Source organism: Leptospira ainazelensis (assembly GCF_016918785.1).
GTDB classification, from domain to species: Bacteria; Spirochaetota; Leptospiria; order Leptospirales; family Leptospiraceae; genus Leptospira; species Leptospira ainazelensis.
Genome location: NZ_JAFFPT010000072.1, coordinates 1 through 115343 on the forward strand (window position 1 = coordinate 1; position 115343 = coordinate 115343).

General features: G+C 41.4%; 108 protein-coding genes and 1 pseudogene (1 of these 109 running past the window's edge). 92 read left to right on the forward strand and 17 right to left on the reverse strand.

All coding sequences use genetic code 11. From position 1 onward, the window contains the following. On the forward strand, positions 1–256 hold a 256-nt coding region (locus JWG44_RS16710; protein WP_205276145.1), incomplete at its 5' end, for a hypothetical protein. 109 nt (positions 257–365) lie between these two features. Here JWG44_RS16710 and JWG44_RS16715 read toward each other — a convergent pair. From JWG44_RS16715 to JWG44_RS16730, 4 genes are read right to left on the reverse strand one after another with little or no spacing between them, the layout of a single operon-like run. After that, positions 366–1655, reverse strand: coding sequence for an LIC11270 family surface protein (locus tag JWG44_RS16715; protein WP_205276146.1), 1290 nt, complete (start codon positions 1653–1655; stop codon positions 366–368). After that, positions 1652–2479: a hypothetical protein gene (locus JWG44_RS16720; RefSeq protein WP_205276147.1), complete on the reverse strand. Its 828-nt coding sequence runs from the start codon at positions 2477–2479 to the stop codon at positions 1652–1654. Before JWG44_RS16720 ends, JWG44_RS16715 begins: the two co-directional genes overlap by 4 nt. Before the next feature lie 2 nt (positions 2480–2481). Beyond that, complete coding sequence (gene truA / locus JWG44_RS16725; protein WP_205276414.1) at positions 2482–3279, reverse strand: tRNA pseudouridine(38-40) synthase TruA; 798 nt, start codon at positions 3277–3279, stop codon at positions 2482–2484. Next, positions 3276–4157: a DUF2225 domain-containing protein gene (locus tag JWG44_RS16730; RefSeq protein WP_205276148.1), complete on the reverse strand. Its 882-nt coding sequence runs from the start codon at positions 4155–4157 to the stop codon at positions 3276–3278. Before JWG44_RS16730 ends, truA begins: the two co-directional genes overlap by 4 nt. A gap of 144 nt (positions 4158–4301) precedes the next feature. On the opposite strand from JWG44_RS16730, the gene JWG44_RS16735 reads away from it, so the two are divergent. From JWG44_RS16735 to omp85 (JWG44_RS16780), 10 genes and pseudogenes are all read left to right on the forward strand, one after another. Further along, complete coding sequence (locus JWG44_RS16735; RefSeq protein ID WP_205276149.1) at positions 4302–5402, forward strand: LIC11274 family protein; 1101 nt, start codon at positions 4302–4304, stop codon at positions 5400–5402. A gap of 968 nt (positions 5403–6370) precedes the next feature. Continuing rightward, the gene (locus JWG44_RS16740; RefSeq protein ID WP_205276150.1) at positions 6371–7168 is read left to right on the forward strand and encodes a lysophospholipid acyltransferase family protein; all 798 of its coding nucleotides are present in this window, start codon (positions 6371–6373) and stop codon (positions 7166–7168) included. Next, complete coding sequence (locus JWG44_RS16745) at positions 7165–8628, forward strand: acetyl-CoA carboxylase biotin carboxylase subunit (RefSeq protein ID WP_205276151.1); 1464 nt, start codon at positions 7165–7167, stop codon at positions 8626–8628. Before JWG44_RS16740 ends, JWG44_RS16745 begins: the two co-directional genes overlap by 4 nt. After that, positions 8625–9137, forward strand: coding sequence for a biotin/lipoyl-containing protein (locus JWG44_RS16750; protein ID WP_205276152.1), 513 nt, complete (start codon positions 8625–8627; stop codon positions 9135–9137). The genes JWG44_RS16745 and JWG44_RS16750 overlap by 4 nt, the downstream gene beginning before the upstream one ends. 605 nt (positions 9138–9742) lie before the next feature. Then, positions 9743–10519: an XRE family transcriptional regulator gene (locus tag JWG44_RS16755; protein WP_205276153.1), complete on the forward strand. Its 777-nt coding sequence runs from the start codon at positions 9743–9745 to the stop codon at positions 10517–10519. A gap of 212 nt (positions 10520–10731) precedes the next feature. Then, a complete protein-coding gene (locus JWG44_RS16760; protein WP_232371700.1) occupies positions 10732–11415 on the forward strand; it encodes a cupin domain-containing protein in 684 nt (227 codons plus the stop codon). Between the two features lie 169 nt (positions 11416–11584). Further along, a pseudogene (locus JWG44_RS16765) lies at positions 11585–12196 on the forward strand (M23 family metallopeptidase); the annotation flags it as partial. A 246-nt stretch (positions 12197–12442) separates the two neighbouring features. Then, entirely contained in the window at positions 12443–13999 is a 1557-nt protein-coding gene (gene omp85, locus JWG44_RS16770; protein ID WP_205276155.1) for an Omp85 family outer membrane protein, read from the forward strand. Positions 14000–14006: 7 nt separating this feature from the next. Then, complete coding sequence (gene lsa25, locus JWG44_RS16775; RefSeq protein WP_205276156.1) at positions 14007–14690, forward strand: surface adhesin Lsa25; 684 nt, start codon at positions 14007–14009, stop codon at positions 14688–14690. 159 nt (positions 14691–14849) lie between these two features. Beyond that, positions 14850–16364, forward strand: a complete 1515-nt coding sequence (gene omp85 / locus JWG44_RS16780; protein WP_205276417.1) for an Omp85 family outer membrane protein — start codon at positions 14850–14852, stop codon at positions 16362–16364. A gap of 409 nt (positions 16365–16773) precedes the next feature. On the opposite strand, the gene nadB is transcribed toward omp85 (JWG44_RS16780), so the two are convergent. Next, positions 16774–18372: an L-aspartate oxidase gene (gene nadB / locus JWG44_RS16785; protein WP_205276157.1), complete on the reverse strand. Its 1599-nt coding sequence runs from the start codon at positions 18370–18372 to the stop codon at positions 16774–16776. 1 nt (position 18373) lies between these two features. Then, on the reverse strand, positions 18374–20191 hold the full coding sequence (locus JWG44_RS16790) for a S41 family peptidase (RefSeq protein ID WP_205276158.1): 1818 nt from the start codon (positions 20189–20191) through the stop codon (positions 18374–18376). Between JWG44_RS16790 and JWG44_RS16795 the strand changes: the two genes are divergently transcribed. After that, positions 20139–21176 carry a tetratricopeptide repeat protein gene (locus JWG44_RS16795; RefSeq protein WP_205276159.1) on the forward strand — a complete coding sequence of 346 codons (1038 nt, stop codon included), beginning with the start codon at positions 20139–20141 and terminating at the stop codon, positions 21174–21176. The two genes, JWG44_RS16790 and JWG44_RS16795, sit on opposite strands and share 53 nt — an antisense overlap. Here JWG44_RS16795 and JWG44_RS16800 read toward each other — a convergent pair. Beyond that, positions 21148–21900, reverse strand: coding sequence for a pyridoxine 5'-phosphate synthase (locus JWG44_RS16800; protein ID WP_205276160.1), 753 nt, complete (start codon positions 21898–21900; stop codon positions 21148–21150). The genes JWG44_RS16795 and JWG44_RS16800 overlap by 29 nt on opposite strands. Positions 21901–22353: 453 nt before the next feature. On the opposite strand from JWG44_RS16800, the gene JWG44_RS16805 reads away from it, so the two are divergent. The 8 genes from JWG44_RS16805 to JWG44_RS16840 all read left to right on the forward strand — a co-directional run bounded on the left by JWG44_RS16805 (position 22354) and on the right by JWG44_RS16840 (position 29296). Further along, a complete protein-coding gene (locus tag JWG44_RS16805; protein ID WP_205276161.1) occupies positions 22354–22821 on the forward strand; it encodes a TIGR02300 family protein in 468 nt (155 codons plus the stop codon). A gap of 9 nt (positions 22822–22830) precedes the next feature. Beyond that, the gene (miaA, locus tag JWG44_RS16810) at positions 22831–23724 is read left to right on the forward strand and encodes a tRNA (adenosine(37)-N6)-dimethylallyltransferase MiaA (RefSeq protein WP_205276162.1); all 894 of its coding nucleotides are present in this window, start codon (positions 22831–22833) and stop codon (positions 23722–23724) included. 15 nt (positions 23725–23739) lie between these two features. Further along, positions 23740–23988, forward strand: a complete 249-nt coding sequence (gene hfq / locus JWG44_RS16815) for an RNA chaperone Hfq (RefSeq protein WP_003009702.1) — start codon at positions 23740–23742, stop codon at positions 23986–23988. Then, positions 23988–24869, forward strand: a complete 882-nt coding sequence (locus tag JWG44_RS16820; RefSeq protein ID WP_205276163.1) for a hypothetical protein — start codon at positions 23988–23990, stop codon at positions 24867–24869. The genes hfq and JWG44_RS16820 overlap by 1 nt, the downstream gene beginning before the upstream one ends. Further along, positions 24866–25927: a mannose-1-phosphate guanylyltransferase gene (locus tag JWG44_RS16825; RefSeq protein ID WP_205276164.1), complete on the forward strand. Its 1062-nt coding sequence runs from the start codon at positions 24866–24868 to the stop codon at positions 25925–25927. The genes JWG44_RS16820 and JWG44_RS16825 overlap by 4 nt, the downstream gene beginning before the upstream one ends. A 222-nt stretch (positions 25928–26149) precedes the next feature. Further along, positions 26150–26887, forward strand: a complete 738-nt coding sequence (locus tag JWG44_RS16830; protein ID WP_205276165.1) for a hypothetical protein — start codon at positions 26150–26152, stop codon at positions 26885–26887. 8 nt (positions 26888–26895) lie between these two features. Then, entirely contained in the window at positions 26896–27360 is a 465-nt protein-coding gene (locus JWG44_RS16835) for a chemotaxis protein CheW (protein ID WP_205276166.1), read from the forward strand. Continuing rightward, positions 27350–29296, forward strand: a complete 1947-nt coding sequence (locus tag JWG44_RS16840; RefSeq protein WP_205276167.1) for a hypothetical protein — start codon at positions 27350–27352, stop codon at positions 29294–29296. The genes JWG44_RS16835 and JWG44_RS16840 overlap by 11 nt, the downstream gene beginning before the upstream one ends. On the opposite strand, the gene JWG44_RS16845 is transcribed toward JWG44_RS16840, so the two are convergent. From JWG44_RS16845 to JWG44_RS16855, 3 genes are all read right to left on the reverse strand, one after another. Next, positions 29297–29797 carry an LIC_12238 family plasminogen-binding lipoprotein gene (locus JWG44_RS16845; RefSeq protein WP_205276168.1) on the reverse strand — a complete coding sequence of 167 codons (501 nt, stop codon included), beginning with the start codon at positions 29795–29797 and terminating at the stop codon, positions 29297–29299. Next, positions 29794–29997, reverse strand: a complete 204-nt coding sequence (locus JWG44_RS16850) for a hypothetical protein (RefSeq protein WP_205276169.1) — start codon at positions 29995–29997, stop codon at positions 29794–29796. The genes JWG44_RS16845 and JWG44_RS16850 overlap by 4 nt, the downstream gene beginning before the upstream one ends. 73 nt (positions 29998–30070) lie before the next feature. Continuing rightward, positions 30071–30511 carry a CBS domain-containing protein gene (locus JWG44_RS16855; RefSeq protein WP_205276170.1) on the reverse strand — a complete coding sequence of 147 codons (441 nt, stop codon included), beginning with the start codon at positions 30509–30511 and terminating at the stop codon, positions 30071–30073. 286 nt (positions 30512–30797) lie between these two features. Between JWG44_RS16855 and JWG44_RS16860 the strand changes: the two genes are divergently transcribed. The 3 genes from JWG44_RS16860 (at position 30798) to JWG44_RS16870 (ending at position 34557) form a co-directional block, all read left to right on the forward strand. Continuing rightward, positions 30798–32270 carry an ATP-binding response regulator gene (locus JWG44_RS16860; RefSeq protein ID WP_205276171.1) on the forward strand — a complete coding sequence of 491 codons (1473 nt, stop codon included), beginning with the start codon at positions 30798–30800 and terminating at the stop codon, positions 32268–32270. A gap of 112 nt (positions 32271–32382) precedes the next feature. Further along, positions 32383–33438, forward strand: a complete 1056-nt coding sequence (locus JWG44_RS16865) for a class I fructose-bisphosphate aldolase (RefSeq protein ID WP_205276172.1) — start codon at positions 32383–32385, stop codon at positions 33436–33438. A gap of 141 nt (positions 33439–33579) precedes the next feature. Continuing rightward, entirely contained in the window at positions 33580–34557 is a 978-nt protein-coding gene (locus JWG44_RS16870) for a cysteine synthase A (protein WP_205276173.1), read from the forward strand. Between the two features lie 685 nt (positions 34558–35242). On the opposite strand, the gene JWG44_RS16875 is transcribed toward JWG44_RS16870, so the two are convergent. Beyond that, complete coding sequence (locus JWG44_RS16875) at positions 35243–36250, reverse strand: LA_0442/LA_0875 N-terminal domain-containing protein (protein WP_205276174.1); 1008 nt, start codon at positions 36248–36250, stop codon at positions 35243–35245. A 274-nt stretch (positions 36251–36524) separates the two neighbouring features. Between JWG44_RS16875 and JWG44_RS16880 the strand changes: the two genes are divergently transcribed. Next, positions 36525–36779: an LIC_11321 family protein gene (locus tag JWG44_RS16880; RefSeq protein ID WP_205276175.1), complete on the forward strand. Its 255-nt coding sequence runs from the start codon at positions 36525–36527 to the stop codon at positions 36777–36779. A 51-nt stretch (positions 36780–36830) separates the two neighbouring features. Here JWG44_RS16880 and JWG44_RS16885 read toward each other — a convergent pair whose 3' ends face one another. Beyond that, a complete protein-coding gene (locus JWG44_RS16885) occupies positions 36831–38114 on the reverse strand; it encodes a sensor histidine kinase (protein ID WP_232371701.1) in 1284 nt (427 codons plus the stop codon). Positions 38115–38408: 294 nt separating this feature from the next. Here JWG44_RS16885 and JWG44_RS16890 point away from each other — a divergent pair, with 294 nt between their 5' ends. From JWG44_RS16890 to JWG44_RS16905, 4 genes are read left to right on the forward strand one after another with little or no spacing between them, the layout of a single operon-like run. Continuing rightward, positions 38409–40430: a right-handed parallel beta-helix repeat-containing protein gene (locus tag JWG44_RS16890; protein ID WP_205276176.1), complete on the forward strand. Its 2022-nt coding sequence runs from the start codon at positions 38409–38411 to the stop codon at positions 40428–40430. Positions 40431–40470: 40 nt separating this feature from the next. Then, the gene (locus tag JWG44_RS16895; RefSeq protein WP_205276177.1) at positions 40471–40785 is read left to right on the forward strand and encodes a PLDc N-terminal domain-containing protein; all 315 of its coding nucleotides are present in this window, start codon (positions 40471–40473) and stop codon (positions 40783–40785) included. 6 nt (positions 40786–40791) lie between these two features. Beyond that, a complete protein-coding gene (locus tag JWG44_RS16900; protein WP_205276178.1) occupies positions 40792–41811 on the forward strand; it encodes a multicopper oxidase domain-containing protein in 1020 nt (339 codons plus the stop codon). Positions 41812–41836: 25 nt separating this feature from the next. Continuing rightward, positions 41837–42427 (forward strand): SCO family protein, encoded by a 591-nt coding sequence (locus JWG44_RS16905; RefSeq protein ID WP_205276179.1) that lies wholly within the window; start codon positions 41837–41839, stop codon positions 42425–42427. Between the two features lie 645 nt (positions 42428–43072). Here the strand turns inward: JWG44_RS16905 and JWG44_RS16910 are convergent. The 5 genes from JWG44_RS16910 to JWG44_RS16930 all read right to left on the reverse strand — a co-directional run bounded on the left by JWG44_RS16910 (position 43073) and on the right by JWG44_RS16930 (position 45894). Continuing rightward, a complete protein-coding gene (locus JWG44_RS16910; protein ID WP_205276180.1) occupies positions 43073–43423 on the reverse strand; it encodes a DMT family protein in 351 nt (116 codons plus the stop codon). A 361-nt stretch (positions 43424–43784) separates the two neighbouring features. Continuing rightward, positions 43785–44189, reverse strand: coding sequence for an Hsp20/alpha crystallin family protein (locus JWG44_RS16915; protein ID WP_205276181.1), 405 nt, complete (start codon positions 44187–44189; stop codon positions 43785–43787). Positions 44190–44211: 22 nt separating this feature from the next. Beyond that, a complete protein-coding gene (locus tag JWG44_RS16920) occupies positions 44212–44628 on the reverse strand; it encodes an Hsp20/alpha crystallin family protein (RefSeq protein WP_205276419.1) in 417 nt (138 codons plus the stop codon). 262 nt (positions 44629–44890) lie between these two features. Beyond that, positions 44891–45523, reverse strand: a complete 633-nt coding sequence (locus JWG44_RS16925) for a hypothetical protein (RefSeq protein WP_205276182.1) — start codon at positions 45521–45523, stop codon at positions 44891–44893. Positions 45524–45633: 110 nt separating this feature from the next. After that, on the reverse strand, positions 45634–45894 hold the full coding sequence (locus tag JWG44_RS16930) for a hypothetical protein (RefSeq protein ID WP_205276183.1): 261 nt from the start codon (positions 45892–45894) through the stop codon (positions 45634–45636). Positions 45895–46218: 324 nt separating this feature from the next. On the opposite strand from JWG44_RS16930, the gene JWG44_RS16935 reads away from it, so the two are divergent. The 64 genes from JWG44_RS16935 to JWG44_RS17250 form a co-directional block, all read left to right on the forward strand. After that, on the forward strand, positions 46219–46539 hold the full coding sequence (locus tag JWG44_RS16935; RefSeq protein ID WP_069609185.1) for a MarR family EPS-associated transcriptional regulator: 321 nt from the start codon (positions 46219–46221) through the stop codon (positions 46537–46539). Beyond that, the gene (locus JWG44_RS16940; RefSeq protein WP_205276184.1) at positions 46539–47486 is read left to right on the forward strand and encodes a GDP-L-fucose synthase family protein; all 948 of its coding nucleotides are present in this window, start codon (positions 46539–46541) and stop codon (positions 47484–47486) included. The genes JWG44_RS16935 and JWG44_RS16940 overlap by 1 nt, the downstream gene beginning before the upstream one ends. Positions 47487–47990: 504 nt before the next feature. Continuing rightward, on the forward strand, positions 47991–48668 hold the full coding sequence (locus JWG44_RS16945; RefSeq protein ID WP_205276185.1) for a hypothetical protein: 678 nt from the start codon (positions 47991–47993) through the stop codon (positions 48666–48668). Between the two features lie 39 nt (positions 48669–48707). Then, positions 48708–49991 carry a hypothetical protein gene (locus JWG44_RS16950; protein ID WP_205276186.1) on the forward strand — a complete coding sequence of 428 codons (1284 nt, stop codon included), beginning with the start codon at positions 48708–48710 and terminating at the stop codon, positions 49989–49991. Positions 49992–50170: 179 nt separating this feature from the next. After that, complete coding sequence (locus JWG44_RS16955) at positions 50171–51946, forward strand: ABC transporter ATP-binding protein (protein WP_205276187.1); 1776 nt, start codon at positions 50171–50173, stop codon at positions 51944–51946. Positions 51947–51964: 18 nt separating this feature from the next. Continuing rightward, a complete protein-coding gene (locus tag JWG44_RS16960; RefSeq protein WP_205276188.1) occupies positions 51965–53017 on the forward strand; it encodes an NAD-dependent epimerase in 1053 nt (350 codons plus the stop codon). Between the two features lie 46 nt (positions 53018–53063). Further along, positions 53064–54113 (forward strand): N-acetylneuraminate synthase family protein, encoded by a 1050-nt coding sequence (locus JWG44_RS16965; RefSeq protein WP_205276189.1) that lies wholly within the window; start codon positions 53064–53066, stop codon positions 54111–54113. Between the two features lie 6 nt (positions 54114–54119). After that, positions 54120–55430: a glycosyltransferase family A protein gene (locus JWG44_RS16970; protein WP_205276190.1), complete on the forward strand. Its 1311-nt coding sequence runs from the start codon at positions 54120–54122 to the stop codon at positions 55428–55430. A gap of 14 nt (positions 55431–55444) precedes the next feature. After that, positions 55445–56596 (forward strand): mandelate racemase/muconate lactonizing enzyme family protein, encoded by a 1152-nt coding sequence (locus JWG44_RS16975; protein WP_205276191.1) that lies wholly within the window; start codon positions 55445–55447, stop codon positions 56594–56596. Positions 56597–56779: 183 nt separating this feature from the next. Then, on the forward strand, positions 56780–57589 hold the full coding sequence (locus JWG44_RS16980; RefSeq protein WP_205276192.1) for an NAD(P)-dependent oxidoreductase: 810 nt from the start codon (positions 56780–56782) through the stop codon (positions 57587–57589). Further along, positions 57567–58286 carry an acylneuraminate cytidylyltransferase family protein gene (locus JWG44_RS16985; RefSeq protein WP_205276193.1) on the forward strand — a complete coding sequence of 240 codons (720 nt, stop codon included), beginning with the start codon at positions 57567–57569 and terminating at the stop codon, positions 58284–58286. Before JWG44_RS16980 ends, JWG44_RS16985 begins: the two co-directional genes overlap by 23 nt. Positions 58287–58305: 19 nt before the next feature. Continuing rightward, a complete protein-coding gene (locus JWG44_RS16990) occupies positions 58306–59187 on the forward strand; it encodes a class I SAM-dependent methyltransferase (RefSeq protein WP_205276194.1) in 882 nt (293 codons plus the stop codon). Positions 59188–60203: 1016 nt separating this feature from the next. Beyond that, positions 60204–61175: a hypothetical protein gene (locus JWG44_RS22345; RefSeq protein ID WP_232371703.1), complete on the forward strand. Its 972-nt coding sequence runs from the start codon at positions 60204–60206 to the stop codon at positions 61173–61175. Positions 61176–61198: 23 nt separating this feature from the next. After that, complete coding sequence (locus tag JWG44_RS17000) at positions 61199–62107, forward strand: putative 2OG-Fe(II) oxygenase (protein ID WP_205276196.1); 909 nt, start codon at positions 61199–61201, stop codon at positions 62105–62107. A 10-nt stretch (positions 62108–62117) separates the two neighbouring features. Next, positions 62118–63116, forward strand: coding sequence for an NAD-dependent 4,6-dehydratase LegB (locus tag JWG44_RS17005; RefSeq protein ID WP_205276197.1), 999 nt, complete (start codon positions 62118–62120; stop codon positions 63114–63116). A 25-nt stretch (positions 63117–63141) separates the two neighbouring features. Further along, complete coding sequence (locus JWG44_RS17010) at positions 63142–64314, forward strand: LegC family aminotransferase (protein ID WP_205276198.1); 1173 nt, start codon at positions 63142–63144, stop codon at positions 64312–64314. A 104-nt stretch (positions 64315–64418) separates the two neighbouring features. Then, positions 64419–65588 (forward strand): UDP-N-acetylglucosamine 2-epimerase, encoded by a 1170-nt coding sequence (neuC, locus tag JWG44_RS17015; RefSeq protein WP_205276199.1) that lies wholly within the window; start codon positions 64419–64421, stop codon positions 65586–65588. Positions 65589–65611: 23 nt separating this feature from the next. Then, positions 65612–66697, forward strand: a complete 1086-nt coding sequence (neuB, locus tag JWG44_RS17020) for an N-acetylneuraminate synthase (RefSeq protein ID WP_205276200.1) — start codon at positions 65612–65614, stop codon at positions 66695–66697. Positions 66698–66709: 12 nt separating this feature from the next. After that, a complete protein-coding gene (locus tag JWG44_RS17025) occupies positions 66710–67339 on the forward strand; it encodes an acetyltransferase (RefSeq protein ID WP_205276201.1) in 630 nt (209 codons plus the stop codon). Positions 67340–67343: 4 nt separating this feature from the next. Further along, a complete protein-coding gene (locus tag JWG44_RS17030) occupies positions 67344–68393 on the forward strand; it encodes a nucleotidyltransferase family protein (RefSeq protein ID WP_205276202.1) in 1050 nt (349 codons plus the stop codon). Next, positions 68390–69076: an acylneuraminate cytidylyltransferase family protein gene (locus JWG44_RS17035; protein ID WP_205276203.1), complete on the forward strand. Its 687-nt coding sequence runs from the start codon at positions 68390–68392 to the stop codon at positions 69074–69076. Before JWG44_RS17030 ends, JWG44_RS17035 begins: the two co-directional genes overlap by 4 nt. Continuing rightward, the gene (locus JWG44_RS17040; RefSeq protein WP_205276204.1) at positions 69073–70383 is read left to right on the forward strand and encodes an N-acetyl sugar amidotransferase; all 1311 of its coding nucleotides are present in this window, start codon (positions 69073–69075) and stop codon (positions 70381–70383) included. Before JWG44_RS17035 ends, JWG44_RS17040 begins: the two co-directional genes overlap by 4 nt. Before the next feature lie 9 nt (positions 70384–70392). Beyond that, positions 70393–71157, forward strand: coding sequence for an imidazole glycerol phosphate synthase subunit HisF (hisF, locus tag JWG44_RS17045; protein WP_232371704.1), 765 nt, complete (start codon positions 70393–70395; stop codon positions 71155–71157). Beyond that, positions 71154–71798, forward strand: a complete 645-nt coding sequence (gene hisH / locus JWG44_RS17050; protein WP_205276205.1) for an imidazole glycerol phosphate synthase subunit HisH — start codon at positions 71154–71156, stop codon at positions 71796–71798. The genes hisF and hisH overlap by 4 nt, the downstream gene beginning before the upstream one ends. Before the next feature lie 91 nt (positions 71799–71889). Then, positions 71890–73056, forward strand: coding sequence for a hypothetical protein (locus JWG44_RS17055; RefSeq protein WP_205276206.1), 1167 nt, complete (start codon positions 71890–71892; stop codon positions 73054–73056). Continuing rightward, the gene (gene pseC / locus JWG44_RS17060) at positions 73053–74225 is read left to right on the forward strand and encodes a UDP-4-amino-4,6-dideoxy-N-acetyl-beta-L-altrosamine transaminase (protein ID WP_205276207.1); all 1173 of its coding nucleotides are present in this window, start codon (positions 73053–73055) and stop codon (positions 74223–74225) included. Before JWG44_RS17055 ends, pseC begins: the two co-directional genes overlap by 4 nt. Positions 74226–74246: 21 nt before the next feature. Then, a complete protein-coding gene (locus JWG44_RS17065) occupies positions 74247–75119 on the forward strand; it encodes an aldo/keto reductase (protein WP_205276208.1) in 873 nt (290 codons plus the stop codon). A 44-nt stretch (positions 75120–75163) separates the two neighbouring features. Next, on the forward strand, positions 75164–77254 hold the full coding sequence (locus JWG44_RS17070) for an aminotransferase class III-fold pyridoxal phosphate-dependent enzyme (RefSeq protein WP_205276209.1): 2091 nt from the start codon (positions 75164–75166) through the stop codon (positions 77252–77254). Positions 77255–77273: 19 nt separating this feature from the next. Continuing rightward, entirely contained in the window at positions 77274–78209 is a 936-nt protein-coding gene (locus tag JWG44_RS17075) for a class I SAM-dependent methyltransferase (RefSeq protein WP_205276210.1), read from the forward strand. A gap of 77 nt (positions 78210–78286) precedes the next feature. After that, entirely contained in the window at positions 78287–78739 is a 453-nt protein-coding gene (locus JWG44_RS17080; RefSeq protein WP_205276211.1) for a GNAT family N-acetyltransferase, read from the forward strand. A gap of 48 nt (positions 78740–78787) precedes the next feature. Then, positions 78788–79486 (forward strand): PIG-L deacetylase family protein, encoded by a 699-nt coding sequence (locus JWG44_RS17085; RefSeq protein WP_205276212.1) that lies wholly within the window; start codon positions 78788–78790, stop codon positions 79484–79486. Between the two features lie 16 nt (positions 79487–79502). Further along, positions 79503–80507, forward strand: coding sequence for an N-acetylneuraminate synthase family protein (locus JWG44_RS17090; protein ID WP_205276213.1), 1005 nt, complete (start codon positions 79503–79505; stop codon positions 80505–80507). 49 nt (positions 80508–80556) lie between these two features. Beyond that, positions 80557–81651, forward strand: a complete 1095-nt coding sequence (locus tag JWG44_RS17095) for a pyridoxal phosphate-dependent aminotransferase (RefSeq protein WP_205276214.1) — start codon at positions 80557–80559, stop codon at positions 81649–81651. Further along, positions 81648–82835: an ATP-grasp domain-containing protein gene (locus tag JWG44_RS17100; RefSeq protein WP_205276215.1), complete on the forward strand. Its 1188-nt coding sequence runs from the start codon at positions 81648–81650 to the stop codon at positions 82833–82835. The genes JWG44_RS17095 and JWG44_RS17100 overlap by 4 nt, the downstream gene beginning before the upstream one ends. An 11-nt stretch (positions 82836–82846) precedes the next feature. Then, positions 82847–83548 (forward strand): RraA family protein, encoded by a 702-nt coding sequence (locus JWG44_RS17105; protein ID WP_205276216.1) that lies wholly within the window; start codon positions 82847–82849, stop codon positions 83546–83548. A gap of 12 nt (positions 83549–83560) precedes the next feature. After that, positions 83561–84220 (forward strand): SAM-dependent methyltransferase, encoded by a 660-nt coding sequence (locus JWG44_RS17110; RefSeq protein ID WP_205276217.1) that lies wholly within the window; start codon positions 83561–83563, stop codon positions 84218–84220. Continuing rightward, the gene (locus tag JWG44_RS17115; protein WP_205276218.1) at positions 84221–85033 is read left to right on the forward strand and encodes an amidohydrolase family protein; all 813 of its coding nucleotides are present in this window, start codon (positions 84221–84223) and stop codon (positions 85031–85033) included. Next, positions 85033–86013 carry a glycosyl transferase family 1 gene (locus tag JWG44_RS17120; RefSeq protein ID WP_205276219.1) on the forward strand — a complete coding sequence of 327 codons (981 nt, stop codon included), beginning with the start codon at positions 85033–85035 and terminating at the stop codon, positions 86011–86013. The genes JWG44_RS17115 and JWG44_RS17120 overlap by 1 nt, the downstream gene beginning before the upstream one ends. A 12-nt stretch (positions 86014–86025) precedes the next feature. Continuing rightward, complete coding sequence (locus JWG44_RS17125) at positions 86026–87786, forward strand: LIC12162 family transferase (protein ID WP_205276220.1); 1761 nt, start codon at positions 86026–86028, stop codon at positions 87784–87786. Positions 87787–88106: 320 nt separating this feature from the next. Next, positions 88107–88646: a class I SAM-dependent methyltransferase gene (locus JWG44_RS17130; protein ID WP_205276221.1), complete on the forward strand. Its 540-nt coding sequence runs from the start codon at positions 88107–88109 to the stop codon at positions 88644–88646. Between the two features lie 14 nt (positions 88647–88660). Then, positions 88661–89668 (forward strand): glycosyltransferase family 2 protein, encoded by a 1008-nt coding sequence (locus tag JWG44_RS17135; protein WP_205276222.1) that lies wholly within the window; start codon positions 88661–88663, stop codon positions 89666–89668. A gap of 52 nt (positions 89669–89720) precedes the next feature. Then, on the forward strand, positions 89721–90971 hold the full coding sequence (locus JWG44_RS17140) for a class I SAM-dependent methyltransferase (RefSeq protein ID WP_205276223.1): 1251 nt from the start codon (positions 89721–89723) through the stop codon (positions 90969–90971). Positions 90972–90977: 6 nt separating this feature from the next. Next, entirely contained in the window at positions 90978–92210 is a 1233-nt protein-coding gene (locus JWG44_RS17145; protein WP_205276224.1) for a Gfo/Idh/MocA family oxidoreductase, read from the forward strand. A 119-nt stretch (positions 92211–92329) separates the two neighbouring features. After that, entirely contained in the window at positions 92330–93106 is a 777-nt protein-coding gene (gene rfbF / locus JWG44_RS17150) for a glucose-1-phosphate cytidylyltransferase (RefSeq protein ID WP_205276225.1), read from the forward strand. Next, positions 93094–94158, forward strand: coding sequence for a CDP-glucose 4,6-dehydratase (rfbG, locus tag JWG44_RS17155; RefSeq protein ID WP_205276226.1), 1065 nt, complete (start codon positions 93094–93096; stop codon positions 94156–94158). Before rfbF ends, rfbG begins: the two co-directional genes overlap by 13 nt. Next, the gene (locus JWG44_RS17160; protein WP_205276227.1) at positions 94151–94600 is read left to right on the forward strand and encodes a dTDP-4-dehydrorhamnose 3,5-epimerase family protein; all 450 of its coding nucleotides are present in this window, start codon (positions 94151–94153) and stop codon (positions 94598–94600) included. The genes rfbG and JWG44_RS17160 overlap by 8 nt, the downstream gene beginning before the upstream one ends. 12 nt (positions 94601–94612) lie before the next feature. Next, entirely contained in the window at positions 94613–95557 is a 945-nt protein-coding gene (locus JWG44_RS17165; protein ID WP_205276228.1) for an NAD-dependent epimerase/dehydratase family protein, read from the forward strand. Next, entirely contained in the window at positions 95554–96447 is an 894-nt protein-coding gene (locus JWG44_RS17170) for a glycosyltransferase (protein WP_205276229.1), read from the forward strand. The genes JWG44_RS17165 and JWG44_RS17170 overlap by 4 nt, the downstream gene beginning before the upstream one ends. 23 nt (positions 96448–96470) lie before the next feature. Continuing rightward, a complete protein-coding gene (locus JWG44_RS17175) occupies positions 96471–97595 on the forward strand; it encodes a glycosyltransferase family 4 protein (protein ID WP_408612017.1) in 1125 nt (374 codons plus the stop codon). A gap of 188 nt (positions 97596–97783) precedes the next feature. Then, a complete protein-coding gene (locus JWG44_RS17180; protein ID WP_205276231.1) occupies positions 97784–98680 on the forward strand; it encodes a dTDP-4-dehydrorhamnose reductase family protein in 897 nt (298 codons plus the stop codon). Further along, complete coding sequence (locus tag JWG44_RS17185) at positions 98673–99683, forward strand: polysaccharide biosynthesis protein (protein WP_205276232.1); 1011 nt, start codon at positions 98673–98675, stop codon at positions 99681–99683. The genes JWG44_RS17180 and JWG44_RS17185 overlap by 8 nt, the downstream gene beginning before the upstream one ends. After that, a complete protein-coding gene (wecB, locus tag JWG44_RS17190) occupies positions 99676–100803 on the forward strand; it encodes a non-hydrolyzing UDP-N-acetylglucosamine 2-epimerase (RefSeq protein ID WP_205276233.1) in 1128 nt (375 codons plus the stop codon). The genes JWG44_RS17185 and wecB overlap by 8 nt, the downstream gene beginning before the upstream one ends. Positions 100804–100812: 9 nt before the next feature. Beyond that, on the forward strand, positions 100813–102027 hold the full coding sequence (locus JWG44_RS17195; protein ID WP_205276234.1) for a glycosyltransferase family 4 protein: 1215 nt from the start codon (positions 100813–100815) through the stop codon (positions 102025–102027). A gap of 18 nt (positions 102028–102045) precedes the next feature. Then, positions 102046–103323, forward strand: coding sequence for a sugar transferase (locus tag JWG44_RS17200; protein ID WP_205276235.1), 1278 nt, complete (start codon positions 102046–102048; stop codon positions 103321–103323). 47 nt (positions 103324–103370) lie between these two features. Further along, positions 103371–104681 carry an O-antigen polymerase gene (locus JWG44_RS17205; protein ID WP_205276236.1) on the forward strand — a complete coding sequence of 437 codons (1311 nt, stop codon included), beginning with the start codon at positions 103371–103373 and terminating at the stop codon, positions 104679–104681. A 130-nt stretch (positions 104682–104811) separates the two neighbouring features. Further along, the gene (locus JWG44_RS17210) at positions 104812–106143 is read left to right on the forward strand and encodes a flippase (RefSeq protein WP_205276421.1); all 1332 of its coding nucleotides are present in this window, start codon (positions 104812–104814) and stop codon (positions 106141–106143) included. A gap of 5 nt (positions 106144–106148) precedes the next feature. Next, entirely contained in the window at positions 106149–107318 is a 1170-nt protein-coding gene (locus JWG44_RS17215) for a glycosyltransferase family 4 protein (protein WP_205276237.1), read from the forward strand. 12 nt (positions 107319–107330) lie between these two features. Then, the gene (locus tag JWG44_RS17220; RefSeq protein ID WP_205276238.1) at positions 107331–108263 is read left to right on the forward strand and encodes a glycosyl transferase; all 933 of its coding nucleotides are present in this window, start codon (positions 107331–107333) and stop codon (positions 108261–108263) included. After that, on the forward strand, positions 108250–109113 hold the full coding sequence (locus JWG44_RS17225) for a class I SAM-dependent methyltransferase (RefSeq protein ID WP_205276239.1): 864 nt from the start codon (positions 108250–108252) through the stop codon (positions 109111–109113). Before JWG44_RS17220 ends, JWG44_RS17225 begins: the two co-directional genes overlap by 14 nt. Before the next feature lie 35 nt (positions 109114–109148). After that, positions 109149–110108, forward strand: a complete 960-nt coding sequence (locus tag JWG44_RS17230) for a glycosyltransferase family 2 protein (RefSeq protein ID WP_232371706.1) — start codon at positions 109149–109151, stop codon at positions 110106–110108. A 61-nt stretch (positions 110109–110169) separates the two neighbouring features. Continuing rightward, entirely contained in the window at positions 110170–111825 is a 1656-nt protein-coding gene (locus JWG44_RS17235) for a hypothetical protein (RefSeq protein ID WP_205276240.1), read from the forward strand. A 107-nt stretch (positions 111826–111932) separates the two neighbouring features. Further along, positions 111933–112763, forward strand: a complete 831-nt coding sequence (locus tag JWG44_RS17240; protein ID WP_205276241.1) for a glycosyltransferase family 2 protein — start codon at positions 111933–111935, stop codon at positions 112761–112763. A gap of 9 nt (positions 112764–112772) precedes the next feature. Beyond that, positions 112773–113600: a hypothetical protein gene (locus JWG44_RS17245; protein WP_205276242.1), complete on the forward strand. Its 828-nt coding sequence runs from the start codon at positions 112773–112775 to the stop codon at positions 113598–113600. Between the two features lie 79 nt (positions 113601–113679). Beyond that, positions 113680–115343: the 5' portion of a glycosyltransferase family 2 protein gene (locus tag JWG44_RS17250; protein ID WP_205276423.1), read on the forward strand. It continues 94 nt past the right edge of the window; 1664 of the gene's 1758 nt are visible here — the first part of the coding sequence; the start codon lies at positions 113680–113682; the stop codon falls past the right edge of the window.

The window sequence follows — 115343 nt, forward strand, 5'->3', positions numbered from 1 at the left end:
AGAAAAAGGAACCCAATGCAATTTAGGGCGGAATCACGAGAGATTCTCTGATTTTCTTTTTCAACAGGCTCCCAAAATCAGGGCGGGGCGCGCGACTTTTTACGGAAGAATTGTCGTTGTTACGACGGATTCTTTTAAAGATTCAGTTCAGTTGTGGGTAAGGGGCCGCGCGACTTTTGCTCAAAAGTCGTCGGAACTCCAACAACACGAATCTCAGATTCAAAACCTGATTCTTTTTTGCATAATTCATTGCTGAAGACTTCTCTTATTTTCCAAAAAGGAATGTTTTGGCTTTAGGAGGAAAGATCAATGGATTCTTCAATCTCGGTCCCAAAGAAGTCCTTTGGATCGAGCGCGATTTTTCTTTAAGGACAAGTCAAAGAAACTTGCACTTCGGATCTAGGAGCGTTCTCCGGAACCGTAAAGGTAGTCTCTCTCACAACCGTTTCCGGAAATCCGTCTACGCGAGCGGTATCTCCTAAACAACGAATTCTATAATCGCCCGCGTGAATGTATTTCATCCGAGTTTGAGCGCCTTGTACGGGAGAAGCGATCAGAGGCAACTTTGTATCAATGTTAATTTCGCTCAAACGATAGATTCCGTAGTAGTGATTTGTGGAAGCGGTTCCGCCTAACACAACTAAATTCGAAGCGATCTCCGGTCGGATGATCCTGGAACGAAGGAGAAGTCCTCCTCCCATATTGGACTGGCCGTTGTGATCCGCGTCTCCCTTCCAATCGCTTACGGCGATGATCGTTCTCACCCCGCCCAAGCCGGAAACGTAGGAATGTACCATCAAATTTTCTTTTAGGTTCATTCTTACTTCCAGAATATAAGGATCAAATCCTGGATAAACGAGCATATCCCGATCGCCGTCTTCCACAGTATAAAGAAGAGGAAAGACAAGAGGGGGAAAAAGAGTTTGAGTTGTCGCATCCGCAGTGGGTTGATAACTCATCCTAGGAACAATATTGACTCCGGGAACTCTATAGTTGTCGAATAAGGTAAGATTGGAAAACGTTAGACCGGGTTCGTTCGCCCATGCGGTAACTAGAGAACGAAGATACATCCCCGTATAATAGTATTGAACCGGACCGTTTCCAAAAGCTCCCCAATCGGTAGCGGAGGTTGGATCGTTGGAAGGATAGGCGACTCCCTCTCCGTTGAAAAACTGAATCGCTTTGAGTTCTCCGTCGTTCAAACGACAGGAGTTGGAATTTGTGGTATATGGAATCGTACAAAATACCTGACGGTTCGGAGCGATCTCATCCCAGAATTTTTTCGTGTCCTTTACGTTCTTGATCAAACTCAGATTAAAAAGACCTTCTTGGAATTTAGTAGACATTCGGATTTCCCCGATATCGATAAAGATCGGGAGACCGGACGCGGTCGGAATTCCGGTCGTATCAAAAACGGGATCGAGTCCGGCGCCAGTTGCGTCCTGATAGATTTGTCCCGTCCCATTGGAATACGATTCAAAACCGATCGGGTTATCGGTCGCATAGGTTCCCTTTGCGAGAAGAAGCATTCTCTGATTGAAGAGTGTGCTGATTACGGGGTCGCTCGAACCCTTTCCGTTCCAATTTCCTATTCGGCAATAAAAGAGGAAAAAGCTCGAAAGAAGCAGAACAAATAAAAAAGAAGATCGGTTCATAAGAATATACTCACCATCAATCCGAATTGAAAAAATTCAGCGTCGACCACCCTGTAATAGTTCGGGTTCGTCAGTCTCGAATCGCTGTAAGGACTCGCGTAATAGTATTTCGATTCTGCGGGAGCGTCCAATTGGGATTCGTAGATCTTATTGTAATCGATCCGAATTCCAATCCGAATCTTTTTCCCCGCGACAAAACTAGTCTCCAAACCGATGAGCATCATCGGATCCCAACGGGATGTGTTGGAAGGTCTTGCTACGACAAAAGCTTCTCCTCCACCCGCTCTGACGATAAAGGAGATCGGAAGATCGAGAGGAATCTTATAACCTAACGCAAGATAAACGGGAATCGTTGTCAGAGCTCTTTCCGTCGCGGAAAGATAGTTTGCGTAAAAAGCTCCCATCTCCAAGTAAAAAATCCAAGGCCAAGGAATTCTAAAAAAGAAACCGCCGCCGAGAGTTGTGTCCAAATATTTCTGAGTTTCGGTTCCGGGCCAAGGATTTGAAGCCCCCATCCAAACTCCGATTTCCGGTTTTCGATTATCGTAAAACGAACCCGCGTTTTTTTCCGCTTCTTCCTCCTCCTGCGCCTCGGTTTCTTCATCCTCTTTTGAAACGATTCCACTCGAAGGAAGACTTCCGGATTGAGCGAGCGGCTTTGGAATAAAATCGGTAAACAATTTATTTTTTATAAAGTCCGGTTGATATCCGCCTAACAGTTCGAAAACCCCCGGTTTTTTCGGAGACGCGGAAAGGATTCCCGGAACGAGGGTCAAAAAAAGAAGAAGGAAACGTTTGGTAGAAGTTCGAGAACAAGACAACATGATTATTTATACAGGTCCCGAAAAGAATACATCGAATCGATCGAAGGATAAGAATTATAATAGGCTCTTACAAAGTAAAGACCGTGAGGTGGGAGTGTGATACCGGCAATCGTTCGATCTTTAGAAGAAAGAATCTGGAGAATGTTTGTATCTTTTCGTTTGCCGTTTGCGATTTCCAGAAGGGTACCCGTAAGAATCCGAATCATATTGTGAAGAAAGCCGTTCGCCCGGATCCTTACTTTGTAGAGACCGTCAAATTCCGCGCTTCGTTCCAGTCTCGCCTCTAAAATCGTCCGAACCGTGGAACGATTTTTCATGGAGACAGCCTTCGCTAAACTTCGAAAGTCGTGTTCTCCCTTTAATAATTCCAGTTCAGCTTCCAAGCGTGGAACGTCAATCTTATGTTGATACCAGAAAGCTCGATTTTTCCAAGTCGGTCTCGGAAACTTCGTATTGAGAATGAGATATTCGTATTCTCTCGACTGACAAGAAAATCTGGAATCGAAATTCTCATCCACTTCCGCCATGGAAACGATGGAAAGTCCCGGATTTGTGAGTGCGTTTAAGCTCAAGAGAAACTTGCTGAAATTCTGAACAGTTTTTTGGGTTTTGAAATTGACCGTCATTCCGCGAGCGTGGACTCCCGTGTCCGTTCTTCCCGCTCCGGAGATATCGACCGCTTCTTTGAGTAGAATGGAGGCCGCCTTTTCCAGATTCTCCTGAACGCTTGGCTGATCCTTTTGAGTTTGAAAGCCGTTAAAACAAAGACCGTCGTATTCGACGAGGAGGGCGTAGTTTATTTTTCTCCTCCCATTTCTTCGATGATCTTGTTGTATTCGTCATAGAGTTCTTTTGCCATGTCGATGATTACGGATGGTTTCGATTTGGATCCTTTTCCCGATCCATAAAGTCTGGAAAGTGTTCTTTTGGCCCTTACCAAAAGATTGAGTTTGGCCGCAGGGTCTTGCGCTAACTCGTCCTTGAATTTCATCGTGAGATAAGCGGAAAGATAGATCACTCCGTCAAAAGCCCAATTCTTATCCGTATCCGGTCCTAAAAGATAGGAAGCCTGATCCACGGGTTCGGATCCGCTCTGCATAATATCCATCGTCTCGGTATACCAACTCGCGGACTTTTGATAGAGGAGGTCTCGAACCTTATCAAAACCCAAATTCGGAAAATCGTTGTTGAGGTCGTCGAAATACCATGCCCCTCGAACCGCGCAGACCGCTTTTTTCGGAGTGGGGGCAACCGTGACCTTACGATTCTGATAACATTCGATCGCAAGAAGATAGGACGCCGCGCCGAGAACTAAATTTCTTTCCTGATAAAAATCCAGAGGCCCGAGGATCTTTTCGAGATTGGAACGGCGCGTGTCGGACTGGGAACGAATCTTTTCGTTTTCCTCGGCGTCTAACGTAGACCAATCCTTGGAAAAAGCTGAATAAAGACAACGAGGACAGACGCTGATGACATAATCATTCGGGCTTACACGACCGAACTTGCGGTTTTTTTCGTAGAGTCTTCTGAGTTCGATCGTAAGTTTACCGGCGATCAAACGACCGCCACCCTGAAACATATTCTCTTTTTGGTGGACTTCGTGGCAGATCGGACAGACCGTATCTTCCTTAGCGCGGAATGAGATCTTTTTTCCTTGTGCGATTGCAGTGGCTGTCATATTCTTATCTTTGAAAAACCCGAAAAAAACAAGCGTAAGCTGTCAATTCGGACACCATTCTAACCGATAGAGTAGGAAGAAAAGCACTAATTTCTGTGTTGCCCCGGGCCTTGAATCCGGAGAAACTTTGGAAAAGGTTAACCGATGAAACGACTGATTCTCATACTAATAGCAATCTCCATTCTTCCTTTGTCCGTTTTTGGAGAGGCGGTCTCGAGCAAGGCCTACAAAAAAAGGGTGGAGTTACTGACCTATCTCCGTGTCATAGAGCCGATCGTAAGAAACTACAAAGGCGAGGTAGCCGGAGGGCAGAATCAGCAGAACACGGGAACACAACCCGCGACCGGAAATCAAACCGGAACAACTCCTGAACCCGAAGGAGACCGAGTTAAAAAATATAAGGAACTGAAGAGACTCTACCAGGAAGGTCTTCAGTATTACTTCGAAAACAATCACGTAAACGCATACCGTAGATTTTTGGAAGCTCAACTCGGAACCGAGATGCTCCTAGAAGAACTTTCCCAATACTATGTGGAAAGAAGCGATGAAATTTTAAAAGCCGCGATCGAGAAGAAAAATCAGAACAATCCCGAGGACAGAAACCTCGTGGACATCGCGATCGAGTTGAGTAAAAATTCTTATATCGTAAAGGATATGACTGCGGATCGTGAATCTCCTCTTACAAGAAGAATGTACAACCCGAGAGAGTTTCACTATGTGACCAACAAATACGCGATCGAGAAGAATATGGAAACCGGTTACAAGTTTTTAGGACTTGCTAAGGAAACCCGGAACAACGCCCTCAAGATCGAAAAACATCTCGAAAAACACCAGAAGTTGCAACCGAGTCATAGAAAGCATAGAATCGAACACTATCTCGCAGCGATTCAACTCTGTAGAGACGCAAGAGCGAATGCGATTAATATCTTCAAATTAAAATATCCTTACGACAACTACTTTCTCTTTAAGAGCGACGCAAAGACCGAAGCGATTAAAGACGACGAAGGAAAAGCGGGTCCGTCCGAGGCAGTCACCTTACAAGGAGCAACGTACGACTTTTCGCAAAACCCGACTCTTGAATACGATCACAGAATGAGTCCTGTTTTTGATAGAAGAATTCCGGAAGAATACCGCAGAGACGCAGTGGACGTTTTGGAAAAAATCTTCGACGACGAAGTCAAAAATAGAATCTTCCTCAAATGGGATCCTGAGAAAAGAAAACAGTTGATGGGTGAGAAAAAATAATCGGAAGAATTAAACCGATGTTTTCTTTAGAACTTGAATTCGAAAAAATGAATTCTGTTCGTTAAACGAAGCCCGCCTCCAAAAGCGGGCTTTTTTATTCTCGCGCAAAAATTCCTTCGGAAGGTCTTCTTTTTGAGAATTACCGTCGGAACAACTACGACTTTTCCATAAAAGCCGCGCGCCCCACCCTCGTTGGGTCATAACCTTACCCACAAAGTAGACTGAATCTTAAGAAAAACCTGTCGTAACAACGACAGTCCTCCGTAAAACAAAAGCCCCGCCCTGTTTTTGGGTGGCGGGGCGGGTGGTGGAAGGCTCCGGGAGATTTTGCTCTATCAGAAAATCAGTATTTTGCAAGGAATATTCTCTCTCAGAGCTTTTGTAGGAACTCCTACAAAAAGTCATACTGGGATCCTTCTTCATTCAAAATCGCTTTTCCACTTTGTGGGTAAGGTTATGCTCGTTGGGTGGAGGAGGAGAGGTGGAATAACTCAGTGCGACGCTCTCTAAGGATCGCATCGCAGGGAAAAACTCGGGGAATTTCCTCTATCAGAAAATTCTACTTTTGGCAAGTACAAACTTTCTCAGTCGGAATTCCTACAAAATCCGAACCGGGTTGTTCTCGCAAAAAAAAATCCAACTCGCTTCTCTTTCGTTAAAGAGAAGGGCCCGATCGCGGAAACTCGAGCGACGCTTTTTAACGATCGCGTTGCCGGTATAAATGAGAAAAATCTCCCGATCGCGGAAGTAAGATTTTCTACAAGTAGAAAGCGATTTTGTAGGAACTCCTATAAATGAAGAAGATTTTGGTTGCAATTTCATTCTCCTCTTTCCGGTCTTTCGTTCCCAAAAGATCGACGATGGGAGGAAACGGTTCCTAAGAATCAATCGATTCATGGAACAATTGATTCTAATTCCCTTGAAAACTAGCTTTTCTAAAAATGGAATCCTTCAAAAAATTGCTCTCGATGAACCCATTGAAATTTATGGAGAGCCGCTTAGGTCGCTTTCCAAAATCCTATCGCAGGATTGTCTTAAAAACGTATTTGATCACGCTCCCGCTCGTATTCAGTTGGGCCTTTCCGAGTCTGATCGCAGGCTTATTTTTCGCGATCGTCCGAAACCAAGAGAAAAAGAATCTGGCTTTTCTTCGAGGTTCCGCGACCTGGGGAAGGACTGTGCAGTGGATGACCGGCACCAGATTTTTAAAACTCGGAGAAATCAAAATTCCCCAAAAAGGGTTTATGGTTTTTATCAACCACGTAAACGAACTCGATTTTCCTTATGATTGTCTCGTCGTAAACAAACCCTTTTTGGCCAACCAAGTGATCAAAAAAACTTTGATCGCTTATTGGTGGATGAAGGCGATGGGATCCCAGGTTTTTGAATCTTCAAAGGCGACTACGATCGCCGTTTCGGTTCGGAGTCTTCTAAAAGGTCTGCATAAAACTTCGTTTATCGTTTACCCGGAAGGACACAATTCTTATACCGAAGAAATTCAGCCGATGCAAAAGGGAATGATCAAACTCGCCTTTGAAAATAAAATTCCGGTAGTCGTAGTTTTGAAATCCGGAATCACCGGATATCAAAAAATGGAAAGAGGATTTGTAGTAGCTTACAAACAGATCGGAAGTTACGATCCGACAACGTTTGGAACTTGGGAAGAATTCAGAGATTTTCTCTTTGAGACGATGAGTAAGGAAAAGAAAATTTTAGACGCCTCTCTTTCGTCCGAAGTTCAAAAGGAAACGGTATTAGTCTCTTGATCTCTAAACTTTTGATCGCCAATCGCGGGGAGATCGCGGTTCGCGTAATACAAACTTGTAAAAAACTCGGAATCAAAACGGTAGCGGTTTATTCGGACGTCGATCGGGATTCCCCACACGTAAAACTCGCCGACGAATCGGTGTATGTCGGCGAGCCGAGTCCGGCTTCTTCTTATTTAAACATTCCGAATATACTCGAAGCCATCCGCAAAACCAAAGCCGAAGCCGTTCACCCGGGATACGGATTCTTATCCGAAAAACAGGAATTTGCAAAGGCCCTGGAAAAAGAAGGAATTCTTTTTTTAGGACCGACTCCCGAATCCATGGAGCTGATGGGAGATAAGATCAATTCCAGAATCAAGATGGAAGCCGCCGGAGTTCCGGTGGTTCCCGGTTACAACGGACAAGATCAGGATCCGAAAAACCTGGAAAAGGAAGCGCAAAGAATCGGTTATCCTCTGATGATCAAGGCCACTGCGGGCGGAGGAGGAAAGGGAATGAAACGGGTTTATAAACCGGAAGAATTTCATTCTTCTCTCGAATCCGCTCAGAGAGAAGCGCAAAAGGCTTTTGGAGACGGAACCGTCTTTATCGAAAAATACATCGAAACTCCGAGACATATCGAAGTACAGGTGTTTGGAGACAAACACGGAAACGTTATGCACCTTTTCGAGAGAGAATGTTCGATCCAAAGAAGACATCAGAAAGTAATCGAAGAGTCTCCGGCTCCGAACCTACCTTCTTCCTTACGTGACGAAATTTGTCAGGTCGCGGTAAAAGCCGCTCAGTCGATCAACTACGTCGGCGCGGGAACGGTGGAATTTATCCTCGGGAAAGACGGAAAGTTTTACTTCTTGGAGATGAACACTCGATTGCAGGTCGAACATCCGGTAACTGAATATATCACCGGACAAGACCTTGTGGAATGGCAGATTCGGGTCGCCGAAGGAAAAAAACTTTCCGAACTCACACAAGGAAAGGCGATCGTTCAGAACGGACACGCGATCGAGGCAAGAATTTACGCGGAAGATCCCGAGAACAACTTTCTTCCTTCCACGGGTATATTAGAATACATTGAATTTCCGGATCGGGAATTTCTCAGAGTGGACACCGGAGTGGAAACAGGATCTTCGATCACGGTGTTTTACGATCCGATGATCGCCAAGATGATCTCTTGGGGAAAAACAAGAGAGGAAGCCGCGGCTCGTTTGAAAGAATCCATCGATTCCACGGTGATCTTCGGGCCCGTAACAAACACGTTTTATCTTTCCGGAATTCTTTCTCACGAAGAATTTAGGAAAGGATTTACTCACACTCACTTTTTGGAAGAACAGACGATCGCTTTTACGCCGGATCGAGACGTCCAAGCGGACGCGTTTTCGTTTGCGGCGGCGGCTCTTTCCGAAAAGAAAAAGTCTTCCGGAATTTGGGAAGCGGTGGGACCGGGAGGTCTTTGGTGATCGAAGAAAATTTTCGTTTTAGACATAGGGAAGAAGAAATTCCAGTAAAGGTTCGTTCCAGTTCCCCCGGAGTCACTTCCGTATCGATCCTGTTAGACGGAGTCGCTCACGACTTTCAAATCTCTCGTAACTTTCAGAGCGAGGGGAACGGCCTATTTTCCGGTCCCGGTAATCACTGGAGAATTCTAAGAAAAGGAAATCAGATCTTCATCCACTACAAGGGATGGAATACTAAAATTCTTCTTTCCAATCGGGAAATCCATCTCGAAGAAGGAAGCGGCGGTTTTATCAAAAGTCCTATGCCCGGAAAGGTGATCCGTGTTTTGGTTTCTCCCGGTTCAGTCGTCCAAAAGGGCGCGATTCTTGCCATCGTGGAAGCGATGAAGATGGAAAATAATATCCTCGCACCCGGAGACGGAACCGTGGAAGAAGTCGCCGTATCGGAAGGAAGTATGGTTTCTCAGGACGATCTGATTCTTAAATTGAATTTAGATTCTAAAAAATCGTAAGTTTAGAATATTCTAAAAATTTGAAATACCAACGGAACGTAGTTCAGATATTTCAAAAGTCAACTTCCATGAAAACCCGCGCGTATCGAAAGGAGGCCTTTGACCTTTGCCGGCGAGGGTGTTCTATCTTATAACGTGTTCCAAACTCGATTTTACTTTATCAGAAAGATCAAGTTGCAAGGTTCTGTCCTAATTTTGGGGCAGAACCTACTAATCTTTTGTCTTTTTCGGAAGCGTATCGAAATAAAAAGTCTTGGAACCGATCGAAAGAAGTATCCTAGAAATATGTTTTTTATCATCGAAACAGGGAAGGGGCACCTTCGCTTTGTTAGTCGTTCATTCCTGGAAAAGTGTCCTTTGTTCCATTGCGATAAAAACTTAAATTCTATTTTCCTCAGTTTTCTTTTTAGGATAGGAAGGGGAACGGTCTAAAAGCGGACAAAGAAGATAAGAATTTTTCCGGATTTGTACCAAATTATAATTAATAATAATGGGAACGATCGTTCGGGAATTTAAGACGAGACTCTCACGGTTTGTATCGTAGGAGTTTGGGGCGGGTTCTTATCTTTTTTGGATCAAGAAGGGCGGTTATCGGGTAACATTCTATGTCAAAATCATTCGGAAATACTCTAAGAAGTTTACGAAACGCAAAGAAAAAAAGTCAGTTGGATCTTGCTTTGGACGCGGGAATTTCGAGCAAACATCTCAGCTTTTTAGAATCGGGAAGAGCTTTACCAGGAAAGGAAATCGTTCGAAAATTAACGGAGGCGCTGGAGATTTCGGATCCTTACAAAAATACGCTATTTCTTGCCGCCGGGTTTTCTTCGGATTTTGAAATCGTTGAAAAGGACGAACCTATGAAGATAGAGCCGCTTTTAATTAAACATATCAACGGTCTCTGTACGGCCCCCACAATGGTGGTGAGCTGGGATAACAAAGTCTTAAAAGTCAACAGTGTTTTAGAAAGGTTAATAGCCGCTTTAAAGGGAAAAGAATCCACACTGGAAGGTCTTTCCGCGTATGAGTTTATGTTTGGCGACAGGGGACTCGGACATTTTCTTTTGGAAAATAGGGAATTAGAAGATAGAATCATTACCTGTGGTCATTTGGAGAATTCAATAAGACCGGTAGAAAGATCGACGAACAGACCGGATCCAGAATTGAATCTGTTTAACAAAACCGACCAGACTCCGATAACAATTCGTTTAGAATATAACGGAATTCTAATTTTTGACGTGCTCCATACCGCGAGCGGACATCCGTTCGAAGTCAACGCCCGTTCGAATCGTATATACTCCTGGGTTCCTTCCGATGGCTTTACGGAAAATACGATGAGGGACTTAATTTGTACCGATTCAGAATTGGCCGCTTCGGCAAAGTAAAAACACGGCTTTAGAAAGTTGTATAACCCGAGTCCGATCCTTTTTTCTTTTGATTGAAAAACTCTAACGTTTTCGATCGGGAAAAATCGGAAAGTTCATAAAGTTTGATGGATTTACCTCTTGGTAATTGAATTCGAATTTTAAAACGTTATGATATTCCAAATCGGAGAACTCGGTTCTTTACCGAGCGTCTTTCGAATTTGGAGTTACATTTGAAGAAGTATCTGAATTTTATTTACCAGGGGATCGTAGTTCTTATCGCCTATGTTCTCCTGAGTAATTTATTACACCGCTATTTGTTTCCGGAACCTGCCGCTAATCCGGATGTTTATCCGATCGTGGGAGACGTGATGGAAAATCATTTTGCCAAAGAACGTTATATCGTACTGAAAACCGACAAGGAAACAAACGGCGCTTACGCCGAAGTCGAGTTGCATCTGGAACCGGGAGGAGCCATTCCGGAACCTCATATCCATCCTCATTACGACGAAACCTTTACGGTGAAACAAGGCGCTTTGACTTTGATGATCGACGGGGCTGAAATAAAATTAGGCCCCGGTCAATCTCATACCGTGCCGAAGGGGCTGGGTCATCAGCCGTTCAACCGAAGCGATCGTGAGTTTATCGGAATCGTTCGTGTGAATCCACCCGCTCTTTGGGCGTTGTTTATTACTCAGTTCCACGGTTTTTTGACGGAAAACCAAGAACCAAGAACAGATCTCGAATTCTTCTTACAAGCGATGTTAGTAACCGACTACTTTGGAGATACGTATCTGGCTTCACCTCCGATTCCGGTGCAGAAAGTTTTGTCTTTTATGATCGCACCAACGGCGCGTTTATTGGGTTATCGAAGTTGGAAAAGGGAGAATTCCCTGAAGTGGAGACAAAAAGGATAAACATGCCAAATTCTTTTAGTTTGAAGAATTTTGTTAGTTTAAAAATAGATTCTTGAAACTTGAAGTCCGTCTTTTTTTCTTCCGGATTCAATTTCGCAAGAAGGCTTGATTTCAAAAGAAACCATTCTACTCTCGCTTTTTAGTCATGCGATTTTATCTTCTTTCTAAAATGAAAAGTTCCGGATGGGTACGGTTCGGAATTTTTCTTTTTCTATTCTCGTTTGCTTGTTATGAAAATAAAAAGGATTCCCTTTTGGGTTCTCCCTCCCCAGAAGAACTTACCCTGAGCGCCGCGGAAGAATTCTTCTCAAAACATCCCGATTCTATTTCCGATGGATTTGATTTCCCTGTAGGAGCTCCAAACGCAAAAGGTTATATGGACAAACAACCTTTTGGAAAGAATTTTCATCTTGGAGAGGATTGGAATGCAATCGGGAGAAACGACTATGGAGATCCTGTCTATTCAGTTTCTCACGGAGTTGTCAAGTTTGCGGGAGAGGAAGGTCCGGGTTGGGGGAATGTGATCATTCTTTCGCATCGACTTCCCGACGGACGATGGATCAATTCTCTCTATGCGCACCTCTCCAAGATGTCCGTGAAAATAGGAGATCGTGTTCGTAGAGGCGAGCGTATCGGAAAAATCGGAGATGCGAACCGACGATACGGTCCACACCTTCATTTTGAACTTCGTGAAAATTTCTTTCTTCCCACCGGCGGCGGTTATGGAAGGGAGCAGAATGGATATCTCAATCCAAAAGAATTCATTCGTACAAATCGGCGATTTTCAAAAAACAAAATGGGACATCCTACAAAGATAAATTCTGGACGATCCCGTATTGAAATTCAAAAGAAATCAAAACGTCATAAGGGCAGTGTTATACGTTGAGCATATTATACCGACTGTTATAAAAAGCTCGGATAAGACCCAAGATTTACTAACGTATTTCCAAATTCTTGGAAAAATCCTATTGACAGTATGCGGCCGAACAGTTTCCGTTTTGATCTGAAATATAGAAACAGGAACTCCATGAAGAATTTTCTGAAACTCGTAAGTTTTGCATTCGCCTTGCTCCTCCTATTCGCAGGAAACGTGCAGGCACAACCAAAAGATCCGAAGGATCCTCCGCCGAAAGTGGACGAACCCGGTGTGGAGGCTACTCCACGCGAACCGAGAAAAGATCTTCCTTTTCCGATCTCGGAAATGAGACGTCTCTCGGTTCGAGATATTTCTAAAAAGAAAGAGGGTTGGTTTCCGACCGGTCTTCCTCTTTTGAATTCGGATCCGAACGTAGGCGTAGGTTATGGGGTTCGAATTTTTATGATCAACAACGGGAAAAAAACCGACCCGTTTTTTGAATATACTCCGTATCGTTTCCGGATGTTTGCCCAATATTTTAATACGACAAAGAACAGACAATATCAGGATATCAGTTTTGACGCACCGTATTTATTTGATTCTCAGTGGAGGCTGCGCGGAGACTTAATCTACGATACAAATCCGAACACTCTCTATTACGGCGTGGGTGAGAGATCCTTACAGACCCTTTCCTATCAGGAAAGAAACCAACCCGGCGGCGAGGTTGTGAGAAACGCAACCTATCACAATCGGGAACAAAACATCTTCTTTACTAGACCCGGCGGACCCGGAGACCCTGTTGACTACCAAGGAACCAACTTTTCGGGGCTTCCTGTCAACGACGCATTTCGTGTGACTGACAGGATGTACAATCGATATGACATCCGTTCTCCACAGGCTAACATGAGCGGGGAACGTAACTTTTTCGGCGGTTTGGTTCGGATGGTCGCCGGTGTAAGAGTTTCACAAAACATCGTCAAAACTTTTGACGGTCAATTCGTTAAAAGTACGGATCCGCTTACCGAAGGAACTCCTTTTAGCAATTCCGGAATTGCACCTAACGCAAAAACCAAGGTAACGGAAGACGCGGAAGCGGGAAGAATTATCGGTCTTCAAGGTGGGAATGTAAACTCAGTAAGAGTCGGTTTGGTTTTGGACACTCGGGATTTAGAGCCGGATCCGAACCGAGGAATCTTCTTGGAAGCCACATACGAAAAAGTAGCAAAGGCGCTGGGGTCCGATTTCCAATATTCCAAATATTTTACCCAGATGAAATTTTTCTACAGCCCTTTTCCAAAAGTTTTTGATAAACTGGTCATCGCCGGTCGAGGCGCTTTTGGAATGACGGACGGGGACGCTCCCTTTTTCGAATATAGAAACCTATGGTCCACGGAAGGTGGTATCACCGGTCTTGGCGGACTTCGCACGTTGCGCGGTTATAAACAGGATCGTTTTTCTGGTAGAGCGATGGGTTGGGGAAACATAGAAGTTCGTTGGAAATTTTATGACTTTACCGTTGCAGGTCAGCACTTTGCTTTAAACTTGGTGCCGTTTATGGACTTCGGTCGCGTTTGGGACGACGAGCATAACGTCGGTCTAAAGGATTATAAATATTCCCGAGGTTTGGGATTTAGAATCGCGTGGAACCAGAGTACGATTCTCATGTTGGACTACGCGGTTTCCAAAGAGGACAAACAAATATTTATGAACTTTAACCATATATTCTGAGGGAATCATGAAAAAATATAAGAATATTCTAATACTCAGTATTGCACTTTCGTTCTTTGCCAATTGCGAAGAAAAACCTGACGATACGACTCTGGGCTTTATCAACGAGGATGCGAATGTGCTTCTTGCGGGGATGTTGTTTTTTACTCCCTACGTGGCGGATCCTGCATCCGGAACCGTAACCAACTCGATGTCCGGACTTATGTGGAAAATCTGTTCTCAAGGACAGGTTCTAAGAACAGGGGCAAACGGCGCTTATGATTGTGAAGGAATCAACAACAGTTCAACTGTGATCGGAAGATACGGAGCGACTTTACTACAATACTGTTCACTCAACCTGAGCGACTGTAATACGATTTCGCTTCCTCCCGTTCTTGTGGGGCAGACTCCCGGATTTACGGGAACTAGCGAAGCCTTTACTTCCTGTAGCCAGGATCGGACGGGCGGATTCTCAAATTGGAGACTTCCTTCCTTGATAGAATTAAAAGCGCTGACTCTATCCGGAAGTTTGAACGCACTTCTCGTTAAATTTCCGAACACGGTCGAGGATTTTTATTGGAGTTCCTGGGCAAACGAAAGCACCGTGGATACGGCTCGTGCCGTCAATTTTACGACTTCACATTTCGGAGAAGAGACTAGTTTTTCCAAAACTAGCAGATACTTTGTTCGTTGTGTAAGGAGTCTTCCTTAATTCTTCAGAAACTTTTTTATCTCCCGAGTTGAATCCAAAAACTCGGGAGAAGTTTTCATTTCTTCGGAACATACAATGTGAGCGAAATCTCATATTCCGTTTGACAACCAAAACTGGTTGGTTAGAAATTCGTAATCTTTTTGGTGTTATACGATGAAAATGAAAACTCTTCTTTCCATTTCGATTCTTTTCACTCTAACCCTTTTTGTTTCCGAGGCTTTTTCCCAGGAAAATTTTACCGGTTGTGATAAACCCGAGGAAAGAAAGGATCTTCCTTTTCGAATCGATAGGGTCAAACAGATGTGTCAGAAGGATCTGGACAATAAAAAAGAGGGTTGGTATCCGACCGGTCTTCCCCTTATCAACTCGGATCCGAACGAAGGGATCGGCTACGGGGTTCGGGTATACGGATATAACAACGGCAAAAAGGCGGATCCTTTTTTCGAATACACTCCCTATCGACTTCGATTTTTCGCTCAATATTTTAATACGACAAAGAATGCGCAGTATCACCAGTTGAGTTTGGATATGCCGTATATCGCAAACACTCAGTGGAGATTGCGTGCGGACGCCCTTCTTACGATCACCCCGACGACGCTCTATTTCGGAGTCGGGGAATCCACGCTCAAACCTCTGAGTTATCAGGAAAGAAATCAACCCGGAGCCCCGCAGGTAAACAACGCCCAATACGGCGCGCAAGAATCCACTTTTATGTATCAAAGACCCGGCGGTCCCGGAGATCCGATCGAGCTTGGCGGAAGGACTTACTCCGGAGTTCCGGCCGGGCCGGCGTTCAACGTAACTGATCGTATGTATAACAGATATACGATTCAGACACCGCAGTTGAATTTCAGTTCCGAACGTTCTTATTTTCACGGAACGGTAAGGCTCGTCGCCGGTTTTCGTTTTTCGAATAACATCGTGCAGTTGTATGACGGGAAATTCGTAAAAGCGGTGGATCCGATTTTGGAAGGAACTCCTTTGAGCAATTCCGGAGAAGTTCCTAACGCAAAGACAAAATTGACCGAAGACGCGGAAGCGGGAAAAATTTTAGGCTATAACGGCGGTTATGTGAACACAGCGAAGGTCGGCCTTGTCTACGATACGAGGGATTTCGAACCGGACCCGAACTCCGGAGTATTCTTAGAAGCGACGTATGAGAAGGCGACGAAGACGATCGGTTCCAACTTCGATTTTCAGAAATATTTCGGTCATGCAAAATTCTTCTATAGCCCGTTTCCAAAGACGTTCGAAAAACTCGTGTTAGCTTCTCGTTTTGGTTTCGGAGTATCGGACGGGGACGTACCGTTTTTTGAATATAGAAATCTTTGGGGAACCGAAAATACGGTTTCCGGTTTGGGAGGACTTAGAACCTTACGCGGATACAAACAGGATCGATTTGTGGGACGGGCGATGGGTTTTGGAACCGTAGAAGTCCGTTGGAAGTTCTACGATTTTTCGGTGGGCGGGGAATACTTCGCTCTCAATCTGGTTCCTTTCTGGGATTTCGGTCGGGTTTGGAATGACGAACACAAGGCAGGGTTCAAGGATTATAAATATTCTCAGGGGTTGGGTTTGCGGATCGCATGGAATCAGGCGACGATCATCATGATCGACTACGCGGTTTCGAGGGAAGACAAGCAGCTCTTTGTAAACTTCAGTCACGTATTTTAAAAAGGGAAATTGATGCCGAATCAACGGGAGAGAGAATTTCACAAAAACGTAGGAACTCCCATGAGAATGGAACGTAAATCGGTCAGTCAGAAAATTCAAAATCCGTTGAAGAGACGTAATCTGTAGGAACTCCATCGTTTACGCACGAGTTCGGCAGGGTGTTGTAGAATTCTTTTTAACGTTTGGACGAGCTCGTAGAAAGGTTCGGGCGAATCGGTCGCAAAATTCGCCCAAAAAAAGGCTCCCGACCGCGCTTTTCGCTCCAATTCCTTCGGAATTTCCGCTACAATCGCTTTCGCATTTTGTTAAACCGAAATTGCTGTAAGTTAGAAAAGAATCATTTTTCGAATTCGATTTTTTACTGAAAAAAATTTCTAAATGAGAAAACCTTCTTCACGAACAATTCTTCTTAAAGAGGAACTTTGTCGTTTCGAATTTCGGTATCGACTCGGGACGGATTTCTGTTTTCAGGATAATCGGTGGAAAAGTGAAGACCTCTGCTTTCTTTTCTTGAAAGCGCGGAACGGATGATGAGTTCCGCGACGATGACTAAGTTTCTGAGTTCGATCAGCGGATTTGTGATCACGGTTCGGTTGTAGTAATCTTTTACTTCTTCGTAGATCAGATCCATTCTTCGTTTGGCTCTTTCGAGACGAAGATTGGAACGGACGATTCCCACATAGTTACTCATCGTACTTTTGATTTCGTTTAAGTCGTGGGAGATCAAAACCCATTCTTCCGTATTGACCATTCCTTCTTTATTCCAAGAGGGGATTTGATCGTGCGCGGAGGAAAAGTCCGGTTTCTCTTTACGAATTCTTTCCGCGATCCGATTGGAGAACACAAGACATTCCAAAAGACTGTTGGACGCGAGACGGTTTCCTCCGTGAACCCCCGTACAAGCGGTTTCTCCCGCCGTCGAAAGATTTGCGATGGTGGTCCTTCCTTCCAAATCCGAAGCGACCCCTCCGCAAAGAAAGTGAGCTACGGGAACTACGGGAATGAGATCCGTCGTAATATCGATTCCGAGTTCTTTGCATTTTTCGTAGATCGAAGGAAAGGATTCCCGGATTTCCGTGGAAGGAAGGTGTGAGATGTCCAACCAGACGTGTTCTTCTCCTCGTTTTTTCATCTCGGAGTCGATCGCCCGCGCGACCACGTCTCTGGGCGCCAGATCCGCCATCGGATGATACCGTTTCATAAACGGTTCTTTATCGAGGGAAAGAAGAATTCCACCTTTTCCTCGAACCGCTTCCGAGATCAAAAAAGAATCCCCGTCTTCGTGATAGAGTGCCGTCGGATGGAACTGATAGAATTCCATATTCTTGACGAGCGCTCCCGCCCTGTAAGCGGAAGCGACTCCGTCTCCCGTGGCGATCTTTGGATTGGTAGTATGAGAATAGACTTGTCCGGCTCCTCCGGTCGCAAGAATCGTTTCTTTTGCGAGAATCGGAAATACTTCTCCGCTTTGGTTGGAAAGTACATAAGCGCCGTAACAGACGAGTCCCTTTTGTTTCAAATGGTGGGGAGTGATCAAATCCACAAGCGTATGATATTCTAAAATCTGAATATTCGAATTTGATTTTACGACTTTCAGAAGGGTCTTTTCGATCTCTCTTCCGGTTCTGTCGTGAGCGTGTACGATCCGGTTCTTACCGTGACCTCCTTCCCGGGAAAGATCGAATTTTCCGGAAGGTCCCAGGTTGAAGGGAACTCCGTAGTTTAAGAGTTCTTTGACGAGAGGAGGGCCTTCTGCGACTAATACTTGTACGGCGGCCGGATCACAGAGCCAGGCTCCCGCTTCGAGAGTGTCCGCAACGTGGTCTGAAAGTTTATCACCTTCGGCGAAGACGGAAGCGATTCCGCCCTGAGCGTAGTTTGTGTTGGATTCGTAGTCCGATTTTTTGGTAACAATGATGACGGAGCCGAAGGGAGCTAGTTTCAACGCGGCGAAAAGACCGGTGATTCCGCTCCCTAAGACTAAAAAGTCCGTTTTGATGCGGGGCATACTATTTCTTTTTTTGCGTGTTGATCAGCGCTTCTATATAATCCAAAGAGCGAATGAGTTGATAATCCGGTTTGATCGGGTCGTTTTTGTGCTCCGCGATAAAGGTGGTCGCTTTTCCGTTTTTCTGAACCCAGGATTCTAGTTTTTTCACGTCAAACGTACTCTTTTCTTCCGCGGCTGCAGGAAGTTCGGAAAGGTGATTCCACATATTCTCCTCTCTGAATCGGAACGGAAAGGATCCGTCCTCTTCGGAAGAAATGTCGATGTCCGGTTTTACACCCACTACCTGAATCGTATTTCCGGATGGAGAATAGTAACGAGCCTGCGTGAGTTTGATCAGATAGTCGTTTCCGAGAGGCATCAGCTTTTGAACGGTTGCCTTACCGAAAGTTCTTTCTCCCAAGATCAAACCTCTTCCGTGGTGTTTGATCGCGCTCGCGACGATCTCGGAGGCGGAAGCCGATTTCGCGTTGATCAGAACGGCTAACGGTAGATTGGTGATGTCCTTATTCTTCGCGTAGGCGTCTTCGGGACTTCTGTTAGGACTTTTTGTGGAGACGATCAGACCTTTTTCGATAAACATATCCGCGATATCGATCGCGAGATCCAAATAACCGCCCGCGTTGCTTCGAAGATCCAAGATCACGGCCTTGAGTTTGGTTCCTTTGGCCTGAGCTTCTTTCTCGAGTTCTTTGTATTTCTCCATCAACTCACGATCCACCGAAGGACCGTCTTCCGATTTTACGAAACCGGTGAGTTTGATATAACCGATATGTTCGTGGCCTTCGATGAGTTTACTGCTTAAGTTTTTGATCTCGATCGTATCTCTCACAACTTCGATGTTCAGAGTTCCGGGAACCCCTTTTCTCTGGATCGTAAGAGCGACCTTGGAACCTTTTTTTCCTTTGATCTTTTCGACAACCTTATCCAGAAGAATTCCTTTGATCGACTTTCCGTCAACCGCGAGGATCACGTCTCCCGAACGGATTCCGGCGTTGACGGCGGGTCTTCCTTCGAGAGGATTCTCCACCACAACTTCTCTGTTGCCGCCTCCGGAAAGAATGGCGCCGATTCCTTCAAAACTTCCGTCTTGAATTTTCGCCATAGATTCTTCCCAAGCCGAACGGAGGAAGACGTTGCTGTGAGGATCGAGAGAGGAAAGATAACCGTTCGCAGCGGCGAGAAGGACGTCGTTCATCGTAAACGGTTCTTTGGTTTTTTCTTCGGCTTCTCCAAACGGATCTTTGAGAGGAGAATCCTTGTATTTGTCTATATTCGTTTCGATGTAGGCGAGAATTCGATCAAAGTCTTTTTTGCTAAAACCGGTTTGTTCCCATTTTGCGGAAAGGACGTTCTTACGAACCTTTTCCCTTTCTACGAGTTTTTTGACTTCGTCGTCGCTGACCTTGGTTTTGTTTGCGTCTTCTTTGAGTTTACGATCTCTGATCTTTTCCACTTCGGCGTAGTCGGGATCGAAGAGGACAAAGGAATCGTCGGTGGAAATTTTGAAAGTTTTCCCCGGAAAAGTTTCGTCCTTTTCTTCATACTTTTCTCTTTCCTTGAAATAACTTTCAGGATAGAGATAGATGGAATGCGGAAGCGACAAAAGGGCGTAGATCGCGGCTTCTCGATAGGCTCGGTTTTTATCGATATTCTTATCGATATAATACCGAGATACGGTGCTTACCACGTTATCAAAGTCTTTGAGGGTAAAGTCCGCCTTGACCGGGGACTTGCCGGATGTAGGCTCGCAGTACAGGATAAATATGGTCAAAAGAGTGGAAAGTAATAACGAAAGCGCGGCGGATCCTTTTTTCAAACTCGTGTCCCTCAGATTTCAGGAAATTTTCGGTTCATTCTCTATTCAAATCTCAAAGTGTCAATCCCTTTGGGGCGGAAGTTCACTCTTCCTTCTCTTGATTTTCCAATTCGTATTCTCTTGTTCGACGGTTTCTTTTCCCGGCTCGGGAAGATTCGCGCTCGAAATGATACAAGAACAGGCGATTTTAGAATTTTACGGAACCCCCGAAGAAAGGGAATCCGCGATCAAACTTTTAAAATCGAGTTGCCGCTCTCTAAGACCCGATCGGGCACTTTCCTGTTACAATCTTTCCGTACTTTTTGTTTCCACAAAGAATTATCAGGACGCGCTGGAATACGCTCTGCGGGCGAGAAAGGCGGACCAGGAAGATACTCTCTATCGAGACCAGGTTTTTCAAGCCGCGTATTATTTAGAATTGGAACAAGGCGAGGCGCTTGCGATCGACGAGGTGGAAAAAAGATATTTCCGAGCGATCAAAAACTGCAAAGAAGGAAAGAAGAATGAAACTCTCGCCGATCTGATGGTTCTCGCCGAGATAAAAGAGATCGGAAAAGAATCTCTCAAAAAAGGGATCTTCTCCGAATGTGTGGGAGAATCGGAATCCCTTCTCAATCTCAAACCGAATACGGTGAGTTATACAAAAGAATATTATAAATTTCTGGAAAATTCCCATCCATACAAGGAAGTCTGGGACGTGACCGGAGTGGTACGAAAACAAACTCTGGAAAAAAATCAGAAGCCGAACCAGGAAGTCACGAAGGTTTGGAAAGAATTTCGTCAGTCCGTGAAATCCAAAAACAAAACAAAGGCGATCGAAGACCTGAAAAAATTCAAAACGACTCTGGAAACGATCTCCCGGAAAAATACAAACTCAAGACATCTCGCGCTTCATCTCAAAAAGGCGGCATTCTATTTGATCCAAGGAGATCCGAACTTCGAGGGATTTCGAGAACTCACAAAAGAGCTTGAAGATATTCCTTAACGCTTTTGTCGATTCCGACTTCGAGTGCGTAGGAGATCAAACGATGACCGATCGAAACTTCCAAAAGACCCGGGAGTTTCGAGAAAATCCGAAGATTGTTCTGATCCAGATCGTGTCCCGCGTTGATTCCCATCTTTTGAGAAAGAATTTCCTGCGCCGCCGGAACATACAACGTTTCAAAGGAATTCTTCCCTGCCTCAAAAGAACGACCGAATTCTTCCGCAAAAGGACCGGTGTAAAATTCCACACGATCGGCCCCTGAAAGAGAGGCGAGTTTTAGATTTTCCAGATCGGTTTCCACAAAGAGCGCGGTTCTGATTCCTTCCTTTTTTAGAATTTTAGAATATTCTTGAATTGAATCCAAATCTTTCCGGAAGTCAAACCCGTGATCCGATGTGATTTCTCCCGGTGTGACCGGAACCAAAGTGGCCTGATCCGGCCTTGTTGCGAGCACCAGTTCGATAAAACGGGAAGAGGGTTCTCCTTCGATATTGTATTCGATCGAGGTTTTGTTTTTTTGATTGTAGTTCGTGATAAATTCTTTGAGAGCGAAGACGTCGTCCTTTCGGATATGTCTTTCGTCCTCTCGAGGATGTACCGTAATTCCTTCCGCGCCCGCTTTCAGAACCAATTCCGCAAAGTGGATGAGATTGGGAATATCGCCGCCTCGGGAATTTCGAAGAGTTGCGACTTTGTTGATATTTACGCTCAGCTTGGTTTTCAACGGATTCTCCTTTTTGCTAAAAAGTGGATTTGGATCGATTTTGGAAATTGAAAAAAAACTCGCTCTTCGGGGATTCTTTCCTTGCAATTATTTTGAAAATCGGTTAGGGTTGCGCCCCGTCCGAGTCGGCATATCCTTACGCGCGAGTTGAGAAGTGACTCAAACGAGAATCGTCCAAGATTGGGGTTTTGTAGGAGTTCCTACGATGGGCTTTTCGCTTGCAAAATTATGATTTTGTGATAGAGAAAAGTCCTCCGAAACTTCCACCACCCACCCCTCCACCCAAAACAGGGCGGGGCGCGAAGTTTCACGAAGGATCGTCGTAGTTCCGACAGGGAATTCTCCTTGGGGTTTTTCCGTAATTGCGGGAAAAGGATAGGCGTCTCAAGGGACGGAGAATAATAATATTTCTGCTTGAACGTGAATACCTCTCGCAGAGCATGGTCAATTCCGATGGCAACCAGTAAGAAGACTCCTTCCAAAAAAACTGTCTCGGCCGCGGCTAAAAAAAAGGCTCCGGCTAAAAAAGCCGCGCCCAAAAAAGCTTCTGCTTCGACAAAGAAGAAAGAAGAAATTATCAAAAAGGCTCTTTCGAGTCCGGCTTCCAAGTCCGCAGGTACTAAAAAGACCTCGGGGTCCAAGGGCGTTTCTCTGAATCCTCTTGGAAAAAAATGGACCTGCCATACCTGTTCCACGAAATTTTACGACCTCAATAAAGAAGAAAAAATCTGTCCAAAATGCGGGGCGGATCAAAACAAACGTCCGGTAACTCGTACTCGAACGGTTCGTCCGAGAGTGGTAGAAGAGGAAGAAATCATCGACGAGGAGGCAATCGCCGAAGACGAGGATTTGGAATTCGTCGAAGAACCTCTCGAAGAGGCGTTGGAAGAAGAGGAAGATCCGGAAGAAACCGAAGAGTAATCTTCTTCCTTGTCTCATCCGATTCTTATCCTGGCCGCTCCCACGGGAGCGGGCAAAACCTCGCTCATCACCGAACTCGATCCTACGAGATTCGAAATTCTTTCCTTTGATTCCAGACAAATCTACCGCGAGATGCCGGTCGGCACCGCTGCTCCCACAAAAGAGCAACAATTTATCATTCGCCATCATCTCGTAGAAGTTCTTTCCCCTTCCGAGAACGTGGATGCAGGTCTTTACAACCGTCTTGCGGACGAAGCCATTCAATCCGTCTTGAACCGGAACAAAATTCCGGTTTTTACGGCTGGAACCGGATTCTATCTGAAAGCGTTTTTGTTTGGAATGTTTGCAGTTCCTGAAATTTCCCAAGAAGTCAGAGAGAAAGTTTTGGCGATGAGTCCGGAACAAAAAAGAAATCGTTTGCAAGAATTGGATCCGGATTCTTTGGAAAAGATATTTCCGGGAGATGATTATCGTTTGGGCCGCGCGCTCGAGGTCAATCTGATGGGCGCACGTTGGTCCTCCTTAAAAATTGATCCGCAGACTTCCGCGATTCAAAAATACGATCTGAACATTCGTTCGGGAGTCTTTCTCGATTTGGATCGGAAGGAACTTTATGATCGGATCAATCTTCGCGCCAAAGAAATGATCGATCAAGGAATGGCGGAGGAAGCTTGGAAGATCCAAGAACTCTACGGTGTGAATTGCCCCGGACTCAAATCCTTAGGCTATAATTTTGCACTTGAAAATAAAAAAGGAAACTCCAATCTAGAGACATTCCTTGCGGATTTGAGCCAATCGCATAGGAATTATGCCAAACGACAGATCACCTGGTTTCGAAAGGAAACATATCTCAAACCAATGGGTCGGACTGAGGCGCTGGAAACAATAAAACATATAAAGTAACGGAAACAAAAAAAGATGTCTGCTAAAAACAACATACAAGACCAACTCTTAAACACTGCCCGGAAGGATAAATTGGATCTTACCATTTATCTATTAAACGGGGTTCCCTTAAAAGGTAAGGTAGTCAGCTTTGATAATTTTACGATCGTTCTGGAGCAGGAAAATAAGCAGAGTCTTGTTTATAAACACGCGATCTCTACGATCATTCCCGCGAAGATCATCAAGCTTTATACCGAGGAAACCAAAGACGCAGCGCAAGGATAATGCGATTTTGGATAAAACTGTTCTGGATTCTCATTCCGGGACTATTTGCAACTCTTCTCTATTTTTGTCTGATCCCCCTCAAAGAGGGGGATGCGCTTCTCGTCGTCGACGGCTCCGAGGAAATTTTAGAATATACCGGAGGCCCGGGCTACGTCTTTGAATGGAAGGCTCTTCTTCCTTGGAAGTTCCAAGTCCTTCGTTTTCAGAATACAAACCGGGTTTCAAACGTAAATCTGAACGTAGATCTTTCTTCCGGACTTTTTCCGGAATCTTCCTCCGAAGGAAAGATCAGGATCAAACTCGAAGTCAAGTATTCCCTCGACGGACAAAACGCCCCCGATTTTTTGGAGACCGCCGGAATTCGGGATGAAAAGATAAGCAATTATATTAGTAAAATATTGTATTCTATTCTTCGTAAGAAGATCGACGAATATCTGAACAATCCGTCTCTTCTCAAAAATAATCTCGAGAATTATATCAAAGTCAATCTTGGAGCCGATCTTCTCGCCGATGAAAAGACGATCAAAACTCTGAGTTTAAGAATTTTGGATCTTCAGGTTCCAGAAGCGGCCCTAATCAACGGCATCTATCGAAATCAAAATCTTCTTTTGCAAAGAAAACTCGAACTCGTGGCGGCCCTTGGAAAAGCGGAAGCCCTAAAGATCGACGAGGACGCAAAAACATCCGCGCTCCTAAAACGTCTGGAAAAAACGAAGGACTTCGTAACAAAAAATCCGGACATGAAAGAATTTGTACTCTATGAAAGTTTATCCGAAAACGTGGAAGTGATTCTTCTTCCTTCGGAAATGATCTTAGGAGAAATCCCGAGTTCTAAAAAGAAAAAGAACGGCGCAGTAAAAAGACCCAAAGAGGTAGAATGAAACAGGAAAAACCCGTAGTTTTGATTATGGCCGGAGGCAAAGGAGAACGTTTCTGGCCGCGTTCCAGAGTTTCCACACCGAAACAATTACAGAAAGTCTATTCCAACAAAACCCTTCTCAAAGAAACTCTGGAAAGAGCCCTTACGATCACGACGATCGACCGCATTTATATCGGAACCAACGCGAGTCTCAAAAAATCGATCCTCTCTCAGGAGAAAAATTTTCCCGAAAAAAATTTCATCATCGAACCCGAAGGAAAAAACACGGCCCCCATCATCGCACTCGCTTCTCTTTATTTTAAAGAACAATACGGAGATCCGATTCAGGTGGTGTTGTCTGCGGACGCATGGATCAATCCGGTAAAAGAATTTACAAAGACGATCTCGAAAGCGCTCGAACAAGCCCAGAATCATCTGGTTCTTCTCGGAATCAAACCGAACCGTCCCGAAATCGGATACGGTTATATCGAAGCCGGAAAGTCGACTGACGGTTGTTTTGCGGTAAAATCCTTTTACGAAAAACCCGACGTCAAAACCGCGCTCAAGTATATCAAAAAGAAGAATTTTTACTGGAACCCGGGGATCTTTCTCTGGAAGACTTCCACAATATTAGAAGAATTTAAAGCGTATTCTCCGAAAATTCTCGGACCTCTCGAAGAAAGATTTCCGTTTCAAAAAGCGGGCGAACTCGGTGCGGCGTTCAAAATTCTTCCTTCCGATCCGGTCGATATCGCGATCATGGAAAAGAGTTCCCGCATTCGTATGGTGGAAGCGAGTTTCGGTTGGGACGACGTTGGATCTTGGACTTCTCTCGAAAGAGTGATGCCCGGTGATTCTTCCGGAAACAGACACATGGGGAATACGATTCTATTCCATAAATCTTCCGGGAACATCACTCAGACAAAAAAAGAATTCACGACCCTTCTCGGAGTTCAGGATCTGATCGTGGTGGAAGAGGAAGACGTTCTTTTTATCAGTACCAAAACGGGGGTAGGCGACATCAAAAACCTCGTCGCGGAACTCCGTAAAAATAAAACTTTACAAAAGTACACAGAATAGTTTTCTGACATGAGGAAATCTAAGGAGTTCTGAATGCCTTCAGGTAAGAAAAGAAAGCGCAGAAAGATCGCTACTCATAAAAGAAAGAAAAAGAGAAGAGCGAACAGACATAAGAAGAAAAAGTAATCCATAGATCCTCCTTCCTTCTCCGGGAATCCCGGAATCAAGCTAGAGACATCATAGGACTGTTAAGCCCATTTCCGAATCGACCGATAAATCGGTATGGGCTCATTTCAGGATTATTCGATTTTTCGCAGGTGGTGGAAGAAAGAGTCTCCCCCTGCGAGAGGTTACACAAAATCTTATTCCGCCACAACCCCATCCGGTGACATTCTTCAGGCGGATCTCAATTTTCACGAAAAGAAAGTTCGTATCACCTTAGAACTCTCGGGTGAGAGCGGGCGTATCTACATTGCAACGATCAAAGACGGAACCGTACTCCAAGAAAAAGATCTTTCGAGCGGGAGAATGGTCCCGATCTATTCTAAACTTGCGCCGTTTCAGGAAATTTTTTCTTGTCTTCCGGATGCAGACCTCCTTTCCACTCTCGGCGGTCTTTATGGAATTTCAAAATCTCCGCTCGGACAAACCGAAACCAATCTTCCCAGGCCTTGGGAAACTTCGACCCGATACGATCATATCTTCGGAATTCATCGTGAGAAAACGTTTTGGCAAAGAATTTTTTCCAGAAATTACGAATACAGAGAACCGTGGATCGTTCGTGTCAAAAAAAGATTTTGGAGCGAATTTCAGGACCTTCTTCTCGGGGCTTGTTCGGCGCTCGGTATTTATTACGCTTATACCGATTTCTATCTCTTGGGATTTTCACTCGCCGTTTTCGGTTTGCTTTTTGGCGGTTTAGACTGGATGCTGAGAAAAAGAAATCCGCTCTTCGTAAAAGTCCTCTTGTTCATGAGTCTGGGATCTTACTTTTACTACGTCGGATATACCCGGTATTGAGGTAAATCATGTCATCCGAAATCGACCACCAGTACATTCTATTCAGTTTGGGGGACGAGGAATACGCGATTCCCATTTCCTTGGTAGACGAGATCATCAAGATCGATAATTTAATCCGAATTCCCAAAGCAAGGGCTTACTTCGCGGGGATCATGGACATTCGGGGAAAGGTCGTAAAGATGGTGGACCTCGCGGTAAAACTTACCGTCCCGAGAGAAGGGGATTTATCCTACGATCGTGCCATCGTGGTCAAGGTCGGAGGTCATTCCGTGGGAATCATAGTAGACAAGGTGTCTAACGTGGTTCTTTTCCCTCCGGAATCCATCAATCCTCCGCCTCCTTCCGTAAAAGGAATTTCCGGAAGATACATCACCGGAATCGGAAAAAAAGACGATCGATTTATCATCATCATCGACGTGGAAAAAATCTTGGGATCGGAAGAATTGGCCGAACTAGGAAGCAATGTCGGATGAACAAACTCGATCCCGGCAACGTTATACTTTAGAACGCTTTGCCTTTCCTTTTGGAAAAAGTCTACTGATCTTCTGCCTCGTTTTGTTCGGGGCAAATTCCATTCACTCGGATGAACAGGATCGAAGATACGATTCTAAAAATCTCTATGATCCGCCCTCGGTAAAAATCACGGAACAGGATCTAAAAAACGTAAAGGAAGCGATCGCCGATCCCACAAAAGATCCAGTCTCCGAAATTCAAAAGGTTCTCAACAACTACTATAGTCAGTTTATCGATTCGAGAAGGATCGAAGAGGAAAAACGTTTAGGCAAAATTTTCGACGAGAACACAAATCGGAATACGATCCGGCTTTTGGTTCTGAATATGTTCTCCAAACTCACTCCCTCGGGAATGATGAGGGATTCTCCTATATTATACGAATTGCATCTTCTTCTTTCCAAAACCTACAACGACAAAAAACAAACCGCCAAAGCGATCGAAGCCGCACTCGCAGCGATTCGTTACAGAGACTTTAGTCATACCGAAGAGGAATTCTTAGACGAACGCAGGTTAGTCGAAATTTTCGATCCTGCGGAAAAACAGGCCGCAGCTTCCCACAAACAAGCTCTGGAGAATTTCGAAAAAGCAAAAAAACAAAACAAAGAAACGAAGGATTTCTTTCATCTTGTGGAATCCAACGTCATTCGCGGAAGGGAAACCAAGTCGACGGAACGGAACGCGGACGGATCGAGTGTGGAACGGACTTACCATACAAAAGACCTTCCGGTTTTGCGGGAAAAAATCGCAACTTCCGAGAACGAATTGAAAATTAAGGAAAAGGAATATTCCGATTCCAAGTCGTCCGCTTATGAAAACTTTCGAAAGAAAAAATCAAAAGAAGACGCGGACACCGTTTATTATCTAGCAAATCTCATCAAACAAGCGGAGAACGAAAACAAGGAACGTTTGAAGGTGGTGAATAATCTTTCCGTAAGCGGAACCGGAATTTTTGTCTTATTCGATTACAAACGGAACACGGATTTTTATGCGACCGCCGCCCTCTGGGAATTGGCGACAAAACTCGATCCGGAAGCCAAGGACGCTTTCTTGGATCTCGCAAAAGAACTAAAAGGCTCGGGCAAAAAAGCAAAGGCGATCGATTTTTTTCAAAAGTATCTAGAACTCGCTCGAAAGGAAAAGTTGGAAGAATCCCAACTCGCTCCCGTTTATATTTCCATCGCTTCGCTCTACACCGAACTCAAACAGAATGTTCTCGCGTCTTCCTACTACGAACTCTACTACAAAGCGGAAACCGATTCCAAAAAGAAAATAGCATTCGCATACGAGCTCGGATCTTTTTTTGAAAATCGAACCGGTGATCTGGAAAAGGCGGCTCTCTACTACGGAATCTGGTTGAAAGAACGTCCGGATCCTGAAAATTCCAATCTTCCTTTTGCCGACTTCTGCGAAACGTATCGTCAGGATTTTCTAGCTCAATACGGAGCTTCGAAATTCTACGCGTATCAGAGAAAACCCAAAGAAGAAAAATCCTTTCTCCGCGATGGTGTGAAGTCTTACGAAAAACTGAAAGAGATCTATAAAAATGAAGAATCCAAGAATGCGGCTTTAAAAAAGGAAACGCTCGCGATCAAAAAGAGTCTTTTGGAGAAAACAGACGATTCTACGATGGCGCAGTATCGCCTGAAAGATTTGGATTTTCAGGAATCCACGAGCCGTCTCGGCGTGGTGAAAACAAAACTGAATTCTACACCCGTAACCTTGGCTATGAAGAAGTTGTCGATTCTTTTGGAAGAGGAAAAGGATTTTCTTTCGGCGAGAAAACTCTACGAGGATATAGTAAAGATCGGAAATTCGATCGAGGTCAATCTTTCTCTGAAAAACATCGACCGAATCAATAAAATTTTGGAAGACGGAATCAAAAGGGAACCTCTTTGATCACTTCATCGCTTTTTCGATATCGTCGTCCGTTTGTGACGAAGCTTCCTCGCTAAACGATCCTTTGGGCGTCCTTACTAAAAACTCCACCTCGTCGATCACGTCCCCCTCGTAAGCGACTTTCAAAAGATACTTTCCCGGAGTCAGTCCTTGAAACGATCCTTCGATCGTTTTTGAAATCGGATTTGGTCTTTTGCGGAGAACGTCGAGTTCGTTGTATCCCAACTGGAAACGGCTCAAACTCACATAAGTTTCCGCGGTTTCCGGAACGGATCTGGAGAATCGGTAGATGTAGTGAATGGTCTTGTCGTCCGGAAAAATCAGATTCTCTCTCGTGATCGTGTACTCGCCTACGGTCATGATTTTTTTTTCGAGGATGTTGAACTTTTCCTCGTCCATAACGGCCCATCCAAAATCCCCGGTGGGTTTGAAACACGCGGTTGTTGAAAAAAGAATCAAGAATAAGAGATTGGTTCTGAGGATCAATGAGAAGAATTTCATTTTTCGTTGAGAGAAGCCGAGTCGATCACTCTTGCCTTTTCGGAAATATCTTTTTCACGGGGAGGTTGAGAAGAAGGGCGAACGTTTGTATAAAACGTTTTCCATTGTGTGGAGGAAGGATTTTCTTTCGGGTTTGTGAAAAAACGGGAAAGAAAACGATACACCAAATAGGTCATCAGAATGAAAAGAATGAGTTTCATATTTCTATTTCTAATATGACCCGGCGTTTGTTTCCTGCAATCTGAAAAAAGAGAAAAAAAGCGAGAATTAAGATCAGATAAACCCGTTTTCGTTGTACATATACTGTTTTAGATTCTTATTTTCTTCCTCGGTTTTTTCGATCTTCGCTTTCACAGCGTCTCCGATCGAAATAATTCCGATCAAAACGCCGTCTTCTAAGATAGGCATGTGACGGATTCTTTTATTGAGCATGATGGAAAGAAGTTCATCCACGTCGCCTTCGGGAGACATCGTTGTGAGGGAGGTGGACATTACTTCGGATACCGATTTTTTAAAAAAATCCAATCCCAGTTCCGCGGAAAGATGCAGCACGTCTCTTTCCGTAAAAATGCCCTTTAGTTTGCCATCTCCCAAAATCATCACAGATCCGATATCGTATTTGGTCATAAACTTGACCGCGTCCATTACCGAAGTATCAGGTTCTACGGAAAGGAGCTTTCTGTCTTTTTTTGCAAGGATTTGTTTTACGTACATAGCATCTCCAGATCTTTCGCCTCGTTCCTTCGAAATTCCGAAAAGAAAAACGTCTGTTACTTTAGGGATTCACGGAGGGGTTTCTCCCTCGTGGCCGAAGAGCTTTCGGGAGATAACCGTATGCTAGAGGTTTTTGGTCTCAGGTTCAAGAATTTTTCGATCGGGATGGAATAACTTTTGAAGGAAATGGTTCCATCCATTAGAATTCTTCTCTTCAGAATGAAAAAAGGTTTTCAATTCACGTATACTCTTAGATTTCTTTCGCCATAGGTTTTCTTGTTCCAGAATGAATCCAAATGACCCCATTTCCACCCCTTCGATCCTAATCGTGGACGATGAATGGCTCATTGCGTTCAATCTTCAGGTTTCCCTCCAAAAACTGGGATACAATATCGCCGGAACGGCCAGAACTGCGGACGAGGCACTCGAAATCGCGGAACGCACAAGACCGGATTTGATTCTTATGGATATCCGAATCGAGGGAGAATTGGACGGGATCCAAGCGGCGGAAAGAATCCAGAAAATAATGGACGTTCCCGTAATCTTTATGACCGCTTTTGCCGACGAAGAAACCTTCAACCGGGCCGTGGACAAGGCTTCTATGTTTGGATATATTTCCAAACCCTTTCAACCGACCGCGCTCAAAAATTCCATAGAGATTGCGCTCAAACAACAACAGAGATTTGGAAAGGCGAGGGAAGAAGGAAAAGAAGCCCGCGACGTCATTCAAAACATCGGAGAAGGGGCGATCTCCTTGGATCGGGAAGGCAAAATTCTTTTTATGAATCGTACGGCGGAATCCCTCACCGGTTGGCTCCTTTCCGATGTACAAGGAGAACCCGGTGAAAAAGTTCTGAGTCTTTCGACGGACGAAGGGGAGAACATTCGAACCGGCGTAGGTTCTCTCAAACCGAGCCACCTCAAATACATTCCCTCTCTTCTCACTCGTAAGAATGGAACTCGGATTCAAGTCGCGTTTCGTGTTTCTCCGGTTCGAGACGAGGAAGGAAATATCGCAGGTTCCATCATTACCCTTTCGGAACTTTCTACACTCAGCGTTTCGGAGAAAGAAATTTCGGAGATGGAAAAAGTGATCCAATCCGAGAGAAGACTCGATTCTATCCAAAAACTCGCAGCGGGTCTCGCTCACGAAATCAACAATCCTTTGATGGGAATCATCAACTACGGTCATATCATTCGAAATCACAAGGGCGGGGACGCGGACACAAAAAACTACGCAAGACTCGTGATCGAACAAGGGGAAAGAATCGCTTCCATCATCCGCAATCTCGTTTTGTTTTCCAGACAGGATCCCGAACAACCGGTCCAAACAAACGTCCGACAACTCGTGAGTTCCGTCGAAGGAATGATTTCCGAAATGTTGAAGTCGCACGAGATCCAGTTGGAAATCGAAATTCCCGAAAACTTGGAAGTCCAGCTCAGACCCAATCAGATCCGGGAAGTCCTCTACAACATTCTCTATTATTATACGGAGAATCAGAAAAAAGGGAAAATTCAGATGAAAGCCACGTTAGACGGTATCGAAACCGCGCATCTCAAAATTTTAGTTTCCGGGAAACTCAATATCAACGTGGACGAAGAAAGTCGTTTTGAACCTTTTGAGAATTTTCGTTCCAACGACGCTCGGATCGGAATGGGGCTTTCCGTTTGTTACGGAATTCTCCAAGCAAATCGAGGACAACTTCTCCTCAAAAAAACCGGCGCCGGTTGGGATTTTATCATCCAAGTCCCGGTCTGATCGGTTTTCTTAGGAGGCTTGGGCTCCAAATTGAGACAGAAAATCGATGGAAAATCCAAGAGGAGTGAAAAAACCTGTATCCAACATTCAAAAACGAGAAAGGAACTTAGGAATGATTGATAAAATCAAAGCCGCCCTGGGCGGAGAAGCGGATTCTCTTTTAAACCATACCTGTAAGACGATTCCAAAAGAATCTTTGAGCCTCCCAGGCGCCAACTACGTAGACGATATTTTTTCTAAAAGTGATAGAAACAATACCGTTCTTAGAAACTATCAGGCCATCTTAAATACAGGAAGATTGTCCGGAACCGGTTATACTTCTATTCTTCCCGTTGACCAAGGAATCGAACACAGCGCGGGGGCTTCCTTTGCTAAAAATCCGGCCTACTTTGATCCGGAGAATATCGTAAAACTCGCGATCGAAGGCGGTTGTAACGCGGTCGCTTCCACCTTGGGAGTGTTGGGTCTGGTTTCCAGAAAATACGCTCATAAGATTCCTTTTATCGTAAAGATCAACCACAACGAACTTCTTTCGTATCCAAACAAGTTCGACCAGATTCTTTTTGCGAACGTGGAACAGGCTTTCGATATGGGAGCGGCTGCGGTCGGAGCTACGATCTACTTTGGTTCCGATGAATCTTCCCGTCAAATCCAGGAAATCACAGAAGCCTTCCACAGAGCTCACGAGCTCGGAATGGTTACGATCCTTTGGGCCTATTTGAGAAACGACGCGTTCAAACCCGATAAGATCGACTATCACTTGGCGACCGATCTTACCGGACAAGCAAACCACCTTGCCGCTACGATCCAGGCCGATATCGTTAAACAAAAACTTCCCGAAGTTTACGCGGGCGGTTTTAAGGATCTAAAGTTCGGTAAAAAAGACGACAGAATGTACACGACTTTGACCGCCGATAACCCGATCGACATGGCTCGTTACCAAGTTGCGAACTGCTACATGGGAAAAATCGGTCTGATCAATTCCGGAGGAGCTTCCGGAGAAAACGATCTCGGAGACGCCGTAAAGGCCGCAGTCGTCAACAAAAGAGCGGGCGGGATGGGAATGATTTCCGGAAGAAAGGCTTTTCAAAAGCCTATGAAAGACGGAGTCGCTCTTCTAAACGCGATTCAAGACGTTTATCTTGCAAAAGAAGTAACGATCGCTTAACAAAGACTAAAAATAGAATTTCTCTTTTGGAGAATATTCCAAAAGAAGAATATGAAAAATACTCCGCGTTCCTGCGGAGTATTTTTGTTTCAGGGTAATCGGAGAAGATTAGAGCATTCTAATATAAAAACGGAAGGCGCTATGAACGTTAAAAAAGATTTTTCCAGTGCGGTCGGAAACACGCCGCTGATTTTACTTCGAAGTTTCAGCGAAGAAACCGGATGTAATATCTACGGAAAGGCGGAATTCTTAAATCCCGGAGGTTCCGTAAAGGACCGAGCCGCACTTTTTATCGTGGAAGACGCGGAAAAAAAAGGACTTCTCAAACCCGGCGGAACCGTCGTGGAAGGAACGGCCGGAAACACCGGAATCGGTCTGACTCATATCTGCAATTCCAAGGGATACAAAACCTTGATCGTGATTCCGGATACACAATCGCAGGAAAAAATCGATCTCTTAAAAACACTCGGAGCGGAAGTAAGAACGGTTCCTGCGGTTCCTTACAAGGATCCGAATAACTACGTGAAGGTTTCAGAAAGAATCGCGGAAGAACTCGGAAACGCCGTTTGGGCAAACCAGTTTGACAACGTCGCCAATCGAAACGCTCACTATTTAACGACCGGACCGGAAATCTGGGAACAGACGGACGGAGAAGTCGACGCTTGGATCACCTCACTCGGAACCGGCGGAACGTTCGCGGGAGTTTCGTTGTTCTTAAAGAAAAAAAATCCGAAGATCAAGACGGTCGTCGCGGATCCTTTCGGTTCCGGGATTTATAATTTTGTAAAGAAGGGAGAAGTCCTCGCGGAAGGAAGTTCTTTTACGGAAGGAATCGGTAACGGAAGAATCACCGAGAACATGAAGGGCGCTCCGATGGACGACGCGATTCGAGTCACGGACGAAGAATGTCTCAAAGTCGTTTATCAACTTCTACATAAAGACGGTTTGTTTTTGGGGGGATCTTCCGGGATCAACGTAGGTGCGGCGGTGAAGTTGGCGAAAGAACTTGGACCCGGTCACAATATCGTTACGATCCTTTGCGATTCCGGTGCCCGTTACCAATCCCGAATTTTTAACGAAGAATGGCTTTTGTCCAAAGGGTATTCTATTCCGAAGTGAATCCGAGTTTTACGCAGGCTCTTGCGGAAAACGATTTCGAAAATTAGAATTTTCTTATATGTGGAGTTCCTACAAGACCGGTCTTTTTTTGAAAAAGCGTTTTGAGTAAGGATCGCTTCCAGAGGAAGGAATGTCGTAACAACGACAATCCTCCGTGAAAGTCGCGCGCCCCACCCTGATTGGGTGGAGGTGGAGAGGCGGCGGGAAAAAACTCGTGTGACTTTGCTCTATCAGAAAATTAATATTTTACAAGTAAAAAATGTCCGCTCTTCTTCTGTCGGAACTCCGACAAAATTTTTTACTGGGATCCTTGTTGATTCTAAATAGTTTTTTCCAACGTGCCGTTAAAGTTATGCGAAATTTGGGTGTGGCTTGCGACTTTTTAAGATGAGGCTGTCCTATCCCCGACGATCCTTCTTCAGATTCCGGTTCTCGATCCGGTGCCTTAATTTTATCGCAACCGGATTTTTAAAACCGGTCGCAAGTATTTTTAGACCCATCGTCGGACAAAATGAAATTTCATTCAACGACGAAGGGATCTCCGATCCTAGGAAAAATTCCTTAGAAAATCCTAACAAAACGTAAGAGTTCCCACGAAAAGCTCCGTATCTTTCGTTTGATCAAGTTTGAATGTGTATCTTCCAATTTTTGTAAGAGTTCCCACATTTTAAATTTTGGATAAGGCTCAATAAAAAACGGAATAGAGGATCTGTCCCCCGACGTCGATGCTTCGGACTCCGCTCGAAAGATCCTTGGCAACCATCGGATTTCCACGGATTCCAAAACCTTCCGAAACGGTTTCTCCCGTCGGAGTTTGTATTACGTTGTTCTGAGCCCAGGTTTTTCCCGAAAAATAAGCGTGGGCCAATTGGATAAAATAGACTCCCACTGCGACGATGGCGGCGGCGTGTTTGGCGTTCTTATAACTTGCTTCGTCCGATCGGATCGAATTGAGAGAATTCAAATTTTTGAATGTGTTGAATTGGTTGTATTGATCTAAAACAGTTGCGGGGAGGAGTGCGCTCGGAATGAGAGTATTCGTAAACTGTTGTTCAAAAATCTTTTCGATCTTTTTGTCATAGGCCTTGGTTCTGTCCTTTTCGGCGGCGTCTAATCCGAAGTAGGCGACCAAGGAAACAAAGAAAAGAGTGGAATAGGTGGAACTCCAAGTTCCTTGTCTCATATAACTATGACCCCAACCCGGAAGAATCGCGGATTTCCAGACCGGTTCCCAGGGATTTCTTTTTGCGGATATATAACCTTCCCAGTTGCCGTCCCTTTCTTCGAGATATTTTTCCAACAAAGCCAAACGTTTTTGAACGATCTTATAACTATTTTCTTTGATCATCTGCTCGAGAAAGAGGGTATCGAGTTGTTCTTCCCGATCGCTCTTTTTGCCTTCTTTATTGAGTTTTCTCTTTTCAGCTTCGATAATTCTCGCGATCTCCTGTTCGTCTTTTATTTCTTTAAAAATGATTTTAAGAATTTTGGATTTTCCCAGTTTTTCTCTTTTTCCTTCTCGAATGATCGTTACCGCGTCCGAGTCTTGGTCGATGACGGTAGCGTATATTCTTTCGCCGGTTTTAAAAAGAATTGTTTCTCCGAAAACCCACTGAGGGAAAAAGAGAAAAATGGAAAAGAGAAGAACATTTTTTAATTTCCAAAAACGTCGAATTGATATTGAAAAATTCATACCTTTGGGATCCTATACTTTCAAGATTAAGTTTGAATTTGATTCCTAAATCCAAAAAAAGCAAATGAATTTATAATTTATCTATAATTTATGAACCGGCTCAAGGACCGGAATCAAATAAAAAGAAAGTGGTTTCCGTTTTTTTCTCTTCTTAAAAAAAAGAAAAAACGAAGTTTTGATTTCTAAAATTCTATGTAAGAAAACGAGAGAAGAATCGAATTTTTAAATTCTTTCCGAAAGAAAAAGGAAAGAGATAAAAAAAGGAAAGACGAAGATGAAACTATGGAAATGGATTTTACTATTTTTGTTTGTGGGCGGCATTTTGTATTCCAAGGACGGGGAAAAGAAGAATACGGAACGAGGCCTCGATTCCGCAAACAAAACGCCCGTCCAAGGTTGTTGCAGAATCAAGATGGCCGGCGGCGGTTATGATTATTTCGAGGCGACAGAAGAAGAGTGCGCTTCTCACAAACAGTTTCATTCTTTTCTAAAAGAAAGAACTCTTTGTTTTGAATCGTTTCCGGAATGAACCTCCGCCCTTCGTTACAAAACTTTCAGTTTTTACTCAAGAGTTCTAATGTTATGGAAAAAAACGAACTCGAACGAGGAAGCCGTTTTTCTTTTCCACTTCCAATTCTCCTCGGAGTTGTTGACAGAGGGCTTCGATAAGACTCATTCCGAGCGAGGAGTTTTCCGAAGAAACCTTTTCCTCGGAATGATTGCCGATTCCGTCATCCGCGACTTCCAAAGTTAAATAACCGGAATTCGACTTTTGAAAGAGGACGGATACCGTACCTTTTCCATTTTCAGGAAACGCGTGTTTGAAGGAATTGGAGAGAAGTTCGTTGATGATCAGACCGCAAGGAATCGCTTTTTCCATCGGAAGATAGATTTCCTCGATGTCGCAATTGGACTGAATTCTTCCATCGCTCGGTCCATAAGAAAGAAAAAGATGTCGAACCAAAGAATTGAGATAATCCTTTGCGTGAATGACCTTATACGAATCCTTAAAAAATAAATAATCCTGAACCATCGCCATCGAATGAATTCGATTCATCGCCGAGGAGATCGCTTTTTTTGCCGGTTCCGACTTTGTATTGTCCTGTTCAAGCGCCATCATCGAAAGAATCAACTGAGTATTGTTTTTTACCCTATGCTGGATTTCTCTAAAAAGAGTCTCCTTGTCGTTCAAAGACTCCGTTAGTTTTACCTCGGCTTCGAGTCTAATTGCGATCTCATTCTGAAGTTTTGTGTTTGTCTTTCTATGCAGGAGAATGAGTTGTTTTTGTTTTCGAATACTCTGCGCGAGTCCTCTCAGGATCGCGATCACGGAAAAGGTAAGAATTCCGCATAAGAACGAAAAGTTTGCGCCGACTACGAGAATCTGAATCGGAGTTTCGTTTCCGACCCAGATTTTATAATGAGATAGAAGTGCGCCTCCCAAGACGGAGATCGTGGAAACAACCCAACCCCAAAATGCGAGTGTCGGATTTAGAAAAATTCCGCAAAAGACCGGGATCAAAAAGAACCAGAGAATTCCGGCGCCCGCAAGCCCGATCTTTGTATAAAGTAAGGCGGCCATAATCGAGACGAGGGCTAATAAAAAATAGGACTTGGATTTGTAGTATCGATTTGGAAGTAAAAGAAGAAACCAGATCAGGAGAAGGGCCAAGGTGTCTACGATTACTACTTCTCCAAGACCTTCTCTCGCAGCGAGATAGACGCTCGGGATGTAAATAATCAGCCCAAAAATGGAAGATACAAAAAGAAGAATGTGAATGATATTTCTCTTCCAAGCATTGGGATGTGTAGAACTGGGAGAATCGACTCGAAACAATTCCCGAATGTTAGAAGATAGGCTCATCGGTCCATTCAATCCCTAAACAGCTCATCCTTTCTTTGACATAGATAACGAGCGTTCGAATTTAATTTTGGAAAAATCTCTCTCATCAAATTTTTGTCTTGAGTTTTAAATTAATATGTGAGCAAATGCTCATTATTCTGAAGGAAGGTTTTTGAGCCAATTATAGATCGAGAATGGTCTATTTTTTACTTTGCAACCCCTCTGTATGGGATTACGAATGAGCATTCCAATTCCTATCAAACTTCAGTTAAAGTATACAATAAAATTCCGGAAAACCCGGGGGTTCAATCAAAAATGAAAAAACCAGGTTTCGAAATCAAAAAAGTTCTCTCTCTCATCGTTCTTCTCTTTGTAGGAGTTTTGTTTGGGATTCTCGTCTCGGCTTGTTCCGGTGAGAAAAAGGATGAGATAGAGGGTTTCGCTCATGTTCTGATGATCGATAACTCATTTTCTCCTCCTATGCAGAGAATTCCCGTAGGCGGTGTCGTTGAGTTTGTAAACTCAGGGAGCAATCCGCACAACGCAATCGCTGTGGATAAAAATTGGTCCACGGAAAAAACTTACGGAAATATCGCCATGCCCCGAGGAACGAAATCAAAAGTTACGTTTCCGAAGGAAGGTGTGTTTCCTTACTTCTGTTCCTTTCATGCGACCCCCGACGGAAAGAGCGGAATGGTAGGCGACATCGTTGTCGGCGACGTTCCTTATAATCCGGCCGCGAAAGCCGGAAAATCTTGGAAAAATGTTGCGAAGTTCTCCGGAACGACACGTAAGGTTCCTTCTCAATATCCCACCATTCAAAACGCGGTGGATGCCGCCGCTCCCGGAGATCTCGTCCTGATCAGCGACGGAGTCTATTTTGAAGAAGTTACGGTAACGACTCCTTCGATTACGATCCGAGGAACCGATCGTAATAAGGTTATCATCGACGGTCAGTTTCAAAGAGGAAACGGAATTATGGTCGTTGCGGCGGACGGTGTCGTGATCGAAAACATGACCGCAAGAAACGCAACGTTAAACGGCTTTTATTGGACCGGAGTCAAAGGTTTTCGAGGTTCTTATCTGACTGCGCATAACAACGGAGACTACGGCGTTTACGCTTTTGATTCTATGAACGGAGTGATCGAACATACGTATGCCTCCGGTTCTCCCGATTCCGGTATTTATATAGGACAGTGTTATCCTTGTAAGGCGATTCTTTACGACGTGGTTTCGGAACACAACGCACTTGGTTATTCCGGAACCAACTCCGGAGGAGAACTTTATCTGATCAGTTCCGTCTGGAAGAATAACATCGTCGGTCTCGCGCCCAATACCCTGGACCGGGAACTCCTTCCTCCGGAAAGAGAAACTACGATCATCGGAAATCTTGTTTATAACAACAACAACCCGAAGGCTCCTATCGCCGCTCTGGAATATCCTTCTTTTGGAAACGGGATTCTGATCGCGGGAGGTCTTTCGAATATCATTCGCAAAAACGTCGTCGTGGATCATGTGAACAACGGAATCGTGATTCTTCCGAACCTGGACGAAAAATTCTGGATTTCGCATAACAACGTTGTGACGGACAATATCGTCTACAATTCGGGAAGAGCCGACTTGGCCCTTGTCGGTCCGATGAGCACTGGAAATTGTTTTTCGGGGAATGAATACAGAACCGAACTTCCAGCGTTTTTGGAAAAATGGAACGGTTGTGATTCTTTAATCCGTCTTCCGATGGGCGGGGATCTTTCTATGATGCTCGGAGCCCTCGGTTTGATGGTGCAGGCTTCCGGAGGAAGATTTCCTTCCGGGAATTACAAAGAACAACCGATTCCCGCACCTCAACTCAATATGCCGGGCGGAAGTTCCGCTCCTGTAAAACCTGCGTTGACCGCGTTTGAGGACTTCAATCTCGACTTGGATAAAATTCAACTCCCGAAGGAAGCGGACGAAATTCTAAAATCGGTTCCGAGAAAACCGGCTCCGACTACGGGCGCGATCACTCTCGTAAAACCGGTGAGCCTCTTTCCATTCTTCTATCACTGGTTGGGATTTTTACTTCCTTTCGCGATTTATATCTGTTGGACATCGATGTCATTGTTCGATCTGAAAGATCGTTCCGATCTGGACGAGAACAAAAAACTTTCCTGGATCGTAGCCATCACATTGATTCCGATCCTAAGCCCCGCGATTTATCTTCTCGGAGGAGGGAGCAAATATCCGACTTGGTTTAAAAGAACCTTGGTTTGGGGAGGAGTCATCGCATTCTTCCTGTTGCTTCTTTACACCGGACTTTCTCTGATGAACGGTGTAGGAACTAAAACAATCAGTTAATAAGTTTAGAATATTCAGAAATTATCATAGGAGAAAAAATATGGAACAAACTGTTATAGGCGGCCCTGGATTCTTCGCTTTGCTTTTCAACTTTTACGGATACTACTTTCCGTTCATTCTCTACACTCTGCTCGCGCCTCTGGCGCTGGCGGATCTTGTAAAGAGACAAGACGTGGATTCAAAAACGGGATCGATCTGGACCGGAGCGATTCTTCTGATTCCGATCGTCGGAGCCGGAGCGTATTTGGTTGCGGGCGGATCTAAGGTTCCCGCTTGGTTAAAAAATTCCCTCGTGTATGGGGGAGTGGGGTTTTTGGCGCTGATCATTTTGATCACATCGGTCGCCAAATTCTAAAATACCTTGAACCGGAAGCAGTTTCTCAAATGGATCGGTCTCGGCGGGGCCGGTTTAGCGGCGGGCGCCGGGATCAGTACGATCGGAGATACGGACGGGAACGGAGGGCTTCTTTGTAAGGTTCGTCCCGGAATCGTCGGGGTCAACAAAGAGGCCACAATTCCGGGAAATCCGGGAAACAACTCTTACGGGAGTATGGTGCATCCTCCCTTTCAGATCGACCCTGCGTTTCTTTCCCGGATGGAGTTGAAGAATCATCAAGAGGCGTCTAACGGACCGATTCTTAAACAACATCTGAGCATCGTTGAGATGCCTCTGATAGTCGCGCATAACACCGTAGTTAAGGCATGGACTTTTAACGGAATCGTTCCGGGTCCAGTCGTTCGAGCCAAACTCGGACAAAAGATGGAGATCACTCTTCGGAATGATTCCGAACATCCTCATTCGATTCACTTTCACGGAAGTCACGATCCCAATGAAGACGGTTGGGAACCGATCGTAACAGGCGGGGAAAAAACTTATAAACTAACCGCGGGTCCGATCGGATTTCATCCGTATCATTGTCACGTCCCTCCACTTGCGAGTCACATGGCCAAAGGTCTTTACGGAGGTCTGATCGTTGATCCTCCTGGCGGACGTCCTCCGGCTCACGAATTTATGTTGATCCTTTCCGGTTGGGATCTGGGAGACAAGGGGAAGAATGATATCTATTCCTGGAACGGGATGGCCGGGTTTTACGATCGTTATCCGATCAAGGTTCCCGTTGGCCAGAAGGTAAGATTCTATATCGCTAATATGTGCGAATACGAACCCGTCGCTTCCTTTCATCTACACGCACAGACGTTCGACGTTTTTAGAACCGGAACAAGATTGAGTCCGGACGATCATACGGACGTGGTTACGCTCGGACAGACGGAAAGAGTAATCTTAGAATTTACACTTCCGAAAAGAGGAAGATATATGTTTCATCCGCACCAGACAAAGATGGCGGAGAACGGAGCGATGGGATGGATCGTAGCGGTATGACGTCTAACGTTCTTGGGAGAATGTTTTGAAAGAGAGAATTCTTTTTATCTTCGTGATGGCGTTCGGAATTGGTCTTGGTTTTTTCGGTTGGAAAGTATGGAAGAGCGGATCGAAAGAAACTCCCGTTTTTGTCGAAGAATGGTCTAAAACTTCTTTGAGAGACACGAAGAACCGGGAAGTTCTTCTAGGTTCCATCCCCGGGAAACTAAAACTAGTTTATTTTGGATTCTCTCATTGTCCGGATATGTGTCCTAGGGCCTTATTGGATATGTCGGCCGCAGTTCAAGAATTAGGAGTTGCGGGAAACGACCTGACTCCGGTTTTTATCAGCGTGGATCCGGAGAGAGATTCTCCCGAACTACTTGCAAAATATGTAAAACAGTTTCCGAGCGAACGTTTGGTCGCCCTCACGGGGAATAAGAATACGTTAGGTGTTCTTCAGTCGGCGTTCGGAGCCGTTTCCAAAAAAGTGAGCAACCCCTCGATCGAGGGAGGTTACACGGTGGATCACACCGTTTTTTTGTATATAGTCGATGAACAGAGTAGAATCCTCGCAACGTTTCCCGGAGGAATGGATGGAAAAACGATCGCTAAGGAAGTAAAACGTTTTCTTTAAAGTTGTAGGCTCTGTCGTCTTTGGGAAAATTTAAGAAATAGAATATTCGTTTTTTATTCTATTTTTACGCGGATGATGGCTTTGACGCCAAGACGCCTTTTGCATCGGTTTGCAATCTCTTTTTTTAGGATACGATTTGTCGGAAGAATTTGTTTTATGCCGCTTGTAATTTGGGTTTTCAATCAACGTGGGAACTCCATCTTTTTAAAAGGTTCGAAACGACATTTAGCTTTTGGAAATTCTATGATTGATTTGAATTTTCAATCAACGTAGGAACTCCATCGTTTTAAAAGGTCCGAAAAGACATTTTACTTTTGGAAATTCTACGATTGATTTGGTCTTTCAATCAACGTGGGAACTCCATCGTTTTAAAAGGTCCGAAAAGACATTTAGCTTTTGGAAATTCTATGATTGATTTGAATTTTCAATCAACGTGGGAACTCCATCGTTTTAAAAGGTCCGAAAAGACATTTAGCTTCCGAAAATTCTAAGATTGATTTGGGTTTTCAATCAACGTAGGAACTCCACCGATCACCGATTGGCGTCTTTCTTAAATTTTCCGTAAAAGCGATCGCTTCAAAGTCGAACATTTATTTTTCAATTCTCCGGAGGACGGATAAAAAATAAAATTCCTCACTTCGCTTATCATTGAGAAGGGGTTTTGTCGTAAAACGCGAACGCGACGGCTCCTAAAATAAACAAAAAGCTGACTGCATGATTCCACTTAATTTTTTCTTTTAGGACCAACGAAGCAAAGACAATAAAAATCGAGATCGTGATTACTTCCTGAAGAATCTTAAGTTGAAAAGCGCTGTATCCTTCCTCCCCGTATCCGATCCGATTTGCTGGAACCATAAGAATGTATTCAAAAAGTGCGATTCCCCAACTCAGAAGAATGGTGAGAGGAAGGCTCCAGCCGTGAAAAAATTTCAAATGTCCGTACCAGGCGAAGGTCATAAAAAGATTGGAACAGACGAGAAGGAAAAATGTTTTCATGAGAATAGAATTTCTGGAGATCGGGTCGATTGACAATCGGAAATCAAATCATTTCGGAGGAAATTCTTTTAGAATCGATTTTTCGAGAATTTTTTTTTCAACCGTGTTTCAAAATTGATACTTCCGTAAAATTGATTTTTTTGAATCTAATAAGAATATTCAACTATTATTATATAATTTGGAAACGCCGGAGAATCGAACATATTGGACAACTTCCGGATAAAAAGAAACCCCGTTGCCGGGGTAAAAGTTTTAGACTTCAGGTAGTATAACGGCTCTCTTTTGCAGGGACCCTTTGCGGAAACCGAGTTTTTCCGCCGGTGGACCCTTGGGAAAGGATCCAAGCCGGCGGAAGAGAGAATTACTCGGAACGAACTTCGATTTTTTTGACCTGAGGTTTTCTCTTAGGTAGAGTTAGGTTTAAAACCCCATTCTTATAAACTGCGGAAATTTTATCTTCCTCTACCGCTTCCGTAAGAGTGAAAGATCTTTTATATTCCCCGGTTCTGTATTCCGAATAGCGAAGTTCTCCGGGAATGTTTTTTTCCACGGTCCTTCCGGAGATATTCAGTTGGTCTTTTTCGATCTGAACTTGAACGTCCTTTTCTTCTACTCCCGGAAGATCTGCGAGAAGATAGATGTTTTCTTCATCCGAGTAAACGTCTACTCGAGGAGTGAGAATTCTTACCTTTTCTTTTTTTACTTCTTGAGAAGTAGAATTTTCCTGCGTTACGTTTGTTTCCTTGTTGAGAACTGCGTTTGTCATTTTTGTGCTCCTTTATCTTGAATTAATTTGTCTGAATTTGGATCTTCCGAGGTTTGACGCTTTCACGGATCGGTAGAGTAAGGACTAAAATTCCATTCTTAAACTCTGCCTTCGTTTTTTCCGGATCCACTTCGGTCGGAAGTTCCAGGGTTCTCTGAAACTTTCCTTGAAATCTCTCCACTCTTTTGGCGCTAAAGTTTGTCTTTGGAGCCTGAGACGGAGCTTCTCCGCTCAGACGGAGTTGGTTTCCGCTCACGGTGATATCGAGCGAATCCGGTGAGATTCCCGGAATCAGCGCGGTGATTGTCACCGATTCGTTTCCCTTGTGAATATTGAGGGATGGATAGGCGCTTCCACCCGCTGCCACAAAGGGATCCCAGAGGCTCGAAAATTGATTTTGGAGTTTATGTAGGTCTTCTATCATTCTGAATTCGTTGATCATCTTGCATTCCTCGTTTTAGCAATCTGAATCTTAGAGTGCTAAATATTGAAAAAAGTTCAAGAAAAATTTTTGAAAATTAGCACTCTTTTTTTATGAGTGCCAGGGGTGTTGGGAACTCTCGCAATCTTCAATACGTGGGAACTCTCACAATCGGTTCGAGAGGGGTGGCATTCGAGAATGGAGAATAAAAAAAGGGAGAGGAGAAAAACTCGGAGTCGAAGCAGGTCGGACCCCGAGTTTTTTGAGGGAAAAAGAAGGATTATCTCTTTTTAGCCTTTTTCTTTGCCGCTTTCTTTTTCGCGGCTTTTTTCTTAGGTAACGTTTTGCGAGCTACTTTCTTCTTAGCTCCGGCTTTCTTTTTGGGAGAAACCTTTTTCTTTGCGGTCTTTTTCTTCTTTGCCGCCGCTTTCTTTTTCGCAGCCTTCTTCTTAGCTACTTTTTTCTTTGCGGCTTTTTTGGTAGCCGCTTTCTTTGCAGCCGCCTTTTTGACGACAACCTTGTCTTCCACATTGGCACGGAAAAACATCTTTTCAAAATCGCGATTTTTAAAAGAAACAAGAGCGCGGCCGATCAGTTCGTCGACGTCGCCGGTTTCCATTCCTTCATTCGAAGATTCGATAAAATCGTAAGAAAGATGGGCTAAGCCGCTCCGGAGATAACTCGTGAGTTTGTCTTGAGAGGCTCCTTGGCGGGCAAGTCCATGCAACCATTCTCTGAGAATCTTTTCACCAAGTTCGAAGTTGGCTTCCGGTTGAGCCGACCTTCCGGTCTTATGAAACTCTTCATTGAGTTTTTGGTGAACGAGCGAATAATCGTCTACGAAAGCGCCATCTAAGATACCATCTTCGATAAGCCTGAGGTCCAGTTTGCGGACAATAGCAGAGTCGGCCATAATGTTAGAATCTCCTGAAATCTATGGGGCAGAAATTGGATATACTTTGTTCGAAGAATTCTTAATGCAAGAAAAAACTGAATCGCCGATGAAAATGATCTTCTTACATTTCAATCCAGGTTATTTTCTTCTCCTTTAGAAAGAATGAATGAAGAGAATTTTTCACTTCCACAAACAATGGAAGCGAAGTTGAAAACTTTTGAACTCATAAGGGAGAAGAGAATCAAAGGAAGAATGGAATATTTTGATATTGTAACTTTGTCCTTTTTTAGGTTTTGCGGTTTCTCAACTTTTGTTCTTTTTTTGCACCTTTTAATCCCTGAGAATTCAGTTTTTTCTTTTGGGATTTTTTTTGGTTCTTCGGAATACAAGGATTCTTTCTTACCGAATCGACTTGCAGGAGTTAGGTTCTGGAGCGTGGCTTACTTTGAATGAGAATTCTTCTCTCCCTAAATCCAAAAAAGGAATCCTTTCGATTTTTGGCCATTTCTCCTTCTAAAATCCGAGGCGATTCGGAATTATAATCTGAAATTTAGTCTGTTCAAGGGTTGAACAAATTTTCTTGACAGGAGGAATTTGATGCCATTTTATGAGACCAGATTTTCCAATCCTGGGATTGACCCGGCGAAGCTGCGCCCAAAAGATCCCATCCATTCCTCCTTTTGTCGAATCTTTCGCTTTTTTTGGTAATTCCTATGGATGATGCACTGAGACACAAACTTTTAAGAATCTTAGAGGAAAACCCGGAAGTAAATCAAAGAGAAATTTCCGAAATCCTAGGGATCAGTCTCGGGAAGGTAAACTATTGTCTGAAGGCTCTTATGGACAAGGGTTGGGTGAAGGCTCGAAACTTTAAGAACAGCAAGAACAAGTTGGCTTATGCTTATTTCCTCACTCCGATGGGAATTGAGGAGAAGGCAAGGATCACGGTCCGTTATCTCAAAGTGAAGATGCAAGAATACGAACAGATTCAGAAAGAGATCGAAGAGCTGAAGAAGGAAGTCGAGGAACAGTGATGGAAAAAACGGCAAAAATTTATATCGCCGGTCACAAGGGTCTTGTCGGTTCCGCAATCGAACGTGTCCTTCGGAAAGAAGGTTATGAGAACATCATCGGTCGATCCCATACGGAGCTGGATTTAACCGAACAAACCGATGTGCTTGATTTTTTTAAAACCGAGAAACCGGAGTACGTATTTCTTGCCGCGGCAAAGGTGGGAGGGATTCACGCGAATCATACTTATCCCGCAGAATTCATATTTTCTAATCTTCAGATTCAAAATAATATCATCGATGCGTGTTATCGTTTTCAAGTAAAGAAGCTTGTCTTTTTAGGTTCTTCTTGTATTTATCCTAAGTTTGCCCGGCAACCTATGGATGAAGGTCAGCTCTTAGACGGAAAACTCGAACCGACCAATGAACCCTATGCCGTTGCGAAGATTGCAGGAATTGTAATGTGTCAGAGTTACAATCGCCAATACGGGACGAATTTTATTTCGGTAATGCCCACAAATTTATACGGTCCCGGCGATAATTATCACCCGGAAAATTCCCATGTTTTGCCGGCTCTCATTCGAAGATTTTATGAAGCGAAGATCGAAAATCATCCGGAGGTTGTTGTCTGGGGAACCGGAAAACCTCTGAGAGAATTTTTATATTCGGACGACATGGCCCGAGCCTGCGTTTTTCTTATGAAGAATTACGACGTCACCGGAGATCCGAAAGGCGGAGAACACGTCAACGTCGGCAGCGGAATCGAGATAAGCATCCGCGAGTTGGCGGAAACGATCAAGGAAGTCGTAGGTTATCAAGGTTTACTTACTTTCGATCTCTCTAAACCCGACGGAACTCCTCGGAAACTCTTGGACGTTTCCAAACTTCATAGAATGGGATGGAAACATCAAGTGGAGTTGAGGAAGGGGATTGAGTTGGCATACGCGGATTTTATTTTAAATATGGTTTGAATTCATTGAAATTAGGGCGCTATTCTTCATGGATTGTGATATCAGAACATATCCAATGAATTTTTATAGTAAGCTTAATTGAATAGTCATTTAGAGGAAGAATAAACCTCGCAAATTGAATTACGCGAAGAATAATCTCCAAATTTTGATCAGTATTCTGTTTGTTCAAACCATTGAAATAAGAGATATGACCTTTTGATTTTAACCATAAGGTTCTTGTTCTGAGTTCGAAAGAACGGTTATCCGTTAGCTTTGCTAATAAAAATAGCGTTGAACGAAATCCCATGAAGCGCCGGGAAAACGGTTTAAAAATTCCACCATAATCCAGGTTCGTAAAATGATAAAATCTCGATGAACATTTGTAAACTTACAAATTATTCTGCCCAATGCTCTTATTTAGGCATTGTTCAAAAGCAAAAATCGAAAGGAAAAATAAAGATATTTGCTTGTATGAACAAGTTGTTGGATATTGTTTTCAATATTGGAGTATGAAGTATAAATTGAATGAATAGTTTATCTAGAAATAAAATAGATCTTTCCGAAAGTATGGAAAACGTTGCCATTGTAAGTTTGATCAAACAAATAGTTGATAGAAAGTGGTCGTTTTTCGGTATTTTTCTTTGTTTATTTCTCTTATCTAGCGTTGTTCTTTTTGTCAAAACCCGACCGCAGGTGGAAGAAATAAAAAAATGGTCTTATACCACGTATATTGCGATGCCTTATATAGTTGTTGCGGGTGCTCCACCTCTTGCTGAAACTGCAGCAGTTATTCGTGAAGTTTATGCTTTTAAGGCTGGAAACCTTTATCCAATAGAAGTCGAGTATGAATATGAAACGAGCGGCAATCTTATTCGAATCGTAACTAAAACAAATGAAGAAGATAAGGATAAGATTATATCCTACCACAAGGCCCTTATCGCTCCCTTTTTAACAAACGATACGATAAAATCTAAATCAAATAGTTTTGTTGGAAGTGGAATAAAAAGTAATTATTTCTCAGACCAAGTATTGGATATCGCTATAAAAAGACAGAATGTTGTTTCTGTTAACAAATGGAAGCCGTCATTAATTTTATCGATCAGTTTTTCTTTATCCCTGGTTTTTGCGATTTTCGGAGTGTTTCTGATCGATTTAATAAGCGATGTGCGAAATGCAATTGCAAAAGATCGATTGAAAACCTAATTAGTTTTATTCTATCGTTCTTGGAAATTCCAAGTGTAAATGAAATATTTTCATAAATTTAATTTCGCTACTTTATTTGCCAGTATTACCCTTTCCATATGTAGCTTAAGGGCTTTGGTGCCTTTGGTTTTGGATAACGGAAGTTTTGCGTATCCTACCATATATTTAACTTTCTTTATGGGCGTTTGTTTGTCTCTTTGGGGATTAATTAAAGCTTGTTTAACTCAAAAGAACGAACCCTCTTATTTTATTTCAAAAATTTTAATAGTCAATTTAACAGTGTCTTTTCTGTGGATCTTGCCTGAACTTTTCTCCGAAGATCGGTCCTTGGCAGTAAAGTTTATTTATTCCGGTCTATTTCCTTGTTCAGTTTTGGCGTTTTTAGACGTAAAGGAAAAAAACATCATTCGTATATTAGGTTTAATTGCGATCCTGATCAGCTTTTCTATTGCTTGGGATAGTTATGAAATGAATCTACTTCCCTATCCAGGCGGATATATAAAAGCTTATAATAGACAGCTCATTATTCGTCCTGATACATTAGATTTCTTTGGTAGTACAAAGGGGATTTTTAGGAGTGGGGGTTTATTGGGAATTCGTCCTCATGAGTCCGGTAGCTTACTTGCGATGATTTTAATATTATTTTGCGGTTTAGGGATAAGGAACAGAAAGCTGGTTCCAATTGAGTTCTTCGTAGCTTTCCTGTCCGCTGTCGGATTATTTTTGAGTCAATCCGCTAGTAACATCGGTGCGGCCGCAGTAGGCGGTGTCTTTCTTGTTATTTTTTTTAGAGATTTCTTTTTGCAAAGAAATCATATCTTAGTTTTTATTTCCGGTTTTATTGGTTTTTTTTTCTTTTTTTCCGATCGTATTTTGAATAACGCTATATTGTTTTTTTCTAATATGATGAATCGTTTTTCATTGAATTATGTAGGCTGGAAGGGAATGACAAGAATAGGAGATTCTGGAGATCCGTTTATGGATTTAATGGATCTGGTATTCGATTTTTGTACAATTGTCGGTCGATGTAAGGTGCCTCATTCCGAAATTGATCTGTTGAATATTTTTATGGAGTATGGATTGTTTTACTTCGTACTGTTTGTCTTGTTGTTGTTGTATCCGGTCATTTACTTTGTTTTTTTGAAAAAAAAGAATGATATTTCTATTCCATATGTCGCGGCTATTTTTGTGGGCTTTGTTTCCCTTTGGCATTACGCTACCGTATTAAGAACGTCGAATATCTTTATCTTCTTTTCGATATATTCTCTTTTTCTTAGGAAGATGTATTCGAATGTGGAATTCAGAAATCGTCCTGAAGCTTAACGGTTGGGCAGTTTTTTTCGTAATAACGCTAAATCTTCGTTCCGCTACGATCAAATGACGGTCTTTCTTTAAATTTCAAGTCCGTTTTAGTCGTTCGAAATGAATGACTTGACGCAATGGTCTGACTTAATTTTGAACTGAATCTGTTTAATTTTAATTTTGTAAATCGTTTCAATAAAATGCCATCTAAACCGCTATCTAAATCGTTAAAAGTTCTTTGGGGACATTTTTCTCCACGCAGGCAAAGACAATTTTTCCTTCTTATTGTCTTGATTATAGCTACTTCGTTTACGGAGGCCTTTAGTATCGGAGCTGTCCTTCCTTTTTTGAGCGCGTTGACGATGCCCAAAAAGGTATTCGAACTGGAACATTTACATCCAGTATTCGATTTTTTGAATATTTCCGAACCGAGCCAGCTTTTATTTCCAATGACGGCTCTTTTTGTCTTTGCCTCTGTCGTCGCAGGGGCCATGAGGTTACTGCTTCTCTGGGTAAGCAATCGATTGTCTTTCGCGATCGGGACCGATCTAAGTATCGATATTTATAAGAAAACGTTGTTTCAACCGTATCGTATTCATATCGAAAGAAACAGTAGCGAAGTCGTTACTGCAATACTCACAAAAGCGAAAAGAATGATCGGTTCGATCGTCCTTCCTATCATTCAAATTATCAGTTCGATATTTATTGTTTTTTCAGTTTTGGGATTTTTGATTCAATTGAATCCGGTATTATTGACCACTGTCATCCTCTCATTCGGAGGGATTTACGTTGTTTTCGCATTTATTGTTCGCAAACAGCTTACGAGAAACGGCTATGTCGAAGCAAAGGAACACGCGCACGTCATGAGGCTTCTTCAGGACGGTCTTGGCGGAATCCGAGACGTTATTCTCACTGGGAATCAGAACTTTTATACGGATATTTTCAAAGACTCGGATCAAAAATTAAGGAAAGCGTCTGCATTGTCTTCTTTTACCGCTGCGAGTCCTAAGTTCGTAATCGAAGCATTAGGAATGGTCTTGATCGCGATTTTAGCGTATACGACCGCTCTCAGAGAGGGCGACCTTCAATCCTCCCTTCCTCTTTTAGGCGCTTTGGCGTTGAGTGCGCAGAGGCTTCTTCCGATTCTTCAACAAGCCTATCAAGGCTGGGCACTGATTAAGGGTTCTAAAGCCACTATGGAGGACGTTTTGGAATTGCTGGATCAACCGTTACCTTCCTATGCTCTTTTGCCTCCACCTGCACCGATGGAATTTAAATCGGAACTTTCGCTGAATGAAATTTCCTTTCGCTACCAGGAGGGCGGTCCTTGGATTCTTAGGGAGTTAGACCTTATCATTCCGAAAGGTTCTAGAATCGGTTTTATTGGACAAACCGGAAGCGGTAAGAGTACACTTTTGGATATTATTATGGGCCTTTTGACGCCGAATGTTGGCGTGGTTCTGATTGACGGAGTTCCATTAGCCGAAGAAAACATTCGAGCTTGGCAGACGTGTATCGCTAACGTTCCTCAATCCATTTTTCTATCTGACAGTTCCATCACGGAGAATATCGCTCTTGGTGTTACTAAAGATAAGATCGATTTTGAAAAAGTAAAACGAGTGGCAAAACAGGCGAAGATAGGGGAGCATATAGAAAGTCTTCAGGACGGATACGATACGCAGGTTGGTGAGAGAGGAGTTCGTCTTTCCGGAGGACAAAAACAGAGAATTGGAATCGCTAGAGCTCTTTACAAGGATGCCTCCGTCATAGTTTTTGACGAAGCTACAAGTGCACTTGATACTGAGACGGAAAAAATGGTTATGGATTCGATCGCCGGGTTGGGTAAAGATTTAACAATCCTTATGATCGCCCATAGATTATCGACGGTCCAGAATTGCGACAAGATCGTAGAATTGAGCTCCGGAAGAATCGAAAGAATCGGAAGATACGATGAATTATTTTCCGGACAATCATAGGGGGACGGCAGATACACTATGAAAATTCTTGTAACTGGTTCTGCAGGATTTATCGGGTTTCATACTGTATTGAAACTTCTTCAAGAAGGTCATGAAATTGTAGGGCTCGATAATTTAAATGATTACTACGACGTTTCCCTTAAAGAGGCAAGACTTGAGGAATCCGGTATCGATACGACTGCTCTGATTCCCGGTAAACTATTGAAAAGTAAAACGAATTCGAAGTATAGATTTGTACTATTGGATTTGGCGGATAAGGTTGGAATCGATTCTTTGTTTCGATCCGAGAATTTCGAAAAGGTATGTCACTTAGCCGCGCAGGCCGGAGTGAGATACAGTTTAACAAACCCGCATGCGTATATAAATTCCAATATATTAGGAACTCTGAATGTATTGGAATCTTGCAGAAAATACGAAATTTTACATCTGGTGTATGCATCTAGTTCGTCCATCTACGGTCTGAATACTCTGATGCCGTTTCAGACCGATCAGAATACGGATCATCCGGTAAGTCTGTATGCGGCTAGCAAGAAGTCAAATGAACTGATGGCGCATGTTTATAGCCATTTATATAAGGTTCCGACTACAGGGCTTCGTTTTTTCACGGTTTATGGGCCGTGGGGTCGTCCCGATATGGCGATTTTTCTTTTTACAAAAGCGATCATCGAAGGAAAACCTTTGGATGTGTATAACGAAGGAAGAATGAAAAGGGACTTTACCTACATTGACGACGTCGTCGAAGGTGTAATTAAAGTGATCGAGATTCCTGCAGTGCAAAATCCTAATTGGAATTCCGATTCTCCCGATCCTGCGTCTTCGATCGCTCCTTACAAAATTTATAATATCGGAAATTCTTCGCCGGTTCAGCTGCTTGACTTTATACGGGCAATGGAGAATGCGATCGGTAAAAAAGCCGTTCTCAATTTTCTTCCGATGCAGAAAGGCGACGTCGTTTCAACATGGGCCGACACGACCGATTTGGAGGTTGCCTTTAGCTATAAACCGAATACTCCGGTTCAAGAAGGTATCGCAAAATTTGTCGCATGGTATAAAAGATTTTACCAATACTAAAGCGGATTTTCTTCCATATTAAAAATTCAAGAATGGGTATGAACGAGTGTATATAAAATTATTTGATCAAGAAGTCGGAGAGGGAAAGCCGACATTTATCATCGCCGAAATCGGTTTGAATCATAACGGATCTTTAGATATCGCGAAAAAGTTGATCGATGTCGCAGTCGAGAGCGGATGCGATGCGGTAAAGTTTCAGAAAAGGGACGTAAAGAATCTTGCGATCAATTCCTTTTTGGATATGCCGGATAATCGTTTCCCCGAATTTGGAAGGACCTATCGCGAAGTCAGAGAGTTTGTCGAATTTTCGGACGACGAACTCTTGGAGCTTAAAAAATATTCCGCACAAAAAAAAATTCATTTCTTTCTTACTCCTTTCGATTTGGAGTCCGCAAAAACCGTTGAAAAATTGAACTTAGAAGTAGTTAAAAGTGCGAGCCACAATCTAACTTTCATTCCATTGATTCAATACTTGGCGAAAAGACAAAAGCCTCTCATCATTTCGACTGGGATGTCGACACTGGAGGAATTAGATCATACTGTCTCTATTGTTCAGGAGGCAAAGTGTCCGTTCGCTCTGCTTCATTGTGTTTCCGCGTATCCGACTCCCCTTGAATTGGTAAATTTGAAACTGATCGATTTTTTGAAGGAAAGATACGGAGTGCCGGTAGGATATTCCGGACATGAGGAATTCTCCGTGAGTAGTCAGGCGACTCTCGCAGCGGTCGCTAGAGGAGCTTGTATCGTCGAAAGGCATATTACACTCGATAACGATATGATGGGATTTGATCATAAAATTTCGCTTAATCCCGCTGATCTGAAATCCTTAGTCGGTTCCGTGAGAAATATCGACAAGATGATGGGTGACGGAGTCAAAAAACTTCTCCCAGAAGAAAAGATCAAAAGAGACCAACAAAGAATATCTATCGCGTCGAAGGTTGCCATTAAAAAAGGAACCAAGGTCGAGGAATCAATGCTGACCTATAAAGGCCCCGGCACTGGATATGCGAGTTATGATCTTTCCAAGCTTCTCGGAAAAGTTGCAACAATTGATATTCAGGAAGATATTTTGATTCTACCTGAAATGATAGGCTGAGAAACGATGGCAGAAATATCGATTATAGTCAGGACTAAAAACGAAGAAAGATGGATCGGTCACTGTCTTCGAACTCTATACAGTCAAGACTTTAAAGATTTTGAAATAATCTTAGTTGATAATGATAGTACGGATCATACTGTACAAGTCGCGAAACGATTTCCAATTTCGAAGTTGGTGAATATATCGAAATTCAAACCGGGTCTTGCTATCAACGAAGGGATCAGAGCCTCTGCCGGCAAATATATCGTATGCTTATCGGCCCACTGTATTCCTAAAAATCAAAATTGGCTTTCCACACTTCGAAAGAATTTCGACGAGAACGAAAAATATGCGGCAGTCTACGGAAGACAGCTTCCGTTGAGTTTCACTGATCCAGTGGACAAGAGAGATCTTTTGATTGTTTTCGGACAAGATCGCCGGGTTCAAATAAAGGATTACTTTTTTCACAATGCTAACAGTATGTTTCGAAGGGATATTTGGGAAAAGTATCCGTTTGATGAAGAAGTTACGAATATCGAAGACCGAGTATGGGGTAAGACTTTAACAGAGGCCGGATATCAAATCGTTTACGATCCCGAAGCTTCCGTTTATCATTACCACGGTCTTCATCAAGGCAATTCTCCCGCGAGAGCGAGAGGGGTTGTTTCGATCATCGAAAAAGTGGACAGCGATATTTTTGCTGAATTGCCGGAATTTCTCAAACCAGAGAATATCTCCGTTTCCGCAATCATTCCTATTTTAAAGGATTCGGAGCTGAAAGACGAGGAACTTAAACTGGTTCAAAAAGCGGTTCAACAAGCGAAACAATGTAGCTATATAAAGAATATATTCATTGTATCGAATAATCCGAAAATTGCAAGTGATCTAAACACGGATTGGATTGATAGAAGCAAGATTGAAAAGGAAAAGGAGTCTAGCTTAGATGAACTGCTTCAGAACGTCCTTACTCAACTGGAATCTATCGATATTTATCCTGATTCTATTCTTTATATTAATTACGATTATTTAAACAGACCTACTGAGATTTTTAACGAGCTGGTCATAGACGCCCAGTATAAAGGATGCGACACCATCTTTCCAGGATTAGTCGATTTCGGTCATTACTGGGTTCATACTCCCGACGACGGATATAAAGAAACTGACTCGTCTCTGAAATCCAGAAAGGATAGAGATCCGCAGTATAAGGCGATGTACGGCCTTGGATGTCTTACTTCTTCTTGGGTCATTCGTTCCGGTAAAATGATCGGAGGAAAAATTGGTATTCTTTCCGTTCACGATTTTAAAACGTCCTTTAGATTTAAAGAAGTTCAGTAATTGAAAGGTCAGATATGAAAATAGTAAAGGTTACGCCGTTCTTACTGTCCTCCAATTACGGTTCGGGAAAAGTTTTGGGGCAACCGATGGGTGCGAAAACGCTCGGTTTTGTCAGAATCGAAACTTCAGAAGGTATCGTAGGTCATGGGGAAGCATATTGCGCTATTTACGCTCCGGAGAGTTTTTTAGAAGTAATCAGAATATTCTCCAATGAATTGCTGGGAGAAGACGCTCTCAACCCCGAGTTTTTATACGATAGAATTCATATTCCATTCGTAACGAGAAGCGGGTTTTTCCGATCTGCTTACAGCGCCATTGACATTGCCCTTTGGGATATTAAATCCAAGTACGAAAAGAAAACAATCGCGGAATTGATAACAACCGATCAACCGAAAAAATCGATCAAGGTCTATGCTTCGGGCGGGTCGGCCGCGTTTTCTCCGAAAGAGATAGAAGAAGATCTAAATAACCAAATTTCATTGGGGCATAGTAGTTATAAGATGAGGGTCGGTTTTCAATCTTGGGAAAACGATCTAAAGAGAATGGAAACTGCAAGGAATATCTTGGGAAATTCGAGAGAACTGATGGTCGACGCCATTATGGGAACTATCAATCCTCCGTGGACTATCGAAATTGCAAAAAAACAATTAAAACAAGCAGAAGAATTCAATCTAACTTGGATCGAAGAACCGCTTGCCCCGGATAATTTACTCGACTATAAAGAGCTAAAAAAGCATATTTCTATTCCAATTGCAGGCGGCGAAGCCTTGTCCTCCAAACTTGATTTCGAAAGTTATATTTCAAACCAGAGCGTCGATTACCTTCAACCCGATGTTACACATTGCGGCGGGATCACCGCCGCAAAACGGATTTGTAAATTAGCGGGCGATTATAAAATCAAGATATCGATGCATGTGTGGGGCAGTCCTCTCGCCTTTGCGGCTAATAAAGAGATCGCATTAGGATTTGAAAACGTACAATGGCTGGAAGAGCCGACGGTAAGTTTGGATCTATCGAATGATTTTGTGACGGCTAAATCGATCACCGATGGTAGATTGACAACGACCGATGAATTGGGTTTACCTTTTCCGAATTTCAACGATATTTTAAACAAGTATCCTTATATCCCGGGAAGCGGTTTTAAGTTTCCCAATCGCAAGAATTAGATGAAAAGAATCATTGCTTGCGATCTCTTTACAAATCTTAACTTGTATAGAATTCCCTCGGAATTATTGACGGAACTGAAAAGTAAATTTCCTGAGTTTGAAGTGATTCCCGTAAATTGTCCGGGTTATTCGCGAACGATCGAGGAAGCGGAAGTTTTCTGGGGGAACCGCCTTAAAGCAGAAATGTTGCCTGAATTTCCGAATTTAAAATGGATTCATTTTGGATCGATTGGAATCAGCGATATTCGAAGTTCGGAAGCTAAGGAGCGAAGAATTCTTGTAACCAACAGTAAGGGCACTTCAGAGAAAGCAGTGGCCTTGACAGCACTAGGTTTTCTTTTAGGCCTGACCAGAGGTTTGAAAGTCTCCTCTGAATTATCCGCTCAATCTAAATTTTCGAGAGAAAGTTTTGATGACTATTTCGGAAATATATCTGATTTTTCAGAATTTTATAATGTATTAATTCTCGGATACGGCGAGATAGGCCGCATTTTTGGTTCCTATTTGACATGTTTCGGAATTCAATACGACGTCGTAGTCGCAGATAAAAAAAGAAAACGGTATGGTGGTTATAAGGCAACCTATGAGTTACAAGATTTAGATGAAATTGTCGGTCAATACGATGCAATCGTAAATATTCTCCCTCTAACCGATCTGACAAAAGGAATATTCAATTCTTCTAAATTTGATCGAATGAAAGCCAAAAGCTTTTTTATAAATGTTGGAAGAGGAGAAACTGTAATCGAAGACGATCTGATACGGGCGATCATTGAAAAAAAAATCTCCGGAGCTGGGTTGGATGTATTCCAAAAAGAACCTTTGGACAATTCTTCTCCTCTGCATAAGTTGAGTAACGTTATAATTACTCCGCACATAGGAGCTATGTCTCGTTCATACTGGAACAAGGAATTTTCTCTGTTTTCCGAGAATCTGGAACTTTTTATGAGTAATAAAAAAATGAAAAACATAATTGACCTTAACAAAGGATACTAACTTGAGAATTTTAGGAATCATAGTTGCAAGAAGCGGTTCGAAAGGAATACCCGGAAAAAATTTAAAGAAGCTGGCGGATAAACCTCTTATTCAATACTCTATTGAAAGCGCGAAGAAGTCGAAGCAGTTGACGAAACTTATCGTTTCCACCGACGGAGAGGAAATTAGAGATTTCTCTTTAAAACTTGGCGCCGAGGTTCCCTTTCTGAGGCCGAGCGATATTTCGGACGATAAGGCCAGTCCGCTCTTGGCGATCTTACACGCAAAAAAACACTTTGAAAGTCTTGGTACCGAATTTGACGGATTTCTAATGTTGCAACCTACAACTCCGTTTCGATCGGAAATCGATATCGATGGAAGTATCGAGCTATTGGCGAAGACAGGGGCAGACAGCGTAATAAGCGTTATTAGCGTTGGTGCAAATCATCCGGCGAGAATGAAATATCTTGAAAACGGAAAGTTGATCGATCCTCCTTTCTGCGAGGAATATGAGAATCAAAGGCGACAAGAACTGACTCCGATGTACATAAGAAACGGCGCAATCTACTTAACCAGAAAGGAAACGATATTAAGAAATTCGTTCAAAGGGGCTGATTGTAGAGCTTGGATTATGCCAAGCGAACGTTCGGTAAATATAGATACCGAGGAAGATTTTAGATACGCCGAATGGATCTTGACCAGAGAAAATTTGAAATAAAATTTACGGATATTATATCATGGAAAAGAATTTAATTAAACGACAGCTGCTCGATCTAAAAATCATATCCGAGGATACTCTGGAAGAATATTTTCCATCCGTTAGAGATCGAAATGACATATCGGTTCTTCGTTGTAGCAAATCTGGAGTCATATTTTTGTCTCGAACCGATCATATTAATTTATCATATTATGAAAATAAAGTAAGTTTTAGAATCGGACACGAACTCGATAGAAAAGTAGCGATTCGAGTGGGATTTGAGGATGCTTCTAGAAGAGCGGAGAATTTAAAGAATCTGATTCTAAATAAAAAATGGTTGGATGTCGGCTCCGGTGTTGGAGCTGTTTTGGATATACTACAGCCGATAGCAAAGGAAGTTGTAGCTGTCGAGTTGCAGGAGAATATTCGGAAAGAATTGATAAAGGCCGGCTATAAATCCTATTCCACGATCGAAGAAGTCACGGATATCGATTTTGACGTAATTACCTTATTCCACGTATTTGAACATTTGGTCAATCCGATCGAGACTCTTCGTTTGATTAAAGAAAGACTAAAGAAGGGCGGGAAAGTTATACTTGAAATTCCTCACGCAAAGGACTTTCTGTTCGATTTTTTAGATTGTGATAGTTTTAAAAAATTTACTTTTTGGAGCGAACATCTCATCCTTCACACTCGCGAAAGTCTTCGCGCTTTTCTGTGTGAGGCTGGATTTTCAAAAATCGAAATTGTAGGCGTTCAACGATATCCGCTTGCAAATCACTTGTTTTGGTTAAAAAACGGAGCGCCTGGCGGGCACCATCAATGGAGTTTTTTGAGTTCGAAAGAACTGGATAATGCTTATGAGAACAAATTGGCCTCATTGGATATGACCGATACCTTGCTTGCAATAGCGGAGAGTTGAATACACGGTGATTGAATCTTCATTTTCTTTTTTCGATGTTCACTTTTTATTTAAGAATTTTTCACTCAATAGAAGGGCTTTTTGAACTAAAATGCAAAAGCAAATATTGGGTAAAATTTAGAAAACGTTCGAATTCCTTTATTTTCTTTCAAACTTAAGTATAAACAAACATGAAAACGATCAGATTGGAATCGTCCGGGGCAAATGACTTCGCGCTTTTTTTATCCGAAGGAGAAAGCGGTATTTGTTTATCGAAATCGGAAATATATGAATTTTCGTCCGAACTTTCGAATCTTTATACTCATATTATCGAGGCGTTCGCCGAAGAACTTTTGCTAAAGTATGAGAATAGAATACCTAATGAATCACTTAGAATACTACTTCGAAACACAGTTATTCCGTTGACCCATTGTTTTTGGGAACGGGCTTTTCGGATTCAAAAGATTATACAGCAAAATCCTAATGTTGTTATAGAGGATAAGGAAGTCTCCAGTTACGTATTTCAAATTACTGAAGAGATCCATGAAAAAATTTCCGGACTGAAATTTAACGAATTTATTCTGAATGTGTTAGCTCCCATTTGGAAACTAAACAAGATAAAAACGGAATACGGTCCATCTAAGGAAAAAAAAACTGCAGCGCCATCCATAGTAAAGAATGAGATTTTTTTTATCGGAAAAAAAAAGAGGGTAATCAACAAAATAATCAATATATTGGAGCGAATCTTCAATCGTTTGACACGATTTGAAAAATTTCCAGTATTAACTTTTGCTAATGCGGAAGCCGCTCTGAGATATAAAGGTTTTTATTTGACCCATTTTGATCGAATCGATGATCAATTAAACTTTGAGCCTATAAATAGATTGTCCGAGTTGAGAAATAACCTTTTTAATAGGAACAAAGTCTATTCTGAGAAATTCGAAAATTTTCTTCTTCGGTTCGGCTTCTCTCCCGAGCAGACCGTAGCCTCCTGGGATCGATTCTGCTTTTTTCTCAACGAATGTTTTCCTGTACAATTGCTTGAAGGACTGGAGACCAATTTCAAAAAAGCGGAATCTAAACTAAATCAGAAGAACAGGAAATATCTCATTTCATCTGGAGACGGCGATACACGTTCGACGTTTGCAATCGCGGTCGCAAAATCGAAAGGTTACAAGATAGTCAAAGCTCAACACGGAGGACACTACGGTTATTTGCGGGATATTTCTCCGGTCATCGAATCGGAACTTCCCTCTGCGGACATTTTTTTAACTTGGGGCTGGACAAGAATGCACGAAGGAAAGCAGCTGGAAAATATAAAAACGTTTTCTTTACCGTCTCCTTGGCTTTCGGAGCGAAAGAAATATTGGAAAAACGTAAGAGCCGGTAAAACTGGGGAATACGACGTGCTTTGGATGCCTCAGATGATGAAACGTTTTACCGGCGCTCCTCAAGGCGGATCCAGTATCCGAAGGGACGTAATTCGAGAATTTTCGGAATACATGATCGATTTTGTTCAAAAGACGATGAGCTACAAAATCAAAGTTTATGCGAAACCTTACAATCCGCTCACCGTTGCTCTTCTTTCGAAAACCTATTCTCGGCTACAGGAAATAGGGGGAGAATATTATACTTGTTCCGAACATTTTGACAAAGGGTTGACTAAGGATCTGATAGAAAAATGCAAACTGATTGTCTGGGACCAACCCGGAACCGGATTTTTGGAATGTCTTTCCGCGTCCATTCCTACGATGATTTTGTGGGATCGACTTTATTGCGAGGAAGAAGATTGGACAAAGGATAGTTTTAAGAGACTGGAAGATGCGGGAATAATTCATAGAACGTCTGAGTCATTGGTGAAAGAAATTCTCAAATTTAAGAAAGAACCTTCCGCTTGGTTAAAAGATTCACAAAGAATGAAAGCCCGCTCCGAATTCAATTCTCAGTTCGCGCTTACTTCGAATCGGTGGGCTAAAGAATGGAAGCTGTTTCTGAATAAACTTAATTAAAAATTTCAAATTAAGGGATCGGTATGACGGAAATTTTAGAGGATATCTCGGCGTTAATAGAAAATTTAAAGACTTATGGATTTGCGAAAGGTTCCTATCCTCTTCTGACGCAATCCGAGATCGATGAACTTGAAGCATTGATTGAAAAATGTTTTGAGGAAAATAATCACGAAAGTAATTTTTCTGCGGATGCGCCGACGTTATTGAGTTTGATCGGTCGCAACGACCGTTTGGATGAATTGATCCATAAGATGTTGTGTTCAAATCCGGTGAAAAAAATTCTCACCTCCATTTTAGGAGAGAATCTTAAAATTTGGCAGATCAACGCTAGGAAATCGATCGATGGAGATCCAGGTCTTTACCTTCACCAGGACAGCTATGGAGAGACTAATTTTGTCTTTTTGCTAAAGCCGCAAAAAGGAAAGGACGGGAATACCGCATTCCTACCTTGTTCTCATCTGATTCCCCGATGGGCTAAGAACATTTCATGGGCTCAAATCGGGATTTCAAAATTCTTTTTAAAACCTTTCGAAGGGAAGGAGGGTGATTTTGGATTCTTTTTTAATAAAACTTGGCATGCAAGATTTCCAAATAGGGAAGATAATAAATTAATAATACTCTGTTCTTTTTTTCCGGAGGGCGGAGTTTTTAAACCGGATGCAAAGATGCAAGATGCTCTTCCCAAAATAAAACAGAGTGAACTTTACGATTTACTTTCCGTAAAGAACGGAGTTGAAAATCTACCGGACGGGAGAGTAAAAGTTCTGCCTCAAAAAGATAGAAAAGAATTCCCCTTTGCGGTAAAGATCGAACAAAAATCAACGGTAAATTTTAAGGTTCTACATCTATACATCCTTATTTCTCTGCTTGAGTTATTTTTTAAACCGTTGCAGATTCTTTACCGAATTCTGAAAAAATTAAAATCGAATTAACGTTATCCAAATGAAAAAAATATTAGTAACAGGCGCCGATGGATTCATCGGTTCTCATTTAACCGAATCGTTGGTTCGAAGCGGTTTCGACGTGAAAGCATTCGTTTTTTATAATTCGTTTAATTCTTGGGGTTGGCTAGACCAATGTTCAAAGGATGTCAAAGGTAAATTCGAAGTTTTTGCCGGCGACATCCGCGATCCGAATGGTGTGCGAGCCGCATTGAAGGATTGTGAAGCTGTATTGCATTTGGCTGCGTTAATCGCAATTCCTTATTCTTATCATTCACCTGATACGTATGTTGATACGAATATCAAAGGTACTCTCAATGTGGTACAAGCCGCTAGGGATATCGGTATCTCAAAGGTTATTCATACGTCCACAAGCGAAGTCTATGGAACGGCGAAATTCGTTCCGATCACGGAAGATCATCCGCTGCAAGGGCAATCTCCATACTCAGCCAGTAAAATCGGCGCGGATCAGATTGCGATTTCCTTCTTTAATTCTTTTAATACTCCAGTTTCCATCATTCGTCCTTTTAATACGTATGGACCTCGTCAGTCTGCAAGGGCTGTGATTCCCACCATTATTACTCAAATCGCCAGCGGAAATAAGAAGATAAAATTAGGCTCTATTCACCCGACTCGAGACTTTAATTTTGTGAAAGATACGGTGAACGGTTTTATCAGTGCTCTAAAATCGGATAAATCGATCGGTCAAGTTATCAATCTTGGAAGTAATTATGAAATTTCAATCGGAGAGACCGTGAAAGCTATCGCCGAAGTTATGAAGGCTGAGGTCGAAATTGAAACGGAAGACCAAAGGCTGAGACCGGAAAAAAGCGAAGTTGAACGTCTTTGGGCGTCGAATCACAAAGCCGAGTTGTTACTCGGTTGGAAACCGTCCTACGGAGGGATTGACGGTTTTAAGAAAGGTCTTTCGGAGACGGTTGAATGGTTTCTTGAGCCTTCTAATCTTGCTTTATACAAAGCGAATCTTTATAATTTGTGAACGCTAAAGATCGATACGATAACCAATGAATTCTGATTTTTTTATTCAAAATATTATATCAAGTATTCGTAATGTTATTGGGACCGGAACTGTTCCATTGCATGAGCCGAGTTTTATCGGGAACGAATGGAAATATCTAAAAGAATGCCTGGATTCTTCTTTTGTCTCTTCGGTCGGTAAGTTTGTAGATCGATTCGAAAAAGACTTATCCGATTTTACGGGTTCTAAATACGCAATCGCGGTTACGAATGGAACTGCCGCGCTTCATATAGCTCTCCTTTTAGCCAAAGTGGAAAAGGAGGACGAGGTTCTGATTCCTTCTCTAACTTTCGTTGCCACGGCGAATGCAGTCACTTATTTAGGCGCCATTCCTCATTTTGTCGAATCGGAAGAAAGAACTTTAGGTATGGACCCGCTCGCGATTCGATCTTATCTAAAGTCAATAGGTGAGATGCGGAGCGGGTTTTTATGGAATCGAAATACGAAAAGAAGAATCAAAGCGATCGTTCCTATGCATACCTTCGGTCATCCAGTTGACCTGGAAAATATTCTTTTACTTGCTTCCGATTTCGGTTTAGAATTGGTCGAGGACGCGGCGGAATCTTTGGGAAGTTATTATCAGGGGAAACATACCGGAACCTTCGGCCGGTTAGCAACTTTGAGTTTTAACGGAAACAAAACGATTACTACCGGAGGCGGCGGAGCTATTCTCACTCAAGACGAAATTTTAGCAAAAAGAGCTAAACATCTCACGACTACAGCGAAGTTACCGCACCCTTGGCAATACATTCATGATGAAGTCGGGTATAATTACCGTCTTCCGAACTTAAATGCGGCTTTAGGATGCGCGCAGTTGGAGATGCTTCCGGAACTCTTAACGGCCAAGAGAAGGTTGTTCGAAGAATATAAAGATTCTTTTTCGAACTTAGAGGGGGCTCGGATTTTCGAAGAACCCGCAGGTTGTAAGAGCAACTATTGGCTTCAGACGATCCGTCTTTCTCCGGAGAGATCAGTGGAAAGGGAGAGTCTTCTAAAAAGCACGAATGAAAACGGAGTGATGACTCGACCCGTTTGGACTTTATTGCATAGATTGAAACCGTTTGAAGAATGTCCAAGGATGGAATTGCCCATCGCTGAAACGCTTGAAAAAAGTTTAATAAACATTCCGAGTAGCGCGAATCTGTTGAAAAAACGATAAGATTATTTTGAGTTCTAATCATCCAAATAGAAGTTTGCGTTTTTAAGATATCGAATGGGAAGTTTTCAATCTTTAAAAATAAAAAACTTCATCCGCAGAAAAACATGAAAAAGAAAAAAGTGTGCGTAATCACAGGGACTCGCGCCGAATACGGTCTGTTGCGCTTTGTAATGGATGGAATAGCAAAAAGCGATTTTCTTGAATTGCAATTGATCGTAACGGGTATGCATCTTTCTCCGGAATTTGGCCTAACATTCAAAGAAATAGAAAATGACGGTTTTGATATTCACAAAAAAGTGGAGATGCTCTTAAGCGCGGATACGAGCTCCTCTATAACGAAATCGATAGGTCTGGGAATGATCGGCTTTGCTGACGTTATAGCGGATTTGAAACCGGATCTTGTTCTTTTACTCGGAGATCGATTTGAAATTCTATCCGCAGCCACTGCAGCTTTAATATCTCTGATTCCGATCGTACATCTTCATGGCGGTGAAATTACAGAAGGCGCTTTTGATGAATCAATACGCCATGCAGTTACGAAAATGTCCCATATCCACTTTGTCGCCGCCGAAACATATCGAAAAAGGGTCATCCAACTGGGTGAAAATCCGGAGTATGTTTTTAACGTCGGCGGTCTGGGAATAGATTCTATTCAAAGGACCAAATTACTCGGTAAGATAGAGCTTGAAAATTCGCTGGATTACAAATTCGGCCAGAAGAATTTGTTGATAACATATCATCCTGCGACCTTGAACGAGAATTCTGCTACAGAACAATTTAATCATTTATTAGAAGCTCTGAAGCAGCTAAGGGATATTAATCTGATTTTTACTTTACCGAACGCAGATACCGGAAGTCGCAAGATAATAGAGATGATTCATGAATTTGTTTCGAATCATCCAAATTCTAAAGCATTTACTTCCTTAGGTTCATTGAAGTATTTTTCCTGTTTACAATTTGTTGACGGTGTAGTTGGGAATTCTTCAAGCGGCTTGTTGGAAGTTCCTTTTTTTAAAAAGGGAACCGTCAATATCGGCGATCGACAAAAGGGCAGGCTAAGGGCGGCGAGCGTAATCGATTCCGCTACAGACAAACGTTCTATCCTAAATTCGATTCTTGCGCTGTACGAGCCGGAATTTCTGAAGAGTTTAAATTCCATATCGAATCCGTATGGCAACGGTGGCGCAACCAAAAAGATAATCGACATTCTTGAATCTTTAGAACTTTCGAATATCACTTCCAAAAAGTTTTACGATATAGAATTCCCTCGTTGATTTTACGATTCGGAATTGGTATTATGTTAGAAAAGTCTTATATTATAGCAGAAGCAGGTGTGAACCACAACGGGTCCATCGATATGGCGATCGAGTTGCTCGACGTCGCAGTTCGCGCGCGATGTGACGCGGTAAAATTTCAAACGTTCAAAACAGAACTTTTGGTCAGTAAGTCGGCTCCTAGGGCAGAATACCAAAATCAGAATACGAAAGATTTCGATTCCCAGTATCAAATGCTTAAGAAGTTGGAGCTTTCCGAAGATCAGCATAGGGTTCTTGTCGAATATGCGAAATCTAAATCTATCGAATTCTTATCTACTCCGTTCGATATCGAAAGCCTAAAATTATTAACGGGAACGTTCGGTATTTCTAAAATCAAAGTCCCATCTGGGGAGATTACAAACGCGCCTTTTCTTTTTGAAATTTCGAAAAAAGCGGAAAGAATTATTCTTTCCACGGGTATGAGTAATCTGTCAGACATAGAAAATGCGTTAGGCGTCATTGCCTATGGATTTTTGTTTCCTTTGGATACATCTCCGACTCTTGCAAAGTTCGCGGAAGCTTACGCGTCGCTCGAAGGCAAACAGGAACTAAAAAAAAGGGTCGTATTGCTTCATGCGACCACGGAATATCCTGCTCCATTTGCCGAAATTAATTTGAAAGCGATGAATACTCTGAAAACCTCTTTCGGTCTTTCCGTGGGTTATTCGGACCACTCTGAAGGGATTCATATTCCGATCGCGGCAGTCTCTATGGGCGCGAGCGTGATCGAAAAACATTTTACTCTGGATAAGAATCTTCCCGGGCCGGATCACAGAGCCTCTCTCGAACCGGACGAACTGATAAAAATGGTTCGAATGATTCGTGAAGTCGAATCTGCTTTCGGAGACGGAATAAAGATACCCTCCGTCTCCGAAATTAAGAACATGAGAATCGCACGAAAAAGTCTTCACGCAGCGCAAAATATTGCGAGAGATGATTTATTTACGAATCGGAATTTGGTTTGTAAACGGCCCGGAAACGGTATTTCACCGATCCACTACTGGGATTATATCGGTAGAAAGTCGAATCGCGAATATTCCCAAGACGATATTCTTGAGTCCTTATAAAATATGAGCCAAATGAAAACATTTCTAGTTGCCTGCGGCGGGCACGGTAGAGTTGTACTCGATTCGTTTCTTAACGTAGGAAATTCCGTTGAAGGAATTATAGATAAGAATTTGGATATAGATTCGTACGTTTTTGGAGTCAGGGTTGTTGGAGGTGACGACCTGCTAAAACAATTCGATCCGAATTCGACTCGGTTGATCAACGGATTCGGATTCGTAAAGTCGATTTCAACACGAAAGAATAAATACGAAGATTGGGAACGTTCGGGATTTCAAATCGTAGGAATCAAACACCAATCCGTATTCTGCGGTAGCGAATGTATCATTGAAATATCCAGTCAGATAATGGCCGGCGCGGTTTTACAGAATCGGGTAAGGGTTGGTGAAAACGTAGTAATCAACACAAGAGCCAGCATCGATCATGATTGTGTTATCGGAAAACACACATTTATTTCTCCGGGAGTAGTGCTGTGCGGAGGTGTATCGGTTGAGGAATCGGTTTTCATTGGTGCGGGTGCGATCGTTCTTCCAGGCGTAAGAATAGGTAAAAATTCGGTCGTTAGCGCAGGTGCCTTAGTAAATAAGGACGTCGAAAGTGAAACTGTGGTTGCCGGTAGCCCAATCCGAAAATTGAAAGGATAAAACGATGGAGAATTGGGATAATAGTAAGCTAAGTTCCGAACAAACCTTGATAGAAGCGATTCGCGCTATGGATTCTTCAGGAATTCAATTGATTTTGGTTTCGTCAAAAGACAATATTCTGGAAGGAATTCTAACGGATGGAGATATTCGAAGAGCGATCTTAAAGGGAAGTAGTCTCGATATCAAAATTGGCGACGTGATGAACCGTAAACCAATGACGGTACAAGTTGAAACTCCGCAAGACGAAATGCTTTCCATTATGAGGAGATATACACTCCATCATCTACCCGTTATTGATAAAGAAGGTAAGATTGTTGAAATTATCACGTTAGACGAATTGATCGGTGCGATCGAACGACCGAATTGGGTCGTCCTTATGGCAGGCGGTTTGGGAAAACGATTAAGACCTCTCACGGATCAAATCCCTAAACCGATGTTGTCCATCAGCGGAAAGCCTATTCTTGAAAATATTCTACTCGGGTTCATGGAACAAGGGTTTAGAAAGTTTTATATATCCGTTAATTATAAGGCTGAGATGATCAGGGATTATTTTGGCGACGGCGAAAAATGGAAGGTTCGTATCGAATACTTGGATGAAAGTAAAAGTCTTGGAACTGCCGGCGCGCTATCGACGATAATCGAAAAACAAAAGTATCCGTTGATTGTTATGAATGGAGATCTGTTGACGAGGGCGAATTTTTCGACTCTTTTAAAGTTCCACCATAGCGAGAACTCTTTAGCTACGATGTCTGTCAGAGAATATGATTTTCAAGTCCCCTACGGCGTCGTGAATGTCGAGGATTATCAAATTAAAAGTATAGAAGAAAAGCCTATCCATAAGTTTTTTGTAAACGCTGGTATTTATGTTCTTTCTCCGGAAGTGATCGAGCTGATTCCGAAAGATACGTTTTTTGACATGACGACCTTATTTGAAAATTTAATAGAATTAAACAAAAAAACTTCTGCGTATCAATTGAAGGAATATTGGTTAGACATTGGAAGAATGGAAGAGTTTGAACGTGCGCAACGCGAGTGGGGGAACCAAACGTTTTGATCAACGACGAAAAAATTTTAGCGATTATCACCGCTAGGGGCGGCTCTAAAGGAGTTCCTAAAAAGAATATTCGCGATCTCGATGGAAAACCTTTGATCGCATGGACGATCGAAACTGCGAAGAAATCAAAATACATCGACCGATTGATCCTTTCTTCGGATGATCGGGAAATTATTCAGGTCGCGGAAGAATACGGATGTGAGGTTCCATTTGTAAGAGAGTCGAGGCTTGCAATCGATACCGCCGCTAGTATGGACGTCGTTATCGACGCGATCGAAAGATGTCCCGGTTTCGAATGGGCCGTCCTTTTACAACCTACGTCCCCGCTTAGAATTGCCGAAGATATTGATTCAGCAATTGAAAACTGCATTTCGTTCGGGTCCGATTCCTGCGTTTCCGTAACGGAAGTTGAAGAAAGTCCATTTTGGATGTACCGTATCGAAAACTTTCGGCTAAAATCGATACTGGAATCCCCGCCTGCCTTTAGAAGGCAGGATTTACCTGAAATTTATTCTTTGAACGGCGCCGTCTATATTTCAAAGATAAAATCTTTACTTGAGAAGAAATCTTTTCTTCGAAGTGATACGCTTGCCTACATAATGCCAAGTATCCGTTCCGTGGATATCGACACCGAAATGGATTTCGACTTTTTAGAATATTTAATAAGAGAGAAAAAAATATGAATCCTTACCCAAAAAGAAGGCCCTTTCAAATCGAACCTTATACTAAGAAAGAAGGTGAGCTGAAGACTTATTACGGACTACCTAAGGAAATCGGTTTCTGTAAGAGATGTGTTATCTCCAATCAACGACCTAACTCGACTCCTGAATATTCTCATACGAAAGAAAGTAAAAAAATAACGATTCATTTCGACGAGGAAGGAATTTGCGACGCCTGTCGGGTTTCGGAGCAAAAACAAAAGATAGATTGGGAAGAGAGAGAAAAACAATTAAGAGAGTTATGCGATAGACACAGAAGTAAAGACGGTTCCTACGATTGTATCGTTCCGGGATCAGGTGGAAAGGACAGCTTTTATGCGGCGCATATGCTCAAATACAAATATGGAATGCATCCTTTAACCGTTACCTGGGCGCCGCATATTTATACCGAATGGGGTTGGAAGAATTTTCAGAGTTGGATACATGCTGGATTCGACAACTTTCTATGTACTCCGAACGGACGGGTTCACCGATTATTGACTCGATTAGCCGTGGAAAATTTATTTCATCCCTTTCAGCCGTTCGTGTTCGGCCAAAAATCTCTCGCTCCAAAAATGGCGCTCCTACACAAAATTCCGCTCGTATTCTACGGTGAAAATGAAGCTGAATACGGAAATCCGATAGAAGATACAACGACTGCAAAACGGGATTGGTCCTATTTTACTTCCGAAGATAAGTCCAAAGTTCATTTAGGAGGAACCTCCGTATCCGATCTAAATAAATACTTTGGAGTGGGTGATCACGATTTACAGCCATATTTGCCAGCGGATCCGCAACATATAGAGAAACTAAAAGTGGAAGTTCATTATTTAGGATATTATCTTAAATGGCACCCGCAAGGTTGTTACTACTATTCGGTTGAAAACGGCGGCTTTCAGGCGTCTCCGGAAAGAACTCCCGGAACTTACAGTAAATACAATAGTATCGACGATCGTATCGACGATTTTCACTACTATACAACGTTTATCAAGTTTGGTATCGGTCGTGCAACTTACGATTCTGCTCAAGAAATAAGGTCCGGAGACATTTTAAGAGAAGAAGGAATTGCTCTTGTCAAACGATTTGACGGAGAATTTCCGGAAAGATTCGCCGACGAGATTTTTAAATACCTGAGTATTCCAAAAACTGAATTTCCCGAAGCCTCTGAAATGTTTGAACAACCCATAATGGATTACGAATATTTTATGCATCTTTCCGACTGTTTTAGATCCCCTCACTTATGGAAATTTGAAGACGGAGAATGGAAATTGAGAAAACAGGTCTGGCAATAAAATATCAGCATGGCAAGAGTTCGCTTAATAGCAAGATTAGATATCAAAGGTCCGAACTTAATCAAAGGTATCCACTTAGAGGGTTTGAGGGTCGTAGGAGATCCTCAAGAGTTCGCGAAAAGATACTACGAACAGGATGTGGATGAATTGATCTATATGGATATTGTCGCAAGTCTATATGGAAGAAATAGCCTTCACGATTTGATTAGAAATGCGGCACATCACGTGTTCGTGCCGATGACCGTCGGTGGAGGAATTCGATCCATCGAAGATGTTCGAGAGATACTTCGCGCCGGTGCGGATAAGGTTGCGATCAACACCGCAGCTGTAAAAAGACCCGAGCTGATCGGTGAAATTGCTCAAACTTTCGGTTCACAATGTATGGTCCTTTCCATTGAAGCTAAATCCATCAGCCAAGGTAAATGGGAAGCGTTTACTGATAATGGTCGCGAGAGAACTGGTCTTGACGTAGTCGAATGGGCAAAGAGAGGGGTTAGTCTCGGTGCTGGAGAGGTTTTGCTTACTTCCGTCGATCGTGAAGGAACTAAAAAGGGATTTGATTGTGACTTGGTGAAAGCGGTTAGTGAGGCGGTTTCCGTTCCGATCATTGCTAGCGGTGGAATGGGAAATCCTGTGCACTTAACAGAAGTGGTAAAAAACGGTCACGCGGACGCAGTTGCCATAGCAGACATACTACACTACAATCGTTATAGCCTGTCCGAACTTCGAAATGCGGCAATAGAATCCGGTATCGAGGTAAGGCAAATTAAATGAAAAAAGAAATCGTAGTTATCGATTACGGAATCGGAAATTTATTTAGCGTTAAACGTTCTTTCGAATCTTGCGGAGCTAACGTCGTATTGACGAGCGACTTTGACCGGATTTTAGCGGCGGATCATTTAGTTCTACCTGGAGTCGGCGCCTTTGCGGACGGAATGAACGGTCTGAAAAAACGCGGTTTAGATAAAGCGATTGTAGAATATGCAAAAACGGGCAAACCGTTGCTTGGAATTTGTCTGGGAATGCAAATGCTCGCAACAACGAGCCAAGAATTCGGATCACACAAAGGGCTCGATCTTGTGCCGGGAAAAGTGATTGCGATTGAAAATACGAGTGCCGACGGTAAACCTCATAAGATTCCTCATATCGGTTGGGAAGATTTGGTAAAACCTAACGAAAAGACAAGTTGGGATCATACAATTCTTAAATCTATCCCGGAAAGATCTGCAGTTTATCATATTCACTCCTTCACGTTCTTTCCCGACGCTGAGATATATCGATTGGCGGATTGTTTTTATAACGGGAAAAGGCTTTCTTCCGTTATAAGGAAAGAGAATGTATATGGTTGCCAGTTTCACCCGGAGAAGAGTGGAAAGATCGGCCTTGAAATATTAAAAAACTTTTTATATCTGTGAAGATTTGACGATTCTATCTTATCTTAGGTGATGCAACTTTATTACGAATATTCAGCTGTGAAAATTAACAATAACCGAAACAACGACTTACGTGAAGCTAAATTTTAAGAAGCTCAAAAAAGTTCCCGTAATTATCTTCGATAAAGAAAGAAGCGCGGATCTTGCCTCCGTATTGCTTGAAAATATCGAATACGAAGTGCTTCCGAGTAGAAGGGAGGAAATCTATGTAAACTGGCGCGTTTTGATCGTTTTTATCGGACTATCGATTCGGTTCATTCTAATAAATCTTTTTAATAAAAAATTGCTTGCTTCGTCTAAACTTTTCGTAAGAGGCCTTTTTTTACAATATTTTAAATCCGTAATATTTCTGACCAAACCTAAAGTCGTAATCACGTTTATCGATAATAGTTTCTTCTTCCAGCTCTGTTCCAAAGAAATACCTGAAATTAATTTTTGGGCGATTCAAAACGGTTTTAGATGCGAGTTGGACGTAACTCGCTGGCTTCCGGATTATCCAAAACATGAAAAGATCTTTCTTCAGAGATTCTATTGTTTTGGAGAGTTTGAAAAAGATCTATACTTAAGAAATTCTCACCGGGTAAATGAGTTTAGAGCTGTCGGTTCTTTTTTTCTGGGACAATTTTTGGAAACCGTTCAGTCGGTCCCGGTCGAAGATATCTATGACATTTGTCTCATTTCAAATTATATTCACGATTTGACTGATCGAGATACGCGAGGTATTGCGCGGGCAAATGTCAAACTTGCCATGTATCTTTCTAAATTCCTTAAGGAAAATCGGTTAAGGACTATAATCGCTCTGAGAGCCAACGATCCATTCGAGAAAGAATTCTATAGGAAGTATTTCGGCGAGTCCGTGGAATTTACCGATCGAACTCTTACCAAGTTCTCGACCTATCATGCCATTTGGCAAAGTCGACTTAGCATAACGTTTTTTTCGACGGTCGGTTTTGAAGCATTGGGGATGGGAAAAAAGATCGTCTTTTTAAATTATTCGAGGATTCCAGAATTTAATCCGTCGATGTCAGGAACTTGGTTTTCGTCAGAAGAAAAATACGAGGTATTCAAGGCAGTAGTTACTAAAAATTTGAATATGAGTAAAAATGAATTTAATAAATTAGCTGCCGATTTTCAAAAATATACAATGAATGTGTCTCAGAACGTTTATACTCATCGATTTATCCGCAAGGATATCGAGTCCGTGCTTAATATAACTAATGGAACTGAAGAAACAACATGATCCCATACGGAAAACAAGATATTTCTCAAGAAGACATTGACGCTGTCGCCAGTGTTTTGCGTTCCGATTTTTTAACCCAGGGGCCGACCGTCCCCAAATTTGAAAAGTTGGTCGCAGAACAGTGTCAGGTAAAATATTCCGTTGCGGTAAACAGCGCCACCTCGGCCCTGCATATCGCCTGTCTCTCATTGGGAGTAGGGGCAGGAGATATCGTATGGACAAGTCCGATTTCCTTTGTCGCGAGTGCGAACTGCGCTCTCTACTGTGGAGCGACAGTGGATTTTGTTGATATAGATTCTAAAACCTATAATCTGAGCACGGCGAGCTTAGAAGAAAAATTAGTGGTGGCCGAAAAGGAAGGGAAGCTTCCGAAAGTGGTCATTCCCGTCCATTTCGCGGGGCAATCCTGTGAAATGAAACAAATCCATGCGTTGTCCTTGAAATACGGTTTTAAAATCATTGAAGACGCATCTCATGCAATCGGCGGACGTTATTTGAATGAACCGATCGGAAACTGTAAATACAGTGCGATCACGGTTTTTAGTTTTCATCCGGTAAAGATAATAACGACTGGCGAAGGCGGTATGGCCCTTACGAACGATATAGAACTCTATAATAAGATGTATCGATTGAGAAGTCACGGAATCACGAGAGACGCGGCGGAAATGACGCAGGTGCCCGACGGTCCTTGGTATTATCAGCAATTAGAACTCGGCTATAATTATCGTATGACGGATTTACAGGCGGCTTTGGGTGTAAGTCAGCTTTCTCGTTTAGACGAGTTCGTCCGTAAACGGCACGAGTTGATGAAAGTTTACGACCAACTTTTAGCTGATAAACCCGTACAAAAACCTTGGCAACATCCTGACAGTTATTCCGGATTGCACCTATACGTGATTCGCTTAAAATTAAACGAAATAAAAGAAAGTCACGCTCAGATATTTGAACGATTCAGAAGCGCAGGTATTTTGGTCAATCTTCATTACATTCCGATCTATCGGCAACCATACTATGCACAGTTCGGATACGATAAGAACGATTTTCCGGAAGCCGAAGCGTATTACAAAGAGGCGATTAGTATTCCAATGTTTCCGGCTTTAAAAAAAGAGGAACAGATAGAAATCGTAGAACGTTTGGTTAAACCTATCGGTCACCAAACGTTATTTTAATCCATTTTAAGAATTATCGTTGTGATCTCCTCCTTAGCTCTGGGAACGGTTCAATTCGGTTTGCAGTATGGTATTGCAAACAAAGCCGGACAAATTCAGTTTAATGAAGCTTCCGATATATTAGATGAAGCTTGGGTAAACGGCGTTAGAACATTGGACACGGCCGCTGCCTACGGTGAAAGCGAACGAGTCCTCGGCAAAATCGGGGTAGAGGGCTGGAAGATCATCTCAAAGCTTCCTCCGTTACCGACAGACTTACTATGTGTGGAGGAATGGGTCAATCGAACAATAGAAGGTTCACTTTCAAGGTTGAAGGTAGATTCCTTATCTGGTTTGCTTTTGCATAATTCCTCAAACTTGCTCGAGGAGAAAGGATGTGAACTTTACGAATCTCTAATGCGATTAAAAAATCACGGAGTTGTGGAGAAAATCGGGATTTCCATCTATCATCCGGACGACATCGATTCTTATCTATCAAAATACGAACTCGACATCGTTCAGTTACCTTTGAATGTTTTCGATAGGCGATTGATTCGTTCCGGGCAAATCGATAAATTGATGACGAAAAAAATCGAGATTCATGTAAGGTCAGTTTTTCTTCAAGGGCTTTTGTTGATGAATTCTGATACACGCCCTCCGTTTCTAAATCGCTGGTTGTCGCTAATGTCGAAATGGGATCTTTGGATTCTCCAAAATCAAACCACGCGCTTAGAAGCCAGTTTGGGTTTTGTCGGTTCTGTCCTTGGAATTGAAAAGATAATTGTCGGAGTCGATTCAAAGGCGCACTTAATTGAAATTTTGGAGAGTTGTCGCGGTAATCGGTTTTTGAAGATACCGGAAGATATTTCCTCGGAAGACAAGGATTTGATTCTTCCTTACAATTGGAAATTATAAGTTAACTATCGTTACGTTTTATTCTATCTTGCTTCTAAGTATACATGAATAAGATTAAAATATTAGGTATTTTGCAAGCGCGAACTTCATCAACGCGTCTTCCACAGAAGGTTTTAAAGAAAATTTTGGGCAGACCGATGCTGGAACTACAGTTGGAAAGAGAGGCGCGAAGTAAGAAGATAGACAAGCTTATCGTTGCGACCAGTGAAAACGATTCCGACGACGAACTTGCGTCGCTTTGTCTAAGACTGGATGTTCCTTGTTATCGTGGAAGTTTGAGCGATGTATTGGATCGATTTTACAAGGCGGCAAAAGATTACGAACCGGAATGGATCGTAAGATTAACCGGTGATTGTCCGTTAGTGGATTCCGAGCTTCTTGATGCGGTCATCGAGTTTGCGATTTCGAACGATTTCGATTATGCAACGAACGCGATAGAGGCAACCTTTCCGGATGGGCTGGATGTGGAAGTTTTTAAATTTTCCGCTTTAGTGGAAGCGTGGAAGAATGCGACCTTGCCATCGCAGAGGGAGCACGTAACTCCTTACATCAACAGACAACCTGCGAAATTTAAGATCGGACATTATCAGTCTGAAGTGAATTTATCTTATTTACGGTGGACCGTAGACGAACCGGAAGATTTTGAATTGGTTGAGAATATCTACAACCATCTTTATCCAAGAAATCCGGAGTTTACGACAAAAGATATCATCGATTATTTAGAATCGAATCCTCAATGGAAAACACACAATTTAAAGCATGAACGCAATGAAGGATATAGGAAATCTTTGATGGAAGACAAAAAGCAGAACTTTCGAAATAGAATAAAAAAATCTTTAAATACTCAAGAGTTAGCTAGTAAGAGAATCCCCGGAATGGTTCAGCTTCTTTCTAAAAGACCGGATTTATATTCGTACGGCGTTTGGCCCGGCTATTACAAAAAGGCAAAGGGTGTTGAAATTTGGGACTTGGATGACAATCGATATATAGACATGAGTATCGGCGGAATCGGTGCTAATGTATTAGGTTATGCGGATCCCGATGTAGACGCGGCCGTTCTGGAGGCCATTCAAAACGGAAGCAGTTCCTCTCTCAACTGCGCAGAGGAATTACTTTTAGCGGATCTGTTGTGTGAAATTCATCCCTGGGCGGAAAAAGTCAGATTCGGAAAGTCCGGAGGAGAATCGATGGCGATCGCCGTTCGAATCGCGAGGGCCTATACGAAGAAGGATAAGATTGCTTTTTGCGGTTATCATGGATGGCATGATTGGTATTTAGCTGCAAACTTAGGCACAGAGAACGCATTAGGTGAACACTTAATACCAGGACTTTTGCCAAATGGAGTTCCTAAAGCCTTAAAGGGAACTTCTTTTCCTTTTCGATACAATCAACTTTCTGACTTGGAGGAGATCGTGGCAAGGGAAGGAAAGGATCTCGCCGCTATAGTAATGGAACCTATAAGAGGTACTTCGCCTACGAAAGAATTCATCGATGGGGTTCATGAAATTTCAAAGAGGACAGGAGCAGTCCTAATTATCGACGAGATTTCTTCCGGATTTCGGATCAATTCCGGAGGGGCTCATCTTGTCCTGGGAATCAATCCTGATATCGCCGTATTTTCGAAATCATTAGGGAACGGCTATCCTATTGCCGCCATTGTTGGAAAAGGGGATATTATGGATTCGGCACAAACAACTTTCATTTCCAGTACATTTTGGACTGAACGGATCGGATCCACCGCCGCGATTGCTACGATCCAAAAACATAGGAGCCTGAACGTTGGGGTGCACCTAAAACATATCGGGGACAGCGTTCAAAAGGGATGGAAAGAATTATTAAAAAAACATAATATTCCCGGTGGCGCTGGCGGCTTGACCCCGATAGGATATTTAACTTTTGATCATACGGATGCGCTTGTTTGGAAGGCTTATTATATTCAGGAAATGATTGCAAAGGGTTTCCTGGCCACCACGGGCTTTTATTCGATGTATGCTCATTCTGATGAACACGTTCGAGCTTATTTAACTGCGGCGGATGAAGTTTTGATGGGTCTCGCAGAATTAATCCAGAAAGGACTCGTCCGAGACAACTTAATTGGAAGTCCTGCGGTAAGTAGTTTTGCCAGAATCAACTAAATAGGAAACTAATCTTAATATGAATTTAGAAGAAGAATCAAAAATTTGCCCTGGATGTTTGAGTTCTGATATTCAATTTAATTATTTTGTGTCATCAGACGGGTTTTTAAGCGTTTCTGGATTTAATCATTCCAGATGCAATAAGTGCCATTCTGTTTTTTTGAATCCACGACCTACAAAAGAGTCGTTGGTTTCTTTTTATAAATCAACTGAGATGGAAGAAACCGTTGAAGCCGAAATTGCAAGAAATTCTGCTGAAAGAATATTGAATGAAGATAAGAAATCTTATTTTATACAAAATCGGATACTGCCCCTTCAAAAATTTCTAAAACCAAATGCAAAGATATTCGATATTGGATGCGGCGTTGGAGCTTTTGTTCGTGCGATGAAAAACGAGGGATATTCTGCACAAGGATGCGATTTATCTAACGTCTCCCTAAGTGTAGGGAAGTCGCTTTTAGGCTTGGTAGACTCCGATATTTTCTATGGAGATTATGATTCCATTCCGGAAGCCAACTACGACTTAATCACGTTGTGGACTGTAGTGGAGCATTTGCTCAATCCGGAGGAAACACTCTCGTTTATCAAAAGTCGTCTTCGTTCTGGTTATCTATTACTTGAATTTCCTACTGCCGATAGCCTGATGATGGAACTCTATGGAAAAGATTACTTTTGGGTAATGCCTCCCTATCATATTAATCTATTTACATTAGCTGGCCTAAAAAACCTGCTTTCCCGAGTTGGTTTTGAAATTCTTTACGTTCACGGAATGCCCTCGAATTGGAATTTTTTTGAATCCATCGCCAAGTCAACATCGATGTCAGATAAATTAAAAGAAAAGATAAAAAGCCAATGTCCGGAATTTATTTTTGAAATTGATCGAAACATGGATAAATATGCGGCAACCCTCGGCAAAGAGTCGGTCAAATATGTAATTTGCAGGATCAGGGATTGACTATCATTTATTTTCCTAAGTCATCCAAAATCGGCGATAAACATGAAAAAAAATCCATTTATATCATGTAAAGATCAATGATAGGTTTGCGATCAGTAACTGCGGAAGACGAAGATCTTCTTTTGGAATGGGCAAATGATCCAGCCGTACGGCAAATGGCTTTTGATCCAACTATGATTTCCGCCGAGGGTCATAAAGAATGGTTTCATTCAAAACTGAAAGACCCTAATACAAAAATGTACATATTAGAAGAAAATAATGTACCGATTGGGCAGATTCGTTTCGATCTCAATGAAAAAGACGGAAGTTATTATATAGATTACTCGATTGATCGAAATTTTCGGGGAAAAGGGTACGGAAATTCCATAGTAATCCAGGGTTTGGAATTTCACCGTAATCTAAATGTGATCGGAAGCAATTACAAGGCCTTGGTGAAAGAAAGTAATGCGGCTTCCGTTCAATGTTTTATAAAGTCCGGTTTTCGACAAATTTCCAAATCACCGGAATGTATCGTTTTTGTAAAAGATTAAGGTATTAGGCGATCTAAAAAAAGGAGCTGAATTTTCTTAAATTCACATATGATTCAAAAAACAATTCTAACGATTGCAGCTCATCCTGACGATGAGATTTTGGGCTGTGGCGCAACGATGGCCCGTTTGGCTGCGGAAGGGTGCGAGATTCACATCCTAATTTTAGCTGAAGGGCTAACTAGCCGTCAGGATACTCGGGATCGGAAATCAAAGCTCAAGGAACTGAGCGAACTCTCACAAACGGCTTCTTTAGCCGGTAAAGAAGTAGGGGCAAAAACTATCGAAGTTCTTGATTTTCCGGATAATCGAATGGACTCTGTCGATCGATTGGATATTATTAAAGTGATCGAAAAGAAAATTGAGAAAATCAAACCTCAGGTTGTTTTTACTCACAATAAAAGTGATCTTAACATTGATCACAGGATCGTCTGCGATTCCGTTATTACCGCTTGTAGACCGTTTCCGGAACAGACCGTAAAAGAGATATATTTCTTCGAGGTTCCTTCCAGTACAGAGTGGCAAATTGGAAATCAAGCTGAAGCGGCGTTTGTACCAAATTACTTTGTCTCTATCGAAGACGAATATCTTCAAAAAAAGATGAATGCCCTAAAAATTTACAGCTCTGAAATGCGAACCTTTCCGCATTCGAGATCGATCGAAGCAGTAGCGGCACTTGCGGTTTGGAGGGGGGCGTCTATTGGATTTAAAGCAGCTGAAGCCTTTTCAATTGGTAGAATTTTTGTTTAATGAATAAGGAAATAAAATGAAAGAGATTACAATTGGAGACCGAAAGATTGGTGGTGATAAAACTTTCATTATAGCTGAAGTAGGTTCAAATCATTGTCAGGATATTAATCTCGCATTCGAAACCATCGATGCTGCGGTTGCGGCGGGAGCGGATGCGGTTAAGTTTCAATCGCTAAATGTAGATCAGCTTTACTTAAATCCTTCGCAAGAAATTATCGATTTACATAAGAAGATCGACTTTCCTGAAGAATGGCATCTGATTTTAAAACAGTATTGCGAAGAAAAAGGAATTCTCTTTTTCTCCTCCCCAACGTATTTGTCAGTAGTGGATCTTATGGAGGAAATTAGCGTTTCTTTGTATAAGCTGGCTTCCGCACAAGTCGGCACATTCCCTCAAATTATCGAGAAGGTCGCAAAAACGGGTAAACCGGTGATTTTGTCTACTGGTTTAGTCGATTACGGACAAGTTCAAAAAGTCGTTCAAATTTTTAAGAATGCAGGAAATGAAAAATACATAATTCTTCATTGTAATAGTCTTTATCCAGCCCCCTACAATAAAGTTAATTTAAGACTTATGAACGTTTATTCGGAGATGTTCGATTGTATTTCAGGTTTCTCCGATCATACCTTAGGGAATCACATTTGCGTTGCTGCGGTGGCTCTCGGTGCGAAAGTTATCGAAAAGCATATCACTCTGAGAAGAGATCTCCCGAGTCCCGACGCTCCTCTTGCGATCGAACCCCACGAATTTTCAGATCTGGTCAAATCAATTCGAGAAGTTGAAGAATCCCTTCAGTTTTCGCCAAGGCTTTCTCTAGAGAAAGATGAATTCAAATTCAAGAATAGAATACTCTACAAACCAATACTAAAGGTTTCAAAGCTTAAGGGAAGTTTTGTCGACGTCGAAGACTTTGAATTTAAGAGAACGGCCTTAGGCGAGATGGATGCAAATAAATTATTTGCAGAAACATTACCTCAGCGATTGACTCGAGATTTCGCAAAGGGTGACTTTTTCCAGTAGGAAATCGAACGCGTAACAAATATATTCTTTTCACGACAGTATAAAACTTATGAAACCGTCTGCATCGATTGAGCTTGATAAAAAAGCTAATTTACTTCGTAAATCCGGAAGAGATATTATCTCTTTAGGAATAGGAGATCCGCATTTTCCGCCACCAAAGCTGATCTTGGATTCTTTGCATCATTTACCCGATCAGCATTCTCATTATTCTGATTCTTTCGGTCTTGAAGCACTAAGAACAAAGATTGCGACGAACTATGAAGGATTTGGTAAGGAAAATATCTTAATTACTCCGGGTGTTAAGCAAGGCCTATATTATTTATTAGAAATTCTAAAACCAAGGAGGCTCTGTATTTTAGAGCCAGCTTGGCTTGGTTACGCTGGACTGGCCGACTATTTAAAAATCCCTTTTTTTCCAATTAACCTACGTAGAGAAGGCTGGTTAGAGGATCTAAAGAGGGAGAATTTCGACTGTTTGATTCTTTGTTCTCCTAATAACCCGGACGGAAGAATTTTTTCAAAAGAGGAAATGTCGGAATTAATTCACATTGTAGAATCGAAAAATGCCTTTCTGATTGCAGATGAGATTTATTTACATTTTTCATATATGAAATCACTCAGTTTTTCAAACTATGCGAAGAAAAAGGAATCGAAGATTTTCATTCTGAACGGTTTCTCGAAAAGTTACGCCGTAACCGGTTATCGAGTCGGCTATATCGTGAGCGCGGACACGGATAAGCTTAGGCTCGCAGAATTGTCGCAGCAAAATCTAGCTACTTGTACTTCCACACTTTCGCAGTATGCTCTTCTGAACTTCGATCAATGTGCGGATTCAATACTTGATTATTTTCAGTATTATCTGGAAAATCGAAACTTGGTCGCGAAGGAGCTATATCTAAATGAAGAAGCCCGACCGAATGGGGGCTTTTATTACTTTTTGAACTTAGGTTTATGGGGTGTAGAAGATTCGGAGAAATTTTGTTCCGATATTTTATATTCTCACGGATTGGTTTTAATTCCAGGATCTAGTTACGGTTCGGGTTTTGATTCTTTCGTCCGATTGTCGTTTTGCATTGATAGAAACGTTCTGGTCGATGGATTGTTTCGATTAAAGAATGCGTTAAAAATTGGTGATTCTAAATGAGAAAAAAAATACTTGTTATTAATATTGGATGGGAACAGGAGCCGCTTCTTAACCAACTTCAAAAAATGGATTTCGAAATTTACGGGGTTCATTCGGAGAAAGTAAATTATTCTTTTCTAAAGGGTTTGTTGATTTGTGATCTGCGCGATATCAATCGGATTCTTGAGTTTGCTAAATCGATTAAGCCAGATGCGGTGATTTCCGATCAGTGCGATTATTCTCATTTTGCTCAGGCGATTGTTTCGGAGGCCCTGGGGCTTCCCGGACCAACGCTTAAACAGGCGCAAATTTCCTCGAACAAACTAGCTCAGCGCAATCTAGCGAAATTAAACGGAGTGAAAATTCCAAAATTTGCAAGTGTATCGACGTACGAAGAATTAGAAAATGTTGTTTTAGAAATCGGTTATCCGCTTATCCTCAAGCCGATAGATAATAGAGGTTCAATCGGAGTAAATAAAGTAACGGATACTTCAGTGCTAAAGGAGGCATTTTACAATAGTTTAAGCGAAAGTCATTCAAGAGTGGTGATTGTAGAACAATATATCGAAGGGTTTGAAATCACTATCGACGGTTATTGTATCAATGGAATACCGACTTCAGTTGCTTTGGCCAAAAAGATCCATTTAAACAATGAAGTTCGAGTAGCAATGGAAATCGAATATCCGGGAAGGATTAACGAACAACTTTATTCGAAAGCGATGAGAAATAATGAAACAACCGTAAAAGCATTAGGTTATACTTTTGGGATGACGCACGCAGAATACATCGTTGATTCCAACGAAGATATCTATTTAGTAGAAGCCGCTAATCGGGGAGGGGGAGTTTACACATCTGAGTTAATCGTTCCGAATGTTTCCGGAATCGATCTGGTAGGTTTATATATAAATGACGTCCTAGGAGAAAAATCGAATCAAAATTCAGGTCTTACAATCGAGAGAAATCCGACGATTCTAAAGTTTTTTTCTTTTCCACCGGGAAAACTTACGAAAGTGGAAATACCAGATTCGATTCTGAAAGACAACTCAGTCATAAAATTAAAAATTCTCGTGTCCCAAGAAAAAGAAATTACGGATATTACCTCTGACGCCAATCGTCACGGATTTGTGATTCTTAGCGCAAAAGAAGATTTAAGCAGCAAGGCTGACGCGATCGTAAAAAAAATTAATTTAACTTATCTGGATTAAAGGAGAGGGAATTGGACGAGGTCAGAAAAAAAATCATTTCTTTGATTGAAAAAAATAAAATTTCTACGGTCGAGGTTTCGGATGCTCTTGGTAAAAAAGGAGTTTTACCGGGTTTTAAACCTCTAACGAGAGGCCGACATGTTATCGGGGAGATAGCCTACGTTTTTACATATCACGAGTCAAACTGGCCTTTGCATAAACAAGTTGAAGCAATAGAAGAAGGAAAAGTAGTTTTTGTAGATGCGTTTGATTGCGGAGAGAAGGCTCTATTCGGAGATATTGTAGCAAAATACATCAGTCTATATAAATCGTCCAAAGCCATCATTGCGAACGGATTAGTAAGGGACGCACATACCTTATTAAAAGAAAACTATCCGATCTGGTCCCTTGGGAGCACTCCTTTAGGGTGCGATAACAAAGACGTGCAAGCCAGTCCTGCGGTTCAGAGTGCGGCGGAAGCAAGATCAAAGTTATTGAATCAGAGTCTGCTTATTGCGGACGATTCTGGGGTGGCCATCATAGAGAAAGATGAAATAAACGAAATCACATTTAAAAAATTGGAATTTATTGAACTACAGGAGGATATATGGTACTATTGTATTGATACTTTGAAATGGTCTACTTACAAGACGATTTGTGAAAAAGCGTATCTCAAAGCACCTAATGTTCTTCCCGATGTTTTGAGGGCAAAACTCGCTGAGTTTGATTTATAAAAGGGAATAAGAATGAGCAATTGGTCTGAAGTTACTAAGAACGCGATCTCAAGATACAATAATCGCTATGATAAATTAGGAAAAGATGTTAAGTCGTTAGGTTGGGGTAGCGCAGAGCAGCAACGATACCGTTTTGAGCAGGTTCTGACCGCAACCAATTTTTCGAATAAGAACGTCTTGGACATAGGGTGCGGTTTCTCCGATTTTTTGACGTACGCTATCGAAAGAAAAACCGATCTTGCAAAATACACTGGTTGGGATGTAAATGAAAAGTTTCTCAACGAGAATAAATCTTTAGAAAGCGACACCGTTTCTTTTGCAAATCAAGATATCGCAAACTTAGCGGATCGAAAGATTCCGGATCTTTTGAAAGAAAATCATCAGATCTCGCTAATGTTAGGATTGCTAAATTTCAAATTAGGAGACGGAGAAAAAAACTACGAATATTCTTTTGATATTATTAAGAATGCATTTAAGATTACAACAGAAGTTTTGGTCGTTGATTTTTTAAGCTCTAAGCTCACTCTGGAATATCCGAAAGAAGACTTGGTCTTCTATCACGATCCGTCGGTCGTCCTCGATTTTGCTTTAAATCTTACGCCAAACGTTGTTCTCAAACATGACTATGCCCCGATTCCGCAGAAGGAGTTCATGCTTTTTCTTTATAAATAAATGAATCTATTTGATTTTAATATCCACCTTCCTTACGTAATAGACCCTGACGTAAACGTAGTCATCAACCAAGATCTTAATCTTTCTTCGAAAGAATTGATCGTAGGTTTGGAAAAACACGTCGAGCAGATTCGGAGAGCGAATGGGATCAACGTGTTACTTTTTAATCCGAATCTTCACTTAGAGGATATCGCGGAATTTAGGAAAAAGATAGAAAGCTACTTTTCGAAATATTCTCTTACTTCACTGGTCGATTTTAGAAGAGCAGACATTGAGGAATATATGGAAAAACTGATCGCTTCCGGAAGCAAGGCGATTATGTTTAATTCCTATCTGCAGGAAATTTCCGAATCTGATTTTATCTCCGTACTCAAAGTTTGTGAAATTGCCCAAAAGAGTAATCTTATTATTTGTGTGGATGGAAGTTATGGAACCGCTAGGATGTTTGATTTCGATAATCTTAAATTGGCGTGTTATGTAGCGGACCGAATTCGTAAAACTCCGATCGTTATCGTTCATAGCGGCGGAAAACGAATTCTGGATGCAGCCCTTCTTGCATTATCAAATTCGAATGTTTGGTTGGACACTTCGTTTTCGCTACCGTTTTATATCGGCTCTTCGGTTGAATCGGATTTTGCGTTTGCTTATAAAAAAATAGGATGTGAAAGAATTGTTTTTGGAAGCGATAATCCATATTGCTCGTTCGACACTTCCGTAAAAGTCCATCTTGAATTTTTTGAGAAGCATAGGTTTTCCCAAGGGCAAATCGAAAATATATTGTATAACAATTCGTTAAATCTATTTGACCTTTGATGAAAATTCTTATCCTAACCGAGGCTGGAGAAGGAATCGGTCTAGGGCATATAACCAGAACGAATGCCCTTGGTTCTTACCTTAAGAATCAAGGAGATGAGATTGACATTTGGCTTTCGGTAAAAGGAGATTCGATTCCTTTTTCTGATCAGTATGAAATTTTTGACTGGCTCAATCATCACACGGCTCGGTTTCACGAATTTCAAGAATATGATCTTGTAGTTATGGATTCATATCTGGCGAGTCGAGATTTAATTAAGCTTATCGACGAATCTTCCAGAAAATTGGTAGTTATCGATGATTTTAATAGGTTAGTCTATACAGCCGATTTGATCATAAACCCGAATGTTTTTTTTTCTAAGATTGATTATAGAAATCAGAAATGTAGAGTCTTGGGGGGAAACAATTTTGTGATTCTGCGCAAGTTGTTTCGAGACTACAAAGCGAAGCAGGAAACGAAAACTAAGGAAAAGGGAATCTTAATTTCGATCGGTGGTTCAGACTATAGACAGCTGCTTCCCAAGCTTGCGGGTCTTTTTCTAAAATTCGAAGGCATTACTATCGTATGCCCGGAGTTGGATCCTTTGATTAAACTTGCCGAGCAATTTCCAAAGGTCCGCTTCCTTGGACATTTGAATGAAACAAGAATGTTAACTGAAATTTCGCGAGCGGAAATTGTGATTTCAGGGTGCGGACAATCTTTGAACGAGCTTTATTTTTTGCAAAAAAAGACGATTGGAATCTGTATCGATCACGATCAAGTCCTGAGTCAGGATTATTATTTTGAATCAGGTTTTCTGAAATCGAAATTATCCTGGGATTCGGCAAATCTTTTGGAAAACATAGACGAGATGATTCGAAATTTATTATCGAACCCCTTTCAAATTCCTTTTTCTCCAAAATTAGATCCAGAACAAAGTTTAAAAAACTATTCTGCTGTCTTTCAGTCTTTGTGTGATTCTTCAGCGCGCTTAAGTTAGAACGGTACGTAAATGGCACACCATTTAATAACGACTTCCGATAAAAGAACTTGGCGATCAGATTCGCCGGTAATATTTTTAGGAGAATGGTGCAAACCGTATCATCTTTCCGATTCCTGGTCAAGTTTGGACTATATTGTCGCAAAGCCTTATGGATTAGGTGAAAGAAAAAATGCTAACTATGAATTTTCGAAAAGAGTTCGGGATCAATTACTCGTCGTCTTGCTAACTAAACTAAATTCAATTCACGATGTGAAATACGATATTCGTTCCTGGAAGATTATTCTAGGCCATTGGCTGAATCGATATGTGGACGTGCTAATCAATCGATATAATTCTTTAAAAGAATGTATCGAAAATTACGAAATCGAATCCACGACGATATTACGAAATGATGATTATTCTCTCGCGTCAAAAGATTCGCTTTCCTTTATATGGAGCTGTAACGATCCTGTATGGAATAACGTTCTTTTTGCCAAACTTTTAAGGTTTATCCCTAATCAAAACATTAAGAAGGTTGAATGTTTTTTCGAATTGAATAAAGAAAAAAACGGGGAAAGCAAAGTAAAAAGAACGGCAAAAGCAAAAGTAAAGAAGGTTATTGTTTCAATCTATGAGAAACTCTCTAATTTATTTGTGCGGAGAAATGATTCATTTTTTATTAGCAGTTATTTTCCTCAGTTTATCGAGTCTATCCTTCAAATGCGCCTCTTTCAGTTTCCGAAAATTTGGAGACCTTCCAGCGTAAAAATTCCATCAAAAAATGACTCTTCTCTACGGGCTGTCCTCACCGCTGAAGTATCACAGAGCGAACTGGAAGGTGTTCCTTCTTATTTTCTATCTCTGATTTTCGAGCTCTTACCCATTTGTTTTTTGGAGGGTTTTCGAGAGATTGCCGATCAGGTCAATGGATTGCCTTGGCCATCGAGACCAAAATTTGTTTTTACCAGTAATTGTTTCGATACGGACGAACTTTTTAAACGTTGGATAACTGAAAAAATTAACTCCGGCTCAAAATATTATGTCGGCCAACACGGTAACAATTACGGAACCTATCGATTCAATGATCCCACGGTGGAGGAAGATACAGCCGATAGATTTATTGCCTGGGGAAACTGGGCTAACAAATATAGAGATCACGAAATCGGTTTTGTATTAAAAAAAGGGAAGAGGGATGTTTTTTGCGACTTTTCAGGGGGGCTACTTTTGATCGAACATCCTTTGCCTCACATGATTCTTACCTGGGATATTTACGCAGAGCATGGCGAATACTTCGAGGAGCAAAAACGGTTTGTTTCCTCATTGGATCTTTCTATCAAAAGAAATCTTACGATCCGATTGCACAAAGAATTTGCGCAACGGGATTGGTCAGAAGACGCCAGATGGAGCGATTTTGATTCCGATTTGAAGATAGATCTTGGATTAACGGATAATCAAAAATTAATTCGAAAGTCTAGACTAACCGTTCATAGTTACGATTCAACGGGAATATTGGAAACGCTTTCTCAGAATCTCCCGACGCTTGCTTTCTGGGCTAACGGATATGGACATCTTCGAGATAACGCAATTCCAAACTATCGACAGTTACAGGAAGTCGGAATCTTGCATCTTTCACCGGAATCCTGTGCAAGGCATATTCACTCGATTTGGCATAACGTTTCTGATTGGTGGTATAGCGACAAAGTCCAGAAAACGCGCGATCAGTTTTGTTACGAATATGCTCTGACGACCAAAAGACCTATCAGTCGCTTGAAAGAAATTTTTGAATCTTGACCTCTTTCGGTTTTATCTTAAGAATAGAAAATGAAGCTTGCATACTTTCTCTATTGATCTCCATTTTGACTCTTTGTTCTAATCTACCCGCTCAATCGGCTTTGATATAAGTAACTGGACGTTGCCTTTTGAAATTAGATCGCGAACTTGTTGCCTTCCCCGCTCAGTAAAAGTGTCAATTCAATGCCGATTTTAATTTAAAGAATGGTAACGAGACGTCTTGAAAAAAATATTGTTCTTAATTACGATTGTAGCAATGGAGTAAATGCAGAGAGGATTTTTAACGCCTGCTTTATCCAGAAAAATTAAAAAGGGGTTATATGAATAGGGAATATGCCATATTGGATGTCGGTTGCGGAAATAAAAAAAGGGCCGGAGCAGTCGGAATCGATTTTAACAGTCGGACTCAAGCTGACATTATTCATGACCTGAATTCTTTTCCATACCCTTTTGAAGATTCTCATTTCGATGAAATTTACATAGATAATTGTTTGGAACATTTAGACGACGTCCTGAAAGTGATGGAGGAGATATATAGAATCTGTAAACCGGGAGGTTCAGTGAAAGTAATCGTTCCTTACTTTAGATCTTTATGGGCTTTTACCGATCCTACTCATAAACATTTTTTTGGGGTTAACTCCTTTACTTATTTCGATCCAGAGCACATAGTCTTTAAAAGATACGCCTATACAGATGTGACGTTTAAAACTGAAAAGGTCATTTTCAATGAAACCCTTCAAGATGGTTGGATTAAAAAAGCAATGGTGTCCATTGCCAATCGTTATCCATTTCGGTACGAAAATTATTTAAGTCATTTATATCCATTGGATGATATTACTTTCTATTTGAGAAAAATATAATATTTTCTTTTTTAATGAAAATTTCGATTTGTATTCCGACTTTTAACCGCGCTGAACATTTATCGAATTGCTTAAATTCGATATTGCTAAACCGAGATAGGGAAAATGTCGATTTTGAAATCTGTGTTTCCGATAATAATTCCAATGATCAAACTGAAAGTGTTGTCCAGAATTTCGAAAAGACGCTTCCCATTCGCTACTGGAAAAACGAGTTCAATATGGGAGTCGCCAGAAATGTGCTAAAAGTAGTGGATCTGGCAGAGGGGGATTTTGTATGGCTCATCGGAGATGACGATCTTCTACTCCCGAATGCGGTTAAGAGTATTTCCGATTTAATCTCCAATTGTAAGAACATCGACTATTTTTATATCAACTCGTTTCATTTGACAACGGAGATCGTTCAATCTTTTCCGCAGCCTTTTGATACCGTGAACTTACCGAAAAAAATGGAACGTTTTTCTTCCTGGAAGGCGGACGGAGAATTGAAATTCATTGAGCTAATCGATCCTAAGTTTTCTTTCGATTTTTTAGGCGGAATGTTCTTGTCGGTTTTCAGAAGAAGAAATTGGGTCGAAAAAAGACACGCCGTAAACCAAACACATCTTCTCGACGAAAGACGGTTTTCTTTCTTTGATAATACTTTCGTTCATGTTAAGATTTTCGCTAACGCGTTTTCCAATTCTAAGGCTTTTTTTTATTCTTCTCCCTTGAGCGTATGTTTGAGCGGCGCAAGAGAGTGGGTGCCGATGTATCCTTTAGTTCGAAGTGTGCGATTAGTTGAAGCATTGGATGAATACCGAAAAAATGGCCTATCGTTTCTTCAGTATTTAAAATGCAGAAATTACACACTTAAGTTCTTTATACCCGACTTAATATTTATGATCTTGCATAGAAGAGAATCTGGAATTAGTTATATAAATCCGATTCGGGTGATCCTGAGTAATTGTATTTATCCAAATTTTTATCTGTCTTTTTTTTATTTTTTTATCAGAAAATTAAGCGGTCTTTTTCGCTCTAAATAGACGCTTAACCGAATATTAATAAGGACCGTAGTTGTAAAAAGGAAGTTTGTAGATGAAAAATGACGTTATCGAAATCCATTCATGTGAAGTTTGTTCTAACGATAAACTGGTTTCCGTTCTTGACCTTGGTTTTCATCCTATGTGTGATGATTTGGTTCCAGTGGGAGACGATCGAAAGTGCAAAGAATATCCGATTGAAATTTTATTCTGTGAAGTTTGTTTGACGGCTCACCAGCGTTTTCAGGTTCCAAAACATGATCTATTTCCGAAGTCCTATCATTACAGATCTCGTTTTACGTTAGATGTGCTAAAAGGTATGGAAGGATTGGTCGAATCTTGCGAGGATAAATTTGGAAGTTTAACCGGTAAGAGCGTTTTAGACATAGGTTGTAATGATGGTAGTTTGTTAGATTATTTTCGTAAGAAAGGAGCGACTACGGTCGGAATAGAACCAACGGAGGCTTGTAGCGATGCAAAAGAGAAAGGACACATAACGTTCAATGAATTTTTATCCGAAGCAGTGGCGGAATCAATATCGAATCTTCATGGACAACCAGACTTTATTACGTTTACGAATGTCTTTGCGCATATTGAAAATCTGAATGAAGTGATTCGTGCACTAAAAAAATTGGCTTCGCCGAAGACAGTGATCGTAATCGAAAATCATTATTTGGGATCCGTGTTGGATGGAAATCAGTTCGATACATTCTATCATGAGCATCCTAGAACTTATAGCTATACATCCTTTACTTATATGGCCGAATCTCTTGGTGGATCCCTTTTAGGTGTGGAATTTCCGTCCCGATACGGTGGAAATATTCGGATTTTTATCGGTTTCTCCACTAAAGCTTCTGCCGTTGATCCATCTTTCGATCGGGAGGCGTTGGTTGCTCGTGAGAAAAAATTTATGAATAACTTCAGTTCCCTTAGAGAAAAGATTAATCTCTGGCTTGTATCGAAGAAAGGTATAGTCAATTCACTCTTTAAGCAATACGGTAAATTAAGAGCGAAAGCTTTTCCAGGACGGGCCGCAATTTTGGTCAAGCTTCTTGGACTTGATGAAAATCTAATTTCGGCAGTCTACGAAAAACCGGGCTCGTTAAAAATTGGTCATTTTCTACCGGGGACACGTATACCGATCCATTCGGACGATGAACTCATTGCCTTTTCAGACAAAACATTACCGATATTGAATTTAGCCTGGCATATTCCGAACGAGATACGCGCGTACTTAACGCAGAATGGATATACGGGACAGATCATTGATATCCTAGACGAACGGGATTTTATTTCGACTAAGTGAGTTTGGATGGAAATCGTAAATCGTAGCCGTGGTAAAACTTCTGCGAACTTCGAACCTTTTCCTGAAAAGGTCTCTTTGATCGGGGGAGGACGTTGGGCCCGGGTATTGGCGGAAGTTCTTATCGCTCAGGTTTCCCCCTCGGTCGAAATAACGATTCACTCGATCCATAACGCGAGAAGCCTTTCCTCTTGGGTGTCCAAAATGGATATCGGAAATAGAATCCAAGTAGAATCGAATTGGCCAAGACTGCGGAAAGGGGCTTCCACTGTCGTTATCGTAGTGAATGCGGCTCGAGACCATGCAGAGGCGATTCGATATGCGTTGTCGGCAGAAGTTCCTGTTCTTGTTGAAAAACCATTGACTCTTTCTTTCGAGTCTTCTCGGGAATTAATAAACACTGCGCAAATTCAAGGGACTCCTTTTGCCGCTTCCCATGTTTTTTTATTCGCGCGGTATATTGAAAATTTTGCAAAGCTTGTGAAAGAGGACGGAGAAATATCCTCCTTGGAATTACATTGGATCGATCCGCGATCGGAAGTTCGGTATGGCGAGTTAAAAAAATACGATCCATTTTTACCCATTTATGCTGATGTGTTGCCCCATGTGTTTTCGATTCTAGATTTTATACTTCCTGATCGAAAGACAGAGTGTAAGAATTTGGATCTCTCTAGAGGCGGGGCAACATTAGAACTTGAAATTCTTTTTGGCGATGTTCCTTGTAAGATTCATTTGGAGAGAAACGGTGAATCCCGTACTCGAAGTATCCAGGTAAAAACGAAAACCAATGTTATTCGGCTGGATTTTTCAAGGGAGCCTGGGATTATATCTACAGGAACTAATGAAATCTCGGGAGACACCGAATGGGAAGTCGGGAAAAAACCAGTTGCTTCTATGTTAGCTTCGTTTCTTCGCTGGGCAGCCGGTGGTGAATACGATCACCGACTTAGCGTAGAATTGGGACTTAGGATCAATTGGATGATAGACCAGGTTTCCGTATTCTATAATGCTGCAATGAGGAGTTGGTTGAAAACTAAACTTCTCGAATCTTCTTATTCGATCGATAACGATATCCTTTATACGTTAGCCGAAATTCTCCATTTAGAGAAGTCTGATCCGTCCGAAATTTGGGTTAAAAGAATATTAGAACAACTAAGGAAACGTTTATTCGAAGAGAATGATGTTTCCTTTTCGGAAATGCTGGAGACTATAAGAGTATATCATAGCGAAAAAGAAAATTAGCAATTAAACATTCATCATAAACTAAAAATAAATTAAATTTTTAAAAAGAGACAATCGAAAAGTTAAAAACAATACTTAGCAAATTCATTGGACATCTTTTTTTAATAATAGGAGCTTTTTTGAAAGTAGTAATTCTTGCAGGCGGATTCGGAACTCGAATTAGGGATGTGGCGGACGATATTCCGAAGCCAATGATTCCGATCGGACCTTATCCCATTTTATGGCATATAATGAAAATCTATTCCAATTTTGGGCATAAGGATTTTCTAATTTGCTTAGGTTACAAAGGCCAAGTAATCAAAGATTTTTTTCTTAACTACGAAGCGTATACCCGCGATTTTACGATTACGTTTGGAGAAAATGGGGGAATCAGTTACCACAGTAAACATGATGAATTTGATTGGAAAGTGACTTTGATCGATACCGGTCTGAATTCCATGACGGGTGCCAGAATTGCGAAAATGAAAAAGTATGTTGAAAACGAAGATTTTTTATTAACATACGGTGACGGCGTGAGTGATGTGAACATCAATGAATCGATCGAGTATCACAAAAGACATGGGAAAGTATTGACTGTGACCGGAGTTCGACCCCCCGGAAGATTTGGTGAAATGGTTAGCCTAAATGACGGTAAGGTTATGGAGTTTAATGAAAAACCGCAGGCGACAGCCGGAAGGATTTCAGGCGGTTTTTTCGTAGCGAATCACCGGATATTTGACTATTTGAATAACGATTCCACTCTAGTCTTTGAACAGGAACCGATGAGAAAATTGGTTTCAGAAGGCCAATTGATGATGTATGAGCACGACGGTTTTTGGCAGCCTATGGATACAAGTCGCGAATTTGAATTGCTGAATAAACTTTATAGCCAAGGGAAAGCACCATGGATTCGTTGATTCGGTTTTTTAAAGGGAAAAGAATTCTGATAACTGGTCATACCGGATTTAAAGGATCTTGGTTGACCTTTATTCTAAAGCAGGCTGGAGCTGACGTCGCAGGTTATGCACTGCCGCCGATAACGGAAGTAAGTCACTTTGATTTACTCGGACTAAAAAAGGAAATTCTTCATACGGAAGGGGATATTCGCGATTTTAGCAAACTAAACGATCTGTTTCAATCATTTAAACCGGAAATCGTGTTTCACTTGGCGGCACAAGCCTTAGTCAGAGAATCTTACTCGGATCCTCGAACTACGTTTGAAACGAACGTAATGGGTTCAGTAAATCTACTCCAAGCAGTGCATCTTTCGGATTCTATCAAGACTCTGGTCTATATAACATCCGATAAATGTTATGAAAACGTAGAATGGGTGTGGGGATACCGGGAAATAGACCAGCTCGGAGGTCACGATCCTTATAGCGCGTCAAAAGCGAGCGCCGAGCTCGTGTTTTCTTCCTATCTACGATCCTTCTTCCTAAAGAAAAAGGATTTCGGAGCAGCATCTGCAAGGGCTGGTAACGTGATTGGCGGCGGTGATTGGTCGGTCGATAGAATTATCCCGGATTGTATTAGGGCGGTTACGACTAACGGAAAGATAATATTAAGAAATCCGAATGCGACTAGGCCTTGGCAACACGTATTGGAACCTCTTTCAGGATATCTAACGCTGGCAAAGAATCTATCGGAAGATCCTAAAAAATTCAGTTCCGCTTGGAATTTCGGTCCTTCGACTCAGAAGGTAAGAACCGTATATGAAGTGTCGCGGTCCATAATCGATTCGTTGGGTAAGGGCGAGATTATCATAGATCAATCGCACGATAAGGTTCATGAGGCGCATTTATTGCAGCTTAACTGCGATAAGGCGCATCAATATCTAAATTGGTATCCAAGATGGAGCGTCGATCAAACGCTTGAAGCTACCGCGTCCTGGTATAAACACTATATGGAAGGCGGGGATATACGGGAAAAAACTAAGGAACAAATAGAAAAGTATTTTAGCAATGATTGAAGGCGTAATAGTAACACCATTAAAACAGTTTTTCGACGAGCGGGGGAAAGTAATGCATATGCTTCGCTCCGACTCACCTGTCTTTTCAACTTTTGGCGAAATTTACTTTTCGTCCACGAATCCGGGAGCGATTAAAGCCTGGCACTTACACAATCGAATGACCCTGAATTATGCGGTAATATTTGGGGAAATTAAGTTCGTGTTATATGACGATCGTCCCAATAGCACGACGAAAGGAAACATTATGGAATTTTTCCTTTCCCCTGAAAATTATTGTTTGGTTACCGTTCCCCCGCTTATTTGGAACGGTTTTAAAGGACTCGGCAATAAAAGCGCTATCGTTGCGAATTGCGCGACGCTCCCTCATGATCCAGATGAAATAGTCCGGAAACCGGCGAATGATAAAAGTATTCCGTACGATTGGAATATTCAACACAAATAATATACTCTGCCAATGAATATCTTAATTACCGGGGCTTTCGGATATCTGGGGGGACGATTAGTAGAATATTTTAACAAACGTTTGCCTCAAGTGAGATTGCGATTGGGGACCACCAAAAATCAAAATCCACATAAGGTAAAAGAGAACGAAATTTTTCAATGTGATTGGTCGGTTGAAAAGAATCTCGAAGAAGCTTGTGATGGAATCGATGTAATTATCCATACCGCAGGGATGAATGCGCAAGATTGTTCCTCCGACCCGGCCGGTGCATTTGAAGTAAATACAGTAAATACCGGAAAGTTATTGAAGGCTGCGACCCAAAAAAAAGTAAGAAAGTTTATTTATATATCCACCGCTCACATATATTCAAATAACTTAGTGAATAGAATCTTGGAATCCACGCCAGCGACTAATACTCATCCTTATGCGTCCAGTCATAAAGCTGGAGAGGATCTGGCGATGCATTATGATTCCTTAAATAAACTTGAGAGTGTTGTTTTTCGATTATCAAATTCTTACGGACCACCTGTCGACGAAAAGGCAAATTGTTGGAGTCTTCTTATTCCGGATCTATGTAAACAAGCGGTTCTCGATAATAAAATTGTTTTAAGAACGACGGGCCTACAAAGAAGAAATTTCATATCGCTTACTGATGCGTGCGGTGCCGTTGAATTTATTTGTAAATCCATGAGCAATATAAGGGGCGTTTTTAACTTGGGTGGGATTTGGAATCCGACGGTTTGGGAAGTCGCCGTACTGGTGCAAGATAGATGTGAAGCCTTATTGGGAAAACGACCGGAACTTCAAAGAGTAGAACCCGGTCCTTCAGAAGAAACAATGAGTCTAATTTACGATATTTCTAAACTTTCGGATTTAGGCTTTTCGCCGACGACAAACAACGTAATCGAGATCGATAATCTTATTAGATTTTGTAAAGAAAAATTTCATCAGCCATGAATACGCGCCTTGTGTCGGTTATTATCCCTACTTATAATCGTGCGATCGATTTGGAGAGAGCCGTAACTTCTGTTATAAATCAATCATACCCCCATTGGGAAATCATTGTCGTTGACAACACCTCGACGGATAACACTGAACAGGTCATAGGATCCTTTCAGAATTCGAAAATTAAATTCTTAAAAGTAAACAACGAAGGAATCATAGCTCGATCAAGAAATTTAGGGTTAAAGAATGCGAAAGGCGAGTTTGTCGCATTCCTAGATTCGGATGATTGGTGGAAACCTCTGAAATTAGAATTCTCGATACAAAGTTTGAATGCTGGGGCCGACATTGTTTATCACGATCTCTATCTGGTAAAAAGCCAGAGTCAAAAATTTCATCTAAAAAAGGCAAAAACAAGAAAGTTAACGTACCCAGTCTTTGACGACCTTTTAAAAAACGGAAACGGGCTTGTGAATTCTAGCGTAGTCTTTCGAGCTTCTTTGATTCGAGAGATAGGATTGTTAAACGAAGAAAAAGAATTTATAGCTTGGGAAGATTACGATTTTTGGTTGAGAATCGCGAAAAGAAAAAAAGTATTTAGGAAAATTGAACGGACGTTAGGTTATTACTGGATCGGGGGCGGAAATATCTCGACGGAAAACCGAACTTTGGATATCTTAAATTCCTTTGTAAGAAATTACGGCGAATATTTAAATGTAAAGTCGTTACCGTGGTGGATTCGATATACCCGCGGAAAAATATATTATAATCACAAAGACTACGTGAGAGCGATAGGGGAATTTTCGAATTTGAAACCGAACATTTTTGAATTTTGGTTTAAATCGACTCTGCTGTTGATTCTCTCGAAATTATTCGATAAAAAGTCCGGTAGTTCGAAGACGTGATCTTAGCAATCGATGCATCCAATATAAAAGGAGGGGGCGGTGTTACCCATCTAAAAGAACTTTTAGAGAATGCAAGTCCTGAAAAATACGGAGTTACAAAAGTGGTTCTATGGTCCGTAGAAAGGACACTCTCTCAAATCGAAAACCGTCCTTGGCTTACGAAGAAGAGTTGTTCCGAACTTACCGGTAATCGGATTTTACGTTGGTATTGGCAAAAATTTAAATTATCGAAATTGGCGAGAGAAAATAAATGTGATCTGCTTTTTATTCCCGGCGGTTCCTTTTCCGGTAATTTTAGACCTTTCGTGACGATGAGTCAGAATCTTCTTCCTTTTGAGTGGAGCGAATTAAGAAGATACGGCTTTTCTATGTTTACGTTCCGATTGATTCTTCTCTACCTTTTTCAGGGAATGACGTTTCGTAGATCTCAGGGGATTATTTTTCTCACAGAATACGCGAAAAATATAATATTCAAGAAATTGAGTATTAGGAATAAAGAATTCGTTATAATACCGCACGGAATTAGTAAAAGATTTTTTCATGCGCCAAAAAAACAGACCGAGCTTCTGAATCAAAAAAATGAAAGTCCCATTGAGTTGCTTTATGTTTCGTTCATCGGCGCCTATAAACATCAGTGGAACGTCGTTGAAGCGGTCGCAAAATTAAACAAAAAAGGGATTCGAATCCACTTGAGTTTAGTGGGGGCTCACAGCGAAAAATCTTCAACTCGGAGATTGCGCTTGAAAATGAGAGAATTTGATTCCTTGGACGGAATCGTTTCGTTGTATCCGGATGTTTCGTATGAAAGAGTTGCGCAATTTTATAAAGATGCGGATCTATTTTTGTTCGCTTCTACTTGCGAAAATTTACCGAACATTCTAATCGAAGCTATGGCAAGTGGACTTCCGATTTTATCCTCGCATTTCGGTCCGATGCCGGAAGTTTTGGAAGACGCGGGGCTTTACATAAATCCTCTTTCCGTGACGGATATTTCAGATCAATTAGAAACGTTGATCTTTTCCGAACGCTTAAGATCGGAACTGGCTACAAAAGCATTTGAAAAGGCCAAGTCATATTCTTGGGTAAAAAATGCGGATATGACGTTCGATTTTTTTCAAAGAGTAACATCGAGTTTTAAAAAGCTTTGAACAAGTATTGCGTTTAGAGTCGAAAGCTAAGGGCAGAATGATTTTAGAGTGGGAAATTTAAATGACCTTTAAAGAAAATATTACTTTCTTTGACGCTAATGGTCGGGTTCTCATTCGGCTATTTCAAACAGAAAGGTTTTTAGAAAAGACGTCTATGTTTAATCAAGAAAGAATTAGAGAATAATAAAGTGAATTCATTGTTCAAAATACTAGTGTTAGGCGTATCGGGTATGTTGGGAAGTGCCGTCTTTAGGGGGCTCTCCGAAAATTCCTCATTTTACGTTGTAGGAACAAATCGAAGTCGAGAGAATCTTCGCTTTTTTACAAAAGGTGAACAAGAAAGAATCCAATCCGGCTTTGATGTTCTAAATAACGACGACCTTTTGGAATTATTCTTAAAAGTAAAACCGGATTTAGTGATCAATTGTGTCGGGATCATTAAACAGCAGAAAGCGGCAAAGGATCCGTTAGTTGTTCTTCCTATCAATTCTTTACTTCCGCATAGACTTTCCAATCTTTGCAAATTGGTCGGCGCGAGACTCGTATTAGTCAGTACCGATTGCGTTTTTAACGGAAAGAAAGGAAACTATTTGGAGGGCGACCTTCCCGATGCCGAAGATCTTTATGGAAAGTCGAAAGAGATCGGCGAGGTTTTAGATGAAAATCACGTTTTGACGATTCGAACCTCAATAATAGGTCATGAGCTCGATTCCAGTTATTCGTTAGTGAATTGGTTTTTATCCCAAGAGGTCCGTGTTAAGGGATTTAAGAAAGCTTTTTTTTCCGGACTTCCCACCTGTGAAATGGCTGAAATATTTCAAAATTATATAATTCCAAACGCAAAACTCAGCGGTCTTTATCACGTCTCTTCCGAACGAATTTCAAAATTTGATCTATTGAATTTGATTGCAAGAATTTACGATAAGAAAATTCAAATTGATGGAAGCGATGATGTCGTGATCGATCGTTCCTTGGATTCTGCAAAATTTAGAAATGCAACGTTCTATTCTCCGAAGCCGTGGCCCGATCTAATTCTCACGATGAAAAAAAACAAAGAAAGATATTTGGATATTAGCAATGTTTGATAATAAAGTATTGATGATCACCGGGGGGACCGGTTCTTTCGGTAACACCGTTTTAAAGCGCTTTTTAGGAACTAACGTTCGAGAAATTCGTATCTTTAGCCGAGATGAGAAAAAACAAGAAGATATGCGGATCTCGTTGTCCAACGAGAAAGTGAAGTTCTATATTGGCGACGTTAGAGACTATGATAGCATTTCTCAGGCAACGATCGGCGTGGATTATATTTTTCATGCTGCAGCTCTAAAACAGGTTCCATCCTGCGAATTTTATCCAATGGAAGCTATCAAAACTAACGTAATTGGAACTGAAAATGTCCTTACAGCGGCGATCGCAAATAAGGTTCAGAAAGTGGTATTGTTGAGTACGGACAAGGCGGTTTATCCGATCAATGCCATGGGAATCTCGAAAGCGATGGCTGAAAAACTCTTAGTCGCAAGATCAAGGTCAGTGAAAGATGATGGAACCGTTCTTTGTGCTACTCGCTACGGAAATGTGATGGCGTCGAGAGGATCGGTAATTCCTCTTTTTGTAGAACAGATAAAGAAAGGAATCGCTCTTACCGTAACGGATCCTAACATGACTCGTTTTCTGATGTCCCTCGATGATTCAGTTGATTTAGTGCTTCACGCATTCAACTACGGACAACAAGGCGATATTTTTATTCAAAAATCTCCGGCTTCCACAGTAGAAGAATTGGCAATAGCTTTATTAGAAATATTTAATAGAGAAAATTCTATTTCCGTGATTGGAACAAGACACGGAGAAAAACTCTACGAATCCTTGGTTTCGAGAGAGGAAATGGCGAAGGCTGAAGATATGGGACGTTACTATAGAATTCCCGCTGATAACCGCGATTTGAATTACAATAAATATTTCATCGAAGGTGAGCAGAAAGTCTCCGATTTTGACGACTATACTTCGCACAACACTAAAAGATTAAATATCTCTGAAATCAAAGAGTTGCTTTTGAAATTGGATTTTATCCAAGAGAATCTAAATGCTTAAAGTGATGACCATTGTGGGTACTCGGCCTGAGTTAATCAAGATGAGTCGAGTCATAGCAGAACTTGATCGAAGTTTTCGACACATCTTAGTACATTCGGGTCAGAATTATGATTACGAATTGAATCAGATTTTTTTTGAAGACTTGGAGATTCGAAAACCAGATTATTTTCTGAACGTCGCAGGAGAAACAGCGACAGCGACGATTGCTCAGGTTTTGATAAAAGCGGACGAAGTTTTTGAAGTCGAAAAACCTGACGCTCTTTTATTATACGGCGATACAAACACATGCCTTTCCGTCATTTCGGCAAAGAGAAGAAAGATACCTGTGTTCCATATGGAGGCGGGAAACCGTTGTTTTGATCAAAGAGTTCCGGAAGAATTGAATCGTAAAGTGGTGGATCATCTAAGCGATATCAATCTGGTTCTTACGGAGCACGCGAGACGTTATCTGTTGGCGGAAGGGATTCGGCCTGAAACGATTATTAAAACCGGCTCTCATATGGACGAGGTATTGGAATACTATCGAAAAAAAATCGATAAGTCTACGATTTTAAAAAAATTGGAATTAGAGAATCAGAAGTATTTTATTGTAAGTTCTCACAGAGAAGAGAATGTAGACACTGCTGAAAATTTGCAAAATCTATTAGAGTCTTTGAATGCGATTTGCGAAAAATATGAACTCCCAGTTATCGTTTCAACGCACCCGAGAACTAGGAAAAGATTGGAAAATTTCAAAGATCTAAAAATGAATTCTTTAATCACTTTTTTAAAACCATTCGGATTTTTAGACTACATACGTTTGCAAATGTCTGCGTTCTGTATTCTTTCCGATAGCGGTACTATAACAGAAGAAGCTTCCTTGCTCGATCTTCCTGCCATTATGATTCGCAATGCTCACGAACGACCCGAAGGAATGGATGTAGGAACTTTGATCATGAGCGGACTTAGGAAAGAAAGAATTTTAGACTCCGTCCGAATAGTTACCGAGCAGCGTAAAATGGGAAAGGGTAAAAGGAGAGTCGTCGAGGATTATCCTGCGGGTGAAATTTCAAAAAAAATCGTGAGTATCGTTCAGAGTTACACCGACTATGTAAACCGTACGGTCTGGGGTAAAAATTAATCGATCCAAATGGCAATTTGTATCGTAGTTGACGACTATCTTCCGGAAAGTACGAAAGTTGCCGCGAAGATGATGCATGAGCTTGCGCTCGGGTTTTGCAAGAAAGGGCACAAAGTAACTGTAATTACTCCGGGACCGAATCTAAAGAAAGACTACGCAGTAACGACTTTGGACGGAATTCGAATTCTAAAATTTCCGTCCGGAAAGATAAAGAACGTTTCAAAAATCAAAAGAGCGATCAACGAAACTCTACTCTCCTACCGCGCTTGGAAATATTTGCGTAAAGAATTTTTCGAAAATAAGAACGATCTCATACTCTATTATTCACCAAGTATCTTCTGGGGTCCTCTAATTAAAAGGCTGAAGAAAATATGGCAGGCTCCGAGTTATCTGATTCTGAGGGATCTGTTTCCACAATGGGCGATTGATAACGGTATCTTAAGAAAGAATTCTCTCATCACGAAGTTCTTTCAGCATTTTGAAAGAGTCAGTTACGACGTTGCGGACGTGATCGGAGTTCAATCACCTAAAAACAAAGAATGGTTTAAAAGACGATTTCCTAAATACAATCATCTTCAGGTTTTATTCAATTGGGCGGAGAATTCACCAGTAAGATCGAAAAACTCTCGTAATAGGGAGCGCCTTGGTCTGAAGGATAAAGTCGTATTTATCTATGGAGGGAACATCGGGCATGCACAGGACATGCGCAATATTCTAAAATTGGCGAATAATCTAAAAGAATTTCCGATTGCCCACTTCGTTTTGATCGGAGCTGGGGACGAGGTCGATCTTGTCAAAGAAACGAAGATAAACGAATCGCTTACGAATCTTACTCTCTTGGAGCCAATATCGCAGGAAGAATTTAAAAATCTTTTGGCTGAGTTCGATGTAGGGCTTTTCTGCCTGAATCGAAATCATCAAACACATAATTTCCCAGGTAAGGTATTGGGTTATATGGTTCAATCCATGCCGATACTAGGTTGCGTAAATCCTGGGAACGATCTCAAAGAAGTCGTTGAATGCGCGAACGCAGGTTTTATCAGCTTTTCCGGAGATGATTTGGCTTTTAGGGAGAATGCCATCAAATTGTTGGATAAGAAGCTTCGGGAATCAATGGGGATATATGCAAAAAAACTGATGGATGAAAAATTTTCAGTGGAAGCCGCAGTTGATCAGTTGGAGCAATTCTCGTTAAAAAGGAATCGATCTCTTGAAATATTTTAATTACATAAATTACTACTTATGAATTACGAACGCAGACATTCTACTATCTACGAACAATTCTTTCTAAGCCTAACATTCCAGTTACTTATTGGATGGTTGCTCTTGATTTTAGGCATCTATTTAACTTTGGGGTTTGTCGTAGGGTGGGATCAGAAAGTTCTGTTTTACGAGAACAACTTTAATACGATCGTTTTAACTATTTTTTCGTTTTCGTTTTCGGTTATCTCTCTTAGAAAAATTTTCAAATTCCCGGTTGCCCAATCTTCCGCGTATATACTTCCGATCGTGACTTTTGCTTACGCTTTGGTAATAGTCTATTTTTTCTTTAATCGCAAATCCTATAGCAGTCAGGTTCTTTCCGCAGCCTACATTGTCACATTACTGTGGTGTTTTTCCGGATATTTTATCGGCCATCGGTATCGAATTCTCAAGATCGCGTTCATTCCATTGGGAGCCTCCAAGATAATGGAAAATACTCACGGAGCGGAGTTTTATCCTTTGGATGAACCTTCGCTGAAGAATCAACAATACGATGCGGTGGTCGCGGACTTCACTGCCGACGAGCTTACTCCGGAGTATGAAAGATTTTTAGCGAAATGTACACTTTCTGGAATTCCCGTTTATCATACAAAACAGATGAAGGAAGCCCTTACGGGAAGAGTTAAGATTAATCATCTTTCTGAGAACGACTTCGGTTCTCTTCTTCCCTCTCAATTTTACGGGTTTCTGAAAAGAATTATCGACCTATTCGCTTGTTTTATTTTGATCCCGATGATTTTGCCTTTTTTGGTGATTATCGCTTTGGTCATTAAAATTGAAAGCTCAGGACCTGCGGTCTTTCGACAAAAGAGAATGGGCTACAGAGGCAAGATTTTTACCATGTATAAATTCAGAAGTATGTATTCCGATATCCGCGGTCAGAAATTTACCGAAGGCCCATCGGATCCAAGAATCACAAGAGTTGGAAAATTGATCAGAAAATACAGAATCGACGAATTGCCACAATTGTTTAACGTGCTTTTCGGGGCTATGAGTTTCATAGGCCCGAGACCGGAATCTTACGAATTATCTCAATGGTATGAAACCGAAGTTCCCTTTTTTAGTTATCGTCATATAGTGCGACCAGGCATAACCGGATGGGCGCAGGTGGAACAGGGGTACGCGGCAGAACTCGAAGGTATGAACGTTAAACTGGAATACGATTTTTATTATATTAAGAATTTTTCTTTCTGGTTGGATATGCTGATTACGATAAAAACGATTAAAACGATTGTAACCGGTTTCGGCTCTCGATGAATTTTATGAATACTAACATTTAAATTAGGAAAATTGACATGTCATATATGTCGCTAGTAATTATCATCTCTGGAATTTTGAATGTAGCTCTCTCTTACTATATTCTGAAGAAGACATGCTGGATTTTGGTTTTCATTCATTCTTACTGGTTCTTTTGGATGTTTATTTCCTCTTTATCTTTGACTGGGATTTTTATTCCTTCGAATTTTACGTATTATATTTTTATTATGCTTTTGTCTTCGTTGACGATTGGAGCTGGGTTGTATAAAGTATATTTTTTGTACAGAAAGAGAAAGGGGATCATATTGGATGAGGAATCCTTTTCATTTTTCGGAATTACGGAACTCCAAAAGGAGTTCTATTTTTTTCTCTTTATTTTAATTTTCGTTTTTCCGATCGTTTCATTTTTTCTTTTAAAATCTGCGTACATGAATCTTTCTCCGGGTTCAATGCAACCTTCCCATTTTCGAGCCCATGCCTTTGGGGTATATGGTGATTCCATTTTGTTCGGAAAGAATAAATATCTCTACTATTATTCTTTGGCGATTAATCCCTTAATTCTTGCGACATTATTCTTAGGCATTGGTTTTTATCTAAGAATGAGAAAAAAAAAGGTTTTGATAATGGGATCAGCGTTGGTGGCGATGGATACCTTGATGATGCTTGGAAGATTCGGATTTTATTATATTCTAATTTTTCTTTCGTTAATAGTTTTTATAAAATTTCTTAAAGACAGAAAGAGCCTTTTGGAATCTTTTAGCGCTTTTCGAATAGTCGTCCTTAGTTTAATGTTTATTCTTATTTTTTTCATAGGTAATTTGCGTAGCTCCGGAAAAGAGGACGGTATAAAAGAGTTCGTAAACGTTTTTGTGATCGATTATCACACGGAATCTTTCGCTATGTTCGATCATGAGTTAAAAAACAAAGAATCGTTTTTACACGAGAGAACTTACGGTAGATCCTCGCTCGGCGGTTTGGAAAGAGGATTTTCGTTTCTCCTAGGACTGTTTAGAGTTCCTTTTCATTTTCAAGTACAGAGTGATCTGATCGGAGGCTATCTTCATAAGAATCGTTTATTGGGATACACACCCGACGGGCGACCGAAAGAATACAATGCATTCGGGTCCGTTTTATTCAGCTTATATAAAGACGGTGGCATTCCTTTTACTTTGGCAATAGGCGTCTTGTTCGGATTTATAGTTTCTAAATTTTCAGAATCCTTGTTCGTATGGAATCCGTTTCGACTTTCGATCTTAGCCTCGCTGTTGTTTATCGGAGTTTTCGGCCTTTTTCAGCCAGTTCTTGGCGGACCGATCTTGTTGACCATTCTCTTTATAGTAGTCTTTTCATTTCTATAAAGTGAAACCGATCTACCAAACTTAAAATAACGAGAATATTCGAAGAACTGATTCCGTTTAAAATAACCTCACCTTTTGTTTCGATAAAACAGATCCTTCTCTTTTTGAATTCGATAAAACATTGTCCTCCATCTTAAACAAAATTTACGTCCGTCATCCTAACCTTGAAAAAATTCTCCACAATGGCGGTTGGCTTTTTTTCGACAAAATTTTTAGAATGGGAATGGGGATGTTTCTTGGCGTCTGGATCGCCCGTTATTTGGGTCCGGACACCTACGGTAAGCTCAATTACGTTATTGCTTACATTGCATTGGTCGGAAGTTTTACTAATCTCGGTTTGGACGGAATCGTAGTTCGTGAGTTGATCAAAGATAAGACATACAAGGAAGAGATTCTTTCGACTTCGTTTCTTTTGCAATTTATAGCGGGACTTTTTGCGTATGTCATCAGTCTTGTTCTCATTTCTTTTCTTAGGCCAGGTCAAATGGACGTTTTTTGGATGGTCTGTTTGATAGGATTTACTCTAAGTTTTCGAGCGATCGGCGTCGTAAAATACTGGTACGAAGCGCAGATATTATCCAAATACTTTGTATGGCTTGAAAACGGACTTTTTATAATATTTTCCGTTGTACGAATTTTTCTTATTTTAAACGGATTTACGGTCTTTGCCTTTGTATGGGTCGGACTAGTAGAATCCATAATCAATCTGATCGGTTATTATTTTATCTATAAATTTCACGAAGGAGCTCTTTCCATCAGGCATTCCAATTGGAAAAGGGCAGTTGATCTTTTGCGGGATAGCTGGATGCTTTTATTATCTGGACTTGCTATCATCGTCTATATGAGAATCGATCAAATCATGATCGGTCAGATGATAGGAGACGAAGCGGTTGGAGTTTATACTGCGGCCGTAAAAATCAGCGAGGTTTGGTATTTTATTCCGATGGCAATTGCATCATCGCTTTTTCCTTCTATCTTAAAAGCGAAAGAATTTAACCAAGAGTTATACTTGAGTCGTTTAAAACTTCTTCATTCTTTGATGCTTTTGACCGCGCTTCTGATCGCGATTCCGATGACCTTCTTATCCGATCCGATAATTCTATTTTTGTTCGGCGCCCGTTTTTCGGAGGCAGGCCTCATATTGGCGATCCATATTTGGGCGGGAACGTTTGTTTTTCTTGGGGTTGCAAGCAGCCGTTATTATCTCACCGAAAATTTGCAAAAGATAGAACTTTACAAAAGTATTATCGGTTGTTTATCCAATATCGTTTTGAATTATATCTTGATTCCGATTTATGGAGTAAAAGGGGCCGCGATAGCGACCGTCATTTCACAGTTCTTTGCAAGTATGTTGTTTAATCTTTTTTTAAAAAGGACCAGGGAAATATTTTTTATCCAGATCGGGTCCGTTAATTTTTTATCGTTGTTTCGCAGTATCGATAAACTTCGAAGATCCATCTGAGATTTATGAAAATATTCTATGATCATCAGATATTTTCTATGCAAAAATTCGGAGGTATTTCGCGTTATTTTTTCGAAATTTTAATCCGACTTCGAAAAAATAAAAACGCAGAGATCGATCATTCAGTGATCTATTCTTTTAACGAATATTTGGCGGATAAAACCCTTTTTTCGATCGAGAAACCTTATACGTTTCAGGATTGGTTCCCGAAATTAAAGTTTCGTGGAAAATACAGGATTTTTTTGTTGTTACAATTTTTAGGGCTTCTTCCCGATCCGGAAGCAAAGATGGAAAAAGAAGTCATTCAAAAGATCAAGGTTTCGGATTTTGATATATTTCATCCGACTTACTATTCCCCATACTTTTTAGAAAGCCTTCAAAAAACCGGAAAACCTTTTGTTCTGACTGTTCACGACTTAATCCATGAAATTTACCCCGAATATTTTTTCGATTCCAAAGAAGTGATCCAAAATAAGAAAAGTCTGATCAATAAGGCCGCCGGCTTAATCGCTATTTCGGAGAATACAAAAAACGATCTCCTTAAATACTATAAGTTACAAGAATCCAAAGTAAAGGTTATATATCACGGTTCTTCCATGAAGCCCGAGTTTATCGGCGAAGAATTGTCGCCGGCAAAAGTAGAGTATTTACTTTTTATCGGTAACCGCTCCCATTATAAGAATTTTTCCTTTTTTCTAAAAAGTATCAGTTCCTTATTCCAAGAATTTCCGAAACTCCGGCTTTATTGTGTGGGAGGGGGAAGTTTTCAAAAAGATGAAATGGCTCTTATAGAAGAATTGAATCTAAGAGAAAGAGTCGAACAATTTCATTTTAAAAACGATCAAGAGTTAGCTGAATATTATCGGAAAGCATTACTCTTTGTGTTTCCCTCGCGCTACGAAGGATTCGGGATTCCTCTTTTGGAAGCATTTAGCTGCGGAACTGCAGTAGCCTGTAGTAATACCTCCAGTCTTCCGGAGGTTGCGGGTGACGCAGCTTTTTATTTTGATCCTGATTCGGAGGAATCGATTCGGACTTGTATCAGAGTAGCTATATTGAATCCCGAGGAAAGAATAAAAAAGATACAAAATGGAAATTTGCAGATTCAAAAATTCTCTTGGGACAAAGCCGCCTCGGAAACGTTCGACTTTTACCGGAGTATTCTTGCAGGATAAATCAATCTAAGAATGAAAGCCCCCATTCTCTTAATAGCATTCAATCGACCTCACCTTACTTCCATCGTATTCGAAACAATACGGCAGTATAAACCGAGTAGATTCTATCTCGCCGTCAACGCTCCCCGCGCCGATAAAGAAGGCGAAACCGAGAGATGCAATGAAGTAAGGAACATTCTAAAAAAAGTGGATTGGGATTGTGAAATTCGAACCCTTTTTCGAGAGGAACATTTACAATTAAAAGTTTCAGTGAGTTCCGCCATTACTTGGTTTTTTGAAAACGAGGAAATGGGAATTATCTTAGAGGATGACATCGTCCCCGACCCAAGTTTCTACGTCTATTGCGAGCAATTATTAGAATATTATAAAGATGATTTTCGCATCGGTATGATCAGCGGCGATAACTTCGGTTTTGGGCATCGTAGAAATCGGAATAGCTACTATTATTCTTTATATTCCCATATTTGGGGATGGGCTTCCTGGAGAAGGGCTTGGCAAGGATATGACGTGTATATGAAAGACTTTCGGGAATTCTTTGAAGAAGGATGGTTGAAGGATCTTTTTCCGGAGTCGAAGGAATTTCAGTTTTGGAAAAGTAATTTCGAGGCGGTCGCTTATAATGGTTTTGAAACCTGGGACTTTCAATGGGTTTATCATAACTTGAAAAATGGTCGTCTTAATATCATGCCTTCGGTGAATCTTATAAAGAATATCGGTTTTGGAGAAGGGGCGGCGCATACGACTCATCCGAGTCCTTATGCGAATATGAAAACCGAACCGTTATCCTTTCCGTTAAGGCATCCTAAGTTCGTCGTTCGGGATATAGAAAGCGACGGATTTTCGAAAGATACGTTCATCGGATCGGACGAAAAAGGAAAAAGGGGGCGGTTTAATCCACTTCGTTTATTAATTCGCCTGAGGAGTTATCTACTTGGAATCAAATAAGAATCAAATCGAATGTAGGCTTTGCGGTTCTAATGCAAGTAAAGAATTTCAGGTAAAGGTGTTAAATCAGTACGAAGTAACTTATTATAAATGTGAAGAATGCGATCTTTTACAATCCGAAGTTCCCTTTTGGTTGGAGGAGGCCTATAATAAAGCGATTTCGATCTTAGATACCGGTATTTTTTTAAGGAATAATGAGAATGTAAAAAAGTTAACGCTACTTTTGACCGAAGTTCAATCCCAATTGCAGGAACAGAATCATCCGTTTCGGAATCGGCTTTTTCAGAAAAAATCGAAACCATATCAAGGTAAGATTCTCGATTACGGGGGAGGACATGGAATTCTCGTTCGTCTCATGCGCGACGTCGGATTCGATTGTTATTGGTATGATAAATACGCGAAGAATGATTTTTCGGAAGGATTCAGCTTTGAACCGAAGGAAAATTACGACGTAGTCCTTGCTTTCGAGTTATTTGAACATTTTGATAAGCCAAGGGAGGATATCTTGGAAATCCTCCGGTTTCAAAAACCGGCCTTACTGATTTTTTCAACTCTTCTCTACGGAGAAAAAACTCCCGATATGAATTGGTGGTATTATTCGTTTGAAGCAGGACAACATATTTCCTTTTACAACGCGAAAACATTGTCGAAAATGGAAGAAATTACCGGATACTCCGTTTGTTCCTTAGCCGCAGATTTTCACGTATTGATTAGAAAGGATTTAAAGTTGGATTTGCAAAGACTAAGAAGAAGCATCCGTAACGCGGAAAAACGTTTTCCTTCCGTCAAAAAGTTATATCAGAGTAAAACTTTTGAAGATCATATTCTTTTAAAAAGTAAAATGAATTAGCCTAACAATACTATTTTACGAAAGACGCCGCCAACTTGAATCAGAAATCCATAACAAAGAAAAAAAAGACGATCGATATCGTTATTCCCTCCTTTAACGAAGAGGGAAACGTTGCGGTCTTATACCAACGTTTAAAAAACGTAATTCCTGTTTCTTATAATTTTAGAATCATCTTTGTCGACGATGGGAGTTCCGATGAAACTTTATCGGAAATTCGGAAGTTATCGCAAAGAAGTTCAAATATCCGCTTTATATCCTTTTCAAAAAATTTTGGACATCAGGTGGCCCTCAAAGCCGGTCTGGATCATTCCGACGCGGATTGTGTGATTTCGCTGGATGCGGATCTCCAGCATCCTCCGGAATTGATTCCCATTCTTATACAAAAATGGGAGGAGGGAAACGATATCGTTTATACCAAAAGAATGGATAACGAAAACGTCGGCCTTTTTAAAAAGATAACTGCGAGGATTTTTTATTCGCTGTTGAACGGACTCTCCGGTTTAAACATCGATCAGGGCGCGGCGGATTTCCGATTACTCGACAGAAAGGTCGTAGACGTGTTAAAAACGTTTGAGGAAAGAAATCTATTCATTCGCGGAATGGTGACTGGAATCGGTTTTCAAAAAAGTTTTATCGAATATCAGCCCGAAAAAAGAATCTGGGGAAAAAGCAAGTATAGTTTGAAAAGGATGTTCCTTTTCGCGTTAGACGGAATTACTTCCTTTAGCGTCAAACCTTTGCACTTGGCGACGATCGCGGGCGTCGTTTTTTCATTGTTTTCGGGAATTTATGCGCTTTATGCAATTGTGATATTCTTTACTTCGGATAAAGTAGTATCCGGTTGGACTTCGGTTTTGGTCAGTGTTTTGTTTATGGGCGGTGTGCAGTTGATCGTACTCGGAATTTTAGGCGAGTATATTGGAAAGATGTTTCTTGAAACCAAAAATCGTCCCAATTACATCCTCAAAGAAACTAACTTGAAAAAGAAAGGATAACCTTTTCTTTAAAAGAAATCTTTTAAAATCACGGCGAGTAAGAGTAATAAAAATAGAATCAATGAACTACAATCTTCTTTCTAACGTTTCGATGGATATCGATTATTTTCTTTTTCTTGGCATTTTTATTTTTCTATTCCTGATTGAAAGACGAGTCGGAGTCGGGCGACGAATCAAAGGAATTCTTTTTTTTCTCATAACCTTGCTGATAGTAATCTATCTTTTTGGACCAAATCTCAAAGCTCAGTTGTGGTTAATCGACGATCATGAAACCTTCTTTTTTCTGAAGTCAAAAACTTCGCCCGCAGCTTGGAGCGAGTTTTTTGATATTCTAATTAACAAAACGGAGGTCGGTAAGTTTGGAGAAAGTCCTCGTTATCGAATTTCTTATTACGTCCTAAGAATTTTTGAATCTCTCCTCTGGAAAGAAAACGTCTATGCGTGGTATTTTTTCCGTTGTTTCACAGCGGGAGTGTTTGTTTTTTCTATTTTAAAATTGTTTTCCCGCTTTTTTTCAGTATCGGTTTCTACTCTTTTTGTCCTTTCGATATTTTCCGTAAGATACTGGTCGGATATTTTTTCAAGACTGGGCGCGGGGGAAGTTTACGCGGTTCTCGGCGTCGCTCTCTTATTAATCGCGATTGCGGAGTATCGACTTTCCGAAAAAAAGCCGATTAGTTTCTACATTTTGATTTCTTTGGGAGTTATTATCGCGGCGGGATCCAAGGAAAATTTTCTCATCTTGATTTTTATTCCGATAGTAATCTTGTTTTTAGAAAGGAAAAAAAAGGACAACCGGTTGGGTTCAGTTCTTTTAACTTTGCCGATTTTATTCTCCTTTGTAACGGTTCTGTCTTTGTTTCTTTTTTTCAGAATGAGCAAGGTGGATATTTACGGAAATAGCGCTTTGGCCTCCGATCGATTTTCGGTTTTTGTAAGAATCCTTTCAAAAGATTTTCTTTATGTTCCACTTGTTCTGCTTGGTTTACTTTTTTCCCTTTTTCTCTTTGAGTTTAAGAAAGGAAGAAGAATCGGCTTTGATAAATGGATCTGCCTGGCTTTTCTATTTCTATCGATCTTACTGATCAATATCGTTTTTTATAACGGACAATGGCCTACGAATTCGAGATACGATTTTCCCGGGGTTATCGCTTTTCAGGGATCGATATTAATTCTGATCGCTTCCGTCGTTTGGAGAGTGTTCAGGATCGGAGAATTGGGTTTTCAGACTCGCTTTTTTTCGTTGAATTTAGTTTTGATTTTTTATTTGAGTTCAACGGTTTCCATTCAAGGTTTAACAAACCTTCAACGGGATTCCCGTGCTAACATGAAACGGACCCAAGAGTTCACTTCCTTTCTAAAGGAATTTGTCTCAAACGATTCGAATTCGCATTTGATTTTTTACGTTCACCAAGCCTTTGATTTCGAACCCGTGGATTCTTTTTCTCGATTTTTGAATTATTACGGAGATTCAAAGGAAAGAATGTTGATCGTAACGGATGTAAAAGCCGAATCGGATTTTAAAAACGGTCTGCTGAGTTATTTAAGAATGATCGCAAAGGACGGTTCTTTGGAGAAAGGGATTTTACCATACAATTCAAAATCTCTCCTCGGAAAAAATTGCGTAGTCCTTTTGTTTCCTCCCGCTTCTCTACAAGACGCTCCGAAAATTTCGGATTGTAAAAAGGTTGAAGTTAAACTTGTCCCTTTTCAGTGAAAGTTTAGTTTTATCTTTTGTAGTTCCGCTTTTTTTGCGAGCATATAACGTTTTTATAATTATTCTCCGTTTGCAGGATCACCATTTTAAAATGCGCTCTAAACACGATGAAAAAACCTAAAATATCGATTATCACGATCAATTATAACGATCGGGAAGGGCTCGAAAAAACGATCCTTTCCGTAAGAAATCAAAATTTCGATTCGTATGAACACGTCGTTATCGACGCGGGATCCAAAGACGGAAGCGTAGATGTGATCAAAAAGTATGAGGACAAAATTTCCCATTGGGTCAGCGAAAAGGACAAAGGAATTTACGACGGTCAGAATAAGGGGATCAAAGCGGCGAAGGGTGAATACTGCCTCTTTCTCAATTCCGGGGATTTTTTGGTCGACTCGAACGTCCTATACGATGTGTTTTCGAAAGAATACGAAGAGGATTTTCTTTACGGAGATATGCTCATTGATTCCGGAAACGGAAAGATCGTATACGGGAGAAGCCCGCGAGACTTGGATCTTCATTTTTTGGCTTACGGAGTTTTGTGGCATTGTGTGACTTTCATTCGAAGGTCGTTATTTAAAGAATATGGAATATACGATACTTCTTACAAAATAGCCGCCGACGTAGATTTTTTTCTGAAAGCCATCGGGGTAGGGGGCGCGTCTTGGAGATATCTTTCCAGGCCGATCAGCCAATTCAATACTTTCGGGTTTGGTTCGAATCCTAAAAATGAAAACCTTTTGGAGGAAGAGAGGGCGCGGATGCGAAGCGAACATTTATCTCAGGCGACCGTAAATTTGCTCGCCGAATATCATCGTATGGAAAAAGACTATATTATTTTTTCATACTTCTTTCTTCCGCAGATTCTTAACTTCTTTCGAAATTTTTCCTTTTTAAGGGCTTTCAATCGGAAGCTCTTTCAATTTCTAAATAGGTAATCGTAAAAATTGAAAATCCTTGTTTTTATCAACCATTTCTACGGTAAAAATCCATTTTTTAAAGGGAAGTCTACGGTGGATCCGGAAGAAATTTCTCCGAAGGTTCTTAAAAGAACGGAAGAGAGGCGATCGCACTTACAGGCAACGATTCGATCGTTAAGAACGTTAAGCGAAACCGTGGATATTAGAATTTGCGGTTATCAGGGAAAATCGTTAATGGATTTGGACTTTGATTTTGACGAGGAAATCGATAAACCTACGGATATCATGTATGCGAGTTTGTTGAAAATGAGCGAGTATATCGAGGACTATGATTATTTTATCAATATCGAAGACGATATTCTTTTGGAAAGGACGGTATTCGAAAGAATTGTTTCCTTTGATCAAAATTCTCAGATAAACGAAATCTTACACCCGAACCGTTTGGAAAAAAATGAAAAAGGGAAACTGTTTTGTATCGATTTGAAATGTATTCCGGGTTGGACATACAATCAAAGAATCTTTCAAGGAAAGAAATTTCGACAGGCGCTCAATCCTCATTCCGGTCTTGCCATTTTTAGGAAAGATAAATTCAGATTTGCGCTCGCTAACTCGGACATTCATTCTCGCAGCATTCATCTTTATCTCGGGATGGATTCCGCATTTGCAAGTATCCATTCTCCCTTTATCTTGTGGAGGTCTTTTGAAGAAGAAGACTTTCATTCCGTATTTCACCAAGACAAGTGGATTCAACCAAAGAAGGACCTTATCACCTCCATCACCTTGCGTGACTTTATTCCTATGGTAATCCCGAAAATTCTTAAATATTTGGCTCTATCGATCGGCATTCGGTTTTAACTCCGATCACTCTTTAGAATTTTCGACGATTCCGCAACGATCGTCTAAAATTGTTCCTCTACTTTTTATGACACAACGAATCCAATCTCTTTTTTTAAAAATCGATTCTTTCCTTCAAAAACTTCGATATTTATTCAGACAGTATCAATATTTCTTCTGCAGATATTCAGCGAAAGAAGTCCAAGAGAATTCCTTTCGTTATAAACCTTTGATTAGTATCTTAGTGCCGGTTTACAATACACAGATCAAACATCTAAAGGCGATGGTACGATCGGTCGAATCTCAGTCGTATACGAATTGGGAATTGATTTTACTCGATGACGCCTCTCCGGATAAAAGACCCGGTTTATTCTTAACGGAAGAAGCGAAAAACAATTCGAAACTTCGATACTTTTGCTCCGAAAAAAACGGAGGGATCAGTGTTGCTACACGAAAGGCGCTTGAATATGCTTCGGGAGAATACGTAGCCTTTCTCGATCATGACGACCAATTGTCGAAGGAAGCCCTTTCCGTAGTTGTCGAAGCTCTTCAGGCGGAAAAAGATCGTCCCGAATTTTTATACTCCGACGAAATCTTTCAATCCAAGACACCGGGAGTATTTTCAGTTTCGGCTAAACCGGTCTTTTCTCCGGAAAAATTGGTCTCGCACAATTATATCTGCCACTTCGTAGTAGTTTCAAGAATTCTAATAGAGAAGATGGGCGGTATTCGGGATGGATACGATGGAAGTCAGGACCATGAGTTTGCGCTTCGGGCTTCTCGTTCTACGGATCGGATTCGAAGACTTCCGTATTTCTTGTATATCTGGCGTTTGCACGGGGAAAGTTTTTCCAGAAAAAAAGCTGAAGTTTGTGAAAGAAGTTCTCAAAAGGCGATTTTGGAACACTATGAAGAAAAGAACGAAATCGTCGAAAAAATCATTCCTGGTTATTATCCTTTTACTTACCATACTCTTCGAAAATTAAAGAAGAATCCGTCCGTTACGGTTTTCGTTTTAGGATCCGGGATAAGAATCGATACTCTGGATTCGAAAATTCTTTCTCTGATTCAAACTACTTCGAATATACGTCTTGAATTTGTGATAGCCGCGACTGAAAAAGATTCCGCTCAGGTTGCGACATGGAAACTTCCAAAGGATGTTAAAATTCTATGTAAGAAATCTTCGGATGGAAGTTTTAATTCTAAAGAGATAAATCGTTTAGTCGCAGATACAAAAACTGAGTATATTTTTTTCTGGAATCCGATCTTAAAACCGCAAAAGGAAAGTTGGCTCTATGAGTTGCTGCAACACGGAGAATCGAACGGAGTGGGCGCGGTTTCGCCGGCGATCCTCAACGCCAACGGGGAACTTCTTTATTCTTCTTTGATCTTTGGTAAAAACGGCTTTATCGGAATCTCGGGCAATCGTCTTTCTCCTAAAAAGGCGAAGATTTGGTCCGGAGAGTGGATCGAAAAAAACGTCTCCGCTCTTTCAAAAAATGTTCTTCTGGTATCTCGAAAGAATTGGGATCTACTTCGGGGATTGGATGAGTCTTTTCAAAAATACTATTGGGACGTGGATCTTTCTATACGAATGAGGGAAAGAGGATTACGATTGATAAACAATCCATTCTCCGAATTCTTAAATGAATCAAAGTTAGATTGTTTTTCGGAATTCAATCCGAATTCTTCCGATCCAAAAGACGATCGGAAAAATCTATGGAAGAAGTGGGGAACGATCTTGGAAGAAGACGATTTTTATTC

Coding starts and splice junctions, on each gene's coding strand:
- hisH (WP_205276205.1), top strand. CDS start 71,154: ATGAAAAAAGAAATCGTAGTTATCGATTACGGAATCGGAAATTTATTT.
- JWG44_RS16835 (WP_205276166.1), top strand. CDS start 26,896: ATGTCATCCGAAATCGACCACCAGTACATTCTATTCAGTTTGGGGGAC.
- pseC (WP_205276207.1), top strand. CDS start 73,053: ATGATCCCATACGGAAAACAAGATATTTCTCAAGAAGACATTGACGCT.
- JWG44_RS16915 (WP_205276181.1), bottom strand. CDS start 44,189: ATGACAAACGCAGTTCTCAACAAGGAAACAAACGTAACGCAGGAAAAT.
- JWG44_RS17070 (WP_205276209.1), top strand. CDS start 75,164: ATGAATAAGATTAAAATATTAGGTATTTTGCAAGCGCGAACTTCATCA.
- JWG44_RS16865 (WP_205276172.1), top strand. CDS start 32,383: ATGATTGATAAAATCAAAGCCGCCCTGGGCGGAGAAGCGGATTCTCTT.
- JWG44_RS17170 (WP_205276229.1), top strand. CDS start 95,554: ATGAATACGCGCCTTGTGTCGGTTATTATCCCTACTTATAATCGTGCG.
- JWG44_RS17205 (WP_205276236.1), top strand. CDS start 103,371: ATGTCGCTAGTAATTATCATCTCTGGAATTTTGAATGTAGCTCTCTCT.
- JWG44_RS16830 (WP_205276165.1), top strand. CDS start 26,150: ATGGGCTCATTTCAGGATTATTCGATTTTTCGCAGGTGGTGGAAGAAA.
- JWG44_RS16885 (WP_232371701.1), bottom strand. CDS start 38,114: ATGAGCCTATCTTCTAACATTCGGGAATTGTTTCGAGTCGATTCTCCC.
- JWG44_RS17005 (WP_205276197.1), top strand. CDS start 62,118: ATGAAAAAAATATTAGTAACAGGCGCCGATGGATTCATCGGTTCTCAT.
- JWG44_RS17075 (WP_205276210.1), top strand. CDS start 77,274: ATGAATTTAGAAGAAGAATCAAAAATTTGCCCTGGATGTTTGAGTTCT.
- hisF (WP_232371704.1), top strand. CDS start 70,393: ATGGCAAGAGTTCGCTTAATAGCAAGATTAGATATCAAAGGTCCGAAC.
- JWG44_RS16950 (WP_205276186.1), top strand. CDS start 48,708: ATGAAATATTTTCATAAATTTAATTTCGCTACTTTATTTGCCAGTATT.
- JWG44_RS16910 (WP_205276180.1), bottom strand. CDS start 43,423: ATGAAAACATTTTTCCTTCTCGTCTGTTCCAATCTTTTTATGACCTTC.
- JWG44_RS16805 (WP_205276161.1), top strand. CDS start 22,354: ATGGCAACCAGTAAGAAGACTCCTTCCAAAAAAACTGTCTCGGCCGCG.
- omp85 (WP_205276417.1), top strand. CDS start 14,850: ATGAAAACTCTTCTTTCCATTTCGATTCTTTTCACTCTAACCCTTTTT.
- hfq (WP_003009702.1), top strand. CDS start 23,740: ATGTCTGCTAAAAACAACATACAAGACCAACTCTTAAACACTGCCCGG.
- JWG44_RS17025 (WP_205276201.1), top strand. CDS start 66,710: ATGAAAACATTTCTAGTTGCCTGCGGCGGGCACGGTAGAGTTGTACTC.
- JWG44_RS17240 (WP_205276241.1), top strand. CDS start 111,933: ATGAAAAAACCTAAAATATCGATTATCACGATCAATTATAACGATCGG.
- rfbG (WP_205276226.1), top strand. CDS start 93,094: ATGGATTCGTTGATTCGGTTTTTTAAAGGGAAAAGAATTCTGATAACT.
- JWG44_RS17030 (WP_205276202.1), top strand. CDS start 67,344: ATGGAGAATTGGGATAATAGTAAGCTAAGTTCCGAACAAACCTTGATA.
- omp85 (WP_205276155.1), top strand. CDS start 12,443: ATGAAGAATTTTCTGAAACTCGTAAGTTTTGCATTCGCCTTGCTCCTC.
- JWG44_RS17040 (WP_205276204.1), top strand. CDS start 69,073: ATGAATCCTTACCCAAAAAGAAGGCCCTTTCAAATCGAACCTTATACT.
- JWG44_RS17220 (WP_205276238.1), top strand. CDS start 107,331: ATGAAAGCCCCCATTCTCTTAATAGCATTCAATCGACCTCACCTTACT.
- JWG44_RS17200 (WP_205276235.1), top strand. CDS start 102,046: ATGAATTACGAACGCAGACATTCTACTATCTACGAACAATTCTTTCTA.
- JWG44_RS16855 (WP_205276170.1), bottom strand. CDS start 30,511: ATGTACGTAAAACAAATCCTTGCAAAAAAAGACAGAAAGCTCCTTTCC.
- JWG44_RS16960 (WP_205276188.1), top strand. CDS start 51,965: ATGAAAATTCTTGTAACTGGTTCTGCAGGATTTATCGGGTTTCATACT.
- JWG44_RS16945 (WP_205276185.1), top strand. CDS start 47,991: ATGAATAGTTTATCTAGAAATAAAATAGATCTTTCCGAAAGTATGGAA.
- nadB (WP_205276157.1), bottom strand. CDS start 18,372: ATGCCCCGCATCAAAACGGACTTTTTAGTCTTAGGGAGCGGAATCACC.
- JWG44_RS17130 (WP_205276221.1), top strand. CDS start 88,107: ATGAATAGGGAATATGCCATATTGGATGTCGGTTGCGGAAATAAAAAA.
- JWG44_RS16820 (WP_205276163.1), top strand. CDS start 23,988: ATGCGATTTTGGATAAAACTGTTCTGGATTCTCATTCCGGGACTATTT.
- JWG44_RS17085 (WP_205276212.1), top strand. CDS start 78,788: ATGATTCAAAAAACAATTCTAACGATTGCAGCTCATCCTGACGATGAG.
- JWG44_RS17125 (WP_205276220.1), top strand. CDS start 86,026: ATGGCACACCATTTAATAACGACTTCCGATAAAAGAACTTGGCGATCA.
- JWG44_RS17215 (WP_205276237.1), top strand. CDS start 106,149: ATGAAAATATTCTATGATCATCAGATATTTTCTATGCAAAAATTCGGA.
- JWG44_RS17090 (WP_205276213.1), top strand. CDS start 79,503: ATGAAAGAGATTACAATTGGAGACCGAAAGATTGGTGGTGATAAAACT.
- JWG44_RS17080 (WP_205276211.1), top strand. CDS start 78,287: ATGATAGGTTTGCGATCAGTAACTGCGGAAGACGAAGATCTTCTTTTG.
- JWG44_RS17140 (WP_205276223.1), top strand. CDS start 89,721: ATGAAAAATGACGTTATCGAAATCCATTCATGTGAAGTTTGTTCTAAC.
- JWG44_RS16940 (WP_205276184.1), top strand. CDS start 46,539: ATGGAAAAAACGGCAAAAATTTATATCGCCGGTCACAAGGGTCTTGTC.
- JWG44_RS16890 (WP_205276176.1), top strand. CDS start 38,409: ATGAAAAAACCAGGTTTCGAAATCAAAAAAGTTCTCTCTCTCATCGTT.
- JWG44_RS16730 (WP_205276148.1), bottom strand. CDS start 4,157: ATGACAGCCACTGCAATCGCACAAGGAAAAAAGATCTCATTCCGCGCT.
- JWG44_RS16720 (WP_205276147.1), bottom strand. CDS start 2,479: ATGTTGTCTTGTTCTCGAACTTCTACCAAACGTTTCCTTCTTCTTTTT.
- JWG44_RS16975 (WP_205276191.1), top strand. CDS start 55,445: ATGAAAATAGTAAAGGTTACGCCGTTCTTACTGTCCTCCAATTACGGT.
- JWG44_RS17145 (WP_205276224.1), top strand. CDS start 90,978: ATGGAAATCGTAAATCGTAGCCGTGGTAAAACTTCTGCGAACTTCGAA.
- JWG44_RS16735 (WP_205276149.1), top strand. CDS start 4,302: ATGAAACGACTGATTCTCATACTAATAGCAATCTCCATTCTTCCTTTG.
- JWG44_RS16935 (WP_069609185.1), top strand. CDS start 46,219: ATGGATGATGCACTGAGACACAAACTTTTAAGAATCTTAGAGGAAAAC.
- JWG44_RS16875 (WP_205276174.1), bottom strand. CDS start 36,250: ATGAATTTTTCAATATCAATTCGACGTTTTTGGAAATTAAAAAATGTT.
- JWG44_RS16850 (WP_205276169.1), bottom strand. CDS start 29,997: ATGAAACTCATTCTTTTCATTCTGATGACCTATTTGGTGTATCGTTTT.
- wecB (WP_205276233.1), top strand. CDS start 99,676: ATGCTTAAAGTGATGACCATTGTGGGTACTCGGCCTGAGTTAATCAAG.
- JWG44_RS16925 (WP_205276182.1), bottom strand. CDS start 45,523: ATGGCCGACTCTGCTATTGTCCGCAAACTGGACCTCAGGCTTATCGAA.
- JWG44_RS16955 (WP_205276187.1), top strand. CDS start 50,171: ATGCCATCTAAACCGCTATCTAAATCGTTAAAAGTTCTTTGGGGACAT.
- JWG44_RS16740 (WP_205276150.1), top strand. CDS start 6,371: ATGAACCCATTGAAATTTATGGAGAGCCGCTTAGGTCGCTTTCCAAAA.
- JWG44_RS16825 (WP_205276164.1), top strand. CDS start 24,866: ATGAAACAGGAAAAACCCGTAGTTTTGATTATGGCCGGAGGCAAAGGA.
- JWG44_RS16990 (WP_205276194.1), top strand. CDS start 58,306: ATGGAAAAGAATTTAATTAAACGACAGCTGCTCGATCTAAAAATCATA.
- JWG44_RS17165 (WP_205276228.1), top strand. CDS start 94,613: ATGAATATCTTAATTACCGGGGCTTTCGGATATCTGGGGGGACGATTA.
- JWG44_RS16715 (WP_205276146.1), bottom strand. CDS start 1,655: ATGAACCGATCTTCTTTTTTATTTGTTCTGCTTCTTTCGAGCTTTTTC.
- JWG44_RS17195 (WP_205276234.1), top strand. CDS start 100,813: ATGGCAATTTGTATCGTAGTTGACGACTATCTTCCGGAAAGTACGAAA.
- JWG44_RS17135 (WP_205276222.1), top strand. CDS start 88,661: ATGAAAATTTCGATTTGTATTCCGACTTTTAACCGCGCTGAACATTTA.
- JWG44_RS16870 (WP_205276173.1), top strand. CDS start 33,580: ATGAACGTTAAAAAAGATTTTTCCAGTGCGGTCGGAAACACGCCGCTG.
- JWG44_RS16980 (WP_205276192.1), top strand. CDS start 56,780: ATGTTGCCTGAATTTCCGAATTTAAAATGGATTCATTTTGGATCGATT.
- lsa25 (WP_205276156.1), top strand. CDS start 14,007: ATGAAAAAATATAAGAATATTCTAATACTCAGTATTGCACTTTCGTTC.
- JWG44_RS17110 (WP_205276217.1), top strand. CDS start 83,561: ATGAGCAATTGGTCTGAAGTTACTAAGAACGCGATCTCAAGATACAAT.
- JWG44_RS17160 (WP_205276227.1), top strand. CDS start 94,151: ATGATTGAAGGCGTAATAGTAACACCATTAAAACAGTTTTTCGACGAG.
- neuB (WP_205276200.1), top strand. CDS start 65,612: ATGTTAGAAAAGTCTTATATTATAGCAGAAGCAGGTGTGAACCACAAC.
- JWG44_RS17235 (WP_205276240.1), top strand. CDS start 110,170: ATGAACTACAATCTTCTTTCTAACGTTTCGATGGATATCGATTATTTT.
- JWG44_RS17010 (WP_205276198.1), top strand. CDS start 63,142: ATGAATTCTGATTTTTTTATTCAAAATATTATATCAAGTATTCGTAAT.
- JWG44_RS16880 (WP_205276175.1), top strand. CDS start 36,525: ATGAAACTATGGAAATGGATTTTACTATTTTTGTTTGTGGGCGGCATT.
- JWG44_RS17095 (WP_205276214.1), top strand. CDS start 80,557: ATGAAACCGTCTGCATCGATTGAGCTTGATAAAAAAGCTAATTTACTT.
- JWG44_RS16895 (WP_205276177.1), top strand. CDS start 40,471: ATGGAACAAACTGTTATAGGCGGCCCTGGATTCTTCGCTTTGCTTTTC.
- JWG44_RS16795 (WP_205276159.1), top strand. CDS start 20,139: ATGGTCAAAAGAGTGGAAAGTAATAACGAAAGCGCGGCGGATCCTTTT.
- neuC (WP_205276199.1), top strand. CDS start 64,419: ATGAAAAAGAAAAAAGTGTGCGTAATCACAGGGACTCGCGCCGAATAC.
- JWG44_RS16845 (WP_205276168.1), bottom strand. CDS start 29,797: ATGAAATTCTTCTCATTGATCCTCAGAACCAATCTCTTATTCTTGATT.
- JWG44_RS17000 (WP_205276196.1), top strand. CDS start 61,199: ATGACGGAAATTTTAGAGGATATCTCGGCGTTAATAGAAAATTTAAAG.
- JWG44_RS16860 (WP_205276171.1), top strand. CDS start 30,798: ATGAATCCAAATGACCCCATTTCCACCCCTTCGATCCTAATCGTGGAC.
- JWG44_RS16840 (WP_205276167.1), top strand. CDS start 27,350: ATGTCGGATGAACAAACTCGATCCCGGCAACGTTATACTTTAGAACGC.
- JWG44_RS16755 (WP_205276153.1), top strand. CDS start 9,743: ATGTCAAAATCATTCGGAAATACTCTAAGAAGTTTACGAAACGCAAAG.
- JWG44_RS17185 (WP_205276232.1), top strand. CDS start 98,673: ATGTTTGATAATAAAGTATTGATGATCACCGGGGGGACCGGTTCTTTC.
- JWG44_RS16970 (WP_205276190.1), top strand. CDS start 54,120: ATGGCAGAAATATCGATTATAGTCAGGACTAAAAACGAAGAAAGATGG.
- JWG44_RS17115 (WP_205276218.1), top strand. CDS start 84,221: ATGAATCTATTTGATTTTAATATCCACCTTCCTTACGTAATAGACCCT.
- JWG44_RS17120 (WP_205276219.1), top strand. CDS start 85,033: ATGAAAATTCTTATCCTAACCGAGGCTGGAGAAGGAATCGGTCTAGGG.
- JWG44_RS17100 (WP_205276215.1), top strand. CDS start 81,648: ATGAGAAAAAAAATACTTGTTATTAATATTGGATGGGAACAGGAGCCG.